The sequence below is a fragment of the Mesorhizobium sp. WSM4847 genome (assembly GCF_055811335.1).
In genome coordinates this window covers 112917-224781 of record NZ_JBVVPY010000009.1, presented here as the reverse complement: position 1 = coordinate 224781, position 111865 = coordinate 112917, and the positions used below count along the sequence as shown (strand labels likewise).

The following is a 111865-nucleotide window of genomic DNA, read 5'->3' as shown; positions in this document are numbered from 1 at the left end:
CGACGTGGATGTGGCGCGTGGTGCGCGTGCACATGACCGAGCCCAGGAAGACCACGACGACGAGGCAGTTGATGGCGATCTCCTCGGTCCAGGCAAAACTGTTGTTCATGACGTAGCGCGTAAAGAACTGCAGGAACACGCAGAACGACATGCCCCAGAACACGGCGAGCGTGACCCAGTCCTCCACCGCGTATCGCGACAGATCGATGGGCGGCGCTTCTTCCTCGAAGGCATGCGCCAGTTCTTCTGCTGTAACCTGGGTGTGGACCTCTTGGGTCATCGGCAAGCTCCGGGCACTGTTGGACAGCGGGCTCGACAGACCCGACGCGCTTGTCGCGCCGGGCCCGGATCGATGCGGCTTACTTGACGGCGCGGATCGCCTCCCAATCCTCCTTGCGGTAGCCGAACTCCTCGAACGTCACCTTCTCCATCACGTTCTTTTCGAAATCGGCGCGATCGACTTCGGTGACGGTGAGACCGCGCTCCTTGAAGGTTTCGACCAAAGCCTTCTCGCGATCGACGATGATCTTGGTCGCTCGCGCGGCGGCTTCCTGCATCACCTCGGTGAAGATCGCCTTGTCCTCGTCCGACAATTGCGACCAGCGCGATTGCGACACGAGCGTGTTGAGATGATCGACGATGTGCCCGGTCAGGATAATGTGCTTTTGCACTTCGTAGAATTTTTTGGCGTCGATCGTCGTCAGCGGGTTTTCCTGCGCTTCCACCGTACCCTGCTGCAAGGCGAGATAGACCTCGGCGAAGGCGATCGGCGCGGTGTTGGCACCGCAGGCGCGCGGCATGGCGAGATAGGCCGGCACATCAGGCACGCGGATCTTCAGGCCCTGCATGTCGGCGCATTTCTCGATCGGCCGGTTGGAGGTCGTGTGACGCGTGCCGTAGTAGGTGGTCGCGGTGATGTGATGGCCGGAGGCCTCTTCGAAGCCGGCGGTCAACTCCTTGTATTTGGCGCTCTTGGTGTAAGCGAGCAGGTGATCCGCGTCGCGGAAAGTGAACGGGAAGTAGGTCACGCCGATCGGCGGGTATTCGCGGGCGGCGAAGCTCGATCCGGAGATGATGATGTCGACCGTGCCGAGGGTCAGCCCCTGGTTGATGTCGGCTTCCTTGCCGAGTTGCGAAGCCGGGAAGACGTCGATCGTATAGCGGCCGTCGGTGCGCTTCTTGATCTCCTCTGCCGCCCACACCGACTCGGTGTGGAAGGGTTCGGACGTTTCGTAGACATGGGCCCATTTCAGCGCGGTTTGTGCAGAGGCCGAAGCCATGGGCAGAGCGATTGCGGCGATCGTGCCGAGCAGAACGGCGTATTTCCTCAACATCATATTCCTCCCTGTGAATGGATTGACGGTGCCGACAGGACCCTCCCGGTCGGCTGACTCCTATCCCGCGACCTCCCTGGCCGCGGATTTCTCACCGAAATTGCGTGAGAATCTCAGTTGCGACTGACGCAGATGTTCTTGCATGGCGGCCTTGGCCCGTTCAGGGTCGCGCGCCGCGATCGCGTCGCGCACGGCGCGATGCTCCTCCGCGGCGGCCCGCCAGGACTCCCTGTTCTCGAAATAGCTCGACAGGCGTTCGAAATATGGGTTCATGCGCTGGTCGAAGAGCTCGTCAATGCAGCGCACCAGCACGGCGTTTCCGAGAATGCCCGCCACTATCGTATGGAACTCGCGGTCGAGCGCGATCGTCATCCTGGTCGGGCGAGGTATGTCCTCCATGCGGCGCAGCACGTCGTCCATATGTTCGATGTCGATCGGCCGGGCATGGAGGGCGGCTTCGGCGGCGATCGCCCCTTCGATGAACTCGCGCGCCCGCAACAGCTCGAACGGGCCTTCATCCATTTCTGCCGTCAAAATTTCGGCGCGCGGCGGTTCGGTGACGTAGATGCCCGAGCCGACGCGAATGCGTATGCGCCCCTCGACCTCGAGCGCGATCAGCGCTTCACGGACGGTCGGGCGGGAGATGCCAAGCTGATCGGCCAGCTCGCGCTCGGTCGGCAGCCGATCGCCGACTGCGAACTCACCCGCGTCGATCAGCTGCCTGAGCTGATCGGCGATCTGTCGGTAAAGTCGACGCGGTTCAACGGCCTGGATCGGCATTGTTACCCAGTTCTACTTCAACGGAATCATCTGGCAGATCCCGGATCGGTAAATTGGTCTGACCTATTGATCGAAACCTGCCGCGAAAAAGGCTGAGAGTCAAGTAGCAGAGAACGCCGATGGGAACCCATTCTCCGTGACTTTCTTGCAAACGACGGATCGGCCATGGCTGGACGGCAACTCTTGAACTTCCAGCAGCTGGAAGGATTATCGCGTGGTTTCCGCCGGCGGACAGCCGAATTATTTCACCATCAACGGCCGCGCCTATCCTTCGAGGGACACGATCAGGATGAAAGTCGGCGAAACTCTGAAAGTGCGCTTCATCGGCACCAATGTGCCACTTGTGGCAGCGGATCATGCAGAGGCGACTTCCGGCACCGTAGCATATCTCACCTGCGCAATGAGTATAGACTGAGAGGGGGCGCCAGGGCAGCTAGGGGAGCCGTGTCATCGAGCCAGTGGATAGGCCTGCGGCGACTTCCGATATGCCTCTTCACAACGCGGCGAACAAAACCATGGCCCTTCTGGGGCGGCCCGTCGATAGGATGCATACGGAGCATGCATCTTGCACACTGGATCGATCCAGGCCGGGTCAGGCGAGGGGGCAAGTTCGATCTCGTAAAGAGGGATTTCATCAGCTACCGACCGCAGCGCCACCTCTCCAAGATCCCGCACCAAGATGCCTTTGGCGGCAGCGGCGTCGGCAATGGGTTGAGTCGCAAGCAATTGACCGGGGGACGCAAGCGCAGCAATACGTGCCGCTATGTTGACGGTCGATCCAAACAGATCACCTGCCCTGCGGATGACCGGTCCATGGTTCAGCGCCGACCGGGTGAGCGGAAGGCGCGGTTCTTCCCGGCATGCCTGCAACAGCGTTCCAAGCGCCTGGATCGCTAACTCCGGCTCCGGAAACGAGAGCATCGCTTCATCCCCGATCCACTTGATCGGAGGCTCGTAGCCAGCAAGCGCCTCGCGGACCATGCTCTCGAAAATCTCGAGCACATCGATTGCCGCTGCATCTCCATAAACGTCCGCGATGGCGCTAAAGCCCGCAAGATCGATGAATGCCACCGTAGCCGAAGCGCCGACGGAACTCTGCGTCTGGCTCATATCCCTGTCCATGCGAAGTTATTTAGCGCCTGTAACACGGTTTCGCGAATCTCGGACGCGATCGTCAGAGCTCCAGGGCGTCGGTACGCCACACCGCAGACCTCCCTTCGAGTGAAATTGGAGAAGGCGTTAGCCGCCTGTTTCCTCGGGAACACTTTGGTCTCGCAAAGTGTTTTGCCGCGTGGCAAAGGCGAAAGGGAGCGTGAACATGCGCGCAGTCATCATTGGTGCAGGCATCGCCGGACTTGCAGTTGCCAGGGGCCTGCGACTCCTCGGATGGGAGACCGAGATTTACGAGCAGGCGAGCGAACTGAAACCTCTGGGTGCGGGTCTCAGTCTCAGCGCCAATGCGCTTCGTGCCCTTCGTACGCTCGGCCTATATGAATCGGTTGTGGCCGAGGCGCAGCCAATACACAGACTCGACCTTCTCGACGACAAGGGACAAGTTCTCCAATCCACGGATTTTCAGCGCTTCAGTCAGCTATATGGTCACCTCAGCATGGCCGTGCTGCACCGTGGCGATCTCCACAAGGCCCTTCTTTCGGAACTACCGCGTTCTGTCATCCGCACCGACATGGAATGCGTGGATGCACGGCAGGTTGGTGAGAATATTGCCCTGCGCTTCGCAAATGGGGAGATTGTGGAAAGCGAGCTGGTGCTCGCTTGCGATGGCATTCACTCCGCGGTTCGTAGGGCGCTGTTTCCGCAGTCGCGCGAGCATTTCGCCCGCTACACCTGCTGGCGCGCCATCGCGCCCGGTTTCCCGCAAGGAATGGACCCGACGCGTCTTACCGAAAGCTGGGGGGCCGGAAAACGCATCGGCCTGGCCGCGATCCCCGGCGAAAGGATCTACTGGTTTGCTTGCTGTGGCGCGAATCACCGGGACGACCCCAAGCTGGCTCAGGCCGATCTTGCAGAAGTGCAGGCGATGTTTTCCGGATTTCACCAGCCAGTCCCGGAGGTCCTTGATCGGACACCGGCGGACTCGCTGATCTGGACGGATATACTCGATCTCGATCCAATGCCCTCGTTTACGCACGGAAAGGCGGTTTTGCTTGGCGACGCCGCGCATGCGGTGACGCCCGATCTGGGACAAGGAGCCGGACTTGCGATCGAAGACGCGGCCGTTCTTGCAGCGTTGTTCGGGCGGCTTCCGACCGACCGGGCCATCCGCGAGTACGACAAGCGCCGTCTCAGCAGGGCACATAGGGTCGCGGCTGAATCGCGCCTCTATGCGAAAGTGGCGCAGTGGCAGAACCCGCTTGTCGTCCCGCTACGCAACTTGCTGGTAAAGAGCATACCGGAGCGTTTCATGGACCGGCAGCTCGAGGCGGTTCTCGATATCGATTTCGAGCCTGTCAGGAACGCCGCCTAGCGCCGGCGATTAAACGCACACCAATCGTCCAATTTTTCTTGTCGGCGGCATAGTGGCCAAGGCCCTGGCGGCAGGTGAAGGGGCGCCCATCTCATCCTGCGGCAGCCCACAGGGGGACACGCTGGCCATATCGCGGCGGAAGTAAGCGATCATTTTGCAGAAAGCCACTTGACCTTCCAGTAACTGGAAACCGTAGGTGGAAGGGGAGTTGCCCATTTAGGAGTGCCCCATGATCGACCGTCACGATGATGCCACCCACACCGACGCATCGCATGGCTCGTGCTGTTCCTCGCACGCGCCGGCCGCTGCCTCAATCGTCGTCACTCGCGATCCAGTGTGCGGCATGACAGTCGATCCAGCGGCGGGAAAGCCGTCAGCGACCTTGGGCGGCCACAGCTATCATTTCTGTTCGGAAGGCTGCCGGACCAAGTTCCAGAAGGAGCCAGAAGCCTTTCTGAATGCAACCGATCCGGTTTGCGGGATGAAAGTCGAGCGCTCCACGGCGAAGCATTTCGTGCGGCATGAGGGCAAGGGTTTTTACTTCTGCTCCGCCGGGTGCAAAGCCAAGTTCGAGGCCGATCCTCAGAAATATCTGAGCGGCCAGCCAGCGCCGGAGCCGATGCCGAAGGGCACGCAATATACTTGCCCGATGCATCCCGAGATTGTCCGCGACAAGCCCGGCTCCTGCCCGATCTGCGGCATGGCGCTGGAGCCGATGGGCGTGCCGACCGGCGACGAAGGTCCCAATCCGGAACTCGTCGACTTCACCCGCCGCTTTTGGGTAAGTGCCGTCCTGTCGATCCCGCTGCTTCTGATCACCATGGGACCGATGCTGGGCCTGCCGTTCCGCGACTGGCTCGGCGAACATCCGGCAGCCTGGATTGAGTTGGCGCTGGCGACCCCGGTGGTGCTCTGGGCGGCGATCCCCTTCTTCCATCGCGGCTGGGAGTCGATCGTCAACCGCAGTCCGAACATGTGGACGCTGATCTCGATCGGCGTCGGCACGGCCTATGTCTACAGCGTCGTGGCGACGTTATTCCCCAATCTCTTCCCGCACCAGTTTCGCGGCCACGGTGGCACGGTTCCGGTCTATTTCGAGGCAGCCGCAGTAATCGTCGCGCTGGTCTTTCTCGGCCAGGTGCTGGAGTTGAAGGCAAGGGAGCGCACCGGCTCGGCGATCCGCGCGCTTCTCGACTTGGCGCCGAAGACGGCCAGGCGAATTGCGGCGGACGGTTCGGAGGCAGACGTGCCGCTCGATGAAGTCAAGGCCGGCGAGCGGCTCCGCGTGCGGCCCGGCGACAGTGTGCCGGTCGACGGCACGGTGCTCGAAGGCCGCTCCTCGGTCGACGAATCGATGCTGAGCGGCGAACCTGTCCCCGTCGAGAAGACGCAAGGCGACTTTGTGACCGGCGGCACGCTCAACAAGAACGGAACGCTGGTCATGCGCGCCGAAAAGGTCGGCGCCGATACGATGCTGTCGCGCATCGTCGAAATGGTTGCCAAGGCGCAGCGCAGCAGAGCGCCCATCCAGGGACTTGCCGACCGCGTCTCCTATTACTTCGTGCCTACTGTCGTTCTGGTCGCCATCGTCGCCTTCATCGTCTGGGCCATCTATGGGCCTCAGCCGAGCATGGTCTTCGCCATCGTTTCGGCCGTCTCGGTGCTGATCATCGCCTGTCCCTGCGCGCTTGGGTTGGCGACGCCAATGTCGATTATGACCGCCACGGGACGCGGCGCGCAGGCTGGCGTGCTGATCAAGGAGGCCGAAGCGCTGGAGCGCTTCTCCAAGGTCGACACGCTGATCGTCGACAAGACCGGCACGCTGACCGAGGGCAAGCCCAAGTTGACCGACGTCGTCGGGTTCGATGGCTTTGACGAGGCCGAACTTCTCGGCCTTGCCGCCAGCCTAGAGAAGGGTTCGGAGCACCCGCTTGCCGAGGCGATCGTCGATGGCGCGCGGGAGCGCGGCGCGACCGTCGAAGACGCAGCGGATTTCGAGGCCGTCACGGGCAAGGGCGTCACGGGAACGGTCAAGGGCCGCGCCGTTTCGCTCGGCAATCAGGCGCTGATGGACGATCTGGGCATCGGCCTGGAGGTGGCGAAGGAGCGTGCCGACGCGCTGCGTTCCGACGGCAAGACGGTGATGTTCGTCGCGGCCGACGGCAGGCTTGCCGGTTTCGTCGCCGTGGCCGATCCGATCAAGGCGACGACGGTGGAAGCGATCCGCGCCCTGCACGACAGCGGGCTCAGGATCATTATGGCGACGGGCGACAACGAGCGCACAGCGAAAGCGGTGGCGGCGAAGCTCGGCATCGACGAGGTGCGCGCCGACATGCTGCCGGAGAGCAAGAAGGCGCTGATCGACGAACTGCATGCGAAGGGCGCGGGCGTCGCGATGGCCGGCGACGGCGTGAACGACGCACCGGCGCTGGCGGCGGCCGATGTCGGCATCGCGATGGGAACCGGCGCCGACGTGGCGGTCGAGAGCGCCGGCATCACGTTGGTCAAAGGCGACCTCAACGGCATCGTCCGGGCGCGGCGGCTGTCGCAGGCGACGATCCGCAATATCAAGCAGAACCTGTTCTTCGCCTTCGTCTACAACGCACTCGGCGTGCCGGTAGCGGCGGGCATCCTCTACCCGATCTTCGGCACGCTGCTGTCACCGATGATCGCGGCAGCGGCAATGAGCCTTTCGTCGGTTTCCGTGATCGGAAACGCGCTGCGACTTCGTTCCTTGAAGCTTTGAGGTCAGACCATGAACATAGGAACCGCCGCAGAAAAGTCCGGCCTGCCGCCAAAGACCATCCGATACTACGAAGACATCGGTCTTCTTAGGCCTGATCGTGCCGACAACGGGTACCGGGATTATTCGACGGCCGACGTCCATCGCCTGCGCTTCCTGCAGCGGTCCCGAAGTCTTGGCTTCTCTGTGGAGGAATGCCGACAACTCCTTTCGCTCTACCGCGACAAGGAGCGCGAGAGCGCGGATGTGAAGGCCATAGCGGAAGCCAAGCTCGCTGAAATCGACCGGAAACTGGCGGAACTCGCCGGACTGCGGGACATGCTTCGGCATCTCGCCGACCATTGCAACGGCGATGACCGACCTGATTGCCCGATCATCGACGGGCTTGCTGGACACGGCACGGTTCAGTGAGGCGCGTCCCCATCATTGCAGCAGTCCTTGTTACCGCCGGGATCGCCGCCGGGACGGCGCTCCCGAAGACAGCCGTCGCCCCAGTCGTCGCCGAGCGCCAAGCGTCGATGAAGGCGATGGCGAGCGCCGCCAAGACCATCTCCGAAATTTTTGCCGGCAAGGTGGCCTACGATGCCGCAGCCTTCAAGGCGGCAACCGAGACCATTCGCCGCCGGTCCGGAAGTGCCATGGTAGACGCATTTCCAGCGGACTCGCTTGGTGAACCCTCGGCCGCTAAGGCGGATATCGGTCAGTCCCAAGAAGAATTCGCCGCGCTCGCTCGCCATCTCGAAAGCCTGGCTGCGGCGCTGTCAGATGCGGCTGACGATGCGCCCGAAGGCATTACGGAAGCCATGAGGATGAAACCCGGAATGGCAATGGGCAGCAGCCTGCTCGGAAAACGGGTTGGCGGCGCGGCCGATTCCGATCCTTCGAAGATCCCAGCCGAACACGTATTCCATCTGATGCTGCAGAACTGCACGAACTGCCACGCCAAGTTCAGGGAGAAACGGCAGTAGGCAAGGCATCGACTTCACCCGATGCCGGACTAGGTGACATTGACGACAATCGACAGGAATCCTGCAATGTTCGTACAGCCCGTCGACTACTTCCTCGCAGTCTGGTTCGTTCTGGCGGGCCTGAGCACGGCCTATGTTGCGTGGGACCAGTTCCGCAACAACCCCGAACCCGTGGTGATGAAATGGGGTTTCATCCTGGTCACGCTTTATATGGGGCCGCTGGGACTGCTGATTTACGTGCTGGCCGACAAGGAGCCTCGGCCAGGCGAACACGAGGCGTTCACCAAGCCGCTCTGGAAGCAAGGCGTCGGCTCGACGATCCACTGTGTCGCCGGAGACGCCACCGGCATCATCCTCGCGGCGGCAATCACCGCCGCTCTTGGGCTGCCGATGTGGATCGATCTCATTGTCGAGTATGTTGCCGGATTCGCATTCGGCCTGTTCATCTTCCAGTCGCTGTTCATGAAATCGATGATGGGCGGCACCTACTGGGAGAATGTCCGCAAGAGCTTCATGCCGGAATTCATCAGCATGAATTTCATGATGGCGGGCATGGCGCCGATCATGAGCTTCCTGATGATGGGCAGCGACATGCGGGCCATGGAACCGACCGAGCTCCTGTTCTGGGGCGTGATGTCGTTCGGCGTGATCGTTGGATTCGTCACCGCATATCCCGCCAACATATGGATGGTGGCCCGTGGACTGAAGCACGGGCTGATGACCGAACGCGAACCGGAGCTCGACAAGGCAAGGGAAGGCAGGCGCGAGCACGCACATAGCGGCGCGAAAGCCGGGATGGTGGGGCAACACGCTTACGCGCGCCTCGATGAACATGCCAAGCCCAGACATGCCAACCCAGGCGGCAATCCCGGGCCTGGCCATCATGGATCCGGCCATGGCTCCTCCCACGGCGATGGGGGAGGAGGGTTGCGTGGTTCGCATGGCGGTCACAACGGTATGGAACCGGATGCAACTGTGCCGCAACTCGCGGCCTTCGGCGGCGTGTCCGTACTCGCGCTGGCGCTCGGCATGATCGCTCCGGCCAACTGGGTGAACCTCACCCTCAGCGCGCGAGACGTAGGCGGCGCCATCATGCCGCCCGGCATGATCATGGACCGCGACACGCCGGCTGCAGCGATGCTGGACATGGCCGCCGTGCATCCTCGCCTGATCACGGCCAGCCATGGCTTGGAGGTTCGCGGCGACCGGGAACTGGAAGCCAGGATGGAGAACGGGGTAAAGGTGTTCGACCTGGAAACCTCGGTCATCCGCTGGGCGATCTTGCCAGACGTGAAAGTCGACGCCTATGCGATCAACGGCCAGGTTCCCGGCCCACGGCTGCATATCCGGCAAGGCGACCGGGTGCGCATCAACGTCACGAATCGCCTGCCGGAGAGTACGACCATCCATTGGCACGGGTTGATCCTGCCGAACGAAATGGACGGCCCGGCCGAGATCACGCAGGAGCCGATCCCGCCCGGCGGCAGCTACCGATACGAATTTACGGCAGGCCAATCGGGAACCTACTTCTATCACTCGCATGACCATGTCGATCGCCAGCAGGCGCTCGGACTCTACGGTGCACTCATCATCGATCCCGCCAATCCCCAGGACGAGATTGCGGCAGACCACGACTATGTTATCCAGCTTCAGGAATGGCTGATGCGGGAGGGCCTGACTTTTCCGTCGATGCCGATGGACGGCGGGCAGCCGAATTATTTCACCATCAACGGCCGCGCCTATCCGTCGACGGACACGATCAGGATGAAGGTCGGCGAAACTCTGAAGGTGCGCTTCATCGGCACCAATAATGGGTTTATCCACCCTATGCACATCCACGGCGGTCCCTTCGAAGTTGTCGCCCGCGACGGCGAGACCATCCCGGCGTCGGCACGATTCCTTGCCGACACAGTCAACGTCGGACCAGGGCAACGCTACGATGTCGTCTGGCGGGCACGTCGGCCCGGAAAATGGCTGATCCATTGCCATATCGGGCATCATACGACCAACAACAATGTCGAAGAGAAGGGCGGTGGCGGACTGATGGTCGTAATCGATGTGCAACCCTGAAGCCCGCTCCGCAAGGCGAAACGTAGATGGATATCCTTGCCATCTACGGCGGCCTGTTTGCTCTTGCCTTCGCTGCGGCGACCATCCTCCCGGCGCAGTCGGAGGCCGCCCTTGCAGGGCTCCTCGCCATGGATTCGTTCTCGCCCGCAATGCTGGTTCTTGTCGCCAGCCTGGGCAACGTCCTGGGTTCTGTGGTGAACTGGGGTCTTGGTCGAGGGATCGAACGCTTCCGGGACAGGCCCTGGTTTCCGCTGCGTCCCGCGACGCTCAACCGCGCCACGAACTGGTATCGCCGTTATGGAAGGTGGTCGCTCCTGTTAAGCTGGATGCCGATCGTCGGCGATCCACTGACCATGGTCGCTGGGGTTTTGCGCGAGCCGCTATGGAGCTTTGTCGTAATCGTCGCCCTCGCGAAGGTTTCGCGTTATCTGGTTGTCGCCGGAGCGGTGCTGGGCCTGATGTAAAACCGAAATCGCGGACATCGCAGCAGGCGTTGCGTTCACTTTTTGGTTGCAATGCAACAAAGCGGCCGCGGCGACCTTGACAAATCAGACGAACAATTGTCGGAAGGGTGCGATGAGGACTCTTGGTCGAACTACGATCCTAGGAAGCATACCGCTCCGAGCAATGCTGGCGGTCCTGTTCCTGGTCGTGTCGGCTCTTCAGCCTGGTCTGTTCGCCGCAGCCAATGCCACGGGTTTTCATGCCGGGGCGGATATTCAGGCCGGGGTGGATCTCCAGGCCGAGACACCCGCACACGATATGGGCCATCACGGCGCAACGGCGGACGACGCGGACACGTCGGAGCATCATCACGGCGACAAGCAATCCTCTGACAAAACCTGCGAAGTCCATTGTGCACCGGCACATGCGGTGCCGGTCGAATGCCCTGACTTGGAGCATGTTGTCTCCCGCTGCTTTGCGTCGGTCGTTGCCGTGACTTTGCCGCTTGGCGAATACGCAGCGCTGATAAGGCCCCCCAAACACATCTGAACTGACGCGCCCTCTTCGGGCGTTCGCGCGCAGCGTCGGGAATCCGTTCCCGCGCGGCCAAACGCATACGTCATGCTTCAGGTCTACAATGAAAATCGCAAGCTCCGCGATGCTCGCATCGCTGTTAGTTACCGGATGTGCGGCGACCACGCCACCGGACATCCTTCCCACCTTCAATCCGGCCGATCCGGCAATGGGCGTCCGTGATGCGCACTACCATCCGGTCGTCGTCTATAGCCACCGGGAGCCAGTCGACCCGCAGAATTGGCGGCGTCTCAATGAAGAACGCTCCTCTGCGAACCCGGGAGCCGGATCATGAAGCGCCGGCCCCTGACCATAGCTGCGATGGTAACCATCCCGCTGATCGCTGCCGGATGCACGACAAGCGGGGCCCTTGATGGCATCTCAGCCCCCATGGCTGGTTTCACGACAGTCGCGGCACGTGCCGAATCCGTGACCGGCAAGAAAACCGTCTGGGTGCAATCCAGCGAGGAAGCGCGGACGGTTTCAGAGCGCGTGAAAAGCCTCGTCCAGAAGAAAACAATCGGTCCAGACACCGCGGTGCAGGTCGCCTTGCTCAACAACAAGGGCCTGCAGGCCGCCTACACCGAGATCGGCCTGTCGGCGGCCGACATGTGGCAGGAATCGATGCTCGTCAATCCGACGATCTCGATCGGCATGATCGGCGTCGATCCTGTGCGGACGATTGAAGGAGCGGTGGTCAGCAACATCCTTGCGCTGGCGACTCACAAGCGGCGCATCGCAGTCGCGGATGCACGTTTTCGTCAGGCCCAGCTCCGCGCCGCCGAAGAAACGTTACGACTGGCCGCGGACACGCGGCGGGCCTGGATCAACGCCGTCTCGGCCTGGGAGAGCGTTTCCTATCTGAGCAAGGCGCAAGCCGCCGCCGATGCTGCCTCCGAACTCGCTCAAAAACTTGGAGAGACGGGCGCCTTCACAAAGACCGGCCAAGCCCGCGAACACGTCTTCTATGCCGAGATCACCGGTCAGGCGGCGGAGGCGCGGCTCGCCGCCCGCACCGCCAAGGAAGAGCTCACCCGGCTGATGGGTCTATGGGGACCGGATGTCGATTACTCAGTCCCCAACATGCTTCCAGCCTTGCCCAAAGGCGCCAAGGCCAAACGCGCAATCGAGGCGGAGGCGCTAAGAAATCGCGTCGACCTTGAGATCGCGAAACTAGAGTTGGAAGCGCTGGCGAAATCCTACGGTCTGACCGAGGCGACGCGCTACGTCAGCGATCTGGAGTTACTTTCCGGTGTGGAGGTGGAACGCGAGGAGTCGGAGGAGGGTGCGACGGAAACGAGTGTCTCACCCACTCTCGAGCTCGAGTTCGTCATTCCGATTTTTGACACCGGCGAGGCACGCATGCGCAAGGCCGAGCTTGGTTACATGCAAGCCGCAAATCGGATGGCCGAAAAGGCGGTCAACATCCGGTCGGAGGCCAGATCCGCCTATGACGCCTACCGTTCGACTTACGACATTGCCCGGCACTATCGGAACAATGTCGTGCCGCTGCGAACAAAGATCGAGGCGGAGTCGCTCCTCACCTACAACGGCATGATCACCAACACGTTCGAGCTGCTGGCGGACACACGCGCGAAAATCAGCTCGATCATGCTTTCCCTCAACGCCAAGCGCAATTTCTGGCTGGCCGACGTCGACCTCGGGACCGCCATCCACGGTGGCGGCGCAGGCTCGCCCGGCGGCGGCGACGCACCGGCAGCAGCCGAAGCGGGCGCCGAAGGCCACTGAACCTCAAGGAGAAGAAAATGCTTTCAAGACGTCAGTTGCTTGGCGCGGGAGCCCTGCTCGCCGGCGCCACTGCATGGACCAAAACGTCCGCGATGGGGCTGCCCGACGCTGCAATCATGGAGTCCCCCGACATGCAGCCTCCGATCTTCCCGACGAGCGGACCGGACTACCAGCCGGTCGTGACGCTCAACGGCTGGACCCTTCCGCAGCGCATGAACAACGGCGTGAAGGAGTTCCATCTGGTGGCCGAGCCGGTCGAGCGCGAGATGTCGCCCGGCATGACTGCCTATCTCTGGGGCTACAACGGTCAATCTCCCGGCCCGACCATAGAGGCGGTCGAGGGCGATCGAGTCCGCATCTTCGTAACAAACAAGCTGCCGGAGCACACGACGATCCATTGGCACGGCATGATCCTGCCCAACGGCATGGACGGAGTGACCGGTCTAACCCAGCCCGGCATCCCGCCCGGCAAGACCTTCGTCTACGAGTTCGACCTCGTGAAGAGCGGCACATTCATGTACCACCCGCACGCCGACGAAATGGTCCAGATGGCCATGGGCATGATGGGCTTCTTCGTCATTCATCCCAAAGACCCGAAGTTCATGCGCGTGGACCGCGATTTCGTATTCCTGCTGAACGCCTTCGACATCGAACCGGGGTCGTACGTCCCGCGCATCATGGAGATGACGGATTTCAATCTCTGGGCATGGAACAGCCGCGTTTTTCCCGGAATCAGCCATCTTCCAGTGGCGAAAAACGACCGGGTCAGGGTCCGGGTGGGCAACCTGACCATGACCAATCATCCGATCCACATGCATGGCTACGATTTCGAGGTGACCTGCACCGATGGCGGCTGGGTCCGGCCGGAGGCGCGGTGGCCGGAGGTGTCGATCGACATCCCCGTCGGCGCCATGCGGGCATATGAGTTCGAAGCCAAATACGAGGGCGACTGGGCGATTCATTGCCATAAGTCGCACCACACAATGAACGCCATGGGCCACGACGTTCCCACGTTTATCGGCGTCGACAACTCGAAGGTCACCGACAAAATCCGCCGGGTCCAGCCCGAATACATGGCAATGGGTGACCGCGGCATGGCCGACATGGGCGAGATGGAGATGCCGCTTCCCGACAACACGATCCCGATGATGACCGGCTGGGGCCAATTCGGCGCCATCGAGATGGGCGGCATGTTCTCGGTCGTGAAGGTTCGCGAGGGCCTTGCCTCGAACGATTACGCCGATCCGGGATGGTACCAGCATCCGGAGGGAACCGTGGCTTACGAGTGGAAGGGGGATGTCCCCGCTCCGACGAAATCAGGCGACGCAAAAACGATGGCCCCGGCAGCGCACGGCGGTCACGGCAAACAGGGATGAGAAAGCGAAACCCCGCAACCTCAACAATGAGAGAAATTGCAGCATGAAACATATAATCGCAGCGGCCGTTTTGATGGCGGTCAGTTCGGGAACAGCTCTTGCCGGTGGAACCCACGCCGGAGGCCATGGCGACAAAGCCGCCACAATGCCGATCGGCAGCCCTGGTGAGGCTGGCAAGGCAGAGCGGACTGTCAACATCTCGATGTCGGAGAAAGACGACGGGAAGATGTTGTTCCAGCCGGCCGTGCTCAAGGTGAAGAAGGGCGAGACCGTTCGCCTGAAGTTCGTCAACAAGGGCCAGGTCGACCACGAATTCGTCATGGACGTCCATGAAGGGATCATGGAGCACAAGGCGCTGATGGAGAAATTCCCCGAGATGGAGCACGCAGATCCCAACTCGATCCGGCTGGCGCCCGGCGCCAGAGGCGAGATCATCTGGACGTTCGCCAACGCCGGCGAATTCGGCTTCGCCTGCCTGATCCCGGGTCACTACGATTCCGGCATGAAGGGCGATATCACCGTCGCCCACTAACCCCCAAAATCGCAAAGGAAGCAGTCATGAAGATATTGATAAGAGCATTCTCGACCCTCGCGCTCATGCTCGCCATCGGCGGGAGCGCGCTTGCGCAGGAATACGTGAAGGGCGAAGTCGTCAAGGTCGACGCCAGACAGAAGAAGCTGACGATCAAGCATGAGCCGCTGACCAATCTCGACATGCCCGCGATGACGATGGTGTTCGTCGTCGCGGAGGACGGCATGATCGAGAAGGTCAAAGCGGGTCAAGCAATCGAGTTTGCAGCCGACCGCGTCAACGGGCGCATGACTGTGATAGCGATCAAGTAAATGCACGCCATCCGCCGCGGGCTGTGAGCAACGGCCCGCGGCTTGCTTGCCAGCATTCCACAGACTGCTCGAGAATGAACGTGCTGCCTTGCATTCACACCGCCAACGTCAGGCAGCTGTTCATTAATTTGAACGAGATCGCCAGAAAGCTTCGCCGCGACCTGCGTATTCGCTTCATATCCCTTCGAATGGTGGCTGTAGTTGCAGCAGTCGCAATCACCCTTATCGGTAGCGCTGGCCGCGACTCGATAATCTACGCAGCCATAGCGGCAATCTACTTAATCGTCGTCACGTTCTTGACGGGAATGTTTCTGGCTTCCCGCTTGACGCGGCCGCTCACCTGCTTCGCGGTGCTGGATGCGATCTTCGTAGCTTGTGTGTTGTACGAGCACATACTCGGTACCCCGATCACCAGCGATCATGGCTTGACCACTGCAGGCCTGGTTATCCCGTTTATCCTTCTGAGCCATATCGGGATGAACCTGAGCGGTCGCCTAATCATCATCTTCTCGGCGATAGTCCTGACGGCCTGGGTGACAATGCTTGGCTTGATGGCTTTCCGCCACGAGATTGGCGAGCCTGGGACGTTCCTCGACGCGTTCTTCAACCTTGATCTCGGTCTGGCATTGAGCTTCGGGTTTGCCGCGATCTCGACCTGCCTTCTGGCGGTGGATCACAGCCAAACCCGCAGAAGGGCACTGAAGATAGATCGGTGGCGGCATAATCTGGCGCGTTTTTTCTCTCCTCTCGTGGTCGCGCACCTGCAGGAGGCGGGTAACGCCCTTGATTTGAAGCGGCGTCCCGCCGCGATCATGTTTGTCGACCTGCGGGACTTTACCAGCTACGCCGAGACGACCCCCGCTTCGCAACTGGCTGGTGTGCTGGCGGAGTATCGGCGATTGGTCGCAGGTACAATATTTGCGTTTGGCGGATCGGTCGACAAGTTCATCGGCGATGGCGTCATGGCGGTGTTTGGCCAGCCGACCGCTGCAGAGGACGACGCCGAGCGAGCTCTGGCCTGCGCGGTGGAACTGATTGCGCTCTTGAACGAATGGAAGCCGCTTAGCGACCCCGATGGGTCGGTCTTTCAGGTAGGCATAGGCCTTCACTACGGGACCATCATCGGCGGGGTGCTCGAGAGCGGTTACCATGACGAATTCACTGTCATCGGCGACGCTGTCAACGTCGCGGAGCGACTGGAATCGCTGACCAAGGAGCTCGGCGCTTCGCTCGTCGTCTCTTCGGCGCTGTTGACCCAGACGCAAAAAGGCACCCTGACAGGGCCCTGGATATGGAAGAACGCGGTTGCGCTGAGCGGCCGCCGATTCCCGATAGACCTGGCCTATCTTCCTCGTGAAATGTATCTTGCCTCGACCGATGCTGGCGCCGTCCGGATATCCGGAAATCGGCAATGGCGCGGCGAGAAACCTTCGGGCACGGCAGCATCCGTCCGGCAACCTGAGTCACCAAGTTGACGGCGGGCCTGAACGGAACCGCGCCCTGGCTGGCGCTGATTCATCGAAGGTTTCACGACGAAGGTACAGCGCAGAACGCTGTCCAGAGATCTTGCTTCCAATCCCTGCGTTGCGGGTCGCGCAGGGCAGCACCTACCGGGTACTTGCGCGTGCCAATGCTGACATAGGCCGGTGCCGCGCACCGTATCCGTGCATGGTGGCTTCCGCGATCCACATATTTGATCGCACCTTTCGCGTCGGTCTCGACCAGACCGATAGCCACCTCAAAGTCATACTCTTTCTCATGAAAGACAGTATCGTTCACGACGCTAAGCTGGACCGACGTCGCATCAGGAAAATGAGCAGTGTAGAAGATCAGTTGCTCCGCCGCCGTCAAGGGCGTAGCCGCCAACACGCCGGCAACAAATGCAATGGCGCGCATTTCGTCCTCCCGAGGACTGAGGAGAAGACTATCATCTCTTGCATCGATATTCGAATCGAATTTATGTTCCTGGTCGCGGGCCAGGCGACGCCGATTGCTTGCGCGTCATATGCTGTCAGGCCGTGCAGGCGACGCGTGTGCATGGTTTCACAAGAAGGTCACAAATCCCGGAAACACTATCGCGCGGTGGCTTCCTGTGCCAAAATGTGATCGATGACGAATTCGTTCGGTTTCGGAAGGGTGCTCTTGCTGCTGGCCGTATTCGGGCTGGCCTTTGCACCTTTGGGAGCTTCGTCTTCGAACGCTGCTGTCGCCGGGCCGACATTGTCCATCATGCAGGACGACATGCCTTGCTGCCCGGACGGCAAGCCAATGGTGCCGGAGTGCGCCAAGGATTGTCCGTTGGCCGTTTTGTGCGTGTCGGGGTTGGTCAGCGCCTCCATTGCCGGAACGCTCTCCTTCCTTCTCCTTGCGCCGGTCGGAGACGACTTCCTGAACCGCCGAGACCTGATCCTACCCTCGCTTATCGGGGAACCGCCCCCGAGACCACCCAAAGCCTGACTGGCAAATAGGCGCGTTTAGCGCCGGGACCCGTGCGAACAATGCCGCACGGACCGTTCGCATGGCGTTTGTCATGCTCACGCCGTGCGCAAGCGCGGGACACTGTCAGTCGGAAACATCGATCATGAAGTCGAAACTCGTATTTCGCACCGCGATGCTTGCGCTTGCATCCGTCATTGTCGCTTCCCAAGCGGCCAAAGCAGCGCAAGAGGACTACGAATTCCAGCTCGTTGAGAACGAGATCAAGGAAGGGGGCGGCGCCGTCGTCGCCGTCAGGCTCCTCGACAAGAGGACAGGCGCTCCGGTGAACAACGCTGTCGTATTCGCCACCAGAATGGACATGGCTCCGGACGGAATGGAGACGATGACCGCGCCGGTCGAGGCGCTGCCGCCCGAAGAACTCGGCATCCATCGCTTCAAAACTAACCTCATCATGGCGGGAGGCTGGCGCTTCTCGATCGCTGCGAAGGTCCAGGGCGAGAGCGAAACGGTCGAGCGCCGCCTGGAATTCAAGGCCGTCCAATGAATAAGCTCGGCTCATTCCTGACCCTCGCCGTATCGGCGGCCGGGGCGGGCGCCGGCGGATACTCGGCCGGACAACAAGATCTGTCCGTCTCGGACGTCGTGCAAATGATTGAGACGACCATCCGGCGCCCGCTCGACGCGGGACCGAAGCCGACGACTGCCGATCCGACTCCCTCTGGTCCCGTCATCTACTACCGCCATCCCGACGGAGATCCCGCCTATTCGTCGACGCCAAAGCGCACCGAAGATGGCCGGGATTTCGTCGCGGTCCTGGCGAGCGAAGACGTTAGCTTCGAGGTTCGACCCGAGATGAAAGCAGGCGGCGAAGCGGTGGCGCCGAGCGACCGGAAGATCCTTTACTACCGAAACCCTATGGGACTGCCAGACACCTCGCAGACACCCAAGAAAGACTCCATGGGAATGGACTACATCCCCGTCTTCGACGGCGAGGCGGATGACGGGTCGACCGTCAAGGTATCGGCAGGGAAGCTGCAACGCACAGGCGTGAAGACAGCGCTTGCCACCAAAGGCGCGATTGTGCGCCCGGTCCGTGTTCCCGGCACAGTCACGCTGGACGAACGCCGCGTGAGCGTCGTGTCGATCCGCACCGAGGCGTTCCTCGAGGAGGTGGCGGCCATCACCACAGGAGATGTAGTCGAGCAGGGTCAGCCGCTCGTGCGCTTTTATGCCAAAGAAATCGCCGCAGCCGGGGCGCTCTACGCTGCTGACCTGAAAAGCGGTGGCGGACGCAAAGCCGCCACCGGAAGTTTCCAACGCCTCGAAAATCTCGCCGTCCCGGTCGAGGCGATCGAGGAAATCGAGAAGACGAAGAAAGTGCCGATATCGGTCACGCTGACGGCCCCCCGAAGCGGCGTCGTCCTCGAACGGATGGCCGTCGACGGGATGATGGCCAACCCAGGAGAAACGCTGTTCCGGATTGCCGATGTGTCCGTCGTTTGGGTAGTGGCGGACGTGCCGGAATACGAGTTGAGCTCGGTTCGGGTCGGGGACAAGGCAGCTGTGCGCATTCGCAGCCTGCCGGGCAAGGTGTTCGAGGGCACGGTTAGCCTGATCTATCCCGAAATCCAGGGCCAGACGCGCACCGCGCGGCTGCGCATCGAGCTGCCCAATCCCGATCGGCTGCTAATGGCGAACATGTATGCCGAGGTCGAGGTCGCCACCGGCGCGACCGAGCCGGTCGTGACGGTTCCTGACGGTGCCGTCATCGACACGGGCGCGCGCCAGATCGTGATCGTCGACAAGGGTGACGGCCGCTTTGAGCCGCGCGACGTGAAGATCGGCCTGCGCGGCGAACGCATGACCGAAATCATGGAGGGCATCGTCGAGGGCGAACGCATCGTCGTCTCGGCGAACTTCCTGATCGATGCCGAAAGCAATTTGAAAGCAGCCCTCAGCGCTCTGACGCCTGCGGAGGCGCAGCCGTGATCGCGAATCTCATCGCCTGGTCGGCCCGCAATCTTGTTCTTGTCTTCTTTGGCACGACGCTCGCAGCTGCCGCAGGGATTTATGCGGTCCGGACCTTGCCGCTCGACGCCATACCGGATCTCTCCGACGTCCAGGTCATCGTCTTCACCGATCATCCGGGCCAAGCTCCGCAGGTGGTCGAAGATCAAGTCACCTATCCGCTGACGACCTCAATGCTCACCGTTCCAAGATCCAAGGTGGTCAGGGGCTTCTCCTTCTTCGGTGTGTCCTTCGTCTACGTGATCTTCGAAGACGGCACCGATCCCTATTGGGCGCGAAGCCGAGTGCTCGAATATCTGAACGCGGCCGCCAGCCGTCTGCCCGATGGCGTCTCCCCGGCGCTCGGACCGGACGCGACGGGCGTCGGCTGGGTTTACCAATACGCCGTCGTTGCCAAGGAATTGTCGCTCGCGGAACTCCGCTCCCTGCAGGACTGGGTCGTGCGCTTCGCAGTCTCGAAGGCGGACGGCGTGTCCGAGGTCGCGAGCGTCGGCGGCTTCGTCAAGCAATACTCGATCGTGGTCGATCCGGCGCGAATGCGGGCCCAGGGTGTGACGCTTTCGGAGATCGGCGAAGCGGTCCGCACCAGCAATATGGACACGGGCGGGCGCACGGTTGAGATTTCCGAGTTCGAGTTCATGGTGCGTGGACGTGGCTACCTGAAGAGTGTGTCCGACATCGAAAGCATCGTGTTGAAGTCGGTCAGCGGCGTACCGCTGCGATTGGGTGACGTCGCCAAGGTCGAGATCGTGCCTGACGAACGGCGCGGCATCGCCGAGCTCAACGGCGAGGGGGAGGTTGCGAGCGGCATCGTGCTGCAGCGGGTCGGCGCCAATGCGCTGACCGTCATCGAGAACGCCAAGGAGAGCCTGGCCGAGATCGAAAAGAGCCTTCCAGGCGGGGCCGAGATAATGCCGGTCTACGATCGGTCGGAACTCATCGACGCTGCGATCGAGACTTTGAAGTCGACGCTGGTGGAAGAGAGCATTGTGGTCGCCCTCGTCACCATCGTCTTTCTGCTTCATGTGAGAAGCGCATTGGTCGCCATCATCATGTTGCCCGTCTGCATCCTGATGGCCTTTGCCGCTATGAAGCTGCTTGGTCTCGGCTCCAACATCATGAGCCTGGGCGGCATCGCGATCGCCATCGGCGCGATGATCGACGCGGCGATCGTCATGATCGAGAACGCCCACAAGCACCTGGAACGCGCGCCTCCTGGCAAGCCCCGCATCGAGGTGTTGATCAAGGCTGCAGCCGAGGTAGGCCCAGCGCTGTTCTTCAGCCTTCTCATCATCACCGTCTCGTTTCTGCCGATCTTCACGCTAGAAAGCCAGGAAGGCCGTCTGTTCGGTCCGCTCGCCTTCACCAAGACCTTCGCCATGGCGGCGGCCGCGCTGCTCTCGGTGACGCTGGTGCCGGCCCTGATGGTGATGCTCGTGCGCGGCCGCATCGTGCCAGAGCACAGAAATCCGCTCAACAGGCTGCTTATCGGGCTCTACCGGCCGATCATCGCCGGCGTGCTGAGGGCAAAGACGTTCACGATCCTGCTCGCGATTGCCGCCCTTGCTGTGACCGTCTGGCCGGCGCGCCAGCTCGGCAGCGAGTTCATGCCGAGTCTCGACGAAGGAACGCTGATGTACATGCCGACGACGCTGCCGGGCCTGTCCGTCACGAAAGCCGCCGAACTGATGCAGATGCAGGATCGGATCATCAAGTCATTCCCTGAGGTAGAGTCTGTCTTCGGCAAGGCGGGCCGGGCACAGACCGCGACCGACCCCGCGCCGACAGAGATGTTCGAAACGATAATCAACCTGAAACCGAAGTCGGAATGGCGGCCCGGAGTCACATCGGAAGGTCTGAAAACCGAGATGGACGCCGCGCTGCAGTTTCCAGGTGTTTCAAATGCCTGGACCATGCCGATCCGCGCCCGCATCGACATGCTGTCGACGGGCATACGCACGCCCGTTGGGGTCAAGGTCTACGGCACCGATCTCGCTCAAATGGAAAATGTCGCGCGCCAGATCGAGGCGGTACTGAGGGCCGTGCCCGGCACGTCCAGCGCCTATGCCGAGCGGGTGATCGGAGGTTACTATCTCGATATCGTTCCCGACCGGACCGCCCTCGGCCGCTATGGGCTGTCGGTCGGTGACGTGCAGGATGTGATCTCCATGGCGCTCGGCGCAAAGGTCATCACGTCAACTGTCGAGGGCCGTGAACGTTATGGCGTTGCGATCCGCTATCCACGCGCCCTCAGAAGCGATCCCGGCGCGATCGCCCGCGATGTGCAGATCGCGCTGCCTGGCGGCGGCTTCGTGCCCCTCGGGGAAGTCGCCAAGGTCGAACTCACGCGCGGCGCGACCTCGATCCGCACCGAGAACGGACAACTTGCAGTCTACATCTTCGTCGACATCGCCGGCCGTGATCTCGGCGGCTATGTTGGTGAGGCGCAACAGGCGGTCGCCGCAGAAGTAAAACTGCCGCCAGGTTATTTGGTCGCCTGGAGCGGGCAGTTCGAATATCTCGAACGTGCCCAGGCGCGGCTGAAGATCGTCGTCCCGCTAACGCTCGCGCTCATCTTCCTGCTGCTCTACCTCAACTTCCGCGCGCTGACCGAGACGCTGATCGTCATGCTGTCGCTGCCATTCGCAATCGTCGGCGGCATTTGGATGATGTGGTGGCTGGGCTTCAACATGTCGGTCGCGGTCGCGGTGGGCTTCATTGCGCTCGCTGGTGTGGCCGCCGAAACTGGGGTCATCATGCTGATCTACCTCGACAACGCGTGGAGCGAAGCGAGGGCCAGATGTGCGGCCGAGAAGCGGAGTTTGACTAGGATCGATCTCAACGAGGCGATCATGGTCGGTGCAGTGGAACGGGTGCGCCCGAAGATGATGACCGTCGTCGCCATCATGGCGGGCCTCCTGCCGATCCTGTGGAGCACGGGAACCGGATCGGAGGTCATGCAGCGCATCGCCGTCCCCATGATCGGCGGCATGATTTCTTCGACGATCCTGACGCTCGTCGTGATTCCCGCCGTCTACGGCATCGTCAAGGGCTGGCGGTTGCAGATCCGGAGTGCGGTCGAGGAGCCAATAGCAGACTTTCGGGTGAAGTTGGCCGCGGAATAAGGGCGAAAAATGATGGATCAGATGATGTCGGGCGGAATGTGGGGAATGGGCTTGGCAGGCTTCATCCTCCTCGTCCTTGTCGCGCTGGCAATCGCCGTCTTGGTCAAGTTCGTGTTCTTCAGATGACATTCGCAGTAGCGAGGGCGCGCGGTCTGAACCGGGCGCCCTCTGATGAGATCTACGCCGCCATTTTCCGGCAACTCTCTGCACAGCGACGGCAGGTGTCTACGCATTCCTGCATGTCACCGAGACGCTCGCAGTCATCAGCACATTCGTTGCAGATCTCCGCGCATTCGCCGCAGGTATGCTTGTGGTGCTCGGAACCGATGAGCATGAAATGCGCCGACGTCCGGCAGATCTCGGCGCACGCCATCATCAACGTGAAGTGTTGTTTTTCGGTGTGTTGACCGCCCAGTTCCAGGCAGTGGCCCATCGCGGTCGAAAGGCACACGGAATAGCAGCGCAGGCATTCGTCGATGCAGCTTTTCATTTCGGGGCTAAGGTGATGCATGGGGGTGTCCTTTCTTCGATTCGAGGAGCGCGCTACAGGCGCCTCCTAACGATCACTTTGCGTTGGTTCTCAAGCCACTGCTTGAACTCGGCGATTTGGGAAATTGATGGTCGTGGTCCAGCGCGTTGGCGCTCCAGACAGAAGCAAACCGACAGCGAAGCAGATGAAAAAAGCTGCCTTCGCCCGCCGAAGTATCCGCAAGAGTGCAATGCATGACATGCTGCGTAACGGAAGCGCGAAAACTTTGTTCCGATGCGGCGGGCGCGGGTGTCGACGGAGCGGCTGCTTCTAACGCTGCGGAGCCGTCGACCCCTCATGCTGCTTCCGCCACCCGTACGGGGTCAGGCCCCGCGGCTTGTATAGCGACAGCGCCGCAGGCACGAGCAACACGAGCAGCCCTCCCGCGGCGTGGATCACAGGTGATATCCTCAGTTCCCGAAGATCAACCCTGGTAAACGTCGTCTCTGCTGCGATGTCTGACAGATAGCCAATCAGATTCAGCTGAAGCAGCAGGACGACGGTGACAAGAATATTCAGCAGAAGCTTCGCCACGACCCAGTAGTGCCGGAACAGGCCCCAATTGGTGCCCAGCGACACGACAAGCCCGGTGACCAATGAGGCGAGAACCAACGGGACGATGACATACCAGGCGGTCAACTCCATCGCGAGATAGGCTGCGCGCACCATCTGCGAATCCTTGGCTGCCAGGCCGGCGACGGCGAGAGCCAGGAAGCCTGCGACTGCGCCGAGCGTGCCGACAGAGGACGTGACATGCGCGGTGAGGGCTAACTTGCGAACGCCGGGTGCCATAATCATCGTTGTTGCACGCCGGTTTCTGTAACGCCGGACGACGGCATGTGCCGGCCGGGACCGTGGGGCCCGCCGATACCGGTGAAGACCACAGCGACAACCAGCAGGACCAGAATGATCGCGACGATCCCCGACACTTTCACCCAGCGCGGTGCGCCGGGGTAGGGGGGCAGGTCGGCCATGTCCGTTCCTCTATCGTCTGTATCGACATATAATGGCGCTCGACTTTATCGAGACGCAATGTCTATATCAAGCCACGATGTCTCTTATCTCGACAAAGCTGCCACGTCAGGTATGTTGGGGTGATGCCGAAGCTATGGAATGAAACCATCGATGCGCACCGTCGGGCGGTGCGCGATGCGACCCTCGATGCCACCGCGGCGCTGGTGGCCAAGCATGGACTGCTGTCGGTGACGATGTCACAGATCGCCGAGGAGACGGGAATCGGTCGTGCGACGCTGTACAAGTACTACCCCGACGTTGAAGCGATCCTCGTCGCCTGGCATGAACGTCAGGTCGCCGGCCACCTCGAACATCTGATTGCCATCCGGGATGAGGCTGGCACCGCTGGCGAGAAGCTCAAAGCTGTGCTCGAGGCCTACGCGTTCATTTCTCACGAGCACCACAGCACCGAACTCGCGGCGCGCCTGCATCGAGGCGAGCACGTCGCCCAGGCGCAGCAGCAGCTCAGCAATTTCATCCGGGACCTGCTCGCTGAGGGTGCAAAGACCGGCGGCTTCCGGGATGATGTCGCGCCCGGCGAGCTTGCAATCTTTTGCCTCCACGCTCTCGCAGCGGCCAGCAGCCTGCCATCCAAAGCAGCGGTCCGCCGGCTCGTTGCGGTCACTCTGGCCGGGTTGCGGCCTCTATGCGCCAGCCACAGGTGAACGTGGAGCCGTCATCACATTGCCTCACGCCACGCGCTCCATGCTGACCATACGCACGAGGAATTGCGTAGGAGTTAGCTAATGCAGGATCTGGGCCAGAAATAGCTTGCTGCGCTCGTGGTGCGGGCTCGAGAAGAACTCGGCCGGTGTGTTGATCTCGACGATTTCGCCCTGGTCCATGAAGACGACACGGTCGGCCACCTGTCGGGCGAAGCCCATCTCGTGGCTAACACACAACATGGTCATGCCCTCTTCGGCCAGCGAAACCATGGTGTCGAGCACTTCCTTGACCATTTCAGGGTCGAGCGCCGAGGTGGGCTCGTCGAACAGCATGATCTTCGGGCTCATGCAAAGCGAGCGCGCGATGGCCACCCGCTGCTGCTGGCCGCCTGAAAGCTGCCCGGGATATTTGTGCGCCTGATCCGGGATTTTCACGCGATCGAGATAGTGCATGGCGACCTGCTCGGCTTCCTTGCGGCGCATATTCCGCACCCAGATCGGCGCCAGCGTCAGGTTTTCCAAAATGGTCAGGTGCGGAAACAGATTGAAGTGCTGGAACACCATGCCGACATCGCGGCGGATTTCATCGATCTTGTTCAGGTCGCCGGTCAGTTCAATACCGTCCACGACGATGCGGCCCTGCTGGTGCTCTTCCAGTCTGTTGATGCAGCGGATCATGGTGGATTTGCCTGAACCAGACGGTCCGCAGATCACCAGTTTTTCACCGCGCTGGATGGTGAGATTTATATTTTTCAAGACGTGGAAGGCCCCGTACCACTTGTTCACGCCGACCATCTCGACGGCGGTGGGATCGTTTGTCATGGGCAGGGATGGAACGTGCCGGATGGCAGATACGGAAGTCGACATTGCAGCATTCCTAGTGAGCGGCCGGGCCCCGCCGCTCCAGGAAATCGGCGAAGCGGGCGAAGGAGAAGGACAGCGCAAAGAAGATCGCGCCAATGAAGAGAAAGGTCTCGGCGGCCGGCGACGGCCATTCGGGGTCGGCCAGTGCAGCCTTGCCTGAACTGATCAGGTCGAACAGCCCGATGACCAGGACAAGGCTCGTATTCTTGATCATAACGATGATGGTGTTGGCGAGCGCAGGGATCACCACCCGGATGGCTTGGGGCAGGATGACGAGACGTTGTGTGCGCCAAAAGGGCAGGCCGAGCGACGCTGCTGCCTCATACTGCCCGTTCGGGATGGCCTGCAGGCCGCCGCGGATCACTTCGGCGAGATAGGCAGCCGCGAAGATGGTGAGCGCGACAAGCGCGCGCACGAATTTGTCGGGCAGCAGCGCCTCGGGCAGGAACAGCGGCATCATGATCGACGCCACGAACAGGATGGACAGCAATGGCAGTCCACGCACGGATTCGATCAGCACCACCGCGCCGACCCGGACGGCCGGCAGCGTCGAGCGCCTAGCCAGCGCGAGCAGGATGCCGACCGGAAAGGCGATGCCGATGGCGACGACGGTCAAAATCAGCGTCACCGGCAGGCCGCCCCAGGATGAAGTCGGCACTTCGGCCAGTCCGAAGCCTCCCCCCATCAGCCAGAAGATCAAAGCGAACGCCGCCACCCAGAGCGCCAGCAGTCGTGACGTCCAGCTCGCCGGACGCACCGACCAGCCGAGCAGCGCCAGAATGAGCAGGCAAACAATGGCTGGGCGCCAGCGTTCGTCGAACGGATAGATGCCGAACAGAAGTTGACCGGATTTGGCATAAATGAAGCTCCAGCAGGCTCCAGTGGCCGCTCGGCAGGCATTCGGGTCGGGGTCGAAGAGCACCGCATCGATCACCAGCCAGCGCAGCACGGGCGGCACGGTGACGAACAGCAGCGCGGCGAACAGCAGCGTGAGCGCGGCGTTGAGCGGTGTGCCGAACAACAGCTTGGCTAGGCGCCGCAGGCCGGCGAACCGGAAATGGTCCGGCGTTGCCTCGGAGGACATGGGAAGAGACATGGCCATGGTCACCGCTCCACGATGGCGATGCGGCGGTTGTACCAGTTGGCCGCGCTCGACAGGGTAAGATTGAGGGCGAGATAGGCGCCGAGGATGATGAAGACGCCTTCGATCGAATGGCTGGATTTGCTGACGATGGTATTCATCACCGCGAGGAAGTCCGGGTAGCCGACGGCGATCGCCAGCGTCGAATTCTTGACGACATTGATGTACTGGCTGTTGAGCGGCGGGACGATCACCCGCAGCATCTGCGGGATGACAACCAGCCGCAGGATCTTGCCACGTGACAGGCCGAGAGAATGGCCGGCGTCCCACTGGCCACGACCGACCGACAAAACACCGCCGCGTACGATCTCGGCCACGAAACCGGTGGTGTAGATCGTGAGGCCGATGAGGATGGTGCTGAGCTCGGGCGTCAGTTCACCGCCGCCCTGGAAGTTCGAACCCGTGAAGACCGGGAAATCGACGGCGAAGGGAATATCGGCGAGCCACAGTCCCACGACGCCGGCAGCCAGGATCGCCGGCACAACCAAGGGCGGCAAGCGACCACTCCGGGCGAGACCGTAGCTGAGCGCGGCGAGCGTCAGGGCGAACAGGATGATCAGCGCGCCTGTCAGGCCGATGTCGATGCTGATGGCCGGCACGACGAAGCCGCGCATGGATGCGTAGACACCGGGCAGCGGATTCAGTGCTTCGCCGACCGGCGGCAGCACCTTCCACCACAACGAATAGAGGAAAATCAAAAGGACGATCGGCGGTGAGTTGCGGGCTATTTCAACCCAGACCCGGCAGGTACCCGCTGCCAGTGGATTGCTGCTCAGCCGGGTGATGCCGACGACGAGGCCAAGGGCGGAGGAGAAGAAGATGACAAGAGCGGAAATGAAGACCGTGTTGGCCAGCCCGACAACGATCGCCCAATAGTAGGGATCGCGCGATTTATAGGTGAGGATGGCCTCGGAAATGATGATCCTGGACGGCATCGTCAGGAAATCGAAGCCAATCGGGATACCGCGCGCCCTTAGATTGGCGAAGGTGGTCGAGACCAGCAGCGCAGCGAAAGCGATGACGGTCGTCACCAACACGCCTTGAATGATGATCGATCTGGTCTTGGCTTCGCTTAGCATACCGGCCTCGGTTCATCAGTTGAAGGGAGGGGCGCGCGCTCGGCACGCCCCGACCAAGGCTCAATCCCATGGGAAGGGATAGTTGAGACCGCCGTCTTTCCACAGCGCATTCATGCCGCGTTCGACCTTGAGCGTGCTGTCCTTGCCCAGGTTCCGGTCCCAGATTTCGGCATAATTGCCCATCTGCTTGATGACGTTGTAGGCCCATTTGTCGTCCAGCCCGAGCGGCGCGCCAAAGCCGGGCTCTTCGCCAAGCACCCGTTTGATCTCCGGATTGCCCGCAGCGAGCTTTTCATCGACGTTCTGCGCGGTGATGCCGTTCGCTTCGGCCCAGAACAGGGCGTTCATTGTCCAGCGCACCACGTCGAAGAGCTGGTCGTCGCCGCGCGCGACAGCCACGCCATTGGGTTCAGCGGCGTGGCCGACCTTGAGGATGTCGTAGTCGTCCGGATTCTTGGCCACCGAGGCACGCTGGCCTGCCGCGGCGGTGCCGTCGGTTACGTAGGAGTCGCAACGACCACCGAAGAAAGCGTCGCGCGCCTGAATGGTCGAGTCGTAGTAGACCTTCTTCATGGAAATCCCAAATTCGTCCTCGGTTTCCTCAATGGCCTTTTCGGTCAGGGAGCCGCCGCCCTGCAGGCAGACGGTCTTGCCGTCGAGCAGTTTCGGCTCAGTGATGTTGTCGGCCTTGCGCACCAGCACACCGTCCGTGTCGTAGAGGTTGATCCAGACGAAACGGACAACCGTATCCCGGGTAAATGTGATGGTGGATGTGCGCGACAGGATGTCGATCTCACCCGTCTGCAGTGCCGGGAAACGTTGGCCGGCGTTGAGCGGAACGTAGCGGATTTTGTCCTTGTCGCCGAGGATGGCGACCGCGAAAGTGCGGCAGATGTCGGAATCGAAACCGCGATAATAACCTCTCTCATCCGGTCGGGAGAGGCCCGGAACGCCCTGGCTAGCGCCGCAGCTGACATAACCGCGTTCCTTGATCTTGTTGACAACGGCCTGTGCCGCCACATCACTGATGCCGGAAACCACGCCGGCTAGCCCGATTGCCACACTGGCGAGCCACTTTAAACTTCTGCGTTTCATCTTCATTCCCCTTGTTGTTGAGGTTCTTGTTATTCGGCAGCCTTGGCACCGGCCAAGGCAGCTCCGTTCCGCCGGGCTTCTGCAAAAAGGTCGAATGCTTGGGAAAGATCGGCCAGCAGGTCGTCCAATGCCTCGAGGCCGATCGACAGGCGCCAGACGGGACCTGGCTTCAGCCAGTCGAGGCTTGCCCGGTTTTTTCGCGGATCGCTAACGGCGATCAAAGAATGCACGCCACCCCAGCTCGCGCCGAGCCTGAACAGGCGCATGCGACCGAGAACCTTTGATTGGAGCGAGGCCAGTTCCGGCCGCAGTACGAAGGAAAACATACCTGCCGAACCGGCAAAGTCGCGTTTCCAGGCGGCGTGGCCGGGATGGTCCGGTAGGCTCGGGTGAAGGAGCTGGGCGATTTCGGTCCGCACCGACAGCCACTCCAAGATGCTGCGGGCTGTGGCGTCGGCGTGTCGCATGCGCACCGGCATGGTCATCAAGCCGCGCTCGCATAGCGCGCAGTCCTCTGGCGAAACGCCATAGCCGAGAAATCGCGCCGTATCCTTGAGGCGCCGGAAAAGAGCCTCATCACGCACGGCGAGCGAACCCATCAGCAGATCGCCATGGCCGCCGGCATGTTTGGAAAGCGCCTGCATAGTGATGTCGACGTTGTGGTCGAGCGGCTTGAACAGCAGGTGCGAGGCCCAGGTATTGTCCGCCGCCACCAATGCGCCTGCCTTGTGAGCTACTGCCACGATGGCCGGCACGTCCTGCACCTCCAAGGTGGACGAGCCCGGCGATTCCACCCACACCAGCCGTGTCGTGTCGTCAAGCAGCGCAGCTATTCCAGCGTCGAGCCGGGAATCGTAGGAAACGGCGTGGATGCCGAGCGGCCCCAGAAAACGGGCCATCATGTCGCGCGCCGGACCGTACAGTGTTTCAGGCATAAGCACCCGGTCGCCGCCACGGCAGGTGGCCATGGTCGCCAGCACGATGGCGGCCATGCCGGACGGGACGACAAGCGCGCGCGTCGCGTGCTCCAGCATGGCGATATGATCTTCCAACTGACGGCTGGTCGGCGTGCCGTAGAGCCCGTAGCTGAAGCCGTCATACAGACGCTCGACGCGACGTTCGAAGGATTCCAGATGGTCGAAGACGACGGTCGACGCACGCTCGACAGGCATCGCGAGCGACTGGAACGGCTCTTGCGAACGCTTGGGAGGATGGACATGGGAGGTGTCGTCGCGCTGGGTCATAGGCAACCATAGCCATCTCGCCCATTGCTATCTATGACCGCAACGATAAAGTTCATCCGTTTTTGATATGGCTTATCCATGAACCTGCACGACGTCGATGTCTTCAACGCAATCATGATCACGCGCGGCGCTGGCGCTGCCGCAACGCTGCTCGACACCTCGCAGCCAGCGATCAGCCGCTCGCTCGCGAAGTTGGAGGCCGAACTCGGCTTCAAGTTGTTCGACCGCATCCGCGGCAGGCTGGTACCCACGCGCGAAGGCGAACTTTTCCATGCCGAAGTGAAGGCTAATCTGGTCGGTCTCGACCGGCTGAAGCTGCGAGCGGCCCAGATCAAGGAAGTGGGCACGGGGACGATCCGTGTCGCCAGCCTGTCGGCACTGGGGCACGGGCTGGTGCCGCGCGCCATCGTGGCCTTTTCGCGCAAGCATCCGCAGGTGCGCATCAGCTATCAGGTGCGCACCTCCAATGTGGTGCGCGATCTGGTGGCATCAGGCAGTTTCGACATCGGGCTCGCCGCTGACGAGGTGGACACGAGCGGTGTGCTCCACAGCGTCTTCAACACGCCGCGCGCGGTTTGCGTGATGCCAAAGAACCATCGACTGGCGGTGAAAGCGGTGATCACGCCGACCGATCTGGCCGACGAGGCGTTCCTGGCATTGTCGCCGGAGGACACGGTGCGGGTTGCGATGGACAAGGTCTTCGCCGCGCATGGCGTGCGCCCGCGCATCCTGATCGAGACCCCCTACGGCCTAACGATCGCCATTCTTGCTGCAAAAGGGATGGGAATCGGCCTGGTCAATCCGTCCGTTATCGCCGACCGCATGACCGCTGGCATTGTCGCAAGACCCTTCGAGCCGGCGGTTCATTTCCGAGCGCTGATCCTGCGACCGCCAGACGGCATCAACTCGGTTCTGACTACCGATTTCACGGCGGAGCTCTATGCCGCGCGCAATTTGCTGTCGCCCAAAGAGTAGGCAAGGAAGCACGGTCCATAGGCGAGGCGGGCAATACCTGTCCAGAATCAGATAAAACGGGTTCGGTGAGCCGCGATGCCGGGAAGACATGGTCGGTGGTTGGACCGCTGCCGGAAAAGCTGAACGACCTCGCCGCATCGGCAAAAGACACCGACACGATTTACGCCGCGACTGAAGGAGGCCTGTCGGTCAGCAGGGACGGGGGACAAACTTGGGAAACGATCGTCGATGGCGCGCCAGTCAGTCTCGTTGAGGTGACGGCCGACGGTTCCGTCTACGCATTCGTGGTGGGACGAGGACTTGTCCGTTCCGCGGAGGCTGCTCTGAACTTCGCACCCCTTTCCAGCGGCTTGAGTGACCGAATCCTGCTGCACTTCGCGGTCGATCCAACGGACAAGGATCGGATATTTGTCGCATCTCACCAAAGCGACATCCTAGCCAGCACCGACGGCGGCGCCAACTGGACCGAACTCGGTCGCTGAGGCGGTGACACAGTGGATCGTAGGGTGATTGGAAAGCTAGCGCTTACGCTTGCTCTCGCCGCCTTGGTGGCGGTCTGGTCTTGTTTTTGGCGGTAAGTCGGGCGGGATCCTCAAGCCCGACGATGCCCGTGTCATCGCGCGCGGCGAGGCCATTTACGTGGCGCATTGCGCCTCTTGCCATGGCAGGAACCTCGAAGGTCAACCCGAGTGGAAAGCGCAAGACAAGGATGGAATCCTTCCGGCGCCGCCGCACGACGAAAGCGGTCACACCTGGCCCCACCCGGACACGCTGCTTTTCAGGATAACGAAACTCGGCGTTGCTGAAGCCGCCAACCTCAAGGATTACAAAACGCGGATGCCAGCTTTCGGGGGAATCCTGACCGACGCCGAAATCATCGCGGCTTTGTCCTACATTAAGTCGCGCTGGCCGGACGACATGCTGCGGAAGCGGCGTCCGGCAACAGCAGGCCGGCGGCGGCCAAGAGCGCAGCCAGGAACACACGCGCTCGCGTGATGGACATCGCCGGGGATGCGGTCGCAACTCCAGCGGAAATAACATGGTCGCGTGTCGTGGCTTGTGAATGGTTCATCGGATGACCTCTGCGGAGCTTAGGGGAAGGAGCTTTGCTGGTGGCCGGAAGCTTCCGGCAGGACCAGCCGCTCAGCAGCGAGGGCGGCGGCTGGGTCGGGGAAGGCGCTGGAGAGCGACTTGCCCTTCGTTACCACGACATTGATCAAATCGTGGCGCGACAGCGCGGGAGTTCCGATCGCGGGACGGGTTTCGGTCAAGCCGGCAAGGATCGCAGTCCGGTCGGAGGGCTGGTCTCAGGCACCGGCGCCGGGGCAAGCTGCCTGGCCATGTCGATGAGCGGCAGCCTGATGACCGCGCGAAGGCCGTTGCTCCGGTTTTCCAGCACGATGTCGCCGCCGTGGTGGCGGGCGATGGCGCGGGCAATTGACAGGCCGAGCCCGACGCCGCCAGTCTCCCGGTTGCGCGACTGCTCCAGGCGGAAGAAGGGCGCGAACACCTGTTCCATGTCGGCTTGCGGAATGCCGGGCCCGGCGTCCTCGACCACGATGTCCAGGCTGTCGGTGCGCCTGTCCAGGCTCACCTTGGCCTGCTCGCCATAGCGGACGGCATTTTCGACGAGGTTGCGGATCGCCCGGCGCAGCGAGTCCGGCCGGCAGCGGTACAGCACCTTGGGCCCGTCGCTGACGGTGACGTTTTGGCCCAGCTCCTCGAGGTCGTCGCAGAGGCTGCCGACCAGCGCCGAAAGATCGACAGTTCGCGTCTCCTCCACCGCGGCGTCCTCGCGCGCGAAGGCGAGCGCCGCTTCCGTCATCGTCTGGATTTCCTCGATGGTCTTCAGCATCTTTTCCTGAAGATCGTGATCCTGGACGAACTCGGCGCGCAGCCGGAGCGAGGTCAGCGGCGTGCGCAGGTCGTGGCTGATCGCCGCCAGCATGCGCGTGCGGTCCTCGACGAAGCGCTGCAGGCGCTCCTGCATGCGGTTGAACGCCTCGGCGGTCTGGCGGATGTCGTCCGGCCCTGATTCCGGCAGCCGTGGCACGGCCTCGCCGCGGCCGAACAGTTCCGCGGCATTGGCGAGCCGTCGCAGCGGACGCGCGATTGCCTGCGCCCCGAAAATCGCTATGGCGGACAGGATGAGCGCGGTGAGCGCCAGCGATATCGCCGATTGCGCGGTCCAGAAGGCGCTCGGCATCACCTTGGCGTAGGCGGCATTCAGCCAGGTGCTGTCGTCAAGGCGGACGGAAAGCCCCATGCCGTTTGGGGCGCCGTCCAGATAAAGAAACTTGGCAGGTCGCGTGAACGGGCTGCCACTGCCGGACAGGTCCAGCATGCGCGGCGGCACCGAAGGATCGGCGGCAGCGACCGCGTTCGAGGCCTGCCCGTTCATATAGGCTGCATATTTGGCGGCAATGCCGGGCAGCGGCTTGGCGAGTTGCGTCAGCGCCTCCTGTTGCCAGGCGAGGGGATTGCTCGGCCCGTACTGCGAGGTCCAGAAGCGGGTATAGGCCGTGCCGCTGACGGTGAGGATGTCGGGTCGAAGCGAGGGCGGCGTCGTGTCCAGCAAAATGGCAAGCGAGGACGTGCGGCTGACGAACTCGCCCTTGGCCGCTGCGTGCAGGGCTTGTCCGCGCTCGTCCCATGAGATCAGGAAGGTGATCGCCTGCGACAGGGCGAGCGCAAGCAGCACCAGCATGAGGAAGCGGGCCGCCAAGCTGCGTCTCCATAACAGCATCATGCCTGGGCCACCTCGGCGGTGAAGCAGTAGCCGCCGCCCCAGTGCGTCTTGATCAGCATCGGATTCTTCGGGTCCGCCTCGATCTTCTTGCGCAGCCGGCTCACCTGGTTGTCGACGGCCCGGTCGAAACCGTCGGCCGAGCGCCCGACGGTGAGGTCAAGCAACTGATCCCGGCTGAGCACGATCCCGACATGCTCGATAAAAGCGGTGAGAAGGCGGAATTCGGCCGTGCTGAGCGCGACCGCCACGCCGTCGAGCCCGACCAGTTCACGGCGGCCGACATTCAGGGTCCAGCGGTCGAAGCGCAGCGCGTTCGACTTGAGCCGACCACGCTGCGGCGGCAGGCTGTGAACGCGCCTGAGCACCGCCTTGATCCGCGCCAGCAATTCCCGCGGATTGAACGGCTTCGTCAGGTAGTCGTCTGCCCCGATCTCGAGGCCAACGATCCGGTCGACCTCCTCGGCCATGGCGGTAAGGAAGATGATCGGAACGTCGACCGTTCCGCGCACGTGCCGGCAGGCGGCAATGCCGTCCTCGCCAGGCATCATGACGTCGAGGACGATAAGATCGGGCAGGCTGCGGTCGAGCAGCCGCTTGAGCGCGGCCGTGCTGTCGGCGACGCTGACGCGATAACCCTGCTGCGTGAGGTATTTCCCCACGAGATCGCGGATGTCCCTGTGGTCGTCGACGACCGCGATGTGCTGCGCCACTTCCATGCAATGCTCCCAAGGTCGCCGCTGAATAGTCGGTCAGTATCGACGATATCTAGTTTGCGTCTACACGGATGATCACCTTCCGCGCCATGGCGGCAATCTCGCCCGACATCAACAAAGCGTGAGAAGTGTAACGAAATGTATCAGAGCACTGCGCCCGCGACAACTTGCGATGAACTGCCGGTGTTCGGGACAAGGTTCTGCGACAGCTCCCGCCTAACTTGGCCCCGTCGCTAGCCGGGACGTCCGGTCTTTGTCGCCAGGGGCGGCATCCAGACTCGATCCTCGCCAGCCTTTGATCGAAAGGATTGCACAATGGCCAGATTGATCATCAACGGGACGCCACGTGACATCGAGGTCGATCCGGACACGCCGCTGCTGTGGGTGATCCGCGAGCAGATCGGGCTTACCGGAACGAAGTACGGTTGCGGCGTTGCCGCCTGCGGCGCCTGCACCATCCATATAGACGGCGTCGCCACGCGCTCCTGCGTGCTTCCGGTGAGCGCGGTCGAGCCCGACCAGCAAATCACCACCATCGAGGGGCTTTCGCCGGACAGCTCGCATCCGGTCCAGCAGGCCTGGCTGGCGCTCGACGTGCCGCAATGCGGCTACTGCCAGGCCGGCATGATCATGGCTGCGGCGGGTCTGCTCATGCAGAACCCGAACCCCGCGGACGAGGACATCAACGCCGAGATCACCAACATCTGCCGATGCGGCACCTACAACCGGGTGCGCGCCGCGATCAAGCTGGCCGCCAAGGCCGGCGAAGCCACGCAACGCGGTTGAGGAGAGCAGTCATGAACGCCACAATTTCCCTCTCCCGCCGCAGCTTCATCATTGGCGTGGCCGCCACAGCCGGCGGCTTGTCCCTCGGATTCAACGTGCCGTTCATCAAGCCGGCACTGGCCGATGGCAGCGAGGCGGCGCCGGAGATCAATGCCTGGGTGGTGATCAGGCCCGACGATACGGTGGTCATCCGCATTGCCCGCTCCGAGATGGGGCAGGGGACACTGACCGGCCTTGCGCAACTCGTCGCCGAGGAGCTGAACTGCGACTGGTCCAAGGTCACGACGGAATACCCGTCGCCGGCCCAGAACCTGGCGCGCGACCGCGTGTGGGGCAATTTCTCGACCGGCGGCAGCCGCGGCATCCGCGAGTCGCACGAGTATGTGCGCATTGGCGGCGCCGTTGCGCGCGAGATGCTGATCGCCGCCGCGGCCGCCGAATGGGGCGTCCCGGCCAGCGAATGCACCGCAAGGATGGGCATGGTCACGCATGCAGCGTCGGATCGCGCCACCTTTTATGGACAGCTGGCTGCCGCCGCCGCGCGAATGACGCCGCCCGCCAATGTCACGCTCAAGGACCCGAAGGATTGGACCATAGCCGGCAAGCCGCTGCCGCGGCTCGACACGGCCGACAAGCTTAACGGGAGCCAGGTCTACGGCGCCGATCTCAAGCTGCCGAACATGCTCAACGCGGCGATCCGGGCCTGCCCGTATTTCGGCGGCAAGGTGGAGAGTTTCGACGCGGCGGCGGTGGCGGGCATGCCGGGCGTGCGCACTGTCGTTCAGGTCGACGAGACCGCCGTTGCGGTTGTCGCCGACACCTGGTGGCGGGCGAAGACCGCTCTCGATGCCTTGCCGATCGTCTGGGACGAAGGTCCCAACAGGCAGGTCACCAGCGCCTCGATCGCGGCGATGCTCGAAGAGGGACTCGCCGCAAATGACGCCTTCATCGGCGCCAGGCAAGGTGACGCCGATGCTGCCCTGTCCGCCGCCGGCCGGACGGTCACGGCGACCTACGCCTTCCCCTACCAGAACCACGCGACCATGGAGCCGATGAACGCGACGGCGCTCTACACGCCGGAGCGCTGCGAGGTGTGGGTGCCGACCCAGAATGGCGAGGCCAGCCTTGCGGCAGCGGCCGAGGCCGCCGGCCTGCCGGTGCAGCTATGCGAGGTGCACAAGATCCATCTCGGCGGCGGCTTCGGCCGACGCGGCAACTTCCAGGACTATGTGCGCCAGGCGGTCAGCATTGCCAAGCAGGTGCCGGGAACGCCGGTAAAGCTCATGTGGTCGCGCGAAGAGGATATGCTGCACGGCGCCTATCACCCGACCACCCGATGCCGGCTGACGGGCGCGCTCGACGCGGACGGCAATTTGACCGCTCTGCACATGCGCATATCCGGCCAGTCGATCCTTGCCGCGGTGCGGCCGCAGGGCATGCAGAACGGCATGGACCCGGTGGTCTTCCAGGGCCTCGTCCTCAGCGGCACCGAAGGCACGCTGGGCTATACGGTGGACAATCTGCTTGTCGACCATGCCATGCGCAACCCGCCGATCCCGCCAGGTTTTTGGCGCGGCGTCAACCTCAACCAGAACGCGCTCTACGTCGAGTGTTTCATGGACGAGCTCGCCCATGCGGCCGGCGTCGACCCGCTCGCCTTCCGCCGCAAGCTGATGGCCAAACATCCAAAACATCTCGCGGTGCTGGAGGCGGTTGCCGAACGGATCGGCTGGGACACCCCGCCCGCGGCCGGCATTCACCGCGGCCTGGCGCAGATCATGGGTTTCGGCAGTTATGTGGCGGCGGCAGCGGAGGTTTCGGTGACTGATGGGCAGCTCAGGATCCATCGCATCGTGGCGGCCACCGACCCGGGTCATGTCGTCAACCCCGCCCAAGTCGAGCGGCAGGTCGAGGGCTCCTTCGTCTATGGCCTTTCCGCCTGCATCTACGGCGAATGCACGGTCAATGGCGGCCGCATGGAGCAGGAAAACTTCGACAGCTACGAGGTCCTGCGCATGGCCGAAATGCCTGATGTAGAGACGATCATCCTGCCGTCCGGTGGCTTCTGGGGCGGCGTCGGCGAGCCGACCATCGCGGTCGCCGCGCCGGCCGTCCTCAATGCGATCTTCGCAGCCACCGGAAAACGCATCCGCACGCTGCCGCTGAAGAACCATGACCTCGCCTGATATGAGGCGCGCGAAGAACAGGCCTGGCGGACGGGCGCTCGCGCCTGTCCTGCTTGCGGCGCTTGCGGCCAGCGCGCCGGCATGGGCCGACGCGGCGCCTGGTGCTACGGCATGCACCGGCTGTCACGGGCCGGCGGCACTCGGCTCAGCCATCCCTTCGCTCGACGGCCACGCGGCAGACGACATCGTCGCCCAGATGCAAGCCTTCCGTTCCGGTGAGCGCAAGGCAACGGTCATGGACCGCATCGCCAGGGGATTTACCGAGGCGGAGACGCGCGCCATCGCCGAATGGCTCGCCAAGCCGGAGGCCGTACGCCATGCCCAGCCGTAGAGCCCTGATCGGCGGCGTGGCGGCTAGCGTCGCCGCGGCCGTCCTTGCCGCGCCGCAGCTGCGCGCACAGACGCAGCCCGGCGTGGTCATTGTCGGCGGCGGCTTTGCCGGAGCAAGCTGCGCCCGCGCGCTGAAACGGCTGGATCGCGATTTTGCGGTGACGCTGATCGAGCCAGAGCCCGCCTATCTGGCCTGCCCGTTCAGCAATGCCGTGATTGCCGGGCTGCGTGGCATCGAGGCGCAGACTTTCAGCTATGACCGGTTCGGCGACATCGCGCTGATCCGCAAGCGGGCTGTCGCCGTCGATGCCGAGCGCCGGCGCGTCCGGCTGGAGGATGGCACGGACATCGACTACGACAGGCTGGTGCTGGCGCCCGGCGTCGACCTGCGCTTCGACGCCTTGCCGGGCTACGACGAGGCGGCGGCGGCGATCATGCCGCATGCCTGGAAGGCTGGCGCGCAGACGCTGCTGCTGCGCGACCAGCTCGCGGCGATGCCGGACGGTGGGGTCGTCATCCTCGCCGCGCCAGCCAATCCGTTTCGCTGCCCGCCCGGTCCCTACGAGCGGGCAAGCCTGATCGCGCATTATCTCAAGACCAGCAAACCACGTTCCAAGCTGATCATCCTCGATGCCAAGGACGCCTTTTCGAAGCAGCGGCTGTTCGAAGCGGCCTGGCAAGAACTCTATCCCGGCTTGATCGAATGGGTGCCGCTGTCGTCGGGCGGCAGGGTGACGGAAGTCGACCCGGCGACGAAGACGCTGTTGACCGAGTTCGGCGATCACAAGGCGGATGTCGCCAATGTGATCCCGCCGCAGCGTGCGGGCGCGATTGCGCAGTCGGCCGGCGTTGCCGACCAGACGGGCTGGTGCCCGATCGACCCGGTCACCTTCGAGTCCCGCCTGCAGCCGGCGATCCACGTCATCGGCGATGCGGCGATCGGCGGGGCGATGCCGAAATCCGCCTTCAGCGCCAACGCCCAGGCAAAAGCTTGCGCCGCCGCGGTCGCCGCCCTGGTCAGGGAGCGGCAGCCGGCGCAGCCGAAGCTCATCAACACCTGCTACAGCCTGGTCGCGCCCGGTTACGGCATTTCGATCGCCGGCGTCTACCAGCCGCGTGACGGCCTGCTTGCCGAAGTGGAGGGAGCGGGCGGCACCAGCCCGCTCGAAGCGCCGCTTTCCGTGCGCGAACTGGAAGCGGTCTATGCGCAGGATTGGTTCCGGACGATCACCAGTGAAGTGTTCGGATGATGAGGGTGGCTTTTCTGGCTCTGATGGGATTGCAGCTTGCGGCCTCGCCCGGTGCCGGCGAGGAGACGGGGTCTTATGTCGTGACCGGCGATGCGATCATGCAACCTCTGATTGTCGACAAGGGTGATCCGACGCGCGGCGCCGCGCTGATCGCGGACCGGCAGCGCAGCCTCTGCACGCTCTGCCACAGCGGGCCGTTTCCCGACGCGCATCTGCACGGCACGCTGGCGCCCGACCTAACCGGCGTCGGGGCAAGACTTTCGGAAGGCCAGATCCGGCTGCGCGTCGTCGACATGAAGCGGCTGGTGCCGAACACGATCATGCCTTCCTACTATCGGGTCGCGGATGAGCAGGGCCGGCGCGTCGCCACCGTCGGGCGCAGCAAGCCGATCCTGGGCGGCGCCGATATCGAGGATATCGTCGCCTATCTCACGACGCTGAAGGGGTGATCATGCACCAAGACCCGCTTCGAGTTTACGCAGGCCCGGGAGTTTACGCAGGCATGGTCGGACGGCGGCAGTTTCTTCGGGCCGGCATGACCGGCCTGCTGGCGATCAGCCTGCCGCGCTGGGCCGTTGCCCGTCCGAGCCTCGAGGAAGCGATCCGGACCTTCACCGGGGGAGCCAACGTTCTCGACGGCCGCGTCCGGCTCGACCTGCCGCCTCTGGTCGAGAACGGCAACGCGGTCGGGATCGCCGTCGTCGCCGAGAGCCCGATGACTGAAGACGACCATGTCCGGCGCATCGCGGTCTTCAACGAGAAAAACCCGCAGGCGAATGTCGCGGTTTTCCACCTCGGGCCGCGCTCCGGCCACGCCATGGTCTCGACGCGGATCCGGCTCGCCACCTCGCAGGTCGTCGTCGCCGTCGCCGAGATGAGCGACGGCAGCTTCTGGTCGAGCCGGGCGAGCGCCATCGTCACGCTGGCTGCCTGTATCGAGGACCTTTCATAATGGCGCGCGCGCTCGTCAATGTGCCGAAAGTGGCCAGGCAGGGCGCAGTCGTCGAGGTCAAGGCGATGATCGCCCACCCCATGGAAACCGGCTATCGAATCGGCCCGAACGGCTCCAACATCCCCCGCGACATCATCCGCCGTTTCACCTGCACCTACAATGGCGAGGAGGTGTTTTCGGCCGATCTCTTTCCAGCGGTATCGGCCAATCCGTTCATTGCCTTCACGCTCGTTGCCACGACGAGCGGCACGATCGACTTCACCTGGACCGACGATGCCGGGAAGACCCAAACGGCGTCGGCGACGATCACGGTGAGCTGATGCGCGCCCTCGGGGGCCTGGTGGGGATTATCGCGGCGGTCGTCTGCGGCATTGCCATCGCCGCCGGCATGGAAGACGTCGAGAAGCGCTCCGGCTTCGACTTCATGACGCCGCAGACGCAGGCGCTGCAGGCCGACGACATGAGCAATCCCGGCATGCTGTGGGTGCTGCAGGGCGAACAGCTCTGGCAACAGGCGCAGGGCAGGGCGGATGTCGCCTGCTCCGGCTGCCATGACGATGCCCGCCAGACGATGCGCGGCGTTGCCGCGCGCTACCCGGCCTTTGACGCGGCGACCGGCCGGCCGATCGACCTTGCCGGGCGCATCAACTCCTGTCGAGCGGAGCGGCAGCAGGCCGAGCCGCTGGCGCCGGAGTCCGACGCTTTGCTCGCCCTGACGGCCTATGTGACGCATCAGTCGCGTGGCATGCCAATCACACCGGCGACCGACGCCCGGCTCGCGCCGTTTCGCGACAACGGCCGGCGTCTGTTCCAGAGCCGCATCGGACAGCTCGAGCTTTCCTGCGCCTCCTGCCATGACGACAATTGGGGCAAACGGCTTGGCGGCAGTGTCATCCCGCAGGCGCATCCGACCGGCTATCCGCTCTACCGCCTGGAATGGCAGACGGTCGGTTCGCTGCAGCGGCGCCTGCGCAACTGCATGATCGGGGTCAGAGCCGAGCCCTTCGAATTCGGCGCAGCCGAACTCGTCGACCTGGAGCTCCATCTGACGGAGCGGGCCCGCGGCCTTCTGGTCGAGACGCCGGCCGTGCGGCCGTGATGCCGGGCTGTGGCCGTCGTTTCCTGCCTAGAACAAAGCGGCTATCACCGCGATCAGGGCGACTGCAAGCGCGACAAGGCTTGGAACCATCACCGCAACGCCGGACACAGTCGCCAGCCCCGCTATCCAGTCAAATTTTCTGTCGGCAGTTTCGCCCATTGTCGCTTCCCTTAGAGATCAACGCCTGTTCGGTGATGGCTGTTCCATATCCGGCAGCGGGGTGTCGGCCGCCTCGTTGAGAAGCACCCGCTCCGCTGCTCCGTCCAGGTCCTCGAGCTGGCCGCTTTTCATCGACCAGAGGAAGGCGAGAAGCCCAACCAGGCCCATGCCGAGTGCTACGGGGACCAGCCAGGCGAGCAGGCTCATGCAGCCTCCGCGAGATGAGTGGACGTCACGCCACCTTGTATTCCTTGCGGATCTCGGCTCGGACCCGAAAGACGAAGCGCATTGGCAACCACCAGGATGGATGATGTGGACATCGCCACCGCCGCGACCAGCGGCGTAACGTGGCCTGTAACCGCGAGCGGGAGGGCCAGCGCATTGTAAAGGATGGAGAGCCCAATGTTCTGGGTGACGAGTTGCCTGGCCTTGCGGGCAATGGTGATCGCTTTCGGAACGCTGTCCAGGCTGGAGCCCAGGAACACGAGATCGGCCGCGTTGCGCCCGACGTCCGCGGCCGAGGAGGGCGCCATCGACACGTGAGCCGTTCCCAATGCGGGCGCGTCGTTGAGGCCGTCACCGACCATCAGCACCTTGCGGCCCTGCGCGCGCAGGACTTCCAACCGCGCGACTTTGTCGCGAGGAAGCATCCCGGCAGTGGCTGCTGCTACGCCGAGCATGCCTGCCACCTTCCTTACCTCCGTTTCCACGTCTCCGGACAGGATCTCGACGCCGAGGCCGAGACTGCGCAGGCGCTTTGTAGCGGCGGCGGCTCCGAGACGGAGGCTGTCGGAAATCCGGAACGCGCCGAGGACGCGGCCGTCAGCCGACAACCAGGCTTCGGCCGAGGCGGAACCGGCAGTGGAGCGGGCGTCGACCCAAGATTGGCGGCCGAGCCTGTAAACGCGGCCGCCGACCGTGCCTTCGATGCCGTTTCCGGGCTCCTCCCGAATCTGCTCGACGGCAGCCTGCCCGGCCGGATGCAGCGCCGCCACCGCTCGCGAGGCAGGATGCCGAGAGAACCGGGCAAGCGCGGAGGCCGCTTCGATCTCGTCGTCCGGCACCGTGAAAGACGCCACTTTTGTCAGGCCTGAGGTGAGCGTACCCGTCTTGTCCAGTGCGACGTGATCGACTTCGGCCAGCCGTTCCAAAGCGGCGCCGTCCTTGAGGGTCACACCGAGAGCGAAGAGACGCCGCGCAGCGACGGCCTGGACCATCGGCACGGCCAGGCCCAACGCGCATGGGCAGGTGATGATGAGGACGGCGATCGCCACCGTCAGTGATCGGTGCAGGTCTCCGGTGGTGATCATCCACCCTGCAAAGGTGGCGAAGGCAAGCAGATGGACCACCGGCGAATAAAGCGAGGCGGCCCGGTCGGCGATGCGCCGATAACGGGCGCGGCCGCCTTCGGCAGCCTCCATCAACCGCATCATGTCAGCAAGGAAGGACTCTTTCTGAGGTCGGTCGACACGCAACGTCAGCGGCCCGTCGAGGTTGAGCGATCCCGACAGCACGCTGGCCCCCGGTCGGACCGACTCCGGGGCGGACTCGCCCGTCACAACCGACAGGTCGAGCGAGGCGTTTCCGGAAATTACGGTGCCATCGGCCGGCACGCGCTCTCCCGCGAGAACAAGGACAGTCTCGCCGCTGCGGATAGCGGATACGTCGCGATATTCGCGTTCGCCATCAGGCGTGAGCACCGTGGCGCCTCGCGGCATCATCCGCGCGAGCGACCTGACCGCTTCGCGAGCGCGTCCGCGCATCGCCTGGTCCACAGCGCGTCCAGCCAGCAGGAAGAACAGCAAGGATGTCACCGCATCGAAGTAAGCATGGGCTCCGCCCGTCACCGTATCGTATGCGCTGAGGCCGAATGCGAGCAGCACGCCGACGCTGATCGGCACGTCCATGTTCGTCCGGCCGCCGCGCAGGGCGCTCCACGCGGAAGCGAAGAAAATCCGGCCCGAATAGGCCAGCGTCGGCAACGCGAGGGCCGTGGAGATCAGGTGGAATGCGTGCCTCGTGCCGGCGTCCGCTCCCGACCAGACCGAGACGGAAAGAAGCATGATATTCATGGCGGCGAAGCCGGCAACGGCCGTGGCGCGCAGCAAGCGGCCCATCTCCGGATCGCCGTCTCCGTTCTCAGGCTCGGCGAGTGTTGCTTCGTAACCGGCTTTTCGAAGCGTTTCGATCATCGGCGGCACGGCGCCGTCCCGCCGCCACTTCACTACGACACGTTTTGCGGTCAGGTTCACCCGCGCGGAAACGATGCCCTCGACTTGGCTGAGCAAGCCTTCGATCGCGCCGATGCAGCCTGCGCAATGCACCTGAGGGACGGAAAAGTCCGTCTGAATCGTACCATCGCCGAGATCTCGGCTCGCAAAGACCACCTCTTGCGGGACGATCTCGCGCCGCCCGGGCCCAATCATCAGGGCCGCCTCGGATCCCGGCGCGCAGCAACTCATCGATCAGGCCTCCGGCCGGGCCACTGCCCGGTAGGCGTGCCATGTCGCGTGTCCGAGCAGCGGGAAGATGACGATCATGCCGATAAGGCCAGTGGCGACGCAGATGCCGAAAAGCACGAGCACCATGGCACCCCAGGCGATCATCGGCGGCAGGTTGTTCCACACCATTTTCATGCTCGTGGCCATCGCGGTCAGAGCATCGACGCGCCGGTCAAGCAGCATAGGAACGGCAAACACGCTGATCGAAAACGCGAAGGATGCGAACAGACCGCCGATCGCCGTTCCTATGATCAACATCGCCCATCCCGACGGCGTGCCAATCAGTATCCCGATCACATTGTCGAGGCCCGGAAACGCCGTCACGCCAAAAAACAGCGCCCACAGGAGAACCGCCGCCCGCATCCAGAGCAGCATCAGGAGACAGAGAAGCAGGCCCGTGAAGAAGATCTGCGCGCCCGCTCTCGGTCGCACATGAAGCATCGAAGCAAGCCCGATTTCGCGGCCTTCGCTGATCGCGCGGCTCTTCTCGTAAAGCCCGATCGCCAGGAACGGTGCGACGATCAGGAAGCCGGCAAGCGATGGGAACAGGATATAGTCGCGACCGAACTCGACGAGGGTCCACACGAACGCCACCGAAAGCACGAAAACGCCGACACCGTAAGCGAGGCTGGAGGCGGGGCGGGTCCAGAAATCGCGCCAGCCCTCAGCGAGCCAACGCAATCCTTCCAGGACCGGAAGGTGGCGTTGAAGCTTGGGATCCCGGGTTTCCCCGATGCCGGATGTCTCGCTCAGCAGCCAGTAGGATTCGTCGGCCTCGCCCATGTCTTTCTCCTTCAGCAGGCTGACTTGGCGGCGCGATAGCTGCCGCCGTCGCTGGTATCCTTCACGTGCGCCACGCAGCCCGGCTGCGATTGGAACGCCACGTAGACAAGATGCGCGTTGGCGCCGGCGAAGAGCAGCAGCCCCGCCGGGACGAGCAACCAGAGAATCCATCCGCCGGGAAGGCGAGTGCTTCTGCGGGGGGTCATGGCTGGCGCGTCCCCAGGTCATGGACAAAAAGCGCAAGTGTCCGAATTTCCGCGGTGGTCAGCCGCTCGTCCCAGGTCGGCATGTGGCCTTGCCGGCCTCCGTGGACGGAAGCGATGATGGTGTCCATGCTTCCGCCGTAGATCCAGTACGCGTCGGTCAGGTTCGGCGCTCCGACCTCGCGATTGCCTTGCGCGTTCTCGCCATGACAGGCCGCGCATGTCGTCACGAAGACTTCCTTGCCGGCGTTGATGCGGCCGAGGTTCTGCGGTGTCGAGGTGTCGGGATTTGTCAGCGAGTAGACATAGGCGGCAACGTCGTGCACCTGGTTCCGGTCGAGCATGTCGTCGCGGCCGAAAGCAGGCATCTGCCCGATACGGCTTTCGGGATGGGCGGTGTTGATGCCGACGCGCATCGTCTGCTCGATCAGCTGGGGACCGCCGCCCCACAGCCAGTCGTCGTCCGTGAGATCGGGATAGTTCGCGCCGCCCTTGCCGTCGCGTCCGTGGCAGGCGGCGCAGTTGTCGCCGAACAGCTGCTGCCCGGTGTGACGGACGGTCTGCATCAGAGCTTCGTCCGCCATGATGGCGTCGTAAGGTTCGGATTCGAGCCGGGCCGTCCAGGCGGCGCGCTCGCGCTGGCCTTCAATCACCCGTGCTTCAACCGTCGTCTGCTGATCAACGCCGAGAAGCCCTTTGGTGTATGTCGTTCCCAACGGCCATGCCGGCACAAGGAACCACCATGCGAGCGCCCAGATATGCGTGACGATCAGGAACATCAGGACCCCGCGCGGGACCGGCGTGTCCAATTCCTTGATGCCGTTCCACTCGTGGCCAGTCGTTTCGCGGCCGGTAGCGGGATCGCGTTCGCTTACTTCCATGGCTTGTCGTCCCGATCGAGGATGCTGGTCTTGGCCCTGTCGAAACGTTTTCGGTTGGACGGCCAGAAGGCGTAGACAACGACACAGAGGAAGAAGCCCATCAGGTAGAAAAGGCCCCAGCTCTTGGACAGGGCAACGAGCGTGTCGTGGTCGAAATCCATCATCGGTCCTCCCGTCAGCTTTCCGGGTCCGGCTTCTTTTCCGGCGCCGCCGTATCCTCGTACGCGGCTCCCGTCAGCCTGCCCAGCACCTGCAGGTAGGCCACCAGCGCGTCCATCTCGGTGACGTGTGTGGTGACGCCGTCGAATGCGCTCACCTGGGTTTTGTCACCATACCGCTCAGTCACCCCGCTTGAGAAATCAGTGTCGGGGGTCGCCTGCCCGTAGGCGTCGCGGGCAGCGTTTTCCACCATCGCCTCGGTATAGGGTACGCCGAGTGCCCGCTGGGCCGCCAGATGCTGCGGCAGGTCGTCCGTCTTCAGCGTCGTGCGGGCAAGCCAGGTATAGGCGGGCATGTTCGATTCCGGCACGACGTCGCGTGGATTCGTCAGATGTGCGACATGCCAGAAATCCGAATATTTTCCCCCAACACGCGCAAGGTCGGGTCCGGTCCGCTTCGACCCCCAGAGCATCGGCCGGTCGTATTGGGATTCCACGGCGAGCGAATACGGACCGTAGCGCTCGACCTCGTCGCGCAGGGTGCGGATCATCTGACTGTGACAGGCGTAACAGCCTTCACGGACATAGATGTTGCGGCCCGCGAGCTCCAGCGGGGTGTAAACCCGCATGTCGGGCGCCTGCTCGACGGTTTCGTCGATGGTGAACAGGGGAGCAATCTCGACGATGCCGCCAACGCTGGCCGCAGCTATTATTCCAAGTACGAAGAGGATCGCGGACCGCTCGATCTTGCGGTGGAAAAGTTCAGGCATCCGTCATTCTCCCGGTACTGCGGCGGGGATGACGGGTGCGTCTGTCTCACGGGCTGCCGCGAGCGGCACCATACGGACCGTCATCCAGATGTTGTAGCAGCCGACCAGTGCGCCCAGCAGGAACAGCAGTCCGCCGATGGCGCGGGCGATATAGTATGGATACATTGCCACCAGTGAATCGACGAACGAATAGGCGAGAGCGCCTTCCTCGGTATAGGTTCGCCACATCAGACCCTGGATGATGCCGGAATTCCACATCGCGAAGACGTAGATCAGCGTTCCGGCGATCGCGAGCCAGAAATGGACCTCGACGAGCGCGGCCGAATACATCCGCTCGCGCTTCCAGAGCGCCGGGACGAGCGTGTAGACGGAGCCGAAGGTGATGAGCGCGACCCATCCCAACGCTCCGGCATGGACGTGGCCGACTGTCCAATCAGTGTAGTGCGAGAGAGAGTTCACCGGTCTGATCGCCATGAACGAGCCCTCGAAGGTGGAGAGCCCATAGAAGACTGCCGCGGCCATCATGAATCGCAGGGTCGCATCGTCACGGACCCGGTGCCAGGCGCCGTTGAGGGTCAGCAGCGCGTTACCCGCGGATGCCCACGAAGGCACGAGAAGCATCACGGAAAAGGTCATGCCGAGCGTTTGCACCCAGTGGGGGAGCGCGGTGTAGTGCAGGTGGTGGGAACCCGCCCACATGTAGAAGAAGGTGATGCCCCAGAAGCTCAGGATCGAGAGACGGTAGGAGAAGATCGGTCGCTGCGCCCGGACCGGCAGGTAGTAGTAGAGCATGCCGAGAAAACCTGCGGTGAGGAAGAACGCAACCGCGTTGTGGCCGTACCACCACTGGACCATCGCATCCTGGACGCCCGGCCAGATCGTGTAGCTCTTGGCGTGCCCCCAGGACACCGGCAGCGCGAGGTTGTTGACGATGTGCAGGATGGCCACGACCAGGATAAAGGCCATGAAGTACCAGTTGGCGACGTAGATGTGCGGCTCTTTCCGACGCGCGATCGTGGCGATGTAAAGAATGAAGTAGGTCACCCAGACGATCACCAGCCACAAGTCGGCGTACCACTCGGCTTCCGCGTACTCCTTCGACTGGGTGGTACCGAGCAGATATCCGGAAATGGCCAGAACACAGAACAGGTTGAAGCCGAGAAGCACGAACCAAGGGCTTATCTGGCCGGCTAGCCGCGCGCGAGACGTGCGTTGCACGACGTGGAAGGATGTGGCAATGAGTGCGTTTCCGCCGAACCCGAAGATGACGCCGGACGTATGCGTTGGCCGCAGCCGCCCGAAGCTGGACCAGGCCGCATCGAAGGCGAGGTCTGGCCAGGCGAGCTGCGCGGCCACCCACACGCCCATGAACATGCCGAAGACAGCCCAGGCCATCGAGAGCACGATCCCGACCTTGATGGGATCGTCGTAATAGGAGACTGCTCGGTCTTCGGTCGGTTCGGCGCCGTAGAACGACGACATGAGGAGGTAGATTACGACGCCCGCAAAAAGCATGACGATAACGCCGTGCACCCCGAGAGTGTCCGAGCGTCCGAGGGCGGCCATGGCGAGTCCCGCGAGCGCTACTGCCACCGCGATGAGCAAGGCGTACTGCCGTTCAGAGGATTTGAGGTTCGATATCATGCATTCCCTCCAGGTACGGCATTCGCTCAGGCAACTTCCCCAGAAACTCTGTGCATTTCAAACAACTCCACCAGTTCGGATCTGTTTGCGGCTATGTCAGCCAGAGTATAGCCATCGAAGACAGCGAGAAACGCCTGCAGCGCCTTGACGACGACGCCCTCGAGCCGGCAGGCAGGGGATATGACGCACAAGCCGCCATCCCTGCGCATACACTCCGTCAGAGCGAAGTCGTCTTCCATGTGCCGCACGACCTCACCCAAGTTGATGTCCTCCGGCCGCCGGGCGAGCGCTATGCCGCCGGTGCGCCCCCGAGCCGTGGTGAGGTAACCCAGTCGCCCGAGCCTGAAAGCCACTTTCAGGAGGTGATTGCGTGATATCCCGTATGCCGCGGCCACGTCGGTTACTCGGCACGGTCTTTCCCGGTGGACCGCCAGGTAGATCAGCATCCTGAGCGCATAGTCCGTCTGAAAGGTGAGACGCATCCCGCGGATTCCTGGTTCTCATCGCAGAAAGAACCCACCCTAGCAGGCTGTCAGCTAAACGAAAATGCGACGTCAGCGCGAGCATGCCCGCCCACGCTACGAAAGCCGTCGTCTCGGCGGGAAAAGCCTGCCCTTCCGCGTTTATCATCCCGCCGCCCCCGCGGTCGGGCGATCAAGCCGGAAAAACATGGCGACCTTCAGGCTCCGCGCGATCCTTTCGGCGCGGTCGACGAACACTTCGGCTACCTCAGGCGGGCATCGCTCTTCGACGGTTTTGCGGAAATGACCGAGCCATATGTCGAAATCCTCCTCGCGCACCTGCTTCAGCTTAAGGTGCGCAGGCACGGGGCGGCCGCTGTACGCGCCATTCTTCAGAATGACCGAACACCAGAAGTCGGTCATCTTCTCCAGATGCGGTTCCCAGTCGCCGTGGATTTCCGCAGCGAAGATGGGTCCGAGGCGAGTATCCGACCTGACGCGGACGTAGAAATCGCGGACAAGCGCGGCAATGAACCCGCGGTCGACCAACGGGTGGGACAGCGGCATTTCCGCCTGCGGGCGGGCGCGATCGTAAACAGCAGAATTCATCGCAGCACACAAAGTGGTATCGTGTCTGCTACTTTTAGGTGCCTGACTTCCGCACGGCAAGCGCGCAATTCGTCCCAGCCCGCTCGTTCCGCCATTTGTTTGCGCCTGCGCAAAGTTCCGGGCGAGGCGGACGGTTTAGATGGCCTTCTTTGGAGACGACTATCGTGAACCAACCTGAAACCATCGATCCCGATATGACGGTCGACGAGATCATGCGGCGATGGCCGGCAACCATAAGGGTGATGATCCGCAACAGAATGCTCTGCATCGGCTGTCCGATCGGAATCTTCCATACGGTCGCCGACGCATGCCACGCCCATCGAGTCGACCTGGAATCCTTCTCCCAGGAACTTCTCGAGGCGATAAGCAGCGATCCGCTTGCGAACGCGCCGTCGGCCTTCCTCGGTGATGGCGTCGCGGCGCTCTGAACCGCATGCGCCGCATGCGGCACGCTCCACCCGGAGAGGCAGTTGGCAAAATAGCGGATCCGTCACCGAGATCATTGGAATTCCAAACGTTTGGCTGATGTCGATTACCGCTCGCGGCTGAATGCGACTTGATCCACATCAAATTTTGCGCGACGCGACCCGGAATTGGCCAACATTCACCTCGCCTTTTTCGAAGAAGTCGGCTTCCGACGAGAATCGACGGTAGGAACTTATCGGAACCGCCGATTGCTCCCCATTCTACAAAGCTCGTATTGAACGCGCCCGTTTATGCCAGCGACGTGACGGCGGCGCTATGCAGCCGGCCCCTTGCGCCTGTTCTCAGACACCAGCATGAGCGCATGCGGGTCAGTCACGGTGACCTTCTGGCGCCCGCTCCTTACAATACCCTGGTCTTCCCAGGCGCTGAGCAGCCTGCTGACCGTATGCAGCGTCGTTCCGGTCATCTCCGCGATGTCCTGACGCGTGATTGGAAAGTCGATCTCGATCCCTTCTGGCGTCTTTCGTCCGGACTGGCTGACGATACGCAGCAACGCGTGGGCGATGCGCTGCTCGACCTGCTGGGTCGACATCTCCATGACCTGCGCCTGGGTTTCCTGGAGGCGGGAACCGATCGTGCGGTAGGCACTGGCCCCGAACGTCGGGAAACGCGATTGCAGTTCTGCCCACGCGGAATTGGGCCAGGCGAGGACGACGCAATCAACCGCCGCGACCGCGGACGCCGGATAGGTCGTCCTGCCCATGGCGATGGCGATGCCGAAGAGTTCACCCTCGGTGATGTATCGAGCGATCACTTGATGCCCTTCGGGCGAGGTGCGGACGACGCGGATATGACCCGACAGGAGCAGGAAGAAGGACGTGGCCTCCTCCTCTTGTCCGAAAACCTCCGAATCCTTGGGAAAGCGGGAGGACCGCGCCCGCGAGAGAATAGCATCGAGGTCTTTGCCGTCGAGGCCGGCAAACGCGGGCAATCCCGAAATCAGGGACCTGTCGAGAGGCATTGTCTTCGCTTCCAGTCTGGGGCGCTGTTCCTGTGGGGCGCTGCTCCTGTGGGGCGCCGCTCCTGTTCGATTTCTAGCGGCTATTTGCGCCAGCGCAAACTGCCTGTTGGCGACACGCACTATAAAGCCTTCAACGGCATTGGAGCCGCATACCAGGAAAGGACCAGGAAAATGAAGAAGCTCATCGCAGCGCTGGCGCTAGGCGCGGCCGTCGCGACCGCAGGCGCGGCTGGCGCGGCCGAAATCGAGGTCACGATGCTGAACAAGGGCGAGAAGGGTGCGATGGTGTTCCAACCCGACTTCGTCAGCGCCGCCCCCGGCGATACCATTCGCTTCGTGCCGACCGACAAGGGCCACAACGTGGAAACGATCAAAGGCATGCTCCCGGAAGGCGCCGAGGCCTTCAAGAGCAAGTTCAACGAGGTCTTCACGGTAACGCTCGATAAGGAAGGCGTCTACGGCGTCAAGTGTGCGCCGCACTACGGAATGGGCATGGTCGCCCTGATCGAGGTGGGCCAGCCGGTCAACCTCGACGCAGCGAAGGCCGTCAAGCAGACCGGCAAGGCCAAAGCCGTGTTCGCCGAACTCTTCGGCCAGGCCGTGGCGGCCAGGTAGCGCGGGCCAACAGACGCGAAATGGCGCGGACGGCGGGGGCCGCGTCAAGGAGGCGGAAGTGATGGACCGAGCGGACAGGCAGGCTTGGCGCCAAGGCGCGCCGAACCACGATCCCGTGATCAGGAAGGAAACGTCGCGGCGATATGGCCGCTGCCACCCGGGCCACAGCTTTGCCGACCTCGTCCGCCGGTCTTCCTTTTCCAAGGAGGACCGGCGGCTCTTGGAAAACTGACTGGGAGCCGGAGGCCGCGCCAAGCCTCGTTGCTGATCCCTTGCGAAGGTGACCATCCGCGAAGCTTCACATCCAGGACGTTGGGCCACCTTCCCAGCGCAGGTTACAAGCGCCACCACCGCCGCACGTGATCCAGAGAGAACCGTTCACGCGGGGCCCGTGACGGACTGCTATTGAGTTGAACGCTTCCCGTTTTGGTTTCGTGGCAGCTGCCGCGCCGGATGACGCTGCCGGATGACGCTGCTTGTCTTGATCTGACAGTGCGTCTGGCGCCAAATGCACTGAGCGGCCGTCAGGAAAGCGTTCGCCCTGCTGGTCGAGTAGCTGCTTGGACGCTCGACGTCGACGCGCATCCGCCGCTCTGCCTCATTTCTCATGGGCCTCCCGCCCGGACATCCGCTCGACATGGATTCGAAAGAAGACGTGCGAAGCATGGTCGACGAGCGGTGCAACGACGGGCTTCAGCGCGCCGGGTTCCCACCAGTTGGCGTGCTGGCTAAGCAGAGACCAGGCCCGGTCGCGCTCTCGTTTGATGTCAATGCGGTCGGGCAACTCCTCTAAGCGGCCTTCGGCGACGACGCTCTTCCAAGAACGGGCCTCACCTTTTTCTTCGACCAGAAGCGCCACTTGAGGGTTGCCCCGCATGGTGTCCAGCTTTCGGCCCGGCATAGTGAAGGAATAGGTGCATCTATCGTCGTAGGCGTAGTAGATTGGCACAAGGTAGGGCTGGTTACCGGACGAGCAGGCGAGCCGCGCGAGCCGGTTCTCAGAAATCAGGGCGGTGCATTGGGCGAGGGATAGTTGTCGAATTATCATGGCGGAACTCCTCATCGAAGTCTCACAATGCGCGCGTCGCACACAATCGTCGTTGTCTCAGATCAATGTCCCTCGTTGACAACTCCCGACCAAACGTCGCTTCGAAGTGTCAATCAGCGTGGCTGCCCGGTAGTGTCTCAGATCGAATTTCTGTTATGGCTGGGAAGCAAATCGCCCGCGACGTCACCAACTGCCGAAAGTCTAAGGGGCGCAACGGGCTGATGGCCCTCTCGCCATCGGTCCTCTTGTCTTGAAGGAGGAGCGCCAGGATGAGCACCGACCGGGATACCGTGCGGGCCTATGATACGGTCGCGGCGGAGTACGCTGCCGAGGCCGCGGCGATGCCAGAATGGGTCGCGACAGAGATCGATGCGTTCGTGACCGAGCTGGGTGGCTCTGGCAGGGTGCTGGAGATCGGAATCGGTGGCGGGCGAGATGCACTTGAGCTTGAGAAGCGGGGGATCAGCGTCCGGCGCACCGACATTTCGAAGGGCTTCGTCGAACTGCTTCGCGAGAGTGGCTTCGAGGCCGACCTGTTGGACCCGCTGACCGAAGACCTGGCCGACCCGCAGCGTCCCCGCACGCCGTATGACGGGATCTGGGCCTGTGCCTGCCTGATTCACGTCGCTCGCGAGGATTTCGGCACGCTGCTTGCACGGCTTGCCGAGGCGACCCGGCCCGGTGGCCAACTGCACGCCTCGGTTAGAGAGGGCGATGGCGAGAATGTGTCCACACACGGCAGCGCTGCAGCGCCTCGGCGCTACGTCGAGACGTACTGGCGCGAGTCTGCCCTGCGGTCCGCACTCACAGACGCCGGCTGGATCGTCAGCGAGGTACGTCGGTGCATCGGAAAGCCCAATGATCGGTGGCTGAGCGTTCGGGCGAGGCGCGCGTGACACCCACAGAGTTCTAGCCCCGGATGGAGCGGTGTACCGCCACCCGATCATCTGGAAGGCGCGCCGTCGTCCAAGCTCCACATCATTCCGTGCGGGGACCGCGCAGTCCTTTCCAGGCGATCGAATACAGAAGCCGCCGGCAGTTCCTCTCCCTCAAATTCGGGGGGAACTTTCCAGCCGGGATCGACGCCTTCCATGTTCGGCAGCTCGTGGGCTATGCCTTTGTGGCAGTCGATGCAGGTAGCCTCGCCAGACAGGAGGTAGCGTGTGTGGATCGTTGCCGCGCGTTCGGTTTGCTTGGACAAGTCCATCGCCACCGAGGAATGACAGTTGCGGCATTCGAGACTGTCGTTCGCTTTCAGTCGGGCCCATTCGTGCTCAGCCAGTTCACGCCTGTATTCGAGGAACTTCCTGCGGGTGTTGATGGTGCCGAAGATCTTGCCCCAGACCTCTTTGGAAGCCTGCATTTTCCTGGCGATCTTGTCGGTCCATTCGTGCGGGACGTGACAGTCCGGGCACGAGGCCCTCACTCCTGAACGGTTCGAGAAGTGGACGGTGCGCGTGAGCTCCTCGTAAACGTTCGTCTCCATCTCATGGCAGGAGATGCAAAACTGCTCGGTGTTGGTCAGTTCCAGGGCGGTGTTGAACGCACCCCAGAACATCACACCGCCGACAAAGCCGCCGAGCGTCAGGAAGCCCAGGCTGAGCGTCGCGGCGGGCGTCGCCAATATGCGCCAGGCCCACAAGGCGGCGGCCTTGAGCCGTGACCACATGCTACTCATCTCCCGCGTGGCCGACGCCCAGCTTGCTCATGTCGGTGAACGTGTTGCCGACGAGCGGCGCGGTGTCGGCCTGCGGCACATGACAGGCGGTGCAGAAATAGCGTCGGGGTGAGACGTCGGCCAACATCTGGCCCTCGCGGGTGATGTAATGCGTGACGCTGATCATCGGTGCGCCCGACCCTTGCGTGAACTCGCGCTTGTGGCACGACAGGCAGCGGTTCGTGTTGACCGAAAGCTGGTAGCCCTCGATCGAGTGCGGGATGACGGGCGGTTGGTCGGGATAGGCGCGCATCTTTCTGATATCGTCGACTGTCCACTTGGGCGTCGGATCAGCCGGAAGTTCGTCCATCGGCTGCGCTGCCCCGGTAAGCGGCGGGACGATCTCGGCCGACATTTGCGCCAACGCCGCAGTGCCGACGGCGAACAGGCCTGCGGCGACAAGTGCGACGCGCGCGCGGCGCGTCAGACGGGCATGACCTTGACCGCGCATTTCTTGAAATCCGTCTGTTTGGAGATGGGATCAGTGGCGTCGAGCGTCACCTTGTTGATGAGCTTGCTGGCGTCGAACCAGGGCACGAACACCACGCCGCGCGGCATGCGGTTACGCCCCCGGGTTTCGACCCTGAGCCTGATCTCGCCACGCCGTGAAACGACCCGGACCTCGGCTCCCTGGTTGATGCCGCGCCGTCGCGCGTCGTCGGCGTTCATGAAGCAGACCGCGCCGGGGAACGCCCTGTAGAGCTCCGGCACCCGCATCGTCATCGATCCCGAATGCCAATGCTCGAGGACGCGTCCAGTTACCAGCCAGACGTCGTATTCCTCGTCAGGGGATTCCGCCGGAGGCTCGTAAGGCACGGCGAGGATCACTGCCTTGCCGTCTGGCCTGCCATAGAATTTTACGCCTTCGCCCGGCTTCACATAGGGGTCGAGGCCTTCGCGATAGCGCCACTTCGTCTCCTTGCCGTCGACGACGGGCCAGCGCAGGCCACGCACCTCGTGATAGACGTCGTAAGGCGCGAGATCGTGGCCATGACCGCGGCCGAATTCGGCATACTCCTCGAACAAGCCCTTCTGCAGGTAGAAGCCGAATTCGCGCGATTCCCTGTTTTCATACTCGGCGTCGAGTTCTCCTAATGGGAAGCGGTCGACCATGCCGTTCCTGAACAGCACGTCGAACAGCGTCTTGCCTTTGTAGTCAGGATTGGCATTCAGGAGGTCGGCCGGCCAGACGTCTTCGGTGGTAAAACGTTTCGAGAATTCGACCAACTGCCAAAGATCGGAGCGCGCCTCGCCGGGCGCATCCACGAGTTGGTGCCAGACATGAGTGCGGCGCTCGGCATTGCCGTATGCTCCTTCCTTTTCCACCCACATCGCCGCCGGCAGGATCACGTCCGCCGAGAGCGCGGTAACGGTCGGATAGGCATCGGACACGACAATGAAGTTGTCAGGGTTGCGGTAGCCCGGATAGGTCTCGTTCGAATTGTTCGGTGCGGCCTGAACGTTGTTGTTGACCTGGACCCAGTAGAAGTTGAGCTTGCCGTCCTTCAGCATGCGGTCTTGCTGGACGGCATGGAAGCCGGGCTTCTCCGGCAGGAGGCCGTGCGGCAGACGCCATATCTCCTCGGCGTGCTTTCGGTGCTCGGGGTTGGTCACAACCATGTCGGCGGGGAGGCGGTGGGCGAAGGTGCCGACCTCGCGCGCGGTGCCGCAGGCCGACGGTTGGCCGGTGAGCGAAAACGGGCTGTTGCCAGGCTCCGAGATTTTGCCAGTCAACAGGTGGATATTGTAGACCATCTGGTTGGCCCACACGCCGCGGACGTGCTGGTTGAAGCCCATGGTCCACAGCGACATCACCTTCACGTCGGGGTTGGCATAGAGCTCCGCCAGTTCCTCGAGGAACTCGGGCTCGACGCCAGACAGTTCCGAGACCATCTCGAGCGTGTAGTCCGAGATCATCGTCTTGAACGCGTCGAAGTCGATTGGCTCCGTTTTTCCGGGATCCGCCGCACCCTTGGCAGCCATCTCTACGGGATTGTCCGGCCGCAGCCCGTAGCCGATGTCGGTGGCCCCGCTCATGAACACGGTGTGGTCGCGCACGAACGTTTCGTTGACCCGCCCGGATAGGATGATGTGGTTGGCGATGTAATTCAGGATCGCCAGATCCGTGCCCGGCTTGAACACAATCGGGATGTCAGCAAGGTCCATCGACCGGTGCGTGAAGGTCGACAAAACCGCGCAGCGCACATGGGGATGGCCGAGCCGGCGGTCCGCCACCCGTGTCCACAGGATTGGGTGCATCTCGGCCATGTTCGAGCCCCACAGCACGAAGGCGTCGGCGTGCTCGAAATCGTCGTAGCAGCCCATCGGCTCGTCCATGCCGAATGTGCGCATGAAGGCGACGGCGGCCGAGGCCATGCAATGTCGGGCGTTGGGATCGAGATTGTTCGAACGGAAGCCGGCGCGCATCAGCTTGGTTGCGGCGTAACCCTCGAAGACGGTCCATTGGCCGGAGCCGAACATGCCGACCGCTTCGGGACCTTTCTCCCGGAGCACGGCCTTGCACTTCTGCGCCATCAGGTCGAGGGCCTCGTCCCAGGAGACGGGCTCGAACTCGCCGTCCTTGTCGTAGGCGCCGCCGCGCCTGCGCATCAACGGCCTTGTCAGGCGATCCTCGCCATACATGATCTTGGAGAGAAAATAGCCCTTGACGCAGTTCAGGCCGCGGTTGACCTCGGCCTGCATGTCACCGTGTGTCGCGACAACACGTCCGTCTTTCACGCCGACCATCACGCCGCAACCGGGTGCCGCAGAAGCGGCAGGGAGCCTTGGACCACTTGATCTCCAGTGCTTCGACGCCACCGGGAACGGGCTGCGCCGCGGCCGGGAGAACGATCCCGGCCGACGCTGCCGCGAGCGACGCCGCGTGCGCCTTCAGCAGATCACGACGGTTGATGGATGACGTCATTTGCTTTCGTCCTCCCGTCCCTCGATATGCTCGAAGACCATGTTGGCGGCGATCACGCCGTCCATCATCGAGATAGTGGTCAGGGTCTCGCCGAGCATGCCGCTGCCTGGACCCTCGATCGTGACGACGATCCGGCTGCCTTCGCCGGCGTGAATCTCCACGCCAGGCATTTCCGCCAGTCGCCTGCTCAATTCTTCCCTTCGCGCCGGCAGCACGACGACGACGGCGCTCGAAATATGATGCCGAGCCTGAAATCCACCCTTGAGAAGGGATCTGCGGGTGATAGCAGGATTTTCGCGCATTGCTTCACCCTCCCGGAGGGCCGGGCGGCCCGAACACGATCTGATACATCCAGACCAGGAAGCCGTAGCCACCGACGACGCCGACAGCGACGATGGGCCAGATGCCGAAAGCGAGTGCGAGAAAGGCCAGCAACTCTCGTCGCCTCGTCTTCGAACGCGAAGGTCCGGGGTCGGAAAGGGCCTGGGGGCTGTCCTGGGTCATGACCACTCCATGTGCCTTGGACTTGGCCAGATACTGTGAAGCGTCAGACCGCTGAACAGGCTATCGTCTTAAGTGGCTTTTTCAATACCTTTTTTCTGAGGCTCCAACGTCTCGAACTATGCCGGCCGAAGGCTCGGAGTATCCGCCCATCTCAAGCGCTGGCCCTGCGCCCCCACAGGACAGGCGTATAGCGAATGGTGAACAGCAGGAAGGCGGCACTCCACAGCGCACCGCCGCAGATCAGTAAGTGCGCGTGCCAGTCTCCTGCCAACGGCGCCGCGACCCGCAGGACAGCTCCCAATGTAACCGCTATGTAGGCTGCGAGAACGGTCCGGTCCGCGACGATCTCCCGTCCAGTGTGGCCGAGGCTGGCGCGGGTCATGACGGCGAGCGTCATCGTGCCGATCGCGCCGGCTGTCAGCGCGTGCAGAGCGGCGCTTTCCGGTAGCCCTGAAAACAGCACGGAGCCACCGAGCAGCAATAGTGCGAAGCCGAGCCAGGCGTAGCCGATATGGAGGATCAGCACGATTGGCTCGCGCGTGGTGTGCTGGCCTTGCCAACGCGCCAGACGCGCGGCCAGAAGCACACCTGAGAGACCGAGCATGCCTCCTGCGGCAGTTGAATCCGGAACGGCCACCCAGGCGGCCGCGCCAGCGGCGGTCGTCGCCAGCGCCGCCTTGTCCAAGGCGCCGAAGCTTGCCGGAAGGCGCGTCCCGCCATTCTTGACAAGCCAGTTCCGGGTGAAACTTGGAACGATGCGGCCACCGACAAGGGCAAGCAGCATGGCGATCGCGCCCAGTGCCAGCCGCACGCCCAAGCCATGCGGAACGAACCCGAGATTGGCTGCGTGGTCCAGCGCGTTGGCCAGCCCGAACAGCGTGATCATGACAGCCACGGGCGCGTTCTTCCAGTTGCGCCCTGCCACCACCTCGCGCCAGGCCGCAAAGCCAAGCATGGCCGGGAACGAAATATCAACGACGACGGCAGCGACCGGGCCGGGGGCGGCGGCACAAGCTATGCGCCCGGCCAGCCACAGTGTCACCAGGCCCGCGAGGGGCCAGCCGCTCAGCGGCAACCGGCCCGTCCAGTTCGGGATTGCGGTGAGCACGAAGCCGGCCAGGACGGCCTGCAGATAGCCGAACAGCATTTCGTGGGCGTGCCAGTGCAGGCCGGGGAAGGGGCCGGGCAAAGCATGGCCGGAAAAATAGATCCAAAGCCAGGCCGGGATCGCCGCGCCGGCGTGGAGCGCGGCGAGGAAGAAGAACGGCCTGAATCCATACTGGAGGATCGGCGGCATGGAGGATACCCGCCCCCGGCCGTCACGGGAAACGTCGCCGGACTTGCGCAGCGAGCGCAGCACGGACCTGTCGGTTAGCGTGATAGCGGCGGACATCAGCTGTTTCCTCCGCCTGCCGCCTGTCTTGCGGCCTTCACCCCGAACGCCGCGAATTCAGAGACGTCTTGAAACAGATCCGCAATCTCGTGGAACGCGGAGCGATCGGGCTCGTCGGGCATGAGTTCGTCCAGTTCCCCGAGAAGCGCGAGGACGAGCACGATGGCGTCTCGCATCCTTCTGGCGTCCGCGAGCCCGCCAGCGCGCTGGACCAGATCGCCTTCCAAGCCGACATAATCTGGCATGCCGTTCGCGGCCTTGGCGCATTGACGTTCGAGCGCTGCGCCGGCTACTCCCTGACGAATGCGTTCGACCAGCGACGGCCGCGTCAGGCATTCGATCGGGAGCGTCGGTCGTCGCGCAGTATCGGTATCCATTGGTGTAGTCTCCTTGGGGCGACGGCGTTTCTTCATTCCTCAATCGCCTTCCTGGCCGCACTCTCTCCAAGCGCCGCGATCTCGGAGATCTCGCGGAATATCTCTGCGATGTCGCTCGCGACGGCCTGCTTGGGCTCGCGAGGCGCCAACTCGAATATCTCATCGAGGAGCGCCAATGCGACGTCGATCGGGTCGCGCCTCCGCTTCGCTTCAGCGAAGTTTTTGGCGGGACTCGACGCATGATCCACCGTTCCCGTTCGATCGGACGCGGTGTCGTCGACTTCAACGGCAATACCTTCACGCCCCACCTCGGCGAGGCGGCGCAGCAACTCCGCGGCAAAGGAATTTTCGCCCCTGTTGGCAAGTTCCAGCAACCGCGACGAGGCTGCCGCAAGCATTCTCGACGCGTCTGATTTCTGTGTCACGATTGGGAACTTTCGCTGGAGAAGAGCGCGCTGATCCAGCATGCAGGCCCGCAAAAGGGCTCATCGCGAACAAGTCGAAATCCCAGATTCTCCGGCGGCGTGCCGACGGCGCATCCGCCACTCCTGCCGTCGCGAACGAAATTGGACATGTAGGCCCGGTGCCGTCCCTCGAGCACGTGCACGCCGCAGTTCTCGACGACGGTCTCGGGCTGGCCGCTCTTGGCATCGAGCGTGACGCGGCTGTAGCAGCTCGAAGTCCATTCCCAGACGTTGCTGCCGAAATCCTCGACGCCGAGAGTGTTGACGCCGTAGTGGCCGCCGGGCTTCGGCTCTGGATCCGCGGGGTGCCTGGCCGCGGCTTCCTCCTTGTATCGCCGTATCCAGCGCACCGCGGGATTTTGGGGGTCGTCCGCCGTTGCGGAGAAGGATTCGCCACCAAAACGTTCGCCGGCCGCCGCGGCTGCCTCGAGCGCGGTCGGAAGCCGCCAGGATTCGCCAGTGGCCTCGGAATACCAGCGAGCATATGTGTCGGCATCCGTCCAGTTGACCCCGGTGACCGGAACGTCTGCCTGAGAAGCGCGCGCGTCGGCCGCCATGCAGGCGCCTGCCGCAACGCAGAGATCGTACTCGGCGAGGCTGACCTGCCGCGTCATCATCCGGAAGCCGGCGACCATTATAGGCTTCGATGGCGCCGCTGCAGGAACACCGCCCGACAGGAATTCGCCCGGTGCCGGAAAGTCCACGATCCTTTCCCCGATCTCGACGGTTGCCGCGACCGGAACCGACCATCCTGGCGGCGCATGCAATCCGACGGCGAGCGTCGGCACGACCAGCGCGGCGACGGTGCCGAAAGCTGCTTCCAGCATGGTGACGGGCATCGAAATACTCCATGGGAACGTGGTCCGGATCCCCCTTGGTCCGGGCCGCAGCCTGATCGGTCATTGAGTCGGGATCGGTCCGGGAGCCTCGACCTGCTTCATCAGGTCGTCGCTCCATTCGCCCTCGACGACGAAGTGGGCCGTCGCTCCGAGTTCGACCGCTTCGATCAGGTTGTGGTTGACGTAGGCGTAGACGCCCGGCTGGAGGAAGGTGTAGAGCGCGGCTCCCGCCGATCCGCCGCGGATGAACCAGGTCTCCAGGTCCTTGGCGGGCGGGTTGGCGAATTTGCCCTCTTCCCAGACGTAGTCGCCATGGCCGCCGATCAGGTGGGGCCGGGTATCGCGGTTGGCCTGCGAGTGGACGATCAGCACCGTCTCGCCAACCTTCGCCTTCATGGCGTTGTCGCCCGTCAGGGCGCCCTTGGCGCCGTTGAAGACGACATGGGACGGGACGAGACGTTTCATCACCTCCAGCGTGTCGGCGTAGCTGTCGCCGTGGCTCTCGTAGGTCTTGGAGTTGCCGTCCTCGTCGCGCGGAACGTAAAAATCGTTCTCGCCGATGTAGTAGACCTTGTCGTAAGTGAGCGGCTCGCCCTTCTCGTTCTTCAGGCCTTCGCGGGGCAGGATCATGATCGTCCCGCTCATGCCGGACACGACGTGCCACGGGATCATCGGGCCTTCGGGCGCGCAGTGGTAGACGAAGGTTCCGGTTCGGGTTGCCTTGAAACGCAGCTTCACCTGTTCCCCGGGATTGATGAGCGTGAGGGCTCCGCCGCCGAGCGCGCCGGTGGCGGCGTGGAAGTCGATGTTGTGGGGCATCGAGTTGCTGCCGGGGTTGACCAGGTTCAGCTCGACGTAATCGCCTTCATGGACGACCATCATCGGGCCGGGGATCGAGCCGTTGAAGGTCATGCCCTGCAGCACGGTGCCTTCGTCATCGATAGTGACGGGCTTTTCCTCGATGGTCATCGTGAACTCGACCACCTTCGGACCGCTCTTGGCCACCTGTTCGTGCGGATGCACGAAGGGCGGTGCGACGAGTGTGACCTGCTTGCGCGGCAGCGCGGCGATCTCGGTCTCGTCCGCGAAAGCGGTCATTGAAGGCATCGCGGCCAGCATGGCGGCGGCCGCTGCTCCCATCAGTGCCCGGCGACGCGTGAACATCTCGGTTCTCCTTGTGATCCATCGTTGTCGATGAGCGACTTCTACGCCCGCCATGACAGAGGAGTTTGTCCTGGAACAAACTCCCGATGGATTTTCGGGGGAGCGACCTGAAGGCGTATCTGCGGAGTTTGCTGCAGCGCAAATAGCTGACGGCCAACGCGGCTATGCAGTGGCTCCATAAGCGGGCGGAACAACCCGTCGCGCAACTCGAGTCTCATTCGACCTCGAGAGGTCATTCGACCTGGAGAAGAAAGGAGACAGTCAGATGTACAGGCCTCTTATAGTTGCGGCGGTCGCTGCGATCGTGGCCGGACCGGCCCATGCGCATGTTTCGTTCGAAAACGCCCAGGCTGCCGTCGGCACGACCTACAAGGCGGTTCTAAGGATTCCGCACGGTTGCGACGGCAAGGCCACGGACGAGGTCCGGGTCCGGATCCCGGAAGGCGTTATCGCGGTCAAGCCGATGCCCAAGGCCGGATGGACGATCGAAAAGACGGTGACGGGGTACAAGGCAGAGTACGATCTGCACGGCAAGAAGGTGGCCGAAGGCGTTACCGAGCTATCCTGCAGCGGCGGAATCGTGGCGGACGACGAGTACGATGATGAGTTCGTCTTCAGCGCGACTCTCGACGCAAGCCTCCCGGCGGGCGAAACGATCTATTTCCCGGTGATCCAGGTCTGCGGCACGGACAGGGCAGAATGGACCCAGGCTCCGGCCGAGGGCCAGACAGCTCATGACCTGGAGCGACCGGCGCCCGGTCTGGAACTGCTTCACGGCGAACACGCGGGGCACTGAAACGCCTGAACGCGGGAAATCTGGGGCCGAGTGGCTCAGGAGTCCGGAACATCACCGGAGGGCACGCAGGGCGTTGAGGATCACCGCTACGTCTATGCCCTCCTGCACGAGTGCGCCAGCCACAGGCGGGAGATAGCCGAGCGCAGCCACAGCCATCCCGACGACGGAGAGGCCGAGGCCGGCGACCACGCTTTGCGTTGCGATTTGGCGGGTCCGATGCGCGACCTCTACCGCGGACGCCAGGCTGTCGATGCGGTCGACGAGGACGACGACTCCGGCGCTTTCCGACGAGGCGGCGGAGCCGCGCGCGCCCAACGCCACGCCCACGTCGGCGCTCGCCAACGCGGGAGCGTCATTCACGCCGTCTCCAGCCATGAGCACGGGAGCGCGCATGCGTTCCCTGGTCACGACGTCGACCTTCTGGGCCGGATCCAGTTCGCCATCCGCCTTGGCTATCCCGAGCCGGGCAGCCACGGCGTCGACCACATCCTGGCGATCGCCGGAGGCGATCACGACGCGGTCGATCCCAGCCTTCTCCAGCGCCCGGAGCATGGCGGGCGCCTCCGGCCTGATCGCGTCAGCCATGGCGATGATCCCGGCCAGGACGCCGTCTACGCCGACGGCCACCACGGCGCTTCCCCAGGGAAGACCTTCCCGCAACCCATGGCGATCGCCCTGCGTGATCGCGTCCCTGACGAAGCGGCTGCCGCCGATAACCAGCCTGCGTCTTTCGACAATCCCATTGATTCCGGTTCCGGCGACCTCGCTGACGTCCGTCGGCGCAGAGAGCGGGAGCCCCTTCCGGCGTGCGTCCGCCACCAGCGCCGCTGCCGTGACGTGGCCGGACGCCTGGTCGAGCGAGGCGGCGAGCCGCAGGACCTCGTCAGGTAACCAGGTCCCGACGGTGCGTACGTCGACCACCTCGGCTTGGCCGAACGTCAGGGTTCCGGTTTTGTCGAGGATAACCGTCTTGACCTTCGCAAGGGTCTCGAGAGCCCCGCCGTCCTTGACGAGAACGCCGAGCTTGGCGGCGCGCGACATGCCGGAGATGATGGCGACGGGCAGGGCGAGGATGAGCGGGCACGGCGTTGCGACCACCAACACAGCCAGCACTCTGACAGGGTCGCCGGAGATGGCCCAGGCAGTTCCTGCCGCCAAGACGGTCAGCAGCAGGAACCAGACCGCGTAGCGATCCGCCGCACGCACGCTGGGAGGCTTGCCTTCCTGTGCCTTGGTTACAAGCCGGACGATGTTGGCGTAGGTGCTTTCGGCCGCGGGTCTGTCCGCAAGGAGATCGAAGGCATCGCCAGCATTGGTTGCTCCGCTCAGGACTTCGTCACCCAGCAACTTCGTGCGTGGCAGGCTCTCTCCGGTCAAGGCGGACTCGTCCAGGACGGCAGAAGGTGACGCAAGGCTGCCGTCGACGGGGATCACTTCGCCGCGGCGAACGAGGAGCCGGTCGCCTGGAACGATAGCCTGGATGAGGACTTCGTCGAGCCCATCATTGCCGTACCGCATGGCGCTGTGGGCCACGCGACCGAGTAGGGCGGTCATCTCCCTGCGTGCGCGGCCGGCCGCATAGCCTTCGAGAAACTGGCCACCCGCGTACATCAGCGCGACGACGTTGCCCGCTAGCATCTCGCCGAACGCGAGCGCGGCCGACATCGATAGCGCGGCGACCAGGTCAAGCCCGACTTCGCCGCGCGACAGACTGCGGACGATCTCGACGGCGAGGGCCGCCAGCACCAACGCGGTCGCGACGGCCCACGGCCAGGGATGCCAGCCTGCGCCGGACGCCCATCCAGTAATGCCGACCATGAGTCCGCTGAGCGCCACGCCGAGGAGCACTCCTCTCAACGAGAGAATCGGCCACCGCGCATCAGGCAAGGTAAGCATCCATCATCAGCAGGGCGGTCAATGCGAAAGCAGCACTGGCATCCTCAGGTCCGCCAAGACGCCTTCGGTCGCGCCGCCGAGAACGAAATCCCTGAGCCGTGAGTGACCGTAGCCTCCCATCACCAGCAGATCCGAACCTAGGCCGGCAGCGTGGCGCTGCAGGGTTTCTGCAATCGGGCAGTCCTCCGCGCGCACTGCCGAGAAGGTGGCTTTCAGCCCGGCTTCGCGCAGACTTCCCGCGAGCCGCTCCCCCGCATCTGCCTCGTCGATTGACTTTTCGTCTGTGACGGTGACAACCTTGATCTCCACGGCGCGCTCCAGAACAAACCTGGCGTCTGACACGGCGCGGGCTGCGACGCGCGTGCCATCCCATGCGATCGACACCCGGCTAAAACTGGCGGGCGGCGCCTGATCGGGCAGAAGGATCGTTGGGCGGCCGGAGCTGAAGACAACGGCCTCCGCCAAAGCGCGGATACCGGGGTTGTCGGAGTTCCACCCGACAAGCGCCATATCGAAATAGCGGGCAGGGCGAGCGGCCGCCTCGCCAAGCAGCGCGACCTGCGTCCTCTCCACGGAAGTCGTCAGATTCAGGCTTCTGGCTTCCGCCTCAACCCTGGCCGCGGCCAGCAGTTCCGCGCCGTTGCTCGCGCTGAGTTTCTCGGCGTTGCGGATCATTTCCGGCAGATTCATGAGCATGCGGGAGAACGCGTTCGAAACCTCCGGAATGTCAGCTTCTAGCACCAGCGCGTGGAGGTCCGCGCCAAGCAGATCCGTCACCGCCGCAGCATTGGCTATGACTGCCGTCGTGTGGGGTTCCGGATAGGTGAGTAGGGGCACAAGAGCGCGAAGCTTCATTCGATGTAGTCCTTCAGGACAGGAATTTCCTCCATCCCGCTCAGCGTACGACGAGCACTGGAACGGGGCTATGGGCCAGCACTTCCGAGGTCTGGCTGCCCAGCAGCAGGCGCCCGAGGCCGCGCCGGCCGTGCGAGGCCATGACGATCAGGCTGCATTCTTGGGCCTTCGCCGCCTCGACGATGGCTTCCGCTGGCCTCGCGTCGGGCACGTGCAGCACGTCCGCGCTGACGCCGATCCTGGCGGCGGATTCCCGCACCGTCGCCAGGAGTTTCTCCGCAGCCTTCTTCTGCCCCTCTTCATACCCCGAGATATCCCCGGGAAGCGGGACCCAGCCGCCGCCGGCCGCGCTCGCATGGAAGGGGAAAGGCTCGGTGACCGTGATGACGGTCACCTTCGCGTCGAGGCTCTTGGCAAGCGAAAGCCCATGGTCGACGCCCCTCTGCGCGACGTCGGAGCCGTCCGTCGAAATCAGGATGTGCTTGTGCATTGCCTTCTTGTCCTCTGTTGCTTATCCGCCCAAGGAACGCTCGCGCTTGGCGCGTCCAGTCCACAGACACGCCGGGACGAGGCCTTGGCCTGAACTCTACCTTTGGGCCTTCTTTTCAGCTTGATCGAGATCAAAGCGGCCCAGTCTGCGCAGAAGCGTAGGTGTCGCATATCGGCGCGTATAGCAGACCCGAATAACAATACTCGTGTTCAACGCTGGCCGTGAGCCCCTCAAAATCGGGTTCTCCGGATCGATGGGAAGATCAACGCGTTCATACGATCGTTTCGCGATAGGCGTTGCGACTACCGCCTCCACCACGGCACGCCGGACGAGTGCGGGATGGCAGGCTGCGGCGATATCGGTGATGCGCTCGAGTAGAACCGGAGGTACTCAAGCGGTTGAGCTTGGCCGCCTGCCAGAGGACAGCCGCTTTCGACGAGCCGTTTTATCGCGTTGCTGCCTTGGCAGGTGAGGGTTCAAGAATTACGCTTCTCGCTATCGAGGCGTCTGACGCCGGCCGGGCTTCGTGCTTTTGTCGATTTCGTGAAGCAACGGCGCAGACATGAACCAGCTTGAGGGCGCGAGGGCGCGCCAGATAGACGTCCGCTGATACTCGAAATCAGATCCCCATGTGGCACACCGTGGACCGCGTCAGGAACCGTCTCTCGCGGCCGTTATCGAGTGAGAACATGCCACCGCGTCCGGGCACAACATCGATGACGAGGTCGGTATGCTTCCACGCGTCGTATTGCGCCGCGCCGATGTAAAACGGCGCGCCGCCGATCTCGCCGAGCAATATGTCGCTGTCCCCCAGAGCGAAATCACCCACGGGGTAGCACATTGGCGAGGAACCGTCGCAGCAGCCGCCCGACTGGTGGAACAGCACCGGCCCATGCTCGGCGATGATCATAGCCAGGAGCTCCAGCGCCGCTGGCGTGGCGCTCACCTTGTCGTGCATTCCATCCTCCCTCCGGAACGCGAAGCGCGGGAACGTCCCGCGCCCCGTGAGGCAGTCCTCAGAAGAAGCCGAGCTTCTTCGGGCTGTAGCTGACCAGCATGTTCTTGGTCTGCTGGTAGTGGTCGAGCATCATCTTGTGGGTCTCGCGGCCGATGCCGGACTGCTTGTAGCCGCCAAACGCCGCGTGCGCCGGGTAGGCGTGGTAGCAGTTGGTCCAGACGCGGCCCGCCTGGATCGCCCGCCCGAAGCGGTAGAGCCGGTTGGCGTCGCGACTCCAGATGCCGGCGCCGAGGCCGTAGAGCGTGTCGTTGGCGATCGACAACGCCTCGTCGTCGTCCTTGAAGGTTGTCACCGAAACCACCGGCCCGAAGATCTCCTCCTGGAAGATGCGCATTTTGTTGTGGCCCTTGAACACTGTCGGCTTGACATAATAGCCGCCGGCGAGATCGCCCGGCAGCTCGTTGCGCGCGCCGCCGGTGAGTACTTCGGCGCCCTCCTGCTTGCCGATGTCGATGTAGGACAGGATCTTCTCGAGCTGCTCGGACGAGGCCTGCGCGCCGATCATCGTCGCCGGATCCAGCGGGTCGCCCTGGACGATCGCCTCGACGCGCTTCAGCGCCCGCTCCATGAAGCGGTCGTAGATCTTTTCGTGGATCAGCGCCCGGCTCGGGCAGGTACAAACCTCGCCCTGGTTGAGTGCGAACATGACGAAACCCTCGATCGCCTTGTCGAAGAAATCGTCGTCCTCGGCGGTGACGTCCTGGAAGAAGATGTTGGGCGACTTGCCGCCGAGTTCGAGCGTTACCGGGATAAGGTTCTGGCTGGCGTACTGCATGATCAGCCGGCCAGTGGTCGTCTCGCCTGTGAAAGCGATCTTGGCGATCCGGTTGGAGGAGGCGAGCGGCTTGCCTGCCTCGAGGCCGAAGCCGTTGACGATGTTGAGCACGCCCGGCGGCAGCAGGTCGCCGATGAGGTCCGCCCAGAGCATGATCGCCGCCGGGGTCTGCTCTGCGGGTTTCAGAACCACGCAGTTGCCGGCCGCGATCGCGGGGGCCAGTTTCCATACCGCCATGAGCAGCGGGAAGTTCCACGGGATGATCTGGCCGACGACGCCCAACGGTTCGTGGAAGTGATAGGCAACGGTGTCGTGGTCGATCTCGGAGAGGCTGCCCTCCTGGGCGCGGATCGCGCCGGCGAAGTAGCGGAAGTGATCGATGGCCAGCGGCAGGTCGGCGGCGGTCGTCTCACGGATCGGCTTGCCGTTGTCCCAGGTCTCGGCGCGCGCGAGGAGATCGAGGTTCTCCTCCATGCGATCAGCAATGCGATTGAGAATCAAGGCGCGCTCGGCCGGGCTGGTGCGGCCCCATGCGTCCTTGGCCGCATGGGCCGCGTCGAGCGCGGCCTCGATGTCCCTGGAGTCGGAACGGGTGACTTCGCAGAGAAGCTGACCGTTTACCGGCGAGAAGTTCTCGAAATACTTGCCGGAAAGCGGCTCGGTCCATTTGCCGCCAATGAAATTGCCATAACGCTTGTCGAAGGGCGCCTTGACGGAGCGTGAGAATTCAACCTTGTTCATGATATACCTCCCGAAACAACGCCGCGGGATGCGGCGCTTCGGTGGAAAGTCTTGCCGCATCTGCCCGCTCGCTGTCACGATGGTGAGAACAGTGGACCCGCAGGAGGTGTCGCAGAACTGCGACAGTCGTGCCGGGATTCGAAAAGATCAGTGCGATCTATGGAGATCGAGGCGGTTGAGCTTCCGGTGGAGCGTCGCACGGCTGATCCCAAGCGCCGCGGCCGCGGCCGAGATATTTCCATCTGTCCGGGCCAGCACCCGTTGCAGAGCCCCGCGCTCCGCCTCGGCGAGGACTTCGGTGACCTTCCTCGCCCCGCCAAGCAGATCGGCCGCGGGGAGCGGCTTCCGAAGGCTCTTTTGCGTGATCCCCAACGCCAATCGCGCTAATCGGGTCGCGCCGACCACAAGGTCGTCCGCATCGACCGCGATCAGTCCGCCCGAACCTTTGTCGGTTATTGGCGCGAGCAGAATGCGCGCCTTCGGGAATGCCATCTTGAAGTTCTCCGCCTCGATGCGTCGTGCGGCGTCGACCACAGCCACCGAAATAAGATTGGCGAAGGCTTCGGTTAGATCTGCCCGGCAGGAAGACACGTCGAGGGCGGCGACTAGGTCTCCTTCGTGATCGTAGATGGGCGCGGTGATGCAGCTCAGCGCAGTGTTGCGCGTGTGAAAATGCTGGTCGCGATGGATCGTCAGCACGCGCTGCTCGACAAGACAGGTGCCGATGCCGTTGGTGCCCTCGCTCTCCTCGTTCCAGACCGAGCCTGTCCACAACCCCCAGTTGTGAAACGTCTCGTCATCCGCAGGTGCACCGCGTCGTTCAATCGGCACGCCCTCTTGGTCGGCGAGAAGCACGCAGCATCCAACACCTCCCACCGCCAGGTAGAGTCTGTCGAGGCTTGATTGGGCAGCTCGGATCAGCGGTTCGATCCGTTGCCTGGCGTCGATAAATTCGGCCTGGGTCAGGTATCGCGGCGGTTTGGGATCGGTTGGATCGAGCTTATGCAAATTGGATGAGCGTCGCCATGAAGCGACCAGCGCCGACTTCGCCGCGGCATCTGAAATGATTGCGGCCTGTATCCGATCGGCATGATGACCGGCTAGAGCCTCGCCCATGCTATCCTCCCAAATCCCGACTCTTTCCTTTCAGTTCCTGGATCAGGCCTTTCAGTTCCTGGATCAGGTACGTGTTACGTCGGGGTTGCGTTGGCAGCGCTATCTCCGCTTCGATCGAACCCTCTGTCAATTGCCCAGAAGAACCAGGCGCCTCCCTTGCGCCAGCGTTATCCGGCAACCGCCGGAGCTCTCTTGACATGGATCAAACCTGCGGACGAGTTTCTGGATCGGCTGCGTCTGCGGCAATATATGCGAACCTTGTGTACGCGACGCTGGCATTCGGCGCCGGAGTGTCCGATATTCCCGACAGCGCCATGGACACGAACCGCAAGGACATACACAACTCCGATATTCCTGTGCTTTGCCGGAGCTGCGAGGCTCGGCACAAGGGAATGTGCGGCGTGCTCGATTCTGCCGAGCTTGTTGCGCTTTCGCGCCACACTCGCCTGGCCCGGCATTCTGCCGGAGAGGAACTCGCCGCTGACGGCATGCCCGTCGAGTCCTATGCGAATGTAATGCGGGGCGTGGTCAAGCTGACCAAGGTGCTGGAAGACGGCCGCCAGCAGATCGTCGGACTGCAGTTCGCCCCGGATTTCCTCGGGCGACTTTTCACGCCTGACAGTGCTGTAACTGCCGAAGCTGCGTCCGACGTCGATCTCTGCCGCGTGTCGAAGAGCGGTCTGGAACGGTTGATCGCGGCGAATCCCAAACTGGAGCGTCGGTTAATGGAGCAGACTCTCAGGGAACTCGATGAAGCCCGCGAATGGATGGTCACACTGGGGAGAAAGACAGCTGCCGAGAAGGTCGCCAGCTTCCTTTATCTCATCGCCACGCACCTCGATCCCTCAGCCGACAGCGAACAGAAGGGCCGCAAGTTTATTCTGCCTCTCACGCGCGGTGACGTCGCCGATTTCCTCGGGCTGACGATCGAGACCGTCTCGCGTCAATTGTCCAGGCTCCGCGCGGAGAAAGTCATTGCAATCAGCGCAGTGACCCAGGTCGATGTGCCCGACCTCGAGCGGCTCAGGAAACGTTGTGGCTGAACGGATGGACCAGCGCCAGAAGCGGAACGAGGATTTCCTTTTCGAACGCCACGTGGACGTTCTCGCCTCATGATGAAAAACCAAGGCCTGTTCGGCTCATGAGTTTCGATGACCTCGACCTGAATTTGCTGCGCGTGTTCGACGTGATGATGCGCGAAAGAAGCGTCACGCGTACGGCATGCGAATTGGGAAGAACGCAATCTGCGATCAGCCATTCCTTATCCAGGCTGCGGCACCTTTTCGGCGACAGGCTGTTCACGCGCGATGGAGGCGTTATGAGGCCAACGCCGCGGGCGGTCGAGCTTCTGCCAGACATTTCGGCCGGATTGGCAACGATTCGAGCCTCGATTGATCGCCATCAAACTTTCGATCCCGCAACCACGCGGCGGAACTTTCGTGTCGGGCTCACCGACTACCATGCGATGATAATCATACCCCGTCTTCTGCGGGAGTTTTCCAGGCAGGCGCCCGGTGCCACGTTGAATATTATTCCAGCGAACGGGCTCGATATCCCGTCCTCGGTTCATCTTCGACAGATCGACTGTGCATTGACTGGAGCAGTGATCAAGGATGACCCAAGCCTTTTGAAGATCGAACTGGGCCAGGATCGTCTCTTCTGCGCAGTTTGGAGCGGCAGCCAAATCGCAAGTTCGGCGATGTCATTGGAGACATACCTGTCAGCGTCTCACTTGCAGGTTTCCGCCGATGGTGTTTCCAGCGGACTTGCGGATGCCGCGCTCAAGGAGCTTGGTTTGCGGCGGAACGTGGTCGCGACGATATCGAATTATCTGGCACTTCCGTGGGTCTTGCGAGGCACCGAACTTGTTGCTCATTGTGGTGACGGAATCCTCCAAATCCTTGATAAAGCGAGTGAAGTGACTCTCCTTTCGCCGCCGCTGCCGATCCCGAATGTGAGCGCGTGGTTTCTCCTTCATCCGCAAATGGCCACGGACCCAGGGACGATCTGGCTCAAAGAAGTTCTCTCAAACATCTACTCTGAGTCACAGATTAAAAAGAGAGAAATTGTTTCTGAGAGAGAACAGAAGAAATAAACAGGAGACACACGGCTGAAACCATTACGAGTGCAGCCACTGTATGAGTAGACCTCATAGTCATCATGACGAGAATGAATTTGACCAATAATGAGGCCTGCGCAACCTTGGTGCTCCACAAAAAAATAAGGGGAACCAAGATGCAAGCAATTCTCAAGGGTCTGGTCGGAGCAGCGGTAGGGCTCGTTGTATCCAACGCGTCCGCCGCGACGATCGAAAATGTCAAGAAGAACGGAGTTCTGACCTGCGGAACCAACTCAGCGACGGCCGGATTTAGCCTTCCAGACAATGAGGGCAAATGGACCGGGTTCGTGGTCGACTATTGTCGCGCTGTTGCAGCAGCGGTTCTGGGCGATGCGCAGAAGGTAAGGTTCATTCCGCTTACGCCGAAGGACCGGTTCACCGCGCTTCAGTCGGGCGAGATCGATATACTCGCACATAACGCAACCTGGACGTCATCCCGCGACACGTCTCTCGGAATACTTTTTGCGGGCACGTATTTCTACGATGGCCAGGGCTTCATGGTCCGCAAAGCGGAGAACATCGGTTCGGCCAAAGATCTGGATGGCGCGTCCATCTGCGTCACTCAGGGCACGACGACCGAGTTGAATCTCGCCGATTACTTCCGCTCGCATTCGATGACATACTCGACCGTCGGGTTTGCCGACGAAGAAGCCGTGGTAAAGGCCTACGACGAAGGTCGCTGCGACGTCCTCTCGGCCGACACGTCCACCTTGAATGCGTCGCGCCAGCGCATGGCGAAGGCCGACGACAGCGTCGTGCTTCCCGAACTTATCTCCAAGGAGCCACTTGGGCCTGCCGTGCGGCAGGGCGATGATCATTGGCTCAACGTGGCCAAATGGGCGCTCCTTGTCATGGTCGCTGCCGAAGAATTGGGAGTAACCTCGCAGAATGTCGATGAAATGAAGTCATCGGACAACCCGAACATTCGCCGGCTGCTTGGAGCGGAGGGCAGCCTCGGAGAGGATCTCGGGCTTGGCGATACCTGGTCCGTGGACGTTATCAAGCAGGTCGGCAACTATGGCGAAGTGTTCGATCGCAATATCGGCAAGGCCTCGCCGCTCAAGATGGAGCGCGGCCTGAACGCTCTTTGGAATCAGGGCGGTCTCCAGTACGCCCCGCCGATCCGCTAGGCCGGGTCGGTCACAAGCCGCCGGCGATTGCGCCGGCGTCTTAAAGCGCGTCGGGGTTGAATGGAGTCATGCGAGACGCTTTAAGTTCTTGTTTATGCATGTCGTTATCGCAAAACCGCTGCGCACTTTTGCGCGACATGCATTAGTTCTGCACCAACACAGGAACAGGGTCATGTCCGATGTGCTGCTCGCCGCGCCCTCGCGCAGGAGCTTGTCCCTGCACGACGCCAAGGTCCGGGGCATCATCTATCAACTTTTGCTAGCGGGCAGCCTGCTGGCATTGGCCGTGGGCATTGCCGTTCAGACTGCGTCGAACATGAGGGCACGCGGGATTCCGCTGTCTTTCGGCTTCTGGAACGAGGCCGCCGGCTTCGACATCAATCAGACGCTGATCCCCTACGACACGCTCTCCACCTACGGCCAAGCGTTCTGGGTGGGTGTGGTCAACACCCTCTATGTGAGCTTGCTTGGGATCGTGTTGGCCACAGTCTTGGGCTTTGTCGTCGGCATTGCCCGTCGGTCACCGAACTGGATCGTTTCAAAGGTCGCGGCTTCGTATGTCGAGATCATACGCAACATCCCGTTATTGCTGCAGCTTTTGTTCTGGTACAATGCAGTCCTGAAAGCGCTGCCTGCGCCGAGGGCGTCGATCGAACTCCCCGGCCGCATCTATCTGAACAATCGCGGTCTCATCATTCCGGAAATCCAGCTCTACGCAGGAGCAGGTACCGTGGGACTCGCGTTCCTGGCGGCCAGCATCTTCTGCGTCGCTTTTTGGTCCTATGCCAGGCGCGCACAGAACCGCACCGGAAAGCAGCTGCCCGTGCTTTGGGTCAGCCTCGCTGCCTTGATCGGACTGCCTCTGATCGTCTTCGTCCTGGTCGGTTCGCCGGTGTCGTTCGTGACGCCAGAGTTGAAAGGGTTCAATTACCGGGGTGGACACCAGCTTTATCCGGAGTTCGCGGCTCTTCTGATCGGTCTGTCCGTCTACACCGCTTCCTTTATCGCGGAAATTGTCCGCAGCGGGATCCAGGCTGTGCCGAAAGGCCAGACCGAAGCCGCCCATGCGCTCGGGCTTGCGCCGGGCAAAACGCTTCGCCTGGTCATTGTTCCGCAGGCACTGCGCATCATCATACCGCCCCTGACCAGCCAGTACCTGAATCTCACGAAGAATTCCTCACTCGCCGTGTTTATCGGCTACCCCGATCTCGTTCAGATTTTCGCGGGAACGGTGCTCAACCAGACTGGCGCCGCCGTCCAGGTGATGGCGATTACGCTGTCGGTCTACCTCGCGATCTCCCTCGTCATGTCGATGACCATGAACGCGTTCAATCAACGTTTCGCGATCGTCGAGAGGTGATGCATGAGCGGCCAGTCCCTGCATCCGCACCTCGTTAGCGCTCCGCCTCTGCCGCCTGTGGCGCCGCCTTGTGGAATCCGGCCGAGCCCGGCGACCTGGATCAGAAAGAACCTGTTCTCGACGCCGTTCTCCGGCGTGCTGACGATCTGCTTCACAGTTCTCGCCGCATGGCTTTTGTATCAGTTCGCGAGTTTTGCAGTCTTGGATGCAGTCTGGGCCGGCGGACAGGAAGAATGCCGCGCCAACCCTGAGGGCGCGTGTTGGCCGTTCATCGTGGAGAAATTCGACTATCTCCGTTACGGGGCATATCCGATTTCCGAGCGCTGGCGGGTGGACCTGACGCTGGCGATCGGCGCCGTGCTGATCGCCTGGCTGCTGTGGAAACGGGCGCCGCGGCGCAACGTGGCGGCGTTGCTGTTCTTTGCTGCCTACCCGGTCGTCGCCTTCGCGTTGTTGCGCGGTGTCGCGTCGCTCGATCTGCCGGTCATCGATACCGTCTTGTGGGGAGGTCTGCTTATCACGCTGCTCATGTCGATCGTGGGCATCGTCTTCTCGCTGCCGCTCGGTGTGCTTCTCGCGCTTGGCCGACGATCGGAGCTTCCCTTCGTCAGGGCAGTGTGTGTGATCTTCATCGAGGTCGTCAGGGGTGTGCCGTTCATCACGGTGCTGTTCATGGCGAATTTCATGATGCCGCTCTTCGTCCCCGACTATCTGACGCCCGATCGGCTGCTGCGTCCGCTGATTGCAATAGCGCTGTTCTCGTCCGCCTACATGGCCGAGGTGGTGCGCGCAGGCCTTCAGGCGATCCCGAAGGGGCAATATGAGGCGGCAAAGGCGCTCGGCGTCAGCTATTTCACCATGATCCGTCTGATCATCCTGCCGCAGGCGCTCACTATCGTTATCCCAGGCATCGTCTCTACCTTCATCGGGCTGTTCAAGGACACGACGCTGGTAGCGATCGTCGGCATTGCGGACTTCCTGAGAGCCGTCGAAACGGCGCGAGTCGACCCGAACTGGGCCGGGCCGACGATCTCTTCGACCGGCTATCTCTTCGCCGGGCTGGTCTACTGGATCTTCTGCTTCGGAATGTCCCGGTACTCGCACTCGATGGAGCGCGCGTTGGCGCGCGGCCACAGGAGCTAGGAAGCGGAATATGCGACAGGCAATTTCAGCACCGAGGCACGTGGCGCAAATCCTCAAATAGCCCGCCAAAAGTTCGAGCAGCCGCGAGCGGCGAAAACCACACCGGAAACCAAGCAATGGCTTGTGCAGATGCATCGCAACCGACGGTTGCGGAAAGAAATGTTGGAATGATCGACTTCGACAGGATCTATGATCGCCACCAGTTTGGGTCAGTCAAATGGGCCAATCAGTGGGACGAATTCTCGCCTCGGGTCGAGGGCGAAGATCTGCTTTCGCTGTGGACCGCGGACATGGATTTTCGCGCGCCTGAAACCGTCATCGCGCGGCTGCGGGAAGCGGCGGACCATGGAATCTATGGCTATACCCGCCGCGACCCCCGTCACTACGAGATTGTGCAATCATGGTTCGCGCGTCGGCACGGCTGGTCGCCGGCACTGGAATCGCTGCTGCCGGCGCCTGCGATCATGCCGTCGGTAGCCGCGATGCTTCGGACCTTCACGAAGCCCGGGGACGGGGTGATTGTGCAGTCTCCCATTTACTCGCCCTACTTCGAAGTGATTCAGGGGAACGGCAGGAAGCTGCTGGTCAACAGGCTAAGGTTGCAGGATAACCGATATGAACTCGACCTGGAGAACTTCGAGAAACTGGCAGCCGGCGCCAGGGCCTTCCTGCTCTGTAACCCGCACAATCCAGCTGGAAAGGCGTGGACGCGCCAGGAATTGACGGCGCTGAACGATATCTGCGAGCGCTACGGCATCCTTGTCATATCTGATGACATCCACTGCGATATCAGATTGTCGGATCGCCAACACATCGTCTTCTCGTCCCTCTCGGAGGATGCCGCGGAAAAGTCATTCATCTGCACGGCGCCAACGAAGACCTTCAATCTGGCCGGCGTGCCCTCCGCAACCGTGTCGGTTGCCAACAAGCAGCGGCGCGAGGCGCTTCTGGCCACCATGCAGGCATCGTTCATGGTCAATGCCAACTTCTTTGGACGGCTGGCGCTAGAGGTCGCCTACAGCACCGGCGCGCCGTGGCTGGATCAGCTGACGCGCTACATCGGCGGCAATGTCGATTTCGTCCTCAAGTTCGCCGAGGATCGCCTGCCGGGCATCACACCGATGCGGCCGGACGCTTCCTTCCTGGTGTGGCTGGATGCGCGCGGGCTCGATCGGAAGGTCGGAGGCGTTCAACGGTTTTTCGTCGACCGAGCCGGAGTCAATTTGTACGACGGGCGCGTCTATGGACCCGGCGGTGAAGGCTTCATTCGCCTCAATGTCGGTTGCCCTCGTCCGCTGTTGCGGAGAGGGCTCGAACGCATGTCCAGGGCGCTGGAGTCGTTGTGAGAGCGTTGACGGGACCGGAGCGGCCCTGCGGCATCGGCGACAGCGTGCTTGCATTCAGCTCCAGGCGTGGCTGGCCAATCCATAGACCCAGGGCGCGTTGCTTTCGCGGTTCAGAAAGCGGCGGCCTTTGGACATCGTCGTCACGGTCTCGGCAATGCCGAGGCCGCTCTGCTGAAGAAACTCGGCAAACACGCCATCCTTCTCGCGCGTATCGACGCGGGCGAATCGACCTGCCAGCTTCTTCAGATGGACGGCTGTGAGGTGGACCGCGTCCTGGTCGTTTCGGGCTATTGTGGGACCAATCACATGGCCGCGCCCGAACTCGCGACACATGGAATAGCCAACGACCTCGCCGCCGCGACTCAAAGTGGCGATCGAGGCATCCTCCGAGAGCAACGCAAGCAGCCTTGCACGGTTGGTCCCGAATGCGCGCGCGTCCAGCTCGGTGATCTCGCCGAGTCGGCTGCTGGGCAGCTCACTCAGTTCGCCATCCAAAACCGGCAATGGCGGTAGCGCTTGTTGGACCTGTCCCTGGCGCATGTAGACGATCGCCTCGTTCGTGAAGCCGAGCGACACATATAGGGGATAGGCGGCATGGGTTGCATTCAGGGCCAGATTGCGATCCCCGCACTGCTCGAGGACCTGGTCCATGAGCCACCGGCCGCCTCCCTGCGCCTGTGCGCGAGGGGTCGTGATCACCAGGCCAATGGTGGCAAAATCGTCCCCTTGGGGAAACCACATCGCGCTTCCGAAGACGCGCCCAATTCCGTCAACGGCGACGATGCCGTGGCCGGCGCGGCGCAACAGATCCCAGTCCCTGGGACGATGCGGCCAGCGGACCGAAATCGACAGTGCATGCAGCAGATCAACATCGACATCGTTGATGTCGCGCGCAACCAGTTCAAAGGATTTCAGGCGTACTGATCTCTGCATCTCAGTCGATCCGCTCCTTCAACGAATGTCTTTCAACGAATGCCCAAGGCACGCGGTGTTAAATCCTGGCGCCGATAGCCATGTTTGCGACAGGCCTCATTTGCAGCAGCATTACACGGGAACGCCAGCAGGTTTCGCTGGTTCGAGGCGTTTTTTCGCAATCTTCAGCCAAAGCACGACGCGATTCGGCAGGGAACACTGCTGCGCAGGGATAGGCTGGTCGCACCCGGTAATAGTGTGCAAGCAGAGCGGACCGCCATGAACGTGGAAGAAATCCTCGCGACCCTGATTGCATTTCCCTCCGTTGTGGGCACGCCAAACGGCGAGATCGTCGATTGGATCCGCGACCACTGTCAGGCAGCCGGAGCCGAGGTGACGGTTCTGCCCGGTCCCGAGGGCGACCGGTCCAACCTGTTCGTCACGGTCGGCCCGCGTGCCGGTCGGGGCTACATCATCTCCGGACATATGGATGTCGTGCCGGCCGGCGAGCGGGAATGGACCTCGGATCCGTTCGTCCTGCGTCGCGAGGGCGGCAGGCTTTACGGCCGTGGCACCACCGACATGAAGGGCTTTCTCGCCTGCGCATTGGCCGCGCTGCCAGGACTTGCGGCAATGAACCTGCGGCAGCCAGTCCATCTCGCATTCTCCTACGACGAAGAGGCGGGGTGCCGTGGTGTGCCGCATCTCCTGGCTGCGTTGCCGAGCCTGTGCGAGAGGCCGCTTGGCGCGATTGTCGGCGAGCCGAGCCGGATGCAGCCTGTGCGCTCGCACAAGGGGAAGGCCGCCGCGCGGCTCGAGGTGATCGGGCGATCCGGCCATTCGTCACGCCCCGATCTCGGACTCAATGCCGTGCACGCCATGGCCGGCGTCATCTCGCACGCCGTGGCCTACGGCCAATCGCTCACGGGCGGCCCGCTCGATCAAAATTTCGAGCCCCCATACTCTTCCTTGCAGGTGGGTGTCATCGCCGGTGGACAGGCGGTCAACATCATCGCTGGCCACTGCACAGCCGATATCGAGGTGCGTGCCGTCCCGGGCGTTTCCCCAGCATCCCTGCTTGAGCCGGTCAAAGCCCGGCTTTTCGATCTGCGCGACAGCGGCTTCGAGGTGGCCTGGCACGAATTGAGTTCCTATCCCGCCCTTGCGCCGGCGGATGGGAGCAAGCTGGCGGCGGTCCTGACAGAGCTGACCGGGCAGGAGCCGCTCACGGCGGTGAGTTACGGCACCGAGGCCGGGCTTTATCAGCAGGCCGGTATCGATGCGATCATTTGCGGCCCTGGCGAAATTTCCCGCGCGCATCGTCCCAATGAATACATCGAGATCGGTGAACTTGCTGCCTGCCAGAGCATGATCGACGATCTCGGCGCGCGTCTCGCGGCCTGAGGGAAGGGCGGGTTCCATGGCATTTCTTTTCAACTCCGACGCGGCGCGTGCTGCGGTGTTCCGCGAGATTTTTGCGCGCGAACTCCCGGATCTGGAATTCTTCCATTCCGGCGATGAGTTGGAGCCGGACAAGGTGCGCTATCTCATCACCTGGACGGTGCCGGACGACATCTCCTGCTACCGCAACCTGGAAGTGCTGTTTTCGATCGGAGCCGGCGTCGACCAGTTCAAGCAGGACGTCGTGCCGAGCCATGTGAAGCTGGTGCGCATGGTCGAGGACGGCATCATCCGCATGATGCAGGAATACGTCGCGCTTGGCGTGTTGGCGCTCCACCGGGAGATGCCCGCCTATCTCGAGCAGCAGAAGAGGTGCCTCTGGCAACCGATTGCCGCTCGACAGGCGGCCGAGCGCCGGGTCGGCTTTCTTGGTCTTGGCATGCTGGCGCAGGCGGCTATCGAGCGCCTGAAGCCATTCCAGTTTCCGCTTGCCGGGTGGAGCCGCAGCGAAAAGCGGATAGAGGGAGTCACCTGTTTTCACGGCGCCGATCAGTTGCCCCGCTTTCTGAAGCAGACGGATATTCTCGTCTGCCTGCTACCGCTGACGCCGGAAACCAGCGGCATTCTCGATGCAAAACTCTTCTCCTTGTTGCCAGCAGGGGCGCGGCTGCTGCATGTCGGCAGGGGTCCGCAACTCGACCAGGCCGCGCTGATCGACGCGCTCGACAGAGGCCACGTATCCGCGGCGATGCTTGATGTCACTGATCCGGAACCGCTCCCGGAAGACCATCCGCTGTGGTCGCATCCGAAGGTGATGATAACGCCGCACATTGCCTCGGTGACACAACCACATACGGCGGCGCAAGCCGCCGTCGACAACGTCCGGCGCCACCGCGCCGGCGAAGAACTGATCGGCCTCATCGATCGGACACTCGGCTACTAACCAGGAGACCCACATGTCACTGCTGACCACGATCGACACAAATCCCGCCTTCACGCCGAAGGAGGCATTGCCGCTGCCTGAGCGGCTCATTTCCGGCACTCCATCCTTCAAGAGCTGGGCGCAGGATGCCTCGAAAGGTGAGAAGGTTCTGACCGGCGTCTGGGAAGCCACCCCCGGCGAGACGCATTCGATCAAGGGCACCACCTACGAGTTCTGCCATATCCTTTCGGGCCTCATCGAAATCGAGGAGAAGGGCGGCGAGACCAAGACTTACCGCGCCGGCGACAGTTTCGTGATGAAGCCCGGTTTCGTGGGTGTCTGGCGCACGATCGAGACCGTGCGCAAGATCTACGTCTGCGTTTACGACTGAGTTCAGTACTCAAGGTACGGCCGAGTAGAGCGCGCGGCGGTTCCAGAACAATCGACTATCCAAGTTCGGTCCGACGCGATTCGACGCTGTCGGGCCGCTCATTCTCGACGAAAAATGCGGCGCGCGGTCCGCTATGGTTCCGCTAGTGCGAATGAGGACCTCGATCGATGAAGACCTATGACATAGCGCTCATCCCCGGCGACGGCATCGGCAAGGACGTGACCGGGGCGGCATGGCAGGTGATGCAGGCCGCGGCCAAACGGGGCGGTTTCGCCCTTGATGGCACACGCTTCCCATGGTCGTGCGCCTACTACCTGGAAACCGGCGCAATGATGCCGCCAGACGGCATCGAGACACTCCGAAAATTCGATGCGATCTATCTCGGCGCTGTAGGCTGGCCCGCGGAAGTACCCGACTCAGTATCGCTTCACGGACTGCTGCTGCCGATCCGGAAAGGGTTCACGCAGTACGCCAACATACGGCCGCACACGCTGTTGCCGGGCGTTCAGGGGCCCCTCCGCTCCGATGGTTTCGACATCCTGTGCATTCGCGAGAATACGGAAGGCGAATATTCCGGCGCCGGCGGGCGCGTGCATTCCGGCACGGCCAATGAGGTCGCGATTGAGACGTCAATCTTCACGCGTGCCGGTGTCGAACGGATCATGCGTTTCGGTTTCGAACAGGCGCGGGCGCGCGGCAAGAAGCTCGCATCCGTGACCAAATCCAACGCCCAAAAGCATTCCATGGTTTTCTGGGATGAGGTCACCCGTGAGGTGGCGAAGGACTATGCCGATGTCGAGGTCTCGCACTACCACATCGACGCTATTGCCGCCCGCATGGTGCTGGCGCCGGAAAGCCTCGACGTGATCGTCGCCTCGAACCTGTTTGGCGACATCCTCACCGATATTGGAGCGGCCATTCAGGGCGGGCTGGGTTACGCCGCCTCCGCCAATATCAATCCCGATCGCAGTGCGCCTTCCATGTTCGAGCCGGTCCACGGTTCGGCGCCCGACATCGCGCATCTCGGTGTCGCCAATCCGATCGCCGCGATCTGGTCCGGTGCGATGATGCTCGAGCATCTGGGCGAGGGGCATGCTGCGGCAGAAGTGATGTCGGCAATCGAGTCCATAACCGCGCGGGGCATTGGCACGATCGCAGGCAAGGACCGGACTGAAACAATCACGCAAGCCGTGCTTGCGGCGTTGAGCTGAAAGGGCAGAGGAAAGACCATGAATGCGATAACGAAGATTGGCACGTTTGACGATGCGGACCTGTTCCGCCAGCAGGCGTTGATTGGCGGTGTGTGGCGGGAAGCGGATACAAAGGCCGCCGTCGAGGTCACCAACCCTGCCACCCTGGCCGTTCTTGGCAGCGTTCCCGATATGGGCGGCGACGACACCAGGGCCGCTATCGCTGCTGCGGCCGAGGCAGTCAAAAGCTGGAAGAAGACGACCCATGCCGAGCGTGCGAGATTGCTGGAGCGATGGCACGACCTCATTCGCCAGCACGAACAGGATTTGGCGCTTCTGCTGACGCTGGAACAGGGTAAGCCGATTGCCGAGGCGTCGGCGGAAATCCGCTACGGCGCATCTTTCGTGAAATGGTTTGCGGAGGAGGCGCGCCGCATCGGTGGCTCGACCATTCCGTCACCCACCGCCGATCGACGCATTCTGGTTCTCAAGGAAGCAGTCGGCGTCTGTGCCATCATCACGCCGTGGAATTTCCCCAACGCGATGATCACGCGCAAAGTAGCACCGGCGCTGGCCGCCGGCTGCACGGTTGTCATCAAGCCGTCGGAATTTACGCCTTTCTCGGCGCTGGCCCTCGGCGTGCTGGCGGAGCGGGCGGGCATCCCGGCAGGCGTTATCAACATCGTGACCGGCATGCCGGGCGAGATCGGCAAAGAACTCATGGCCAACGAGACGGTGCGCAAGATCTCGTTCACCGGTTCGACCCGCGTCGGTGCGCTGCTCATGCGTGGAGCGGCCGACAGCATCAAGCGGCTGAGCCTGGAGCTTGGCGGCAACGCGCCCTTTATCGTCTTTGACGACGCCGATCTGGATAACGCAGTTGAAGGGGTGATCGTATCCAAGTTCCGCAATGGCGGTCAAACCTGCGTTTGCGCGAACCGGATTCTCGTGCAGGAAGGCGTTTACGACGCTTTCGCCGAAAAGCTGAGCCAGCGCGTGACGCGGATGAAGGTTGGCGCGGGGACCGACGACGGCACTGAGATCGGCCCGATGATCAACGCGGCCGCGATCGACAAGATCGAGCGTCACATCGCGGATGCCAAGACGAAAGGCGCGCAGATCCTCGCCCAAAGCGAGGCAGTGCCGGACGGCAGGCAATATGCACGGCCCGTCGTCCTGGGCGAGGCTACCACCGAGATGCTCCTGGCATCGGAAGAGACCTTCGGTCCGGTGGCGCCGCTTTTTCGCTTCGAGACGGAGGAAGACGCGATCACGATCGCGAACGGGACGCCGTTCGGCCTTGCCGCCTACTTCTACACCGACAACCTCAAGCGGTCATGGCGTGTTGCCGAGGCGCTGGAGTTCGGTATGGTCGGGCTCAATACCGGCCTGATCTCGACCGAGGTTGCGCCTTTCGGCGGTGTCAAGCAGTCAGGCATGGGGCGGGAAGGATCGCAACTCGGCATCGAGGAATATCTCGAGGTCAAGACGCTTCACGTCGGCGGGTTGAACCAGTAGGCTTTGCCGAAGTCGCAACAGCGGCACCAGAATCAGAAAGGGGCGGTCGAAACCGCCCCTTTCTCATTGTGCGCCAGGCATGGCGCGTGGTGCGCAAGCGCCGTTTGGCCGGGGTGGTATCCGGTCGATGACTTGGAGGTGAAAGTCCTCTGCGGGGGCCCTGGTGATGGGAACCGCTAGCCGAACAGCAAGGGCGTCGTCGCGAGGCGGGGTCTGAAGGAAGCTGCAAGCAAAGTGCCGGCCTGACGAACAGGAAGCGCATATGAGGCGTCCGCATCCGGGCGAGGGAGCAATGAAGCCCGAAGCCCGATATCACCCGGAGGGTGTGGCCGTAGATGCGACAGGTAGATGGCACGAAGGTCACGCGTCTTACCCTGGGAGGCCTGCCGGCCTGCCCCCGGAAACGGGTGTGCTACCGCCGCCGAGAGGCGCCGGGAAGGGTCGGCAGGAGTCAGCAGAGGCCGTAGTAGCCGGACCAACCGGTGAAGGGCTGAACGTGTCGATGGAGGTCGGACTTCATTTCCGACCGCCTTGGGCAGATACCTCGCGAGAGGGCCTGAGCCGGAAGTAGCGGGCGGAACCCGCAAGATAAGGCTGGGCGCCAATAGGGCGGCGGGCATTGAGGACCTCAAGCCGAGCGCGACACGAACCGCCGTGTACGGGACCGTACGCACGGTGGTGTGGGAGGAGGGACGCCGAAAGGCTCCCTCCTACCCGATTCGATACTTCGAATGCCGCGATGGCCGGAGGCCCGCCGGCCTCAAGCAACTTCCCGAACGGGCTCCAGGCCGACCGCGGCGGCCAGCCCACCGATATCCTTGATCTCGGTATATTCGTAGAAGGGGTTCGCGGGCTCGTGGCCGCGGTTCACCCAGACCTTGCTCTTGATGCCGAGATCGTAGGCGGTCATGAGATCGTAGCGGAAGGAGGAGGAGACGTGAGTGATGTCCTCCGGGCCGCAGCCGAGCTTGTCGAGCATGTATTCAAAGCCCTTCATCAGCGGCTTGTAGGCGCCAACCTCTTCGGCGGTGATGACGGTGTGAAAGGGCGCGCCGAGCTTTTCCACATTCGACATGATCAGGCTGTTCATGGAGTTGGACAGGATCACCAGTGGGATTTCCTTGGCCACTCTGGACAGGCCAGCCGGGACGTCGGGGTGCGGACCCCAGTCCGGCACTTCGTCATAGATGCGTTGGGCGTCTTCGGGTTTGAACTGGATACCGATGCGCTTGCAGCTGCGTTCGATGGAATTCTGCACCACCTCGAGGAAGGGTTTCCATGGCCCCAGCACCTCGTCAAGGCGATAGCCTCTAAAAGCCTCCACGAAGCTGGCCATTGCCTCCGGGGAGAGGCGCTCGCCGTAGACGCGCCGCGCCGCGCCGGCCATATCGAAATTGGTGAGCGTGCCGTAGCAGTCGAAGGTGATGTATTTCGGTCTGAACGTCGACATGGCGACAATCCTCCTGGTTTTTCTCGGCACAGCGTGCCTGTACCACAATCACCATAGTCGGAGATCTGGAAGACTAACGGCCGCATTCGCGGCGAGCTGAAGCAGATCGTTTCGTATTGCATCGCCGGTTTGGCAGAGAGTTGCGCCAGGTGTCCTTTCGAGCTTTGGCAGCGGCGCGGCCTGTCGGCCTTGCTCCGGCAGAAGATGCGGCACGAGCGGCGAAGGATAGTGAAAACGCGTCGCGCTTGGCTGCCGGTCGGAATGAACTGCTGTCTTTGGTGGTCTACCGTCAGCACTGAAGACGAAGGCTGGAAATTCATCATGACCACACGACAGATCATCCTTGAAGAGATGACACCGGGGCACCTGGAAGGTGCTGTCGAGTTGTCTCGCCAAGTCAATTGGCCGCATCGCCGCGAGGATTGGGAACTGGCCCAGCCGGTCAGCCGGGGGATCGTCGCCCTGGAAGAAGAACGCGTGGTGGCGACCATCATGATGACCCCCTACGGCGACGATGCCGCCGCCATCAACATGGTGATCGTCGATGCGGCGATGCGCGGCCGCGGACTCGGCCGAAAGATGATGGAAGAGGCGCTTGCCAAGGCGGGTGAGCGCACCTGTTGCCTGACGGCGACACGGGAAGGCCTGCCGCTCTATGAGAAGCTGGGCTTCGTCACGACTGGCGAGATCGTGCAGCATCAGGGCGAGGCGTTGGCAGTTTCGGCGCCGGCCCGTGTATCCTGGGCAGAGAGCGGCGATCTTGCGCGCCTCGAGGTGCTGGATCGCGAGGCATTTGGCCATGACCGTTCGGCGCTGATGAAGCGACTTTTCGAGCGCGCGAAGCTCGCTGTCATTCGCGATGACGGCGATATCCAGGCCTTTTCCGCCATCCGGCCATTCGGCCGGGGGCTGGTCATCGGCCCGGTGGTGGCGAGAAACGGTACCGAGGCCAAGGCACTGATCGACTTTCTGCTCGCCCATCATCAGGGCAAGTTCGTCCGTGTCGATACCGACGTCTCAACGGATCTTGCTGAATGGCTCACCAGACGCGGGCTCGCGCACGTCGGCGGTGGGATCACGATGCGACGCCCCATGGCCACGCACAAGGAAAGCGAGCCCGCGCATCACCGCACATATGCGTTGGTCAGTCAGGCGCTTGGTTAAATCAGGCAGTCGGCTAAATCAGGCACTCGGTTGAATCGGAGGAAGAAATGCTGGCAAATTCACTGATCGAACTCGATCGCGCACATCTGGTTCACCCGCTTTCATGCTATCGGAGCCATGAGGAGACGGGCGTGCGGGTGCTCAAATCCGCCAAGGGCGCAACGGTGACCGACGCAAGCGGGAAAACCCTGCTCGACGGATTCGCCGGTCTATGGTGTGTAAACATCGGATACGGCCAGGAAAGTGTCGTTGAAGCAGCCGCCAAGCAGCTGAGAGAGCTTCCCTATGCCACGGGATATTTCGGGCTGGGGTCCGAGCCTGCCATTCGCCTTGCTGCCAGGCTTGCCGAACTGGCGCCCGGCGATCTGAACCATGTCTATTTCACGCTTGGCGGCTCCGACGCAATCGACAGCACGATCCGCTTCATCCGCTATTACTACCATGCCAAGGGCACGCCGCAGAAGGACCAGTTCATCTCGGTCGAGCATGGCTACCATGGCTCCTCGACGGCAGGGTCAGGCCTGACCGCGATTCCGGCTTTCCATGCAGGTTTCGGCGTGCCTTACGACTGGCAGCACAAGATTCCCTCGCACTACGCCTATCGCAATCCGGTCGGTTCCGACCCGCAGGCGATCATCGATGCATCCGTCGCGGCCCTGCGCGCCAAAATCGCGGAACTCGGTGTTGGCCGCGTTGCGGCCTTCTACGCCGAACCCATCCAGGGTTCGGGCGGTGTCCTCGTTCCACCGACAGGTTGGCTGAAGGCTTTGCACGCCGTGTGCAAGGAACATGACATCCTGTTCGTCGTCGATGAAGTCATCACTGCCTTTGGCCGTACCGGCCCTCTATTCGCCTGTGAGGAAGACGATGTCGTGCCGGATCTCATGACCACGGCGAAGGGACTGACCTCGGGCTACGTGCCGATGGGCGCCGTCTTCATCTCGGACCGCGTGTACAATACGATCGCGGACGGAGCCGGCAAAGCGCCTGTCGGCCATGGCTATACCTATTCGGCCCATCCCGTGAGCGCGGCAGTCGGGCTCGAATGCCTGCGTCTCTACGAAGACAGCTTGCTCGAGAACGGGCGCAAGGCCGGCAAGCGCCTGATGGAAGGCCTTCGCTCGCTCGCCGACCACCCGCTCGTTGGCGACGTTCGCGGCCGCGGCATGCTGGCAGCAATCGAGTTGGTCACCGACAAGGAGCGCAAGACGCCACTGCCGGCGGCGGCCGATCCGGGACGCCGCATCTTCGAGCGCGCGTGGGTGAACGGCCTTGTCCTCCGGGCCTTCAACAGCGGCATTCTCGGCTTTGCGCCGCCGCTCTGCTGCACCGACGACGATATTGATGGAATCCTCGAACGCACCCGGATGACCTTGGATCAAACCCTCGAGGACGAGGACGTGCGGTCGGCGATGAAGGGATGATCGTCCAGACTGCCGCTGCATGCGCGCGGCAGCCGCTTCCTCACCTGTCGAATATGGCGTCGAGCGGCAAATGGGATTTGACGATTGGTGACTTCAGCACGACGAAGCTGAAATATTTGTCGATTCCGATATCCAGTTCGATCATGCGCTCCATGATCGTCTGGTACTCGCTGATGCCCGCTGTGACAAACTTCACAAGATAGTCGTAACCGCCTGAAACCAGGTGGCATTCGATAACGGAATCGACTTTCTGAATTGCGGTGAGAAATCTCGCGAAGTCGTTCTGCTGGTGATGCTTGAGCGTGACTTCGGTGAAGATCGTCAGAGTCTGCCCGAGCTTGGACACATCGATCTGGGCGGAATAGCCGGTGATGAAGCCTTCCGCCTGAAGCTTCTTCACCCGCATCAGGCAAGGGCTTGGTGAAAGGTTCACCAGGTCGGCGAGCTCGACATTCGTGACCCGCCCGTTCTTTTGCAGTTGCGATAGGATCTTGATGTCGATCTTGTCGAGCTTCATTGCAAACCTGTCACACGTTCGAGCCGCGGATCGTCCGGCAGACGGCGTCTGTCACCTCCTGCGTGGTCGCTGTCCCACCCACGTCCGGCGTCAGCACGCCTTCACGCGTCACCATTTCCACAGCACTCATCAACCGGGCGGAAGCTGCGCTTTCGCCCAGATGTTCGAGCATCTGGGCAGCGGTCCAGAAGGTGGCGACCGGGTTGGCAATACCCTTGCCGGTGATGTCGAATGCTGAGCCGTGAATTGGCTCGAACATCGAGGGATAGCGCCGCTCGGGATCAATGTTGGCGGTCGGTGCAACGCCGAGACTGCCTGCGAGCGCGCCAGCAAGGTCCGATAATATGTCGGCGTGAAGATTGGTGGCGACGATGGTATCGAGGCTACGAGGTCTCAACGTCATACGCACTGTCATAGCATCGACCAGCATCTTGTCCCAGGCGACGTCCGGGAATTCCGGCGCCACCTCGGCTGCGATTTCGTCCCACATTACCATGCCGTGACGCTGCGCGTTGGATTTTGTAACGACTGTCAGGAGCTTTCGCGGCCGTGATTGCGCCAGCCGGAATGCATAGCGCATGATGCGGGTGACGCCGACGCGCGTGAAGATCGCGACCTCGGTTCCGACCTCCTCGGGGAGGCCGCGATGGGCTCGGCCGCCGTGGCCCGAATACTCGCCCTCGGAATTCTCCCGCACGATCACCCAATCCAGGTCGCCAGGGCCAACGCCGGCCAGCGGCGAAGCAATACCGGGCAATATCCTGGTTGGCCGCACGTTCGCGTATTGATCAAAGCCCTGACAAATCGGCAGCCGGAGCCCCCAGAGCGTGATGTCGTCGGGCACATCGGGCGCGCCTACCGCGCCAAAGAAGATGGCGTCGAAGCGCTTCAGTTGCGCCACCCCGTCTTCGGGCATCATCCGACCATGGACCTTGTAGTAGTCTGAGCCCCAGTCGAAGTGCTGGACGCGCAGATTGAAGTCGCCGCAGCGCTGCTGCAGCGCCTCAAGCGCCTGGAGACCGGCGGCAATGACCTCCGGGCCGATCCCGTCGGCTGGAATGGCGGCAATCTCATATTCACGCATCGTCAGTTCCTGTTTTCAGTGCTGGCCCTGTTTTCAGTGCTGGCCGCTCGCGACCCCGATCTCGTGTGCGACCGGTTGCAGCTTGGCGAAGGTCTTCTCAGAATTCAGCGACCTTGCCCCACGCGGCTGAATTCAGACGCTCGGGCCTATAAGGACGCGGATCGACGATCGGTTCGGTGCCGGTGATGGTATCGGCGATCATATGTCCCGCGCCGGGGCCGATCCCGAAGCCGTGGCCGCTGAATCCCGCGGCGAGAATGAAGCCCGGAACCCCTTCCACTTCACCGATTGCCGGGACGCCATCGGGCGTGCAGTCGACATAGCCCGCCCAAGCATGAGAAATCGCGACGCGCTGGAACTCGGGCAGCAATTCGCAGGCTCTTTGATAGGTCAGGCGAATCTGCCTCATGTCAGGTTTGGGGTCGAGAATCCGATTCCGTTCCATTGGCGTCACGTCGTCAAGTACCCATTTCCCCAGGCTTTCATGACCTTGACGCCAGCCCTCGAACGCTCCCGGGGCCAGACTGCGCCAGCGACGGGCGAACATGGGCACGAATTCGCGGCTGAATCTGAGCTGCTGCGGCGTTGGATCGACTCGCGCCCGCCCGCTGATCGCCAGCGCGTATCCACCGTTGCTGCGCCGCGTCAGCGAGACGCGCGCGGTATGCAGGGCATCCGGCAGGCCTTCTGCGCCCGGCGCTACGGATAGAATGGATTGACGCACGGCAGCTTGCGGGAAACGAATACCAAGCTGGTTGCAAAAGGAAGAAGCCCACGCACCTCCGGCCATGACCACGGTCGTTGTCCGGATGGTCCCGGCTTCTGTGACGACACCGCTGACCCGGCCGGCGGTCAGCTCCAGCCCGCGCGCCGCGCAATTCTGATGTACCGTGCCGCCGGCCGCCATGATGCCGCGCGCGGCGACGGGCACCGCCTTTGAAGGATCCGCCGTTCCGTCAGTTGGCGAGAACACGCCGCCTTTCCATTTGCGGCCGGTCGCCTTGCCGCGTTCGGTGGCTTCTTCCGCGCTCAGCACATGCGTCGTGACGCCAACCGTTCTTGCGAAATCGCGCCACTTTGCCCAGCCTGCCAGCTCTTTTTCGTCCTGCGAGAGATAGAGCAGGCCGCAGCGGCGGAAGCCGGTGTCCTCGCCGGTCTCCTGCGCCACTTTCTCCCAGAGATCGAGGCTCCTGGTTGCCATCGGCAACTCGCGCGCGTCGCGGTTCTGCTGGCGGCACCAGCCCCAATTGCGGCTGGACTGTTCGGCGGCAACGCGCCCCTTCTCCAGCAGGGCAACGCTGACGCCCCGTCGCGCCAGATAATAGGCCGTGAACACGCCTACCACGCCGCCGCCGATGACGACGACGTCCGCCTCGCGAGGCAGGGATGGGCTGGACTCGATGTGAATGAGCGGCGCGGGCATGGATGGGACTCCGGTAAATTTGAAACATCCTAGCCTGCGGCCCGCAGAGGCAGGCTGCGGAGTTCATGCCTGGACGGAATTTCCTGCGGTTTGCAGCCCATGGAACAGGCAATTGTTGCCGAAAAAGGAGTACGCTTCATCCAGTCGCGTGATCTGCGGCATGGGCTTTTCGGGACGCGGCGCGCAGTGACGCAAGGCCTTTCGCGCACAAATTAGCGGACGAAGGACCTGGTTGTCTGATCCCGGTTTCTGCGCCGGAACGGGAGCAGAGTGAAATGCCGAACCTGACGTTCTTTTCAGAAGTTCCTGCCGCCCGAGGGCCTAATTTCGACGACTATGCGGAGACAGAACAGTCAAACTGGCTGAAAGAACGGAGCAACCCTTCCTTATAACGGGTAAGCTCCAGAGGACTTCCGATAGGCAGGGCTTACGCCTTCGGAGAGTTCTCCAAGAAAAGGGAACAGTGTCCGGTCCACGGACCGAATTTCATCAAGGGAGCCGCCAGGATGAGCAGAATCCGTCTCTCACAGCCTCAGCGCTCGAAGCGCCGAGATGACCAGACGACGGACGCTATGGTGAGGCGCTTCTGCTCAAAGCGCGATGATGTGGTCCGCAACAGCGTGGACCCGCTCGGTTCAAACGGGAGATGATCGCAATGGTCGCAACGATCCAGCCTGTAGCCCCCGCCGATGTGGCGCTTTCGGTGCGCGACCTCACGGTGAATTTGCCGAAAGGCATGGAACGGACTTATGCCGTCGAGAACATCTCCTTTGATCTGAAACGCGGCCAGATCCTGTGCGTCATTGGCGAATCCGGATCCGGCAAGTCGGTCACCGCGAACGCCATCATGGGGCTACTGCCCAACGTGATCCGCGTCTCCTCGGGCGCCATCCACCTCGATGGAATGAACATCGTAGGCATGCCGCAGGACAAGCTGCGCAGCCTGCGCGGCCGGGTGGTGTCGATGATCTTCCAGGACCCGCTGTCAGCGCTCAATCCCTTGATGACCGTGGGTGCACAGATTGACGAAGTCATGGCGGCGCACGGCGTCGGCACTGCGAAATCCCGTCGCGGCCGCGCTGTCGAGTTGCTGACCGAGGTAGGACTGCCGGACCCGGAACTCATGTACCACCAGTATCCGTTCCGTCTCTCCGGCGGGCAGCGGCAGCGGGTGATGATCGCCATGGCGCTGGCACTCGAGCCGACGATCCTGATCGCGGATGAACCGACGACCGCGCTCGACGTGACCACCCAGGCGCAGATTCTGGAGCTGATCCGCGACATTCAGCGCCGCAAGGGCATGAGCGTCATGTTCATCACCCATGACTTCGGGGTGGTGGCCGAGATCGCAGACAGTGTCGTGGTGATGGAGAAGGGTCACATCGTCGAGCAGGGCAGCGCTCAGCAGGTCCTGAAGTCGCCGGGCCATCCCTACACAAGGCGCCTTATCGCAGCCGTCCCGCACCTGACCGGCGAGGATCGCGTTCCCCTGGAGACGGCCGACAAAGCGCCGATCCTGAAGGTCGAAGGCCTGATGAAGACCTACCGCAGCGGCAGCTCCCTGTTCAGCGCGCAGCGCGTCGTGCCCGCGGTCAACGAGGTCTCGTTCGATCTGGCGCCGGGGCGCACGCTGGGCGTTGTCGGCGAAAGCGGTTCCGGCAAATCGTCGCTTGGTCGGCTTTTGATCAAGCTGCTGGACAGCGACGGCGGCGGGATTCTGTTCGAGGGCCGCGACATCGCCAAGCTTTCCGAAGCCGAATTCCGTCCGCTGCGGCCGCGGGTCCAGATGATCTTCCAGGATCCCTTCGCCTCGCTCAACCCGCGCTCGACGATCGGCCACATCCTGACCGTTGGCCCGCTCGCGCACGGGACGCCCTATGCCCAGGCGCGTGAAGAGGCGAAGGCGCTCCTGGCCCATGTCGGCCTCGATGCCGGCGCCTTTGACCGCTTTCCGCATGAATTTTCCGGTGGGCAGCGCCAGCGCATCGGCATCGCCCGGGCACTGATGTTCAAGCCGAAGCTGCTGATCGCCGACGAAGCTGTCTCGGCGCTGGACGTGTCGATCCAGGCCCAGATCCTGCAGCTGCTCGACCAGATCCAGCGAGAGACCGGCGTTTCGATGATCTTCATCACCCACGATCTGCGCGTCGCCAGCCAGATCTGCGACGAAATCGCGGTGATGCAGAAGGGGCGGATCGTAGAACGCGGTCCTCCCTCGCAAATCTTCCTCGACCCGCAATCAGCCTACACACGTGAGCTGGTGGCGGCGATTCCTGGAGAGCAGCCGGGGTCTACCCGTCCGGTTGCAGCAAATGGGTAAGAGCCACGGCGGATACCGCCAGAACAAGGGGAATTCCAATGACTGAACGCTCAAACACCAAATCAAGCTACTCGCGCCGCGATGCACTGCGATTGATGGCGATAGGCGGGGCGGCAGGCCTCATTGCGCCCAATCTGTTGGGCAAGCCCGCCTTCGCCCAGAACCCGCCGGCGAGCCCAACCGGCCGCGTCGTCGTCGGTCTCTCGCAGGAGCCCACCGTATTCAATCCGTTGATGCCGCACATCGAGGTCGACGACGCTGTGCATTTCTCGCTTTTCGATGCGCTCTTCCGCATGGATCCCAAAGGCGTTCTTCAGCCCAATCTCGCAGTCGAAGTGCCCAACCAGAAAAACGGCGGCATTTCAGAGGACGGTCTGATGTGGCGCATTCGCCTGCGAGACGATGTCCGCTGGCACGACGGCAAGCCGTTCACGGCCGAGGACGTGAAATTCACGCTTGAGCTCATCACCAACCCGAAATTCCGGGCGTGGCGCACGGCCGGCCATTCGCTGGTGCGCGACATCAAGGTGGTCTCGCCGACCGAGCTGACCTGGCGGATGGAGGAGGCTTTCGCCCCCTATTTGTCGTTTCTCGCCGAAACCTTCATGGTTCCCAAGCACATCCTCGAAAAAGAGGCCGACCCCAACGCCGCCGCCTTCAATCAGGCGCCTGTCGGCACTGGCGCATTCAAGTGGGCGCAGCGCGTTGCCGGCGACCATGTCGAACTCGTCGCAAACGCGGATTATGCCGGGGAGGGCCCCTATTTGGAGCGGCTCGTCTTCAAATACATCCCCGACATGACGGTGCTCTACACCCAGTTCAAGAGCGGCGACATCGACCTCGTCGACCAGGCATACATAACCGCCGACCACTACGCGGAAGCCAGCACACTATCGGATCGTGCGGTCAAGCTGGAGCCTGGAGCGTCGGTCGAGTCGATCTATCTCAATCTTGAGAAGCCGCAATTCAAGGACCCGGCGGTCCGCCAGGCGCTCTACTTGGCAATCGACAGGAAAGCGATCCTCGAAGCACTTTACTACGGCATCCACAAGCCGACCGAGACGTTCATGCCGCAGAATTCGTACTACTACAATCCGAACCTGCCGGCACAGGAGTTCAACCTCGAGCGCGCGGGCCAGATCCTCGACGAGGCCGGCTGGGTACCCGGAGCCGATGGAATACGGGTGAAGGACGGGGTGCGCCTGTCGTTCGCCAACTCCACCACCTCCGGCAACCATTTGCGCGAGCAGACGCAGCAGTTCCTGCAGCAGACATTTGCCGAGATCGGGGTGGAGATGACCATCTCGAACCTGCCGGCCGCCGTCATGTGGGGCGATTTCTGGCTCAAATCGCAGTTCGAGTCAGCCATCTCCGGTGTAACCAATCTCATCTCGGGCGACCCCGACGTTTCCAACCGCCTGCACAGCAAGGCGATCGTCGCCAAGGGCGGAAAGGGCTCGAACACCGGCCAATACTCCAACCCGGAGGTCGATGCGCTGCTCGAGAAGGGCGCCCGCACCTTCGATCGGGAACAGCGGCGCGCCATCTATCTGCGCGTGCAGGAAATCGTTCGTCAGGATCTGCCGTTCCTGCCTCTGTTTGCCTACACCAACGTGTTCGGCCGCAAGCAGGGGCTGGAGGGTTTCGAGGCAAATTCCAATACCCGCGTTGCATCCTGGCATGCCGCCAAATGGCATTGGAAGGACTGACATGCTGCGCTGCCGCCTCGCGGCGGCGGCGCAAGTCATCGGGGCTGTCTTGAAAGAGGAGAGTTGAAATGCGCGGATTCCTGCTCAACCGGCTCTCACAGAGCCTCATCCTGCTCCTGATCGTCTCGGTCATCGGGTTCCTCGTCCTGAACCTGCTGCCGGGGGGGCCGCTGGCGCAATTCGGGCTCGATCCGAGCATGACGCAGGACGATCTCGATCGCCTGAAAGAGCAATTGGGGCTGAACCGTCCGCTTTTGGTGCAATATTTCGACTGGGCCTGGCGGCTTCTCCAGGGCGACTGGGGACACTCCTTCCGCGACGGCGCGCCTGTGCTGGCAGTGATTGGCCGGCACGTCCCTGCGACGCTGCTGCTGATGGGGACGTCCACCGCCATCGCAATCGCCATCGGCACCTGGATCGGCATTCGTGGCGCCACGCACCGCTATTCGCTGTTCGACCATATGGCGACGATCGGAGCCATGGTCGCGCTGTCGATCCCGACCTTCTGGTTCGGGCTCGTCGGCATCTACATCTTCTCCCTGCAGCTGGGCTGGCTGCCTGCAGGCAACATGTACACGATCGGCGACGGTTCGGTCCTGAACTACCTGCATCACCTGATCCTGCCTAGCATTGTGCTGTCGCTGGTCCATGTCGCGATCTGGAGCCGCTACATGCGCACGGCGACGCTCGACGCCATCAGCCAGGATTTCGTCAAGACCGCCCGCGCCAAGGGCCTGAGCGAGCGCCGAGTCATCATGAAGCACGTCGTCGGCAATGCGCTCTTGCCGATGATCACACTGGCCGGGGTCCAGCTTCCCAGCATCCTGACCGGCGCGCTGGTGACGGAGACAGTGTTTACCTGGCCGGGGATGGGTCGACTGTTCCTGGACAGCCTAGGCTACAGCGACTACCCGGTCGTGATGGGACTGCTGATGTTCTCGGCCATCCTCGTCATCCTGGGCAACCTGATCGCAGACATTGCCGTAGCGATCGTCGACCCGCGCATTCGTCTGGGTTGAGCGCGTAACCTCACACCCAACAGGAGGCACCCGAAATGACCGCTCTCGTCGCAAATGCAGGACCAAGCCGCTGGTGGCGCAGCCGCACCGTGCGTCGTTTCACGAGCCATCATCTGGCGTTGCTGGGGGTGGTGATGATCACCCTTCTGACGCTGGCATGCGTCTTCGGCCCGCATCTCCTACCCTATGATTCCCTCTACATCGATTTGCGCGCCCGCTTTTCACCGCCGCTGACCGGCTACCACTATCTCGGGACCGATCCTTTGGGGCGTGACGTGGCGGCGCGACTGCTGATGGCGGGGAGGACCTCACTGCTGGTGGCTTTCTCTGCCATGCTGCTGTCGACGCTGATCGGAACGCTCGTCGGCGTGATCGCCGGCTACCGCGGCGGCTGGATCGGCGCAGCGCTGATGCGCACGGTCGACGGCTTCCTGTCATTCCCCTCCATCTTCCTGCTGCTTGCCTTGGCCGCGGCACTGAAGCCGAGCCCGGCTATGGTCACCGTGATCGTCGCTGTCACCAGCTGGATGGAGGTCGCTCGAATTGTCGAGGCCGAGGTGCGGTCATTGCGCGAGCGCGAGTTTGTGCTGGCCGGGCGCATGCTGGGGCTTAGCGGCGCGCATATCATGTTCCGCGAGATCCTGCCCAACGCCATGGGCCCGATCATCGTGGCCGCTACTTTGACGGTTGCCCACGCGATCCTCCTGGAAGCCTATATCAGCTTCCTGGGGTATGGCATTCAGCCGCCGCTGCCCAGCTGGGGCAACATGCTCGAAGGCGCCCAGCAGTATCTGGACAGTGCGCCTTGGCTGGCGATCATTCCCGGGGCCGCCATCACCATCGCCGTGACAAGCTTCAATTTCATCGGCGACGGGCTGCGTGACGCGCTCGACGTGCGGGATGACCGTGTCTGACCTCGTCGACAAAAGCGGCCCGCGCCTCACCCGAAAACCCAGCGAGAAGTGACTCTCATGCAAGAGCCCAAAGTCGCCGACAAGAGCACACCCTACTGGTGGGAAGCGGCGCCCGTCATCCCGTTGCCGCTGCAGCCCCTGGCCAGGACGGTTGATGTGGCGATCGTCGGCGCCGGCTATGCCGGGCTTTCGGCAGGGCTTGCGCTGGCGCGCGAGGGGCGCTCGGTTGCAGCTTTTGATGCGATGAATCCGGGCGAGGGGGCCTCGTCGCGCAATGGCGGAATTACCAGCGGGAGCATCCGGCTGGACTGCGCCACGATCACCCGGCGCTTCGGCGAAGAAAAAGCCATGGCGATCGAGGCCGAAGGCAAGGTCGCGCGCGAATTCCTTTACGATTTCATCAAGTCGGAAAAGCTCGACTGCGACTTTCAACTGGTTGGCCTGTTCAAGGGCGCCATCGGATATGAACAGTACGAGAAGATGGCCCGCGGCGCCGAGGCGTTGGCAAGGAAACTGGGGATCGAATCTTACGCCGTTCCATATGCAAAGCAGCGCAACTACGTCGGCACCGACTTCTATCGCGGCGGCATGGTCCGGATGGACATCGGTGGGCTGCACCCGGCCAAATTCCACGCCGAGCTCCTGCGGGTGGCGCTCGCTTCGGGACTGGCGGTGCATTCGAACACGCCCGTGACCTCGATTGAAAGGAATAGCTCCGGGTTCCGCGTCGCGACTTCGGCCGGAACGGTGCAGGCGCGCCAGGTGCTGGTCTGCACAAATGGCTACACGGATGGCGCCAGTCCCTTCCTGCGCCGTCGGCTGGTTCCGGTTCGCAGCCGGATCATAGCCACCGAGGAACTCGCGCCTGAGGTGATGGCGCGCCTGATGCCGAAGCGGATGATGATGGGCGAGGGCCGCGAGCTTGGCTTCTATTACCGCCCTTCGCCGGACGGCAGACGCATCCTGCTCGGCGGGCGCGACAGCTCGCGTGCAGGCGATCCGGCAGCCCCGACGCTCCGTCTGCGCAACGGGCTGGGCGAAATTTTCCCAGAACTGGAGAACGTTCGTCTTTCGCATAGCTGGTTCGGCAATGTGGCGATGCACCGCGACATGCTGCCCAGGATCTTCGACAAGGATGGCGTGGTCTATGCCACCGGCTTCTGCGGTTCGGGCGTGGTCTGGGCGCCATGGGTCGGCACGCGTGCGGCTCACAAGCTGATGGGACATGGCGAGCAGGCGCGCACCGCATTCGATTTCCGACCGCCTGCGGCCATCCCGCTCTATCGTGGCAATCCGTGGTTCCTGCCGGCCGTTATCAAGGGCTACGCCCTGCAGGACCGTATCGCCTGGTGGCGCGCCAGCCGCTGAAGGCCGAAGGGTGGCGGTCACTCGACCCTTGCCGAACAATTGCGGCGACAAGGAACAGCATCACATGCACTACATCTCCACGCGCGGCCATCCCGAACGCAGGAAGTTCTGCGAGATTCTGCTTGAGGGCCTTGCCCCGGATGGCGGCCTCTATGTGCCCGAGGTCTACCCTCGGCTGGATGATGCCACGCTGGATCGGTGGCGGGGCTTGTCCTACCCGGTGCTCGCCTTTGAAATCCTGTCGCTCTACATCGACGATATTCCGCCCGCTGACCTGAAGGCCATCTGTGCAAAGACCTACAGGCCCGAGGTTTTTGGGACCGCCAGGATCGTGCCCGTGCGTACGCTTGAGACGCGTCTCCATGTGGCGGAACTGTCGAACGGTCCCACCCTGGCGTTCAAGGACATGGCGATGCAGTTGCTCGGCAATCTGCTCGAGTATGAACTGGCGCGGCGGGGTGAGGAGTTAAATATCCTCGGGGCAACCAGTGGCGACACGGGCAGCGCGGCGGAATATGCCATGCGCGACAAGAAGGGCATCCGCGTCTTCATGATGTCGCCCCACGGACGCATGAGCGCCTTTCAGCAAGCCCAGATGTTCAGCCTGCAGGACGACAACATTCAGAACATTGCCATCGAAGGGGTGTTCGACGATTGCCAAGACATCGTGAAAGCCGTGTCCGGCGATGCTGACTTCAAGAGGCGCCACCGGATCGGCGCCGTCAATTCGATCAACTGGGCCCGGCTGGTCGCCCAGGTGGTGTATTACTTCTCTGCCTATTTTCAGGTGACGGAAGAGAATTCGTCAGAAGTCGACTTCGCCGTTCCCTCGGGCAATTTCGGCAACGTCTGCGCCGGTCATGTCGCGCGCATGATGGGCCTTCCCATATCCCGTCTCGTCATTGCGACCAACGAGAACGACGTGCTCGATGAGTTTCTCCGCACCGGGGTGTATCGCGTGCGGGGCCGGGCGGATACCTATGAAACCTCGAGCCCATCCATGGACATTTCCAAGGCCTCCAATCTCGAGCGTTTCGTGTTCGACTTGCTCGGTCGCGACGCCAGCCGGACGAGATCGCTGTTCGACGATCAACTGCGCGAAAGCGGGTCGTTCGATCTCAGCGGGGATCCCGCCTTCGGGAAGGCGGCGGACCATTTTGGTTTCCGCAGCGGGAAGAGCACCCACGCCGACCGGTTGCAGACGATCCGTGACGCGTGGCACCGCTTTAACGCGGTGATCGATCCACACACTGCAGACGGCGTGAAGGTCGCGCGCGAGCATTCGGTTTCGGATGTGCCGATGATCGTGCTCGAGACGGCCCTGCCGGTCAAATTTGCGGAGACCATCAGAGAGGCCCTGGGCCGAGAGCCAGTTCCTCCGCAACGGTTCGACGGCATAGAGGGTTTGCCGAGACGGTTCAAACTGCTCCCCGCCGATGCACAGACCGTGAAGACCTACATCGCTGAAACGCTGCAGGCTTGCTGAAAGGCTGCTTCCACGACCGGGACCTCTTTCGCCATGGCCGTATATACCGAGTTGTCACCTAACGAAGTCGCAACTTTCTTTCAGGCTCTGGGCCTGGGACAGCCGAACTCCGTTCGCGGCAGCGCGAGCGGAATTGAGAACACGAACTACTTTGTCGACACCGAGGCAGGCGAATATGTGCTGACCCTGTTCGAGCGGCTCACATTCGAGCAATTGCCCTTCTACCTTCACCTGATGAAGCACCTTGCGGCGCGGCGAATGCCGGTCCCGGATCCGGTTGCCAACGTCAGAGGCGAAATCCTTCACACACTAAAAGGCCGGCCTGCCGTGATCGTCAACAGGCTTCCTGGCGAGAGCGTGACGGCGTCGACAGAGTCGCATTGTCGCGCTGTCGGGGAGATCCTGGCGCGAATGCACGTGACCGGGAGCGATTACCCACGGCGGCAGGCCAATCCGCGCGGCCTCGAATGGTGGAACGAGGTGGTGCCGGTGGTCGGCCGCTGCGTATCTGAGGGACAGCGCTCGCTGCTCACGAGCGAACTGGCCTTTCAGAACCAGATCGCCGTGTCCTCCACCTACGAGGAACTCCCAAGCGGGCCGGTGCACGCTGATCTCTTTCGCGACAACGTGTTGTTTGAAGGTGGTCACCTGACCGGCGTCTTCGATTTCTACTTCGCCGGATGCGACACCTTTCTTTTCGATATAGCCGTGTGCCTCAATGACTGGTGCGTCGATAGTGGCACCGGCCGCCAAGACACTAAGCAAGTTGCCGCCTTTCTCGGCGCGTACGAGTCAGTTCGCGCGCTCACTGGACCCGAACGCCTATTGCTTCCTGCGATGCAGCGCGCTGGAGCATTTCGTTTTTGGTTATCGCGTCTCTGGGATCTGTACCAGCCCCGGGAAGCTGCACTCCTCAAAGCACACGATCCAAGCCACTTCGAGCGTATGTTGCGCGTGCTCCGGGGAGAAGTCGCATGAGCAAGACCGCGAAGATCACCAATGGAAATGGAAGCACGATGGCACCGACTCTCAAAGACCACGTTGGCGAGCTGCTTTCGCAGATCGAGACGGAGGGCCTGTACAAGCGCGAGCGCGTCATCACCTCGCCCCAGTCGTCCGAGATCGAGGTCGGCGGCCGCAAGCTGCTCAATTTCTGCGCCAACAATTATCTTGGCCTCGCAGATAGCGCCGACTTGCGCGATGCGGCCAAGCAGGCACTCGACCGATACGGCTACGGCATGGCGTCGGTGCGTTTCATCTGCGGCACACAGGAGGAGCACAAGCAGCTCGAGGCAAAGATATCGAGCTTCCTCGGTATGGAGGACACAATCCTCTACGGTTCCTGCTTCGACGCCAATGGCGGTCTGTTCGAGACGCTGCTTTCCGAGGAGGACGCGGTCATTTCCGACGCGCTGAACCACGCCTCGATCATCGACGGCGTCAGGCTCTCCAAAGCAAAACGCTTTCGCTATGCCAACAACGACATGGCGGCGCTCGAGGAGGAATTGAAGAAGGCCGAAGGCAGCCGCTTCAAGCTGATCGCCACCGACGGCGTTTTTTCCATGGACGGCATCATCGCCAATCTCCGGGGCGTCTGCGACCTCGCGGAAAAACACAATGCCATGGTGATGGTCGATGACAGCCACGCCGTCGGTTTCGTCGGCGAGCACGGCCGCGGCACGCCGGAATATTGCGGCGTCGAGGGCCGGGTCCATATTCTCACCGGCACGCTCGGCAAGGCACTGGGGGGTGCCTCGGGTGGCTACACGGCGGCGAGCAGGCCGGTGGTCGAATGGCTTCGCCAGCGCTCGCGGCCCTATCTATTTTCCAACACGCTGATGCCTGCGATCGCCGGGGCCTCGCTGAAGGTGCTGGATATGATCGAGCAGGGCGGCGGCTTGCGCCGCCGGCTCTACGACAACGCCTCGCGCTTCCGCGCCAACATGGAAAGCGCGGGCTTCACGCTGGCCGGAGCCGACCACCCGATCATTCCTGTGATGATCGGCGATGCCTCGCTGGCTTCGCAAATGGCCGACATGCTGCTTGAGCGCGGCATCTACGTGATCGGCTTTTCCTTCCCCGTCGTGCCCAAGGGCCAGGCCCGCATCAGGACGCAGATGTCGGCCGCCCATTCGACCGCCGATATCGACCGGGCTGTGGCTGCGTTCGGTGAGGTAGGCCGCGAACTTGGAGTGATTGGCTGATGTCCAACATGATGCGCGCACTCGTTAAATCTCGCGCCGAGCCGGGCATCTGGATGGAAGAAGTGCCGGTGCCGGAAATCGGCCCGAACGACGTTCTGATCAAGATCAAGAAGACCGCGATCTGCGGTACCGACGTCCACATCTACAATTGGGACCAGTGGGCGCAGAAGACCGTGCCGGTGCCGATGGTGACCGGCCACGAATTCGTCGGCACGGTCGCCGACTTCGGCGCGGCGGTCACCGAATACAAGATCGGCCAGCGTGTTTCGGGCGAGGGCCACATCGTCTGCGGCCATTGCCGCAATTGCCGGGCGGGCAGGGGGCATCTGTGCCGCAACACGCTCGGCGTCGGCGTCAACCGGCCCGGCGCCTTCGGTGAATATCTGGCGATTCCGCAGCACAACGTCGTGCCGATCCCCGACGATGTGCCCGACGAGATCGCCGCAATCTTCGATCCGCTCGGCAATGCGGTTCACACCGCACTGTCCTTTGATTTGGTCGGCGAGGACGTGCTGGTCACCGGCGCTGGGCCGATCGGCATCATGGCTGCACTGGTGGCGCAGTGCGTCGGTGCGCGAAAAGTGGTCATCACCGACATCAACCCGGTGCGGCTGGCGCTGGCGAAAAAGCTCGGCGTCCAGCATGTCGTCGACGCGTCGAAGGAAAAGCTGCGCGATGTCATGCCGGCGCTCGGCATGACCGAAGGTTTTGACGTCGGTCTCGAAATGTCGGGTGCGGCACCCGCCTTCCGCGACATGATCGACGCCATGAACAATGGCGGCAAGATCGCCATTCTGGGCATTGCGCCGACCGGCTTCGAGATCGACTGGAACAAGGTCATCTTCAAGATGCTGCATCTCAAGGGCATTTACGGCCGCGAGATGTTCGAGACCTGGTACAAGATGATCGCGCTGGTGCAGGGTCCGCTCGATGTCGGCGGCCTGATCACCCACCGCATCGGCGTTGACGACTATATTTCCGGCTTCGAGGCGATGAAGAGCGGCAATTCCGGCAAGGTTGTCATGGATTGGTGAGGGCGGCCTTGGGGCTGGACTACAGGGCTCGCCATTCGCGGCGTGAACGTCCGGGAATAGCGCGATTTTTGAGTTCGTGAGGGCGATGATGACGCTTCTTTATCATTCAGGGCTATCGAATCCAGGACTTGATTGCCATCCGGCGCACCAGCCGCTGACAGGCGGTTGGTCATGTCGAGAAGCATTCCGCTACGGACCGGGCAAGCACGAATGAAGACCCAAATTGTCGTCGTTGGCGGTGGGGCTGGAGGTCTTGGACTCGTGCGCCGGCTCGGAGCACGTCTCGGCCGCAAGGATTTCGATATCATTCTTGTCGAGCGGAACCACACCCATGTCTGGAAGCCGCTGCTCCATGAGGTTGCGGCCGGATCACTCGACGCAAATCTTGACGAAGTGGGCTACCGCGGCCACGGGCACCGTTGGGGCTACCGCTTCTTCTACGGGTCGCTGGAGGCCATCGATCGCACCGCGCGGCAGGTCACAGTGGCACCGATATTCGACGATGACGGGTCGGAACTGGTCGGTCGACATCGGCTCCGATACGACTACCTCGTTATCGCAATCGGGTCGGTTTCAAACGACTTCGGCACTCCCGGAGTCAAGGATCATTGCCTTTTCCTCGAAGACCGTCACCAAGCGGATCGCTTTCGATTGAAGTTGTTGAATCATTGTCTTCGAGTTTCCAGGACAATGTCAGCTGATTCAACCGACGACGCCTTTGTTGATATAGCTATCGTAGGTGGCGGTGCGACAGGCGTCGAACTCGCTGCTGAACTCTACAATGCTGCATCATCTCTCAGACATTATGGCCTGGAAGTCTTCGACGAGACCCGGCTGAGGGTCACTTTGATAGAGGCCGGGCCGCGGATTCTTCCGGCTCTCCCAGAAGCTTTAGCAAAGGCCGCGCATCAGGAACTTGAGGCCCTCGGCGTCCGGGTGCTCGCAAACACGGCTGTATCCGAAGCAACGGAACAGGGACTGAGGTGTGCTACCGGGGAGCAGATACACGCCAATATTTGCGTCTGGGCTGCAGGAGTGCAGGGGGCAAATATTCTGGGAGAGCTCGACGGACTTGAGGTGGCGCGCAGCAGGCAACTTGTCGTCCTTCCCACCCTCCAAACGAGCCGGGACGAGCGCATCTTCGCTATCGGCGATTGCTGCTTTTTCAAGCCGGAAGGGGCGGGCGGCCCGGTGCCGCCACGCGCTCAGGCCGCCCACCAGATGGCATCGACCGCTTATCGCAACATTCTTCACTTGATTGCCGGGGAAACGCCGGAAGCATTTGTCTATCGGGACAAGGGCTCGCTCGTGTCGTTGAGCCGGTTTTCCACCGTCGGCAGCTTGATGGGAAATCTCGTCGGAGGGCGGATGGCGATCGAAGGGCGGCTCGCCAGGATGATCTACGTGTCTTTGTACCGCATGCACCTGGTGGCCATACATGGCTGGATCAAGGGCCTGGCTCTTATCCTGGTCGGCCATGTCAACCGGGTTGTCCGTCCGCGTCTCAAATTGCATTGAGGTTGGTCAGGCGCGTGGCAGGCTGCGACCGAAAGATGCCGCCGAGGTCTGCACTGCACCTCGCCTGACGACGCCCGAGTGGTCTTGCCGCATTCCTCGCCCGATTTGCGCCATATGGCATGCCGACGGACGGCTCAAAACGAATGATCCCGCTGAATTGAAGGGGCATAACAGCAGCGAAATCTGCCCGCCGGACGCCACTCTAAGGTCTGACTACAAATGTGACTTTGGATCAAGCGACAGCGTTGCACCTATGGCCGTTGATCATGACAGGGATAGCGTCAGCGCCCCGACCGAGCTGATGAAATTCGAGACCCGCCATGTGCCGGGCGCGCTGAAGCTGTCGCAGGAGATGGGCTGGCCTTATCGCCAGGAGGACTGGGAATTTGCCGTGAAGTTCGGCAATGGGCTGGTCCTCGAGCGGGCAGGACAGGTGATCGGCACTGCCATGTCCTGGAATTACGGACAGGCCTATGCCACTGCCGGGATGATCATAGTCACCGGCTCCGCGCAAGGCGGCGGCAACGGCTCCCGGCTTTTTGACGGGTTGCTTCAGGCCACGGACGGGCGCAACGTGCTGCTCAATTCGACGGAAGAGGGGCTCGCGCTCTACAAGCGACGCGGCTTCAATGCCTGGGGTACGGTGGTTCAGCACCAGGGCCCGCTGACCGTTGCCGTGACGCAGGGTGCGCGCGACGACATCCGTCAGGCGACGGTCTCCGACCTCGCGGCGATCCAGGCCTTCGACGAGCGGGCGACAGGCATGCCCCGGCCGTCGATGGTGGCTGCGCTCGCTGATGCTGGCAATGTTTCGGTCATCGAACGCGCGGGGCGGATTGCAGGCTACGCCATCGCCAGGCGGTTCGGCCGCGGCTACGTGGTCGGCCCTGTTGCAGCCGAAAGCGCCCAGGACGCGCGGCTCCTGATCCTGGCGCAGCTTGCGACGCTACACGGCCAATTCGTGCGCATCGACGTCTATGCCGAACACGGATCGGGCGACTGGCTGGATAGCCTGGGCCTCGCGCGTGTCGGTGCTGTGATCGCGATGGTCAAGGGGCTACGGGCCGTCTCAGACGGGACGGCCGGCATGTATGCCTTGGCAAATCAGTCGTTCGGTTGAGGAATGAGGTAGGAGAGCGATGGATACGAATGTAAATATCCGTGAGGCGGCACAAACGATCGATGCCCTCATCACCCCGTCGCTGCTTCTGGACCGGGGGCGGATCGAGCGCAACATCCAGCGTCTGGCCGAGCATGCCAGAGAGCTTGGCGTAGTGCTGCGCCCGCATATGAAGACGGCCAAAAGCATCGACGTCGCCCGACATGTGTTCCCCGGCGAACCCGGCCCGATCACGGTCTCGACCATCGCCGAGGCGGAGTATTTCGCCGGCCACGGCTTTCGCGACATCACCTATGCAGTCGGCATGTCGCCGGCGTCGGCCGTCCGCGCCATGGAGCTTTGTCGCCGCACCGGCGCTGATGTGAAGCTGCTGCTCGATTCCGTGGAGCAGGCCGACGCCCTGGCCGGTGTACGCGAAGCCATCGGTGTGACGCCGTCCGTCTTCATCGAACTGGACTGCGACGACCATCGCGGCGGATTGAAGCCGGACGATCCCAAGCTGCTCGATGTGGCCGACAGGATCGTCGCAGCTGGCGCCAACCTGGTCGGCGTCCTCGCCCATGCCGGCGAGTCCTATGGCTTGAGCACGCCCGATGCGCTGGTCATGGCAGCCGAGGACGAGCGTTCGGCCACCGTGCGCGCCGCCGAAACTTTGCGCGCCCACGGCCATGCCTGCCCGATCGTCAGCCTCGGCTCGACGCCGACGGCGCACTTCGCCGAGAACCTCGAAGGCGTCACGGAGCTGCGCGCCGGGGTCTACATGTTCTTCGATCTCGTCCAGCACGGGGTAGGGGTCTGCCGTCTCGACGATATCGCGATTTCCGTGTTGGCCACGGTGATCGGGTCCAAGCCGGAAAAAGGATGGGTGCTGGTCGACGCGGGCTGGATGGCGCTTTCGCGCGACCGCGGAACCGCAAACCAGCAGGTCGACCAGGGTTACGGCGTGGTCTGCGATGAAAAGGGGCGGGTGCTTGAAGATGTGATCGTGGCGCAGGCCAGCCAGGAACACGGTATCCTCGCCATTCGTGCCGGTTCTGGAAAGTCCATGCCCGATTTGCCGCTCGGGGCTCGGGTCCGGATTCTGCCCAACCATGCCTGCGCGATGGCCGCCCAGCACCACTTCTACAGCGTCGTCAACGGGGACAGTCCCCGGATCGAAGCCCGTTGGGAGCGGATCCGCGGATGGTAGGGGCTGCAATCGCAACGCTTTGCATGGCGCCCGTGCAAACTGACGCACTGGTGGTGCAATCATGAAGTTTACATCTTATTGGCTGGATACCTCTCAGCCGTTCAATGAGGGCGCGTCCAAACCGCTCGAAGGCCACTACGATGTGGCGGTTGTGGGCGGCGGCCTGACCGGATCCTCCGCGGCGCTTGCCCTCGCCAAAAAGGGCGCCCGGGTTGCACTGTTGGAGGCCGAAACGATCGGCAACGCCGCTTCCGGCCGCAATGGCGGGATGTGCAACAACGGTTTTGCCCAGAACTATGCAATCATGGCCGGCAAGCACGGCAAGCCGGCCGCAAACGCCCTCTACAAGGCTTTCGACGCCGGCGTCGATATGGTCGAGCGGTTGGTGCAGGAAGAAAAGATCGACTGCAGCTTCTCCCGCGTCGGCAAGCTGAAGCTTGCCGCCAAGCCCGAGCACTACGACGTGCTGGCGCGCAGCCAGGAACTCTTGGCGGCAAATGTCGATCCCGGAACGAGGATGATCGCGCGCGCCGACCTGCGAGACGAAGTCGGCACCAACCGCTATTATGGCGGGCTGCTGTTTCCCAAGAGTGCCAGCATGCATGTCGGCCGGTTCGTCAGGGGGCTGGCGACCGCGGCGGCGCGGCGCGGCGCGGAGGTCTATGAAAACGCCCCCGTCATGGCTCTGCGCAAGGTCGCCGACGGGCATGAGGTCGAGACGCCGCGAGGCAAGATCGTCGCGCGGCAGGTCCTGCTGGCGAGCGGCATTTCCCAGGTCGGTCCGCTCGGATGGATCCGCCGCCGCATCGTGCCGGTCGGCGCCTTCCTGGTCGTGACGGAACCGCTGTCGTCTTCGCAACTCGAGCGCCTGATGCCGACCCGACGCAATGTCGTCGACACGCGCAATCTCGTTTTCTATTGGCGGCTGACGCCGGACAATCGCATGCTGTTCGGCGGGCGGGCCCGGTTTGCAGTATCCAACCCGCAGTCCGACGAGAAGAGCGGCCGGATCCTGAAAGCGGCGATGGTCGAGGTCTATCCGGAACTGGCCGACATCCGCATCGACTACTGCTGGGGCGGCATGGTCGACATGACCCGCGACCGGCTGCCGCGTGCCGGAGAGCGCAACGGAATTTACTACTCGATGGGCTATAGCGGGCACGGCACCCATATGTCGACGCTGATGGGCAGCATCATGGCCGATGTCATGGACGGGCGTCCGGACCTGAACCCCTGGAAGGATTTCGACTGGCCGGCGATTCCTGGTTATTTCGGGCGTCCCTGGTTCCTGCCGATCCTCGGCGCCTATTACCGCGTGAAGGACCTTGTCACATGAACTCGCCCCTCGAACACCTGTCCCGCAACGGCCGTCTGGACAAGTTCTTCATCGACGGTCAATGGGTCGAGCCGAGGGGCACCGCCCAGAGCGTCGTCGTGAATCCCGCCACCGAAGAGGTCGTGGCCCGGTTTCCGCTCGGAAACAGCTGGGATGTGGACGCGGCCGTTGCAGCGGCCCGCCGGGCGTTCGCCACCTGGAGCCGTACCAGGCCGGAATACCGCGCGGGTCTGCTTGATCGCCTGCAGGCGCTGCTCGAAGCGCGCAATGAACTGCTTGCGCAATGCTTGAGCCTCGAGATGGGAGCGGCGATCGGATATGCGCGCACCGCGCAGGTGCCGCTCGCGATCGCCCATGTGCAAGTCGCTCGCGATGTCCTGAAAACCTTCCCCTTCGTCGAGCAGCGCGGCCACACCGCCGTCACCCACGAACCGATCGGTGTCTGCGCCCTGATCACGCCCTGGAACTGGCCACTCTACCAGATCACCGCCAAGGTTGCGCCGGCGCTCGCCGCAGGCTGCACGGTCGTGCTGAAGCCAAGCGAGCTCTCTCCTTTGGACGCGCTGCTGTTTGCCGAGGCGATTGAGGAAGCCGGCTTCCCTGCCGGTGTCTTCAACCTCGTCAATGGTGACGGCCCAGGCGTGGGTATGGGTCTCGCCTCCCATAGGGATGTCGACATGATCTCCATTACCGGCTCCACCCGTGCCGGCATCGCGGTGGCCCAGGCCGCCGCGCCGACGGTCAAGCGCGTGTCGCAGGAGCTCGGCGGCAAGTCGCCGAACGTGATTTTGCCCGACGCCGATCTCGACCGTGCCGTTTCACGGGGCGTAGCCGCCGCCTTCCGCAATCTCGGCCAGTCATGCAGCGCGCCGACGCGCATGATCGTGCCGCGCGAGCGGCTGTCCGAGATCGAGGCAATCGCCAGGAGGGCCGCAGCCCAGATCATCGTCGGCGATCCGCTTTCGGAAACCACCACTCACGGTGCAATCGCCAACCGTTCCCAGTTCGACCGCATCCAAACCATGATCGGCGTCGGCATTTCAGAGGGCGCCAGGCTCCTCACCGGCGGGTCGGGTCGCGCGGACGATCTGAGCGTCGGGTTCTATGTCAAGCCGACCATCTTTTCCGACGTGCGCACAGGCATGCGCATTGCCCAGGAAGAGGTTTTTGGGCCAGTTCTGTGCATCATCCCCTACGACACAGTCGAGGAGGCCGTCACTATCGCCAACGATACGGTCTACGGCCTGGGGGCCCATGTGCAGGGCACGGATATGGGCGCCGTCCGGGACGTCGCCTCGCGGATCCGCGCCGGTCAGGTTCATCTCAACTACCCCGCCTGGGACCCGCACGCCCCGTTTGGCGGTTTCAAGCAGTCCGGAAACGGACGCGAATATGGCATCGAAGGCATGTTGGAGTACCTCGAGGTCAAATCCATCCTCGGCTATTTCTAGGCGACATTCGCCTGGCGCAGAGGGCGCAGCTGCCGTCTACGCCTGTAGGCTGAGCGGATCGGTAATCAGTTAGAACATGTCGATTGATGACTGAATCGGATTTGGTGACGTCTGCGTCGGTTTGACTCATCAGGTTGCGATTCTATTCGGTCGCTTTGTGGGTTACCGATCGGGCATGATCGACCGACGCGGAATCGAGCAGCGGTGGAGGCGGACCGCTCGAAGCGGACGAGCGTGGCCGCCGGGTATTCGCTGCGAGTGAGGCTCGTGCTGCGGGTTGTGGGCTTGCGGTGGTGTCTGAGATCACCGGTCTGGCCCGTTCGACGATCGGGCGTGGCATCAAAGACCTCGATGTTGCGACGGCGCGCGGGCAGGTGCGTCGACAGGGCGTTTGTCTATGCGATCGAATGGAGTGGCAGAGAACTCTGGTCTGGAGCTTCCTCGATTGCGCGAAGCTCCGCCGTGCTGGGTTCAATTTGTGATTATTTTGACCAGGACTAACCTCCCACGCTCTCTTGATGTCCTTCGAGGCACGCCGAGATCGCCCGCAGCTGGAATTCCAGTGCGGGACCCTCCGCCGGGAACCGGCCGTCCAGCGCGGAGGTGCCGACGGTAAATCCTGCTGCGCCACTGTTGCGAATGGTCTTGATCTGATCCGGCCGGTCCACCGATCCCGCGACGATAACGGGCTTGGGCACGGCCCGGCACACAGCGTCGATCAGAGACGGCACATTGCCTGCCGAACGGTAGGCGAGAAGGTCGAGACCGGCGACACCGTGATGGCTGGCGAGCGCGACGGCGCTGTTGACGATCTCGGCCTGAGATCCTTCCAAAATGCTCGGGTGCCCGACGATGCGACCCGGAAACGGATAGTAGCGGATGGGCGTCCCTTCCAGCAGCGGCAGCACGTCTTCGGCATGGGTGCCACCGAGAAGAAAGTCGACGCCGAGGTCGATCGCCGCCTTGACCGAGCGGATCTCGCTGTCGCGGTCGAGCGATACAACTTCGAGATAAGTGTTGGCTCCGCCCTCGCGGATCTGGCGGGCGAGGGCGGCAAGCGCGTCGAGCGGCAGGCCGATGTCCTTGAAGCCGATGTGGCGGATTCCGGCTCCGAGCGCCGTTTCGGCGTGGACGGCGGCGTCGGTCACCGTGCGGTCGTTGCGTGTCAGCATGAAGATGAAGTCGAATTGGGTCATGGGATGACGGCTTTCTGGTTAGGGGAGGGAGGCCTTCAGCCTAAGGGCGTAGTCGAAGGCGGTCTCCAGGCTGGAGGGGTCGGCAACGCCGGACCCCGCGATGTCGAAGGCGGTGCCGTGATCGGGGCTGGTGCGCACGAATGGCAGGCCCAGCGTGACGTTCACGCCATGGTCGAGGCCCATATATTTGACCGGGATGAGACCCTGGTCGTGATACTGGGCGACCACGATGTCGAACCGGCCCTTGCGGGCCTGCATGAACACGGTGTCGCCTGGCCATGGGCCGGAGGCGTCGATACCTTCGGCACGGGCCGCCTCGATCGCCGGCCGGATGATGCGGATTTCCTCGTCTCCGAAGAGACCGCCTTCGCCGGCATGCGGATTGAGGCCGGCGACGGCGACGCGCGGATGGGAGATGCCGAGCGCCTTCGCACCGGCATCGGCCAACCGGATGGCATCCATCTGCGCCGCGAAATCGCCTTTGCGGATCGCCTCGGACAGCGAACAATGGATGGTGACGAGGACCGTGCGAATGTCCTCGTTCGCCAGCATCATGGCGACCTTGGGAGCCCCGCCATGATCGGCCAGGATTTCGGTGTGGCCGGGATAGTGCAAACCGGCTGCTGCGAGGGCCTCCTTGTGAATCGGCGCCGTTACGATGCCGCCCACCCAACCGTCCCGCGCCAGTCCGATCGCGACAACGATGGCGTCGAACGCCGCGCGTCCACTGACGGCCGAAACCTGCCTGACCGGTGGCAGGGCGGAAAGCTGCGAGGAGCAAAGCACGTTGAGGGTTCCGTCATCGAGCACGGTCTCATCGATGGAGGCGATCGGCCGGATCCGCACATCAGAATTGAGTGCGCAAAGGGCGTGGGTCATCACCAGCGGATCACCGACGACGATCCAGTGTCGCTTGTCCGGTCGACGGAGATACATTTTTGCGATGATCTCGGGGCCGATGCCGGAGGGATCACCCATGGTCACGGCGAGAGGAGCGTCATGGGCGGTCATCGATCAGAGCCTTTCGTGAAAGCGGTTTGCCAGCAGGTCGCGGGCGGCATCAAGGAGTGCAGAGGGTGAGCCGAAGCCTCCCGCCTTCATGGCGATGGTGAGCGGCTCTCCATCCGCCCGTTCGGCGCGGCCAACCGGAAAGCCGGGCTCCAACTCGCGGGTGAGAAGGAACCCGTTGATGCCGAGGCGGTCGAGGATCGCGGCCATCGTCTCGCCGCCGGTGGCGATCACCGCGTCATAGTCGCGCCGGGCGACCGCTGCGGCTGCTTGTCCGGCGAGGTTCGTCATCACCGCGCTGGCATTCTCCTGCCGTTGCAGCGGTGCCCGAAGGCAAATCACACGGGCGTCGCTGGGTGCGTCGGCCAGGTCGCTGACGACGGGAACGCCTCGTACACGCAAGGTCTCGCATTGGACGCGCGTCACCGGATTGGCGCTTCCTGCGACGATCACCAGCCGCCCGGCGGTTTGGCCGGTTGCCGTGGGCCCATCCGGCACGGCAGGTACCAGCGATGCCAGCG

112 protein-coding genes and 2 pseudogenes (2 of these 114 only partly in view) are annotated in these 111865 nt (G+C 62.6%); 60 read left to right on the top strand and 54 right to left on the bottom strand.

The window, feature by feature from the left end; genetic code table 11:
* The 3 genes from AC0L28_RS15855 to AC0L28_RS15845 all read right to left on the bottom strand — a co-directional run.
* Positions 1-280 carry the 5' portion of a TRAP transporter small permease gene (locus AC0L28_RS15855; RefSeq protein ID WP_023798555.1) on the bottom strand. 293 nt of this gene lie to the left of the window's left edge, so only the first 280 of its 573 coding nucleotides appear in the window; the start codon lies at positions 278-280; the stop codon falls past the left edge of the window.
* A gap of 79 nt (positions 281-359) precedes the next feature.
* Complete coding sequence (locus tag AC0L28_RS15850; RefSeq protein ID WP_023798554.1) at positions 360-1334, bottom strand: sialic acid TRAP transporter substrate-binding protein SiaP; 975 nt, start codon at positions 1332-1334, stop codon at positions 360-362.
* Positions 1335-1394: 60 nt separating this feature from the next.
* Positions 1395-2114, bottom strand: coding sequence for a FadR/GntR family transcriptional regulator (locus AC0L28_RS15845; RefSeq protein ID WP_473478562.1), 720 nt, complete (start codon positions 2112-2114; stop codon positions 1395-1397).
* A gap of 214 nt (positions 2115-2328) precedes the next feature.
* On the opposite strand from AC0L28_RS15845, the gene AC0L28_RS15840 reads away from it, so the two are divergent.
* The gene (locus AC0L28_RS15840) at positions 2329-2529 is read left to right on the top strand and encodes a cupredoxin domain-containing protein (RefSeq protein WP_023798552.1); all 201 of its coding nucleotides are present in this window, start codon (positions 2329-2331) and stop codon (positions 2527-2529) included.
* Between the two features lie 32 nt (positions 2530-2561).
* On the opposite strand, the gene AC0L28_RS15835 is transcribed toward AC0L28_RS15840, so the two are convergent.
* The gene (locus tag AC0L28_RS15835) at positions 2562-3224 is read right to left on the bottom strand and encodes a hypothetical protein (protein WP_236391751.1); all 663 of its coding nucleotides are present in this window, start codon (positions 3222-3224) and stop codon (positions 2562-2564) included.
* Positions 3225-3432: 208 nt separating this feature from the next.
* Here AC0L28_RS15835 and AC0L28_RS15830 point away from each other — a divergent pair, with 208 nt between their 5' ends.
* From AC0L28_RS15830 to AC0L28_RS15775, 12 genes are all read left to right on the top strand, one after another.
* Entirely contained in the window at positions 3433-4599 is a 1167-nt protein-coding gene (locus AC0L28_RS15830; RefSeq protein ID WP_473478560.1) for an FAD-dependent monooxygenase, read from the top strand.
* A gap of 229 nt (positions 4600-4828) precedes the next feature.
* Positions 4829-7345 carry a heavy metal translocating P-type ATPase gene (locus AC0L28_RS15825; RefSeq protein WP_473478558.1) on the top strand — a complete coding sequence of 839 codons (2517 nt, stop codon included), beginning with the start codon at positions 4829-4831 and terminating at the stop codon, positions 7343-7345.
* 9 nt (positions 7346-7354) lie between these two features.
* Entirely contained in the window at positions 7355-7753 is a 399-nt protein-coding gene (gene cueR, locus AC0L28_RS15820) for a Cu(I)-responsive transcriptional regulator (protein ID WP_023798548.1), read from the top strand.
* Complete coding sequence (locus tag AC0L28_RS15815; protein ID WP_473478554.1) at positions 7750-8310, top strand: cytochrome c; 561 nt, start codon at positions 7750-7752, stop codon at positions 8308-8310. The genes cueR and AC0L28_RS15815 overlap by 4 nt, the downstream gene beginning before the upstream one ends.
* Before the next feature lie 66 nt (positions 8311-8376).
* Positions 8377-10380: a multicopper oxidase domain-containing protein gene (locus tag AC0L28_RS15810; RefSeq protein WP_473478552.1), complete on the top strand. Its 2004-nt coding sequence runs from the start codon at positions 8377-8379 to the stop codon at positions 10378-10380.
* Positions 10381-10406: 26 nt separating this feature from the next.
* Positions 10407-10844, top strand: a complete 438-nt coding sequence (locus AC0L28_RS15805) for a YqaA family protein (RefSeq protein WP_128168190.1) — start codon at positions 10407-10409, stop codon at positions 10842-10844.
* Between the two features lie 163 nt (positions 10845-11007).
* Positions 11008-11373 (top strand): hypothetical protein, encoded by a 366-nt coding sequence (locus tag AC0L28_RS15800; protein ID WP_473478550.1) that lies wholly within the window; start codon positions 11008-11010, stop codon positions 11371-11373.
* Between the two features lie 315 nt (positions 11374-11688).
* The gene (locus tag AC0L28_RS15795; protein WP_419693346.1) at positions 11689-13146 is read left to right on the top strand and encodes a TolC family protein; all 1458 of its coding nucleotides are present in this window, start codon (positions 11689-11691) and stop codon (positions 13144-13146) included.
* Positions 13147-13163: 17 nt separating this feature from the next.
* Positions 13164-14522 (top strand): multicopper oxidase family protein, encoded by a 1359-nt coding sequence (locus AC0L28_RS15790; RefSeq protein WP_473478547.1) that lies wholly within the window; start codon positions 13164-13166, stop codon positions 14520-14522.
* A gap of 43 nt (positions 14523-14565) precedes the next feature.
* Positions 14566-15054, top strand: coding sequence for a cupredoxin domain-containing protein (locus AC0L28_RS15785; protein WP_128168194.1), 489 nt, complete (start codon positions 14566-14568; stop codon positions 15052-15054).
* A 26-nt stretch (positions 15055-15080) separates the two neighbouring features.
* Complete coding sequence (locus AC0L28_RS15780; protein ID WP_128168195.1) at positions 15081-15365, top strand: copper-binding protein; 285 nt, start codon at positions 15081-15083, stop codon at positions 15363-15365.
* A 74-nt stretch (positions 15366-15439) separates the two neighbouring features.
* Positions 15440-16840 (top strand): adenylate/guanylate cyclase domain-containing protein, encoded by a 1401-nt coding sequence (locus AC0L28_RS15775; protein ID WP_473478543.1) that lies wholly within the window; start codon positions 15440-15442, stop codon positions 16838-16840.
* Positions 16841-16892: 52 nt separating this feature from the next.
* Here the strand turns inward: AC0L28_RS15775 and AC0L28_RS15770 are convergent, their stop codons facing one another.
* Both AC0L28_RS15770 and AC0L28_RS15765 read right to left on the bottom strand, forming a co-directional pair.
* Positions 16893-17261 carry a hypothetical protein gene (locus tag AC0L28_RS15770; RefSeq protein ID WP_023798537.1) on the bottom strand — a complete coding sequence of 123 codons (369 nt, stop codon included), beginning with the start codon at positions 17259-17261 and terminating at the stop codon, positions 16893-16895.
* Positions 17262-17437: 176 nt separating this feature from the next.
* Positions 17438-17704: a hypothetical protein gene (locus tag AC0L28_RS15765; protein ID WP_128168197.1), complete on the bottom strand. Its 267-nt coding sequence runs from the start codon at positions 17702-17704 to the stop codon at positions 17438-17440.
* 242 nt (positions 17705-17946) lie between these two features.
* Here AC0L28_RS15765 and AC0L28_RS15760 point away from each other — a divergent pair, with 242 nt between their 5' ends.
* The 3 genes from AC0L28_RS15760 to AC0L28_RS15750 are packed head-to-tail and all read left to right on the top strand — an operon-like array spanning position 17947 to position 22957.
* Positions 17947-18348 (top strand): FixH family protein, encoded by a 402-nt coding sequence (locus AC0L28_RS15760; protein WP_473478541.1) that lies wholly within the window; start codon positions 17947-17949, stop codon positions 18346-18348.
* Positions 18345-19793, top strand: coding sequence for an efflux RND transporter periplasmic adaptor subunit (locus tag AC0L28_RS15755; protein ID WP_473478539.1), 1449 nt, complete (start codon positions 18345-18347; stop codon positions 19791-19793). Before AC0L28_RS15760 ends, AC0L28_RS15755 begins: the two co-directional genes overlap by 4 nt.
* The gene (locus AC0L28_RS15750; RefSeq protein ID WP_473478536.1) at positions 19790-22957 is read left to right on the top strand and encodes an efflux RND transporter permease subunit; all 3168 of its coding nucleotides are present in this window, start codon (positions 19790-19792) and stop codon (positions 22955-22957) included. The genes AC0L28_RS15755 and AC0L28_RS15750 overlap by 4 nt, the downstream gene beginning before the upstream one ends.
* Positions 22958-23135: 178 nt before the next feature.
* Here AC0L28_RS15750 and AC0L28_RS15745 read toward each other — a convergent pair whose 3' ends face one another.
* From AC0L28_RS15745 to AC0L28_RS15735, 3 genes are all read right to left on the bottom strand, one after another.
* The gene (locus AC0L28_RS15745) at positions 23136-23468 is read right to left on the bottom strand and encodes a four-helix bundle copper-binding protein (protein WP_473478534.1); all 333 of its coding nucleotides are present in this window, start codon (positions 23466-23468) and stop codon (positions 23136-23138) included.
* Positions 23469-23756: 288 nt separating this feature from the next.
* Positions 23757-24284, bottom strand: a complete 528-nt coding sequence (locus tag AC0L28_RS15740; RefSeq protein ID WP_473478532.1) for a hypothetical protein — start codon at positions 24282-24284, stop codon at positions 23757-23759.
* Positions 24281-24460: a hypothetical protein gene (locus tag AC0L28_RS15735; RefSeq protein ID WP_023798529.1), complete on the bottom strand. Its 180-nt coding sequence runs from the start codon at positions 24458-24460 to the stop codon at positions 24281-24283. Before AC0L28_RS15735 ends, AC0L28_RS15740 begins: the two co-directional genes overlap by 4 nt.
* Before the next feature lie 123 nt (positions 24461-24583).
* Between AC0L28_RS15735 and AC0L28_RS15730 the strand changes: the two genes are divergently transcribed.
* Entirely contained in the window at positions 24584-25165 is a 582-nt protein-coding gene (locus AC0L28_RS15730; protein ID WP_023798528.1) for a TetR/AcrR family transcriptional regulator, read from the top strand.
* A 78-nt stretch (positions 25166-25243) separates the two neighbouring features.
* On the opposite strand, the gene AC0L28_RS15725 is transcribed toward AC0L28_RS15730, so the two are convergent.
* From AC0L28_RS15725 to AC0L28_RS15705, 5 genes are read right to left on the bottom strand one after another with little or no spacing between them, the layout of a single operon-like run.
* Positions 25244-25987, bottom strand: a complete 744-nt coding sequence (locus AC0L28_RS15725) for an amino acid ABC transporter ATP-binding protein (protein ID WP_287363498.1) — start codon at positions 25985-25987, stop codon at positions 25244-25246.
* A gap of 55 nt (positions 25988-26042) precedes the next feature.
* On the bottom strand, positions 26043-27131 hold the full coding sequence (locus AC0L28_RS15720; protein ID WP_473478530.1) for an amino acid ABC transporter permease: 1089 nt from the start codon (positions 27129-27131) through the stop codon (positions 26043-26045).
* Positions 27132-27133: 2 nt separating this feature from the next.
* Positions 27134-28249, bottom strand: coding sequence for an amino acid ABC transporter permease (locus AC0L28_RS15715; protein WP_473478528.1), 1116 nt, complete (start codon positions 28247-28249; stop codon positions 27134-27136).
* Positions 28250-28309: 60 nt separating this feature from the next.
* Positions 28310-29344, bottom strand: coding sequence for a transporter substrate-binding domain-containing protein (locus tag AC0L28_RS15710; RefSeq protein WP_473478525.1), 1035 nt, complete (start codon positions 29342-29344; stop codon positions 28310-28312).
* Between the two features lie 29 nt (positions 29345-29373).
* Positions 29374-30588 carry a trans-sulfuration enzyme family protein gene (locus AC0L28_RS15705; RefSeq protein ID WP_473478523.1) on the bottom strand — a complete coding sequence of 405 codons (1215 nt, stop codon included), beginning with the start codon at positions 30586-30588 and terminating at the stop codon, positions 29374-29376.
* A gap of 78 nt (positions 30589-30666) precedes the next feature.
* Here AC0L28_RS15705 and AC0L28_RS15700 point away from each other — a divergent pair, with 78 nt between their 5' ends.
* The 3 genes from AC0L28_RS15700 (at position 30667) to AC0L28_RS15690 (ending at position 32559) form a co-directional block, all read left to right on the top strand.
* The gene (locus AC0L28_RS15700) at positions 30667-31563 is read left to right on the top strand and encodes a LysR substrate-binding domain-containing protein (RefSeq protein WP_473478521.1); all 897 of its coding nucleotides are present in this window, start codon (positions 30667-30669) and stop codon (positions 31561-31563) included.
* 65 nt (positions 31564-31628) lie between these two features.
* Positions 31629-32045, top strand: a complete 417-nt coding sequence (locus AC0L28_RS15695; protein WP_473478520.1) for a WD40/YVTN/BNR-like repeat-containing protein — start codon at positions 31629-31631, stop codon at positions 32043-32045.
* A 49-nt stretch (positions 32046-32094) separates the two neighbouring features.
* Positions 32095-32559, top strand: a complete 465-nt coding sequence (locus tag AC0L28_RS15690; protein WP_419693334.1) for a c-type cytochrome — start codon at positions 32095-32097, stop codon at positions 32557-32559.
* Between the two features lie 95 nt (positions 32560-32654).
* Here AC0L28_RS15690 and AC0L28_RS15685 read toward each other — a convergent pair whose 3' ends face one another.
* The 3 genes from AC0L28_RS15685 to AC0L28_RS15675 are packed head-to-tail and all read right to left on the bottom strand — an operon-like array spanning position 32655 to position 35028.
* Positions 32655-32834 carry a hypothetical protein gene (locus AC0L28_RS15685; RefSeq protein WP_473478517.1) on the bottom strand — a complete coding sequence of 60 codons (180 nt, stop codon included), beginning with the start codon at positions 32832-32834 and terminating at the stop codon, positions 32655-32657.
* The gene (locus tag AC0L28_RS15680; RefSeq protein WP_128168215.1) at positions 32831-34312 is read right to left on the bottom strand and encodes an ATP-binding protein; all 1482 of its coding nucleotides are present in this window, start codon (positions 34310-34312) and stop codon (positions 32831-32833) included. The genes AC0L28_RS15685 and AC0L28_RS15680 overlap by 4 nt, the downstream gene beginning before the upstream one ends.
* Entirely contained in the window at positions 34309-35028 is a 720-nt protein-coding gene (locus AC0L28_RS15675) for a response regulator (RefSeq protein ID WP_023798507.1), read from the bottom strand. The genes AC0L28_RS15680 and AC0L28_RS15675 overlap by 4 nt, the downstream gene beginning before the upstream one ends.
* Positions 35029-35340: 312 nt before the next feature.
* Here AC0L28_RS15675 and AC0L28_RS15670 point away from each other — a divergent pair, with 312 nt between their 5' ends.
* From AC0L28_RS15670 to soxA, 8 genes are read left to right on the top strand one after another with little or no spacing between them, the layout of a single operon-like run.
* The gene (locus AC0L28_RS15670; protein WP_023798506.1) at positions 35341-35811 is read left to right on the top strand and encodes a (2Fe-2S)-binding protein; all 471 of its coding nucleotides are present in this window, start codon (positions 35341-35343) and stop codon (positions 35809-35811) included.
* An 11-nt stretch (positions 35812-35822) separates the two neighbouring features.
* A complete protein-coding gene (locus tag AC0L28_RS15665; RefSeq protein WP_473478513.1) occupies positions 35823-37997 on the top strand; it encodes a xanthine dehydrogenase family protein molybdopterin-binding subunit in 2175 nt (724 codons plus the stop codon).
* Positions 37984-38328 (top strand): c-type cytochrome, encoded by a 345-nt coding sequence (locus tag AC0L28_RS15660; RefSeq protein WP_473478511.1) that lies wholly within the window; start codon positions 37984-37986, stop codon positions 38326-38328. Before AC0L28_RS15665 ends, AC0L28_RS15660 begins: the two co-directional genes overlap by 14 nt.
* Positions 38315-39577: an FCSD flavin-binding domain-containing protein gene (locus AC0L28_RS15655; protein ID WP_473478509.1), complete on the top strand. Its 1263-nt coding sequence runs from the start codon at positions 38315-38317 to the stop codon at positions 39575-39577. The genes AC0L28_RS15660 and AC0L28_RS15655 overlap by 14 nt, the downstream gene beginning before the upstream one ends.
* A complete protein-coding gene (soxX, locus tag AC0L28_RS15650) occupies positions 39577-40026 on the top strand; it encodes a sulfur oxidation c-type cytochrome SoxX (RefSeq protein ID WP_128168266.1) in 450 nt (149 codons plus the stop codon). The genes AC0L28_RS15655 and soxX overlap by 1 nt, the downstream gene beginning before the upstream one ends.
* Before the next feature lie 53 nt (positions 40027-40079).
* On the top strand, positions 40080-40529 hold the full coding sequence (locus AC0L28_RS15645) for a SoxY-related AACIE arm protein (protein ID WP_128172458.1): 450 nt from the start codon (positions 40080-40082) through the stop codon (positions 40527-40529).
* Positions 40529-40849, top strand: a complete 321-nt coding sequence (gene soxZ / locus AC0L28_RS15640) for a thiosulfate oxidation carrier complex protein SoxZ (RefSeq protein ID WP_128172459.1) — start codon at positions 40529-40531, stop codon at positions 40847-40849. The genes AC0L28_RS15645 and soxZ overlap by 1 nt, the downstream gene beginning before the upstream one ends.
* Positions 40849-41628: a sulfur oxidation c-type cytochrome SoxA gene (gene soxA, locus AC0L28_RS15635; protein WP_473478505.1), complete on the top strand. Its 780-nt coding sequence runs from the start codon at positions 40849-40851 to the stop codon at positions 41626-41628. Before soxZ ends, soxA begins: the two co-directional genes overlap by 1 nt.
* Before the next feature lie 27 nt (positions 41629-41655).
* Here soxA and AC0L28_RS15630 read toward each other — a convergent pair whose 3' ends face one another.
* From AC0L28_RS15630 to AC0L28_RS15580, 11 genes are all read right to left on the bottom strand, one after another.
* Entirely contained in the window at positions 41656-41787 is a 132-nt protein-coding gene (locus AC0L28_RS15630; RefSeq protein ID WP_023798499.1) for a hypothetical protein, read from the bottom strand.
* 18 nt (positions 41788-41805) lie between these two features.
* Positions 41806-41994, bottom strand: coding sequence for a cbb3-type cytochrome oxidase assembly protein CcoS (ccoS, locus tag AC0L28_RS15625; protein WP_023798498.1), 189 nt, complete (start codon positions 41992-41994; stop codon positions 41806-41808).
* Complete coding sequence (locus tag AC0L28_RS15620; protein WP_287363489.1) at positions 41991-44249, bottom strand: heavy metal translocating P-type ATPase; 2259 nt, start codon at positions 44247-44249, stop codon at positions 41991-41993. The genes ccoS and AC0L28_RS15620 overlap by 4 nt, the downstream gene beginning before the upstream one ends.
* A gap of 3 nt (positions 44250-44252) precedes the next feature.
* A complete protein-coding gene (locus AC0L28_RS15615) occupies positions 44253-45071 on the bottom strand; it encodes a DUF2189 domain-containing protein (protein ID WP_473478501.1) in 819 nt (272 codons plus the stop codon).
* 11 nt (positions 45072-45082) lie between these two features.
* A complete protein-coding gene (locus tag AC0L28_RS15610; protein WP_473478499.1) occupies positions 45083-45229 on the bottom strand; it encodes a hypothetical protein in 147 nt (48 codons plus the stop codon).
* 44 nt (positions 45230-45273) lie between these two features.
* Positions 45274-46155, bottom strand: coding sequence for a cytochrome-c oxidase, cbb3-type subunit III (gene ccoP, locus AC0L28_RS15605; RefSeq protein ID WP_473478497.1), 882 nt, complete (start codon positions 46153-46155; stop codon positions 45274-45276).
* Entirely contained in the window at positions 46146-46316 is a 171-nt protein-coding gene (locus AC0L28_RS15600) for a CcoQ/FixQ family Cbb3-type cytochrome c oxidase assembly chaperone (RefSeq protein ID WP_023798493.1), read from the bottom strand. Before AC0L28_RS15600 ends, ccoP begins: the two co-directional genes overlap by 10 nt.
* A 14-nt stretch (positions 46317-46330) precedes the next feature.
* Positions 46331-47083, bottom strand: a complete 753-nt coding sequence (ccoO, locus tag AC0L28_RS15595) for a cytochrome-c oxidase, cbb3-type subunit II (protein WP_023798492.1) — start codon at positions 47081-47083, stop codon at positions 46331-46333.
* A gap of 3 nt (positions 47084-47086) precedes the next feature.
* Complete coding sequence (gene ccoN / locus AC0L28_RS15590) at positions 47087-48727, bottom strand: cytochrome-c oxidase, cbb3-type subunit I (RefSeq protein WP_023798491.1); 1641 nt, start codon at positions 48725-48727, stop codon at positions 47087-47089.
* Positions 48728-48753: 26 nt separating this feature from the next.
* On the bottom strand, positions 48754-49209 hold the full coding sequence (locus AC0L28_RS15585; protein ID WP_023798490.1) for an Rrf2 family transcriptional regulator: 456 nt from the start codon (positions 49207-49209) through the stop codon (positions 48754-48756).
* A gap of 144 nt (positions 49210-49353) precedes the next feature.
* A complete protein-coding gene (locus AC0L28_RS15580; RefSeq protein WP_128168227.1) occupies positions 49354-49797 on the bottom strand; it encodes a group III truncated hemoglobin in 444 nt (147 codons plus the stop codon).
* Positions 49798-49961: 164 nt separating this feature from the next.
* Between AC0L28_RS15580 and AC0L28_RS15575 the strand changes: the two genes are divergently transcribed.
* Positions 49962-50225, top strand: a complete 264-nt coding sequence (locus AC0L28_RS15575) for a DUF1858 domain-containing protein (RefSeq protein ID WP_023798488.1) — start codon at positions 49962-49964, stop codon at positions 50223-50225.
* 311 nt (positions 50226-50536) lie between these two features.
* Here AC0L28_RS15575 and AC0L28_RS15570 read toward each other — a convergent pair whose 3' ends face one another.
* The gene (locus AC0L28_RS15570; protein ID WP_128244974.1) at positions 50537-51244 is read right to left on the bottom strand and encodes a Crp/Fnr family transcriptional regulator; all 708 of its coding nucleotides are present in this window, start codon (positions 51242-51244) and stop codon (positions 50537-50539) included.
* Positions 51245-51415: 171 nt separating this feature from the next.
* Here AC0L28_RS15570 and AC0L28_RS15565 point away from each other — a divergent pair, with 171 nt between their 5' ends.
* Positions 51416-51859 carry a pseudoazurin gene (locus AC0L28_RS15565; protein ID WP_473478492.1) on the top strand — a complete coding sequence of 148 codons (444 nt, stop codon included), beginning with the start codon at positions 51416-51418 and terminating at the stop codon, positions 51857-51859.
* 598 nt (positions 51860-52457) lie between these two features.
* Here the strand turns inward: AC0L28_RS15565 and AC0L28_RS15560 are convergent.
* Positions 52458-52907, bottom strand: coding sequence for a pyridoxamine 5'-phosphate oxidase family protein (locus AC0L28_RS15560; RefSeq protein ID WP_473478490.1), 450 nt, complete (start codon positions 52905-52907; stop codon positions 52458-52460).
* 269 nt (positions 52908-53176) lie between these two features.
* Here AC0L28_RS15560 and AC0L28_RS15555 point away from each other — a divergent pair, with 269 nt between their 5' ends.
* Positions 53177-53803, top strand: a complete 627-nt coding sequence (locus tag AC0L28_RS15555) for a class I SAM-dependent methyltransferase (RefSeq protein WP_473478487.1) — start codon at positions 53177-53179, stop codon at positions 53801-53803.
* A 47-nt stretch (positions 53804-53850) separates the two neighbouring features.
* On the opposite strand, the gene AC0L28_RS15550 is transcribed toward AC0L28_RS15555, so the two are convergent.
* The 10 genes and pseudogenes from AC0L28_RS15550 to nirK all read right to left on the bottom strand — a co-directional run bounded on the left by AC0L28_RS15550 (position 53851) and on the right by nirK (position 62291).
* Entirely contained in the window at positions 53851-54576 is a 726-nt protein-coding gene (locus tag AC0L28_RS15550) for a NapC/NirT family cytochrome c (RefSeq protein ID WP_023798483.1), read from the bottom strand.
* A 1-nt stretch (position 54577) separates the two neighbouring features.
* Positions 54578-55075 carry a nitrate reductase cytochrome c-type subunit gene (locus tag AC0L28_RS15545; RefSeq protein WP_473478485.1) on the bottom strand — a complete coding sequence of 166 codons (498 nt, stop codon included), beginning with the start codon at positions 55073-55075 and terminating at the stop codon, positions 54578-54580.
* Positions 55048-57550 (bottom strand): annotated as a pseudogene (napA, locus tag AC0L28_RS15540) (periplasmic nitrate reductase subunit alpha). Before napA ends, AC0L28_RS15545 begins: the two are co-directional and overlap by 28 nt.
* Complete coding sequence (locus AC0L28_RS15535; protein ID WP_287239542.1) at positions 57547-57852, bottom strand: chaperone NapD; 306 nt, start codon at positions 57850-57852, stop codon at positions 57547-57549. The pseudogene napA and the gene AC0L28_RS15535 overlap by 4 nt, the downstream one beginning before the upstream one ends.
* Before the next feature lie 4 nt (positions 57853-57856).
* Positions 57857-58054 carry a periplasmic nitrate reductase, NapE protein gene (gene napE / locus AC0L28_RS15530; protein WP_023798480.1) on the bottom strand — a complete coding sequence of 66 codons (198 nt, stop codon included), beginning with the start codon at positions 58052-58054 and terminating at the stop codon, positions 57857-57859.
* 151 nt (positions 58055-58205) lie between these two features.
* Entirely contained in the window at positions 58206-59447 is a 1242-nt protein-coding gene (locus AC0L28_RS15525) for an NnrS family protein (RefSeq protein ID WP_473478482.1), read from the bottom strand.
* Complete coding sequence (locus tag AC0L28_RS15520) at positions 59447-59824, bottom strand: hypothetical protein (RefSeq protein ID WP_473478479.1); 378 nt, start codon at positions 59822-59824, stop codon at positions 59447-59449. Before AC0L28_RS15520 ends, AC0L28_RS15525 begins: the two co-directional genes overlap by 1 nt.
* A gap of 32 nt (positions 59825-59856) precedes the next feature.
* Positions 59857-60222, bottom strand: coding sequence for a hypothetical protein (locus AC0L28_RS15515; protein WP_473478477.1), 366 nt, complete (start codon positions 60220-60222; stop codon positions 59857-59859).
* A 23-nt stretch (positions 60223-60245) separates the two neighbouring features.
* Positions 60246-61127, bottom strand: a complete 882-nt coding sequence (locus AC0L28_RS15510; RefSeq protein ID WP_473478475.1) for an SUMF1/EgtB/PvdO family nonheme iron enzyme — start codon at positions 61125-61127, stop codon at positions 60246-60248.
* A 60-nt stretch (positions 61128-61187) separates the two neighbouring features.
* On the bottom strand, positions 61188-62291 hold the full coding sequence (gene nirK, locus AC0L28_RS15505) for a copper-containing nitrite reductase (RefSeq protein WP_473478473.1): 1104 nt from the start codon (positions 62289-62291) through the stop codon (positions 61188-61190).
* Between the two features lie 265 nt (positions 62292-62556).
* Between nirK and AC0L28_RS15500 the strand changes: the two genes are divergently transcribed.
* Positions 62557-63087 (top strand): YcnI family protein, encoded by a 531-nt coding sequence (locus AC0L28_RS15500; RefSeq protein WP_473478471.1) that lies wholly within the window; start codon positions 62557-62559, stop codon positions 63085-63087.
* 51 nt (positions 63088-63138) lie between these two features.
* Here AC0L28_RS15500 and AC0L28_RS15495 read toward each other — a convergent pair whose 3' ends face one another.
* The 6 genes from AC0L28_RS15495 to AC0L28_RS15470 form a co-directional block, all read right to left on the bottom strand.
* Complete coding sequence (locus tag AC0L28_RS15495; RefSeq protein WP_473478469.1) at positions 63139-64923, bottom strand: heavy metal translocating P-type ATPase; 1785 nt, start codon at positions 64921-64923, stop codon at positions 63139-63141.
* 78 nt (positions 64924-65001) lie between these two features.
* Positions 65002-65838, bottom strand: a complete 837-nt coding sequence (locus AC0L28_RS15490; protein WP_473478466.1) for a universal stress protein — start codon at positions 65836-65838, stop codon at positions 65002-65004.
* A gap of 40 nt (positions 65839-65878) precedes the next feature.
* Positions 65879-66328: a universal stress protein gene (locus AC0L28_RS15485; protein ID WP_473478463.1), complete on the bottom strand. Its 450-nt coding sequence runs from the start codon at positions 66326-66328 to the stop codon at positions 65879-65881.
* A gap of 619 nt (positions 66329-66947) precedes the next feature.
* Positions 66948-67286 (bottom strand): DUF779 domain-containing protein, encoded by a 339-nt coding sequence (locus AC0L28_RS15480; protein WP_128168242.1) that lies wholly within the window; start codon positions 67284-67286, stop codon positions 66948-66950.
* Positions 67287-67344: 58 nt separating this feature from the next.
* Positions 67345-68862, bottom strand: coding sequence for an aldehyde dehydrogenase (gene adh / locus AC0L28_RS15475; RefSeq protein ID WP_287228091.1), 1518 nt, complete (start codon positions 68860-68862; stop codon positions 67345-67347).
* A 147-nt stretch (positions 68863-69009) separates the two neighbouring features.
* Complete coding sequence (locus tag AC0L28_RS15470) at positions 69010-69978, bottom strand: GAF domain-containing protein (RefSeq protein ID WP_128168244.1); 969 nt, start codon at positions 69976-69978, stop codon at positions 69010-69012.
* A 314-nt stretch (positions 69979-70292) separates the two neighbouring features.
* Between AC0L28_RS15470 and AC0L28_RS15465 the strand changes: the two genes are divergently transcribed.
* The 6 genes from AC0L28_RS15465 to AC0L28_RS15440 all read left to right on the top strand — a co-directional run bounded on the left by AC0L28_RS15465 (position 70293) and on the right by AC0L28_RS15440 (position 77076).
* A complete protein-coding gene (locus tag AC0L28_RS15465; RefSeq protein ID WP_023798467.1) occupies positions 70293-71021 on the top strand; it encodes a Crp/Fnr family transcriptional regulator in 729 nt (242 codons plus the stop codon).
* 98 nt (positions 71022-71119) lie between these two features.
* Entirely contained in the window at positions 71120-72073 is a 954-nt protein-coding gene (locus tag AC0L28_RS15460; protein ID WP_473478460.1) for a LysR family transcriptional regulator, read from the top strand.
* A 140-nt stretch (positions 72074-72213) separates the two neighbouring features.
* Positions 72214-73227, top strand: a complete 1014-nt coding sequence (locus AC0L28_RS15455; RefSeq protein ID WP_473478615.1) for an amino acid ABC transporter substrate-binding protein — start codon at positions 72214-72216, stop codon at positions 73225-73227.
* 172 nt (positions 73228-73399) lie between these two features.
* Positions 73400-74587, top strand: a complete 1188-nt coding sequence (locus tag AC0L28_RS15450) for an amino acid ABC transporter permease (protein WP_473478457.1) — start codon at positions 73400-73402, stop codon at positions 74585-74587.
* A gap of 3 nt (positions 74588-74590) precedes the next feature.
* Positions 74591-75730 carry an amino acid ABC transporter permease gene (locus AC0L28_RS15445; RefSeq protein WP_473478455.1) on the top strand — a complete coding sequence of 380 codons (1140 nt, stop codon included), beginning with the start codon at positions 74591-74593 and terminating at the stop codon, positions 75728-75730.
* 167 nt (positions 75731-75897) lie between these two features.
* Complete coding sequence (locus AC0L28_RS15440) at positions 75898-77076, top strand: MalY/PatB family protein (protein ID WP_473478453.1); 1179 nt, start codon at positions 75898-75900, stop codon at positions 77074-77076.
* Between the two features lie 54 nt (positions 77077-77130).
* On the opposite strand, the gene AC0L28_RS15435 is transcribed toward AC0L28_RS15440, so the two are convergent.
* Positions 77131-78009: a GNAT family N-acetyltransferase gene (locus tag AC0L28_RS15435; protein ID WP_473478451.1), complete on the bottom strand. Its 879-nt coding sequence runs from the start codon at positions 78007-78009 to the stop codon at positions 77131-77133.
* A gap of 258 nt (positions 78010-78267) precedes the next feature.
* Between AC0L28_RS15435 and argE the strand changes: the two genes are divergently transcribed.
* The 5 genes from argE (at position 78268) to AC0L28_RS15410 (ending at position 83410) form a co-directional block, all read left to right on the top strand.
* Positions 78268-79392, top strand: a complete 1125-nt coding sequence (gene argE / locus AC0L28_RS15430; RefSeq protein ID WP_473478449.1) for an acetylornithine deacetylase — start codon at positions 78268-78270, stop codon at positions 79390-79392.
* 16 nt (positions 79393-79408) lie between these two features.
* Positions 79409-80332 (top strand): 2-hydroxyacid dehydrogenase, encoded by a 924-nt coding sequence (locus AC0L28_RS15425; protein WP_473478447.1) that lies wholly within the window; start codon positions 79409-79411, stop codon positions 80330-80332.
* Between the two features lie 13 nt (positions 80333-80345).
* On the top strand, positions 80346-80702 hold the full coding sequence (locus AC0L28_RS15420; RefSeq protein ID WP_023798459.1) for a cupin domain-containing protein: 357 nt from the start codon (positions 80346-80348) through the stop codon (positions 80700-80702).
* A 167-nt stretch (positions 80703-80869) separates the two neighbouring features.
* Positions 80870-81913, top strand: a complete 1044-nt coding sequence (locus tag AC0L28_RS15415; protein ID WP_473478444.1) for a tartrate dehydrogenase — start codon at positions 80870-80872, stop codon at positions 81911-81913.
* An 18-nt stretch (positions 81914-81931) separates the two neighbouring features.
* Positions 81932-83410 (top strand): NAD-dependent succinate-semialdehyde dehydrogenase, encoded by a 1479-nt coding sequence (locus AC0L28_RS15410; protein ID WP_473478442.1) that lies wholly within the window; start codon positions 81932-81934, stop codon positions 83408-83410.
* Between the two features lie 760 nt (positions 83411-84170).
* Here AC0L28_RS15410 and AC0L28_RS15405 read toward each other — a convergent pair.
* Positions 84171-84860: a haloacid dehalogenase type II gene (locus AC0L28_RS15405; protein WP_473478440.1), complete on the bottom strand. Its 690-nt coding sequence runs from the start codon at positions 84858-84860 to the stop codon at positions 84171-84173.
* 321 nt (positions 84861-85181) lie between these two features.
* Here AC0L28_RS15405 and AC0L28_RS15400 point away from each other — a divergent pair, with 321 nt between their 5' ends.
* Both AC0L28_RS15400 and AC0L28_RS15395 read left to right on the top strand, forming a co-directional pair.
* Entirely contained in the window at positions 85182-86024 is an 843-nt protein-coding gene (locus AC0L28_RS15400) for a GNAT family N-acetyltransferase (RefSeq protein WP_473478612.1), read from the top strand.
* A gap of 47 nt (positions 86025-86071) precedes the next feature.
* A complete protein-coding gene (locus AC0L28_RS15395; protein WP_128172485.1) occupies positions 86072-87448 on the top strand; it encodes an aspartate aminotransferase family protein in 1377 nt (458 codons plus the stop codon).
* A 40-nt stretch (positions 87449-87488) separates the two neighbouring features.
* On the opposite strand, the gene AC0L28_RS15390 is transcribed toward AC0L28_RS15395, so the two are convergent.
* The 3 genes from AC0L28_RS15390 to AC0L28_RS15380 form a co-directional block, all read right to left on the bottom strand.
* The gene (locus AC0L28_RS15390) at positions 87489-87965 is read right to left on the bottom strand and encodes an Lrp/AsnC family transcriptional regulator (protein WP_027151795.1); all 477 of its coding nucleotides are present in this window, start codon (positions 87963-87965) and stop codon (positions 87489-87491) included.
* A 10-nt stretch (positions 87966-87975) separates the two neighbouring features.
* Positions 87976-89049 (bottom strand): tartrate dehydrogenase, encoded by a 1074-nt coding sequence (locus AC0L28_RS15385; RefSeq protein WP_473478438.1) that lies wholly within the window; start codon positions 89047-89049, stop codon positions 87976-87978.
* Positions 89050-89146: 97 nt separating this feature from the next.
* On the bottom strand, positions 89147-90472 hold the full coding sequence (locus tag AC0L28_RS15380) for an NAD(P)/FAD-dependent oxidoreductase (RefSeq protein ID WP_473478435.1): 1326 nt from the start codon (positions 90470-90472) through the stop codon (positions 89147-89149).
* A gap of 655 nt (positions 90473-91127) precedes the next feature.
* Here AC0L28_RS15380 and AC0L28_RS15375 point away from each other — a divergent pair.
* From AC0L28_RS15375 to AC0L28_RS15305, 15 genes and pseudogenes are all read left to right on the top strand, one after another.
* On the top strand, positions 91128-92792 hold the full coding sequence (locus AC0L28_RS15375) for an ABC transporter ATP-binding protein (RefSeq protein WP_473478433.1): 1665 nt from the start codon (positions 91128-91130) through the stop codon (positions 92790-92792).
* Positions 92793-92830: 38 nt separating this feature from the next.
* Positions 92831-94501, top strand: coding sequence for a peptide ABC transporter substrate-binding protein (locus tag AC0L28_RS15370; RefSeq protein ID WP_473478430.1), 1671 nt, complete (start codon positions 92831-92833; stop codon positions 94499-94501).
* Between the two features lie 68 nt (positions 94502-94569).
* Positions 94570-95520, top strand: a complete 951-nt coding sequence (locus tag AC0L28_RS15365; RefSeq protein ID WP_473478428.1) for an ABC transporter permease — start codon at positions 94570-94572, stop codon at positions 95518-95520.
* Positions 95521-95555: 35 nt separating this feature from the next.
* Positions 95556-96434: an ABC transporter permease gene (locus AC0L28_RS15360; RefSeq protein WP_473478426.1), complete on the top strand. Its 879-nt coding sequence runs from the start codon at positions 95556-95558 to the stop codon at positions 96432-96434.
* 57 nt (positions 96435-96491) lie between these two features.
* The gene (locus AC0L28_RS15355) at positions 96492-97802 is read left to right on the top strand and encodes an NAD(P)/FAD-dependent oxidoreductase (RefSeq protein WP_473478423.1); all 1311 of its coding nucleotides are present in this window, start codon (positions 96492-96494) and stop codon (positions 97800-97802) included.
* A gap of 64 nt (positions 97803-97866) precedes the next feature.
* On the top strand, positions 97867-99288 hold the full coding sequence (thrC, locus tag AC0L28_RS15350) for a threonine synthase (protein WP_473478420.1): 1422 nt from the start codon (positions 97867-97869) through the stop codon (positions 99286-99288).
* 33 nt (positions 99289-99321) lie between these two features.
* Positions 99322-100266 (top strand): homoserine kinase, encoded by a 945-nt coding sequence (locus AC0L28_RS15345; protein ID WP_287122247.1) that lies wholly within the window; start codon positions 99322-99324, stop codon positions 100264-100266.
* Between the two features lie 38 nt (positions 100267-100304).
* Positions 100305-101492 (top strand): glycine C-acetyltransferase, encoded by a 1188-nt coding sequence (locus AC0L28_RS15340; protein WP_473478609.1) that lies wholly within the window; start codon positions 100305-100307, stop codon positions 101490-101492.
* Positions 101492-102526, top strand: a complete 1035-nt coding sequence (tdh, locus tag AC0L28_RS15335) for an L-threonine 3-dehydrogenase (RefSeq protein WP_473478418.1) — start codon at positions 101492-101494, stop codon at positions 102524-102526. Before AC0L28_RS15340 ends, tdh begins: the two co-directional genes overlap by 1 nt.
* Positions 102527-102736: 210 nt before the next feature.
* The gene (locus AC0L28_RS15330; RefSeq protein WP_091590903.1) at positions 102737-104044 is read left to right on the top strand and encodes an NAD(P)/FAD-dependent oxidoreductase; all 1308 of its coding nucleotides are present in this window, start codon (positions 102737-102739) and stop codon (positions 104042-104044) included.
* A gap of 301 nt (positions 104045-104345) precedes the next feature.
* Positions 104346-105164, top strand: coding sequence for a GNAT family N-acetyltransferase (locus AC0L28_RS15325; RefSeq protein WP_473478416.1), 819 nt, complete (start codon positions 104346-104348; stop codon positions 105162-105164).
* A 19-nt stretch (positions 105165-105183) separates the two neighbouring features.
* Positions 105184-106353 carry an alanine racemase gene (locus AC0L28_RS15320; RefSeq protein WP_473478414.1) on the top strand — a complete coding sequence of 390 codons (1170 nt, stop codon included), beginning with the start codon at positions 105184-105186 and terminating at the stop codon, positions 106351-106353.
* Between the two features lie 61 nt (positions 106354-106414).
* Positions 106415-107689, top strand: coding sequence for an NAD(P)/FAD-dependent oxidoreductase (locus AC0L28_RS15315; protein WP_473478411.1), 1275 nt, complete (start codon positions 106415-106417; stop codon positions 107687-107689).
* Entirely contained in the window at positions 107686-109140 is a 1455-nt protein-coding gene (locus tag AC0L28_RS15310; RefSeq protein WP_473478408.1) for an aldehyde dehydrogenase family protein, read from the top strand. Before AC0L28_RS15315 ends, AC0L28_RS15310 begins: the two co-directional genes overlap by 4 nt.
* A gap of 175 nt (positions 109141-109315) precedes the next feature.
* Positions 109316-109529 (top strand): annotated as a pseudogene (locus AC0L28_RS15305) (ISAzo13 family transposase); the annotation flags it as partial.
* 108 nt (positions 109530-109637) lie between these two features.
* Here the strand turns inward: AC0L28_RS15305 and AC0L28_RS15300 are convergent.
* The 3 genes in view from AC0L28_RS15300 to AC0L28_RS15290 are tightly spaced (at most 18 nt apart) and all read right to left on the bottom strand, a layout consistent with a single transcriptional unit that may run on beyond the window.
* On the bottom strand, positions 109638-110336 hold the full coding sequence (locus tag AC0L28_RS15300) for a 4-hydroxythreonine-4-phosphate dehydrogenase (RefSeq protein WP_473478405.1): 699 nt from the start codon (positions 110334-110336) through the stop codon (positions 109638-109640).
* Between the two features lie 18 nt (positions 110337-110354).
* Positions 110355-111347, bottom strand: coding sequence for a 4-hydroxythreonine-4-phosphate dehydrogenase PdxA (pdxA, locus tag AC0L28_RS15295; protein ID WP_128172502.1), 993 nt, complete (start codon positions 111345-111347; stop codon positions 110355-110357).
* 3 nt (positions 111348-111350) lie between these two features.
* A protein-coding gene (locus AC0L28_RS15290; protein ID WP_473478402.1) for a four-carbon acid sugar kinase family protein crosses the window boundary here: on the bottom strand, positions 111351-111865 show its final stretch. The gene runs 637 nt beyond the window's last position; the window shows 515 of its 1152 coding nt (coding positions 638-1152); its start codon lies off the right edge, out of view; the stop codon is at positions 111351-111353.

Bases quoted from the DNA above. Each gene is read 5' to 3' on its own strand.
- AC0L28_RS15850 (WP_023798554.1), bottom strand. From the start codon at position 1,334: ATGTTGAGGAAATACGCCGTTCTGCTCGGCACGATCGCCGCAATCGCT.
- AC0L28_RS15845 (WP_473478562.1), bottom strand. From the start codon at position 2,114: ATGCCGATCCAGGCCGTTGAACCGCGTCGACTTTACCGACAGATCGCC.
- AC0L28_RS15835 (WP_236391751.1), bottom strand. From the start codon at position 3,224: ATGAGCCAGACGCAGAGTTCCGTCGGCGCTTCGGCTACGGTGGCATTC.
- AC0L28_RS15830 (WP_473478560.1), top strand. From the start codon at position 3,433: ATGCGCGCAGTCATCATTGGTGCAGGCATCGCCGGACTTGCAGTTGCC.
- AC0L28_RS15825 (WP_473478558.1), top strand. From the start codon at position 4,829: ATGATCGACCGTCACGATGATGCCACCCACACCGACGCATCGCATGGC.
- cueR (WP_023798548.1), top strand. From the start codon at position 7,355: ATGAACATAGGAACCGCCGCAGAAAAGTCCGGCCTGCCGCCAAAGACC.
- AC0L28_RS15810 (WP_473478552.1), top strand. From the start codon at position 8,377: ATGTTCGTACAGCCCGTCGACTACTTCCTCGCAGTCTGGTTCGTTCTG.
- AC0L28_RS15805 (WP_128168190.1), top strand. From the start codon at position 10,407: ATGGATATCCTTGCCATCTACGGCGGCCTGTTTGCTCTTGCCTTCGCT.
- AC0L28_RS15800 (WP_473478550.1), top strand. From the start codon at position 11,008: ATGCTGGCGGTCCTGTTCCTGGTCGTGTCGGCTCTTCAGCCTGGTCTG.
- AC0L28_RS15795 (WP_419693346.1), top strand. From the start codon at position 11,689: ATGAAGCGCCGGCCCCTGACCATAGCTGCGATGGTAACCATCCCGCTG.
- AC0L28_RS15790 (WP_473478547.1), top strand. From the start codon at position 13,164: ATGCTTTCAAGACGTCAGTTGCTTGGCGCGGGAGCCCTGCTCGCCGGC.
- AC0L28_RS15785 (WP_128168194.1), top strand. From the start codon at position 14,566: ATGAAACATATAATCGCAGCGGCCGTTTTGATGGCGGTCAGTTCGGGA.
- AC0L28_RS15780 (WP_128168195.1), top strand. From the start codon at position 15,081: ATGAAGATATTGATAAGAGCATTCTCGACCCTCGCGCTCATGCTCGCC.
- AC0L28_RS15775 (WP_473478543.1), top strand. From the start codon at position 15,440: ATGAACGTGCTGCCTTGCATTCACACCGCCAACGTCAGGCAGCTGTTC.
- AC0L28_RS15770 (WP_023798537.1), bottom strand. From the start codon at position 17,261: ATGCGCGCCATTGCATTTGTTGCCGGCGTGTTGGCGGCTACGCCCTTG.
- AC0L28_RS15765 (WP_128168197.1), bottom strand. From the start codon at position 17,704: ATGGAGGCGCTGACCAACCCCGACACGCACAAAACGGCCAACGGACAA.
- AC0L28_RS15760 (WP_473478541.1), top strand. From the start codon at position 17,947: ATGAAGTCGAAACTCGTATTTCGCACCGCGATGCTTGCGCTTGCATCC.
- AC0L28_RS15755 (WP_473478539.1), top strand. From the start codon at position 18,345: ATGAATAAGCTCGGCTCATTCCTGACCCTCGCCGTATCGGCGGCCGGG.
- AC0L28_RS15745 (WP_473478534.1), bottom strand. From the start codon at position 23,468: ATGCATCACCTTAGCCCCGAAATGAAAAGCTGCATCGACGAATGCCTG.
- AC0L28_RS15740 (WP_473478532.1), bottom strand. From the start codon at position 24,284: ATGATTATGGCACCCGGCGTTCGCAAGTTAGCCCTCACCGCGCATGTC.
- AC0L28_RS15735 (WP_023798529.1), bottom strand. From the start codon at position 24,460: ATGGCCGACCTGCCCCCCTACCCCGGCGCACCGCGCTGGGTGAAAGTG.
- AC0L28_RS15730 (WP_023798528.1), top strand. From the start codon at position 24,584: ATGCCGAAGCTATGGAATGAAACCATCGATGCGCACCGTCGGGCGGTG.
- AC0L28_RS15725 (WP_287363498.1), bottom strand. From the start codon at position 25,987: ATGACAAACGATCCCACCGCCGTCGAGATGGTCGGCGTGAACAAGTGG.
- AC0L28_RS15720 (WP_473478530.1), bottom strand. From the start codon at position 27,131: ATGGCCATGTCTCTTCCCATGTCCTCCGAGGCAACGCCGGACCATTTC.
- AC0L28_RS15715 (WP_473478528.1), bottom strand. From the start codon at position 28,249: ATGCTAAGCGAAGCCAAGACCAGATCGATCATCATTCAAGGCGTGTTG.
- AC0L28_RS15710 (WP_473478525.1), bottom strand. From the start codon at position 29,344: ATGAAACGCAGAAGTTTAAAGTGGCTCGCCAGTGTGGCAATCGGGCTA.
- AC0L28_RS15705 (WP_473478523.1), bottom strand. From the start codon at position 30,588: ATGACCCAGCGCGACGACACCTCCCATGTCCATCCTCCCAAGCGTTCG.
- AC0L28_RS15700 (WP_473478521.1), top strand. From the start codon at position 30,667: ATGAACCTGCACGACGTCGATGTCTTCAACGCAATCATGATCACGCGC.
- AC0L28_RS15680 (WP_128168215.1), bottom strand. From the start codon at position 34,312: ATGATGCTGTTATGGAGACGCAGCTTGGCGGCCCGCTTCCTCATGCTG.
- AC0L28_RS15675 (WP_023798507.1), bottom strand. From the start codon at position 35,028: ATGGAAGTGGCGCAGCACATCGCGGTCGTCGACGACCACAGGGACATC.
- AC0L28_RS15670 (WP_023798506.1), top strand. From the start codon at position 35,341: ATGGCCAGATTGATCATCAACGGGACGCCACGTGACATCGAGGTCGAT.
- AC0L28_RS15665 (WP_473478513.1), top strand. From the start codon at position 35,823: ATGAACGCCACAATTTCCCTCTCCCGCCGCAGCTTCATCATTGGCGTG.
- AC0L28_RS15660 (WP_473478511.1), top strand. From the start codon at position 37,984: ATGACCTCGCCTGATATGAGGCGCGCGAAGAACAGGCCTGGCGGACGG.
- AC0L28_RS15655 (WP_473478509.1), top strand. From the start codon at position 38,315: ATGCCCAGCCGTAGAGCCCTGATCGGCGGCGTGGCGGCTAGCGTCGCC.
- soxX (WP_128168266.1), top strand. From the start codon at position 39,577: ATGAGGGTGGCTTTTCTGGCTCTGATGGGATTGCAGCTTGCGGCCTCG.
- AC0L28_RS15645 (WP_128172458.1), top strand. From the start codon at position 40,080: ATGGTCGGACGGCGGCAGTTTCTTCGGGCCGGCATGACCGGCCTGCTG.
- soxZ (WP_128172459.1), top strand. From the start codon at position 40,529: ATGGCGCGCGCGCTCGTCAATGTGCCGAAAGTGGCCAGGCAGGGCGCA.
- soxA (WP_473478505.1), top strand. From the start codon at position 40,849: ATGCGCGCCCTCGGGGGCCTGGTGGGGATTATCGCGGCGGTCGTCTGC.
- AC0L28_RS15630 (WP_023798499.1), bottom strand. From the start codon at position 41,787: ATGGGCGAAACTGCCGACAGAAAATTTGACTGGATAGCGGGGCTGGCG.
- ccoS (WP_023798498.1), bottom strand. From the start codon at position 41,994: ATGAGCCTGCTCGCCTGGCTGGTCCCCGTAGCACTCGGCATGGGCCTG.
- AC0L28_RS15620 (WP_287363489.1), bottom strand. From the start codon at position 44,249: ATGAGTTGCTGCGCGCCGGGATCCGAGGCGGCCCTGATGATTGGGCCC.
- AC0L28_RS15615 (WP_473478501.1), bottom strand. From the start codon at position 45,071: ATGGGCGAGGCCGACGAATCCTACTGGCTGCTGAGCGAGACATCCGGC.
- ccoP (WP_473478497.1), bottom strand. From the start codon at position 46,155: ATGGAAGTAAGCGAACGCGATCCCGCTACCGGCCGCGAAACGACTGGC.
- AC0L28_RS15600 (WP_023798493.1), bottom strand. From the start codon at position 46,316: ATGGATTTCGACCACGACACGCTCGTTGCCCTGTCCAAGAGCTGGGGC.
- ccoO (WP_023798492.1), bottom strand. From the start codon at position 47,083: ATGCCTGAACTTTTCCACCGCAAGATCGAGCGGTCCGCGATCCTCTTC.
- ccoN (WP_023798491.1), bottom strand. From the start codon at position 48,727: ATGATATCGAACCTCAAATCCTCTGAACGGCAGTACGCCTTGCTCATC.
- AC0L28_RS15585 (WP_023798490.1), bottom strand. From the start codon at position 49,209: ATGCGTCTCACCTTTCAGACGGACTATGCGCTCAGGATGCTGATCTAC.
- AC0L28_RS15580 (WP_128168227.1), bottom strand. From the start codon at position 49,797: ATGAATTCTGCTGTTTACGATCGCGCCCGCCCGCAGGCGGAAATGCCG.
- AC0L28_RS15570 (WP_128244974.1), bottom strand. From the start codon at position 51,244: ATGCCTCTCGACAGGTCCCTGATTTCGGGATTGCCCGCGTTTGCCGGC.
- AC0L28_RS15565 (WP_473478492.1), top strand. From the start codon at position 51,416: ATGAAGAAGCTCATCGCAGCGCTGGCGCTAGGCGCGGCCGTCGCGACC.
- AC0L28_RS15560 (WP_473478490.1), bottom strand. From the start codon at position 52,907: ATGATAATTCGACAACTATCCCTCGCCCAATGCACCGCCCTGATTTCT.
- AC0L28_RS15555 (WP_473478487.1), top strand. From the start codon at position 53,177: ATGAGCACCGACCGGGATACCGTGCGGGCCTATGATACGGTCGCGGCG.
- AC0L28_RS15550 (WP_023798483.1), bottom strand. From the start codon at position 54,576: ATGTGGTCACGGCTCAAGGCCGCCGCCTTGTGGGCCTGGCGCATATTG.
- AC0L28_RS15545 (WP_473478485.1), bottom strand. From the start codon at position 55,075: ATGCGCGGTCAAGGTCATGCCCGTCTGACGCGCCGCGCGCGCGTCGCA.
- AC0L28_RS15535 (WP_287239542.1), bottom strand. From the start codon at position 57,852: ATGCGCGAAAATCCTGCTATCACCCGCAGATCCCTTCTCAAGGGTGGA.
- napE (WP_023798480.1), bottom strand. From the start codon at position 58,054: ATGACCCAGGACAGCCCCCAGGCCCTTTCCGACCCCGGACCTTCGCGT.
- AC0L28_RS15525 (WP_473478482.1), bottom strand. From the start codon at position 59,447: ATGTCCGCCGCTATCACGCTAACCGACAGGTCCGTGCTGCGCTCGCTG.
- AC0L28_RS15520 (WP_473478479.1), bottom strand. From the start codon at position 59,824: ATGGATACCGATACTGCGCGACGACCGACGCTCCCGATCGAATGCCTG.
- AC0L28_RS15515 (WP_473478477.1), bottom strand. From the start codon at position 60,222: ATGCTTGCGGCAGCCTCGTCGCGGTTGCTGGAACTTGCCAACAGGGGC.
- AC0L28_RS15510 (WP_473478475.1), bottom strand. From the start codon at position 61,127: ATGCCCGTCACCATGCTGGAAGCAGCTTTCGGCACCGTCGCCGCGCTG.
- nirK (WP_473478473.1), bottom strand. From the start codon at position 62,291: ATGTTCACGCGTCGCCGGGCACTGATGGGAGCAGCGGCCGCCGCCATG.
- AC0L28_RS15500 (WP_473478471.1), top strand. From the start codon at position 62,557: ATGTACAGGCCTCTTATAGTTGCGGCGGTCGCTGCGATCGTGGCCGGA.
- AC0L28_RS15490 (WP_473478466.1), bottom strand. From the start codon at position 65,838: ATGAAGCTTCGCGCTCTTGTGCCCCTACTCACCTATCCGGAACCCCAC.
- AC0L28_RS15485 (WP_473478463.1), bottom strand. From the start codon at position 66,328: ATGCACAAGCACATCCTGATTTCGACGGACGGCTCCGACGTCGCGCAG.
- AC0L28_RS15480 (WP_128168242.1), bottom strand. From the start codon at position 67,286: ATGCACGACAAGGTGAGCGCCACGCCAGCGGCGCTGGAGCTCCTGGCT.
- adh (WP_287228091.1), bottom strand. From the start codon at position 68,862: ATGAACAAGGTTGAATTCTCACGCTCCGTCAAGGCGCCCTTCGACAAG.
- AC0L28_RS15470 (WP_128168244.1), bottom strand. From the start codon at position 69,978: ATGGGCGAGGCTCTAGCCGGTCATCATGCCGATCGGATACAGGCCGCA.
- AC0L28_RS15465 (WP_023798467.1), top strand. From the start codon at position 70,293: ATGGACACGAACCGCAAGGACATACACAACTCCGATATTCCTGTGCTT.
- AC0L28_RS15460 (WP_473478460.1), top strand. From the start codon at position 71,120: ATGAGTTTCGATGACCTCGACCTGAATTTGCTGCGCGTGTTCGACGTG.
- AC0L28_RS15455 (WP_473478615.1), top strand. From the start codon at position 72,214: ATGCAAGCAATTCTCAAGGGTCTGGTCGGAGCAGCGGTAGGGCTCGTT.
- AC0L28_RS15450 (WP_473478457.1), top strand. From the start codon at position 73,400: ATGTCCGATGTGCTGCTCGCCGCGCCCTCGCGCAGGAGCTTGTCCCTG.
- AC0L28_RS15445 (WP_473478455.1), top strand. From the start codon at position 74,591: ATGAGCGGCCAGTCCCTGCATCCGCACCTCGTTAGCGCTCCGCCTCTG.
- AC0L28_RS15440 (WP_473478453.1), top strand. From the start codon at position 75,898: ATGATCGACTTCGACAGGATCTATGATCGCCACCAGTTTGGGTCAGTC.
- AC0L28_RS15435 (WP_473478451.1), bottom strand. From the start codon at position 78,009: ATGCAGAGATCAGTACGCCTGAAATCCTTTGAACTGGTTGCGCGCGAC.
- argE (WP_473478449.1), top strand. From the start codon at position 78,268: ATGAACGTGGAAGAAATCCTCGCGACCCTGATTGCATTTCCCTCCGTT.
- AC0L28_RS15425 (WP_473478447.1), top strand. From the start codon at position 79,409: ATGGCATTTCTTTTCAACTCCGACGCGGCGCGTGCTGCGGTGTTCCGC.
- AC0L28_RS15420 (WP_023798459.1), top strand. From the start codon at position 80,346: ATGTCACTGCTGACCACGATCGACACAAATCCCGCCTTCACGCCGAAG.
- AC0L28_RS15415 (WP_473478444.1), top strand. From the start codon at position 80,870: ATGAAGACCTATGACATAGCGCTCATCCCCGGCGACGGCATCGGCAAG.
- AC0L28_RS15410 (WP_473478442.1), top strand. From the start codon at position 81,932: ATGAATGCGATAACGAAGATTGGCACGTTTGACGATGCGGACCTGTTC.
- AC0L28_RS15405 (WP_473478440.1), bottom strand. From the start codon at position 84,860: ATGTCGACGTTCAGACCGAAATACATCACCTTCGACTGCTACGGCACG.
- AC0L28_RS15400 (WP_473478612.1), top strand. From the start codon at position 85,182: ATGACCACACGACAGATCATCCTTGAAGAGATGACACCGGGGCACCTG.
- AC0L28_RS15395 (WP_128172485.1), top strand. From the start codon at position 86,072: ATGCTGGCAAATTCACTGATCGAACTCGATCGCGCACATCTGGTTCAC.
- AC0L28_RS15390 (WP_027151795.1), bottom strand. From the start codon at position 87,965: ATGAAGCTCGACAAGATCGACATCAAGATCCTATCGCAACTGCAAAAG.
- AC0L28_RS15385 (WP_473478438.1), bottom strand. From the start codon at position 89,049: ATGCGTGAATATGAGATTGCCGCCATTCCAGCCGACGGGATCGGCCCG.
- AC0L28_RS15380 (WP_473478435.1), bottom strand. From the start codon at position 90,472: ATGCCCGCGCCGCTCATTCACATCGAGTCCAGCCCATCCCTGCCTCGC.
- AC0L28_RS15375 (WP_473478433.1), top strand. From the start codon at position 91,128: ATGGTCGCAACGATCCAGCCTGTAGCCCCCGCCGATGTGGCGCTTTCG.
- AC0L28_RS15370 (WP_473478430.1), top strand. From the start codon at position 92,831: ATGACTGAACGCTCAAACACCAAATCAAGCTACTCGCGCCGCGATGCA.
- AC0L28_RS15365 (WP_473478428.1), top strand. From the start codon at position 94,570: ATGCGCGGATTCCTGCTCAACCGGCTCTCACAGAGCCTCATCCTGCTC.
- AC0L28_RS15360 (WP_473478426.1), top strand. From the start codon at position 95,556: ATGACCGCTCTCGTCGCAAATGCAGGACCAAGCCGCTGGTGGCGCAGC.
- AC0L28_RS15355 (WP_473478423.1), top strand. From the start codon at position 96,492: ATGCAAGAGCCCAAAGTCGCCGACAAGAGCACACCCTACTGGTGGGAA.
- thrC (WP_473478420.1), top strand. From the start codon at position 97,867: ATGCACTACATCTCCACGCGCGGCCATCCCGAACGCAGGAAGTTCTGC.
- AC0L28_RS15345 (WP_287122247.1), top strand. From the start codon at position 99,322: ATGGCCGTATATACCGAGTTGTCACCTAACGAAGTCGCAACTTTCTTT.
- AC0L28_RS15340 (WP_473478609.1), top strand. From the start codon at position 100,305: ATGGCACCGACTCTCAAAGACCACGTTGGCGAGCTGCTTTCGCAGATC.
- tdh (WP_473478418.1), top strand. From the start codon at position 101,492: ATGTCCAACATGATGCGCGCACTCGTTAAATCTCGCGCCGAGCCGGGC.
- AC0L28_RS15330 (WP_091590903.1), top strand. From the start codon at position 102,737: ATGAAGACCCAAATTGTCGTCGTTGGCGGTGGGGCTGGAGGTCTTGGA.
- AC0L28_RS15325 (WP_473478416.1), top strand. From the start codon at position 104,346: ATGAAATTCGAGACCCGCCATGTGCCGGGCGCGCTGAAGCTGTCGCAG.
- AC0L28_RS15320 (WP_473478414.1), top strand. From the start codon at position 105,184: ATGGATACGAATGTAAATATCCGTGAGGCGGCACAAACGATCGATGCC.
- AC0L28_RS15315 (WP_473478411.1), top strand. From the start codon at position 106,415: ATGAAGTTTACATCTTATTGGCTGGATACCTCTCAGCCGTTCAATGAG.
- AC0L28_RS15310 (WP_473478408.1), top strand. From the start codon at position 107,686: ATGAACTCGCCCCTCGAACACCTGTCCCGCAACGGCCGTCTGGACAAG.
- AC0L28_RS15300 (WP_473478405.1), bottom strand. From the start codon at position 110,336: ATGACCCAATTCGACTTCATCTTCATGCTGACACGCAACGACCGCACG.
- pdxA (WP_128172502.1), bottom strand. From the start codon at position 111,347: ATGACCGCCCATGACGCTCCTCTCGCCGTGACCATGGGTGATCCCTCC.